This is a genomic window from Moraxella sp. ZY200743, assembly GCF_050885545.1.
Lineage (GTDB): Bacteria > Pseudomonadota > Gammaproteobacteria > Pseudomonadales > Moraxellaceae > Moraxella > Moraxella haemolytica.
Window position 1 is genome coordinate 1,845,490 of record NZ_CP091313.1, and the last position, 115,343, is coordinate 1,960,832.

Below are 115,343 nucleotides of genomic sequence, written 5' to 3' on the forward strand. Positions count from 1 at the left end.
ATCCCTACTGCGTTTTACTCGTCAAAAAGACAACGCACCCAAAGAGCCTGTCTATGCTGTACTTGCCTTTATTGACCAAGGCGAAGGCATTCCAAAGGACAAGCGAGAGGATATTTTTAGCCCCTTTGTTCGCCTAAAACAAGAGAAAAAAGGCTCAGGACTGGGGTTGTCTTTGGTGTCGCAAATCGTTGAAGCTCATGCAGGTAAAATCACCACCGATACTTGGCAGGGTAAAACTCGTTTTTTGGTAACATTACCCTTAAAAGGTAAAAGCACCCTTAAAGATAGCTCTAATCGAGACTAACCTAAACCAAAAACAGACAATCTTACTTGGTTATCCCAACCAAACAATAAAGCTGTCTTACTGACAGCTTTATTGTTTGGTGTTTTAAAAGATGATGGTAAAACTTCAAGATTTTACTTAGTTTTTAGCATCAAACATCAGGCGAGCCGCCTCGATAACATATGCCTCATCTTCAGGGAGTTTTGGTCGTTCATTTTCTTTCATTGCCCCACGCTCTTCAGCCAGTGCATCCACGCTTGCCTGATAGGTTGCCCAATCAGTATAAGGAGCTTCTCCCATTGCTTGCTTTCGAACATTTGCAGCATTTAAAGTGCGGTTTTCTATCTCTTTGTCTTTGGCACGGCGTTTGTCAATATTGACATCAACTGGCTTTTTGCGATCGTCAAGAGCGCGAATGGCGTTAAGCTCGCTTAGATAAACAAACTGAGGGTCTTTGGCTTGACGCACTTTAGACGCTGCCGCTAATTGCTCAATGAGTGCTTTGCTATATTTACCTTCAGCGGTGTAGTTGGTGGTAGGAATTGTGTCCCATTCCAGTGGATTTTTATATTCTCGCTCACCAAATTCGATGCCTTCGTAGATATTAACCAACTCAATATCTGGCTCAACGCCTTTATTTTGGGTACTGCCACCATTGATGCGGTAAAATTTACGCTGTGTGATAGAAGCAGAACCCAAAGCCAAATCATCATGCCGTGTCTGTGCCGAACCCTTGCCTGTCGTGGTACTACCAATGACAAGCCCACGCCCATAATCTTGAATCGCTGCCGAGAAAATCTCGGATGCTGACGCTGAACCCAAATTAATCAGCACCGACATATCGCCAGCATAAAGCTGTTTACCGCCATCTTTATCAGCATAGACTTGCACATTGCCTTGATTATCACGAATTTGCACCACTGGACCTTCTTTGATGAATAGCCCAATCATTTTCGCCACCTCATCAAGCGAACCACCTGGGTTGTTGCGCAAATCAACCACCATGCCATCGATGTTTTGTGCATTTAACGCCTTAATCGCTTTTTCGGTGTCAAGGCTGACAGAGCGGTATTCATCTTCCCCCGCTCCACTACGGCGTGCAGTGAAATTTAGGTAAAAGCTAGGAATCTCTAGCACACCCACACGCTTAATACCACCCTGATAAGGCACTTCCACCACCCGATGACGCACGCCTGATTCTTCTTGTTTGATGACATCACGCACGATGGTAACATTGCGTACCGAGCTATCTGGGGCATTAGGCTGTTTGACACGAATGGTAACAGATGTACCCTTCGCCCCACGGATTAACGCCACGATTTCACGAGTGCTAAAACCAATGGTATCAATCATCTCTTCGCCATCTTGAGCCACGCCTAAAATCAGATCATTAGGACGCACCTGACCTGTCTTTTGGGCTGGTCCACCATCAACCAAAGTAACAATACGTATATAATCAGGGTTTTTGCGGTCAGGGCGGATGGACACACCAATACCTTCTAGTTGCAGATTTGATTGAATCTGTATTTCATTCGCCTGAACAGGGGCATAATAGTTGCTATGCGGATCATATGCCATCATGGCGGAATTTAAGATACCCTCCATAATCTCATCATTTTTTAGACGAGCCAGTTGCTTTTTTTGACGGTCAATACGGTTTAGCAAAATCTCATTAGGTGTGCGATTTTCACCCTTAACCAAATCCTGCCCACGAGATAACTCAGGGTTTTTAATAAAGGCATCATCTTTTGCTTTATCATCTTCTTGATTTAAAATAATGCTAATTAAGGCGTACGCTGTCTGATTTTGCCAATATTGTAATTGCTCATCTTTACTTTTAAATCTAGGTGCTTCTTCACGGTCAAGCACGATGCTCTGGTCGGTATAAAGGTCAATCTCTTTATTTAAAGCAGTTTTAGCAAAATCATAATATTCATTGGCACGAGTGCGATAACGCTCAAAAATCTCAATCCCTGCCGTCAAATCCCCTCGTTTTAGACGCTCAGCAAAAGTATCGCCATACTTTGCCATAAATTCATCTACATCCGACTGCAATAGTAGCGTGCGTGATGCATCTAGACTATCAAAATAGGTTTCAAGGATGTGTTTGCTCATCTCTTTATTAAGAGGCTGTTTTAGATAGTGAAAACGGTCAAGCAAAAACGAGACTTGTCGTGCGGTAACTTTTTGTTCAATGCTTGGCTCAAAGCCTTCTTTATCAGCATCAGCTGCCACCGCACTGACCGACTGAGCCAGCATGACACCCACCACAGCTGCAGCCATACCTGACCATAAAAATTGTTGCTTCATAACTATCCTTAATATCAGTATAAGAGAAATTAACTTAAGAAAAATTCGCATTATCTTATCATACTCAATCTTTCTTGTGTGATGGTTTTTGTGAGCAAATCTCTATAAATTGATACATTTATCCAAAATCATGGCATAATAAGCGGTAATTTTTACACTGTTATTTGGAATATATCATGGCAACTGGCATCATCATGGCAGACATTGATGGCTTAACCTTAACCGATGAAGATAAAGCATTTTTGGCACATGACGCATTAGGTGGTGTGATTTTATTTAAGCGTAATGTAGCAGACCCTGCCCAAGTGCGAGCATTGACTGACGGTATGCGAGCGGTCAATCCCAATCTTATTATTGCAGCCGACCAAGAAGGTGGGCGAGTAGCACGCTTTAAAGATGGCTTTACGCCCTTGCCTGCGATGGGGCGATTGGGAGATGTTTATGATAAAAATCAAGAGCTTGCTCTATCGCTTGCGTATGACGCAGGGTATCTTATGGCGTGTGAGGTATTGGCGGTGGGCGTAGATATTAGCTTTGCTCCTGTGCTTGATATCAATGGGTGCAGTCTTGTGATTGGCGACCGTGCCTTTCATGCCAACCCCCAAGTCGTTACCGTTCTATCCTCACGCTTTATAGATGGCATGAATGATGCTGGCATGAAAGCCACTGGTAAGCACTTTCCAGGTCATGGCTCCATCGCCCCTGACTCGCATATCTCAGATGCCGTAGATACTCGCTGTTTTGATGAGATTTGGGCGTGCGACTTAGTGAGTTTTCGCAATAATTTAGCACAACTTTGTGCTCTCATGCCTGCCCATGTGATTTTTAGTCAAATTGATGATAAGCCAGCAAGCTTTTCAAAAGTATGGCTACAACATATTTTAAGAGAAAAACTTGGTTACGATGGCGTCTTGTTTTCAGATGATTTGTCCATGAAAGCTGCTCATGTTGCAGGAGATGTTACCATGCGTGTCAAATCTGCAATAGAAGCAGGGTGCGACATGGCACTTGTGTGTAACAGTCGTGATGATGCCTTGCGTGCAGTGGAATTCGCCAAAAGTATGCCCGATGTACCCAACCGCTTTACTCGCATGAAAAGTGCGATTCCTGTTTGGCAAACAGATTTGGTCAGTACCTGCCGTCTTGCCTTTGATGGTTATGAGCGTGCCAAAGCCAATATTCATCAAGCCTTCTTTGCTGATGAAACGATTCACGCCAACAAAGACAATAACGACCCCACCAACTACACCACATCAACCAGCACCAACCACTCAGACAAGGCTTCATTCACATAAGACACAATCATGCATCATATCTTTGGACACACAAGCCCCGATACAGATGCCTTTGCATCCGCCTTTGCTTTGGCATACTATCTAAATGCACAGCACATCAATGCCACCGCATACCGATTGGGTCAACCCAACCTTGAGACACGCTTTGTGCTTGACTACCTATTTACCAATTTTCAAGCAGAGATGGACGGTCTGCCCAATGAACTACTTCCCTACCTTGACCCCAGTCAGCCCTTAGATACACTGAATAAAAGTGATAAGATTGGTCTAACCGACCACAACGAGCAAGCCCAATCCATCGCCAATTTGTCCGATTTTGACATTCGTTATGTGATTGATCACCATAAGTTAAATCTCAGCACGCCCACACCTGCTGAGATTCACATTCGCCCTGTAGGCTGTACTTGCACAATCCTATATGAAATGTTCGTCATGAGAGGTATTGATATCACACCCATGCTCTGTATGCTGATGCTCTCTGCCATCATCTCAGATACACTCAATCTTAGCAGTCCTACCACCACTGATGACGACAGGCACGCTCTGCACCACTTGATGAACATTGCCAATCTTAGCATAAAAGACAAAGATGATTATGCCCAAAAAATGTTCACCGCAAAAAGCAACCTATCTTGGTTAAGTGCTCATGAGATTTTACTGATGGACTATAAAGAGTATGATATCGGTGGTCAGACATGGGGGATTGCCGGCATTGAGACGCTAGACCCCAAGCAGATATTTCATCGCTTAAACGAGCTAAGCGATAGTGCCAAACAATTAACCAAAGAAAAACGACTTGACTATCTTATGATTGCCATCGTGGACATCAAAAATAAAATCAGCCATCTTTATGCTCATGACCCAGTCCAAAACACCATCATTAGCCAAGCCTTTCACACCACACCACATGACGGACTATTCACCTTGACAGGCATCATCAGCCGTAAAAAACAGCTAGTACCGACACTAAAGCATCATCTTGAAAAGTCAATCAGTTAAAAAAGGATTAACCCATGTTCGGCATTGACAACCTAATTACCTATCTTGTTGGCGTGATTGTCATCATCACCTTACCTGGTCCTAATAGCCTATATTGTCTGTCAGTATCAGCAAGTCAAGGCAGGCAAGCAGGGGTTATGGTGATGGCAGGGATTTTGCTTGGAGACGCCATGCTCATCCTAGCAACCGTATTTGGGGCAGGCACCTTATTAAAACTTTATCCAAGTGTTTTTGATGGCATCAAGCTGATTGGTGGTAGCTATCTGGCGTATCTGGGCATACGGCTAATCATTGAAGCACACCAGACTTTTAAAAATCGTCATCTTATCGCCAATAAGCGTTTTACCCCACCCAAAACAGACAAACAAAATTATTTTTACCGCTCTTTGTCCTTGAGTCTGACCAATCCAAAAGCGATTTTGTTTTTTTTATCGTTTTTTGTGCAATTTGTCCGCCCTGATTATGATAAGCCGTTTTTGAGCTTTTTTATTTTGGCGTTGATTTTGCAATTCATCAGCTTCTTATATTTAACCCTATTGATTTTTAGTGGTAAAAAATTAGCAGAGAGCTTTGGTTCTCGTCCGATAATCATGACTATAGCAATGCTTGTGGTGGGCTTGTTGTTCATTGGGTTTGGGGTAAACTTATGGCTTGCCAAGTTATAATAACCAACAAGATGGCAGGATTGTTATCATCATGCACCAAGTTATTTTGTTTACATGGGCAGTTTTTTAGATATTATTTACCAAGTATAAAACCCCAAAGCCAGTACTTTGAGGTTTTATCAACAATCCGATCAGTTGCAAGGCAATCAATCACCTTGATAACCTTTTAATTTCAATCTTGCCTGATGCAATAACGGCTCGGTATAACCGCTTGGCTCGGTCGCCCCCTTGAAGATGAGATCGGCCGCCGCATTAAAGGCGATGTTGTTCTCAAAATCTGACGACATAGGGCGATACGCAGGGTCGGACGCATTTTGTTCGTCCACGACTTTTGCCATGCGTTTCAGGGTATCCCATACTTGGTTTTTAGTGACAATACCGTGCGTCAGCCAGTTGGCAATGTGCTGGCTTGAAATGCGTAAGGTCGCACGGTCTTCCATAAGCCCCACATTATTAATATCAGGCACTTTAGAGCAACCAACGCCCAAATCCACCCAACGCACAACATAGCCCAAAATACCTTGACAGTTATTATCTAGCTCTTTTTGCTTTTCATCATCTGTCCAACTGGTATCGACAGCAAGCGGAATGGTTAGCAAGTCATCAATACTTGGCATCTCTTCATTTTTAATTTCACTTTGGCGTTTGGCGACATTGCACTTGTGGTAATGAATGGCATGAATTGTCGCTCCATTTGGCGATGGCACCCAAGCACAGCTCGCTCCTGCCTCAGGATGCTCAATCTTGGTGCGGTACATTTCGGCAAGCTCATCGGGCTTTGGCCACATACCTTTACCAATTTGAGCCTTGCCAAGAAGCCCAGTCAACAGCCCAATGCCAACATTTCTTTTTTCATAAGCATTGAACCAAGTCTGCCCCTTAATATCCCCCTTGCGTACAAATGCTCCTGCCTGCATGGCGGTATGAATCTCATCACCTGTTCTATCCATAAAGCCTGTATTAATAAAGATTGTCCGCTCTTTTGCTTTAAAGATACAGTTTTTTAGATTAACACTGGTGCGTTTTTCTTCGTCCATAATGCCCATTTTTATGGACTTAGGTGGCAAGCCAATGGCCTGTTCTGCTCGTTCAAACAATTCTACAGCAAAAGCAACCTCGTCAGAACCGTGCATTTTTGGCTTGACAATGTACATTGAGCCTGTGCGTGAGTTACGCAAGTTGTTATTACCACAGATATCAATGGCAGATAGCAATGGCGTAATCAATGCGTCCATGATGCCCTCAAAAATCTCCTCGTCATTGACCAAAATCGCAGGGTTGGTCATCAAATGCCCAACATTGCGTAGTAACATCACCGAACGCCCGTGCAGAGTTTTGGTGTTGCCATTTAGGTCGGTGTAGGTGCGGTCGGCGTTTAGTTTGCGAGTGATGATTTTGCCATTTTTTTCTAAATTTTCACTCAAATCGCCCTTCATGAGTCCAAGCCAGTTGCGATATCCTTCTACTTTTTCTTCAGCATCTACCGCTGCCACAGAATCCTCTAAGTCTTGAATGGTAGTAACCGCAGATTCCAAAATGATATCTTTGACGCCTGCTTTATCGTCCTTGCCAATTAGGTGTGTACGGTCAATCTCCACTATGGCGTGCAAGCCGTTATTTTTTAGGATAATCTGCTTGGGATTATCAGCCGTTCCATTAAATCCTGCCAGTTTTTCGCTGTCTTTTAGGGTACTGATTTTATCACCAATGGTAGCAGATAATTGACCATCATCAATACTATAAGCAGTAACATCAGCGTGCGAGCCATCTGTCAAAGCAAAGGTCTCATCAAGAAAATTTTTGGCAAATTCAATGACCTTAGCACCACGCACAGGGTTGTACTCTTTGCCTTTTTCAGCTCCGTCTGCCTCGCTGATGACATCAAAACCATAGAGTGCGTCATATAAACTACCCCACCGTGCATTACCTGCATTTAGGGCGTAGCGAGCATTTCGCACAGGCACAACCAATTGAGCACCTGCAATGGTCGCAATCTCATCGTCCACATTCTTAGTCTCAATCGTAAAATCAGCAACCTCTGGCTCTATGTAGCCAATTTGCTTCAAAAAGTCCTTATACGCACCCAGCTCATAAACATTGTTCTTGTGCCAATCATCAATTTTGGTCTGTAGGTCATCACGATGGGCAAGCAGTGCTTTGTTTTTTGGTGTTAAATCTACCACCACCTGTTCAAAATTTGCCCAATAACGGTCGCTATCAATATCTAGCACCGTCTTTGCTACAGGCAAAGCCTCATTTTCAATAAAATCGTATAAAATCTTGTCAATGGCAAGCGTGCCTTTTTGGATACGAGTAGTTGACATTTTTCATCCTTAAATTTTAGATTTTTAACAAAAACGGTGCTTTACCTTGACAGTAAAACACCGTTTACACACTTAGGATTTAGCGAGAATTAACCGCCAAATTGGTTCATGGTGTTCTTGCTGGCATCACCTGCTTTTAGGGCATTTTCGCCAGAGAAAATCTCTTTGTGGTCATCACCAATATCAGAACCTGCCATGGCTTGGTGTTTCACGCAAGCGATACCGCCACGGATTTCTTTGCGTTGTACGCCTGCAACATAAGCCAACATACCTTCATCGCCAAAGTAGCCTTTAGCAAGTTCATGTGTAGACAACGCTGCGGTGTGATAAGTTGGCAAGGTAATCAAGTGATGGAACACACCTGCTTCACGAGCTGCGTCTGCTTGGAAGGTGCGGATTTTGTCATCAGCATCACGAGCAAGCTCAGAATCATCATATTTGGCATCCATCAGTTTATCACGCTCATAGCCTGACACATCACGCCCTTCGGCAACCCAACGGTCATAGGCTTGTTGGCGGAAGTTGATTGTCCAGTTAAATGATGGCGAATTGTTATACACCAATTTGGCATCTGGCACTTGCTTTTTGATGTCATTAACAAAACTTGCAATACCTGCCACATCAGGGGTTGGTGTTTCAATCCAAATCATGTCCGCACCATTTTGAAGACTGGTTACACAGTCTAGTACCACACGGTCATGCTGTGTGCCTTCACGGAACTGATACAGACCTGATGGCAAACGAGTTGGGCGGTGCAATTTGCCATCACGCTTGATAAGAATCTCATCTTCTTTAGCTTCGCTAATGTCAATTTCAGTGGTTTCTAGGTAGCTGATGTATTTTGATGCCAAATCGCCTGGTTCACGACTAACAGGGATTTTTTGGGTCAAGTCCGCCCCTTCTGAGTCAGTACGAGCCACAATCACGCCATCATCAACACCAAGCTCTAAAAACGCATAACGCACGGCGTTGATTTTTGCCAAAAAGTCTTCATGTGGTACGGTTACCTTACCTGCTTGGTGTCCGCATTGCTTGGCATCAGATACTTGGTTTTCAATTTGAATGGCACACGCACCCGCTTCAATCATTTGCTTGGTCAAAAGATAAGTTGCTTCTTCGTTACCAAAACCTGCATCAATGTCAGCAATGATTGGCACAACATGGGTTTCAAAGTTATCAATCTGACTTTCAATCTCTTTAACCTTAGCGGTATCGCCTGCTTGTTCTGCTTTTTGTAAGGCACGGAACAAATCGTTTAACTCTTTGGCATCTGCTTGGCGTAAGAAAGTGTAAATCTCTTCAATCAGCTTTGGCACAGCGGTTTTTTCGTGCATGGATTGGTCGGGTAATGGACCAAATTCAGAACGCAAAGCAGCCACCATCCAGCCTGATAGATAAATGTAGCGTTTGTTTGTTGTGCCAAAGTATTTTTTGTTGGCAATCATTTTTTGCTGAGCGATAAAGCCATGCCAACAGCCCAATGATTGAGTATATTTGGTGTGGTCGGCATCATATTCTGCCATATCTTTTCGCATAATCGCTGCGGTGTATTTGGCGATGTCAAGACCAGTCTTAAAACGGTTTTGGACAATCATACGAGCAGCATCTTCTGGGCGGATAGCCCCCCAAGTACCACCTAGTTTTTCTTTAACAGCACGAATATGCTCTAATGCGGATTGATAAGTCATGATAGCCTCCTAAATTCCTTGTAATGTGTTATCTGAGTAGCGATTGCCACACCAGACCAAATCACTGCCTATGCCGATGGGTAATTATTACCGATGGATAATTATTTGCCTGTGATTCTTGTGATACAGCATACTCAAAACTTCATCGTTAATCCAATAGCAAGTCATAATGTTCACTATTTTTTAAATAAATGATAGATAAAAAATCATTATAATATTTGATAATTTAAATACAAAAAAACTTTGTTAAACCAATGAAGCCAAACTCTATTTCTTAAAATGTATCAATGCCATTTTTCTTAAAAATACCTAAAAAACACAACGAAAATACCCTAAAAATTTCAAAAAATTGTAACAAATTACCCAATCATTCATCTATTTTGACAACTTTTGATGACAAATCCAACCAATCCATCTTCATTTTTATGCTAAAATCAACAAACAATTTTTATTCCACACTTCAACATCAGCTTAATCACCAGCCATTTAACATGACACCGCCCAACGCCCTCTTGCCCTATTTGCACGCACAAGGCTCGCTGACCGCCTTGTTAGAAGCCAAAGCCAAACAACCTTTAAAAATCAAGATTATCCATGAAGGTTATGACCTGCTAAACACCTCCCAAAAATCACATCTAAACCTACCGCTACACCGACCTGCCTTAGCATGGGTACGAGAAGTATTGCTATTTGGACAAGATGGCGATGATGATACCGCTTGGGTTCATGCCAAAAGCATCTTTCCCATCAGCAGTTTAAAAGGTGATGCCAAGCGATTATGCCACCTAAAATACACACCGATTGGCTATGTCATGTTCAATAAAAATCAAACCCTGCCCTATAAACGGCGTTTAATCAACGACTTTGGGCAATTTGGTCGGATCACCATCTATGACTGGCACACACGCCCCATCTTAATTCAAGAAGTATTTTTAAATACCTTTGTGCAAAGTTTGTTGTAATAAATCAATAGATATGGATAGGCTGTTACTACTTGGTGAGCATGACCCTGCATTTTTTATATGAAAATACGCAAAGCACTCTGTTATTTTTGATGAATTATGGTACACTACAAAGCACTACTTATTTTACAACTTCGTCAAGGAGCAAACCATGTTTAAAGACATCTCACTTTACACCTACGACCCAGATATCGCTGCTGCGATTGACGCTGAAGGGCAACGCCAAGAAGACCATATCGAGCTTATCGCTTCTGAAAACTATTGCTCGCCTGCCGTCATGCACGCCCAAGGCTCCAACCTAACCAATAAATATGCCGAAGGCTATCCTGCCAAGCGTTACTATGGTGGCTGTGAGCATGTGGATGTAATCGAACAGATTGCCATTGATCGTGCCAAAGAGCTATTTGGGGCGGATTATGCCAATGTTCAGCCACACTCTGGTTCTAACGCCAACGCCGCCGTTTATCTTGCCCTACTAGAAGCAGGCGATACCGTACTTGGCATGAGCCTAGCTCATGGTGGACACTTGACGCATGGTGCTAGCGTGTCATTCTCTGGCAGAACCTATAATGCCGTGCATTATGGCATCGATGATAACGGACTGATTGACTATGATGAAGTTGAACGCCTAGCCAATGAACATAAGCCTAAGATGATCATCGCAGGTTTCTCAGCTTATAGCCAAGTCATGGATTGGCAGCGTTTTCGCAAGATTGCCGACAGCGTAGGTGCTTACCTAATGGTGGACATGGCTCATGTGGCAGGTCTTGTGGCAGCAGGCGTTTATCCAAACCCTGTGCAAATCGCTGATGTAACAACCACAACCACCCACAAAACTTTGCGTGGTCCACGCTCTGGTCTGATTTTGGCAAAGAAAAATGAAGAAATTGAGAAAAAACTAAATTCAGCCGTCTTTCCTGGCATGCAAGGCGGTCCACTCATGCACGCCATCGCCGCCAAAGCGGTGTGCTTCAAAGAAGCGATGAGTCCTGAATTCAAAGAGTATCAACAACAAGTGGTCAAAAACGCACAAGCGATGGCAAAAACCATCATTGAGCGTGGTTATGATGTCGTCTCTGGTGGTACAGAAAATCACCTAATGCTTATCAGCCTAATCAAACAAGGCATTACAGGTAAAGAAGCGGACAAATGGCTTGGCGATGCTCACATCACCGTGAACAAAAACTCTGTGCCAAACGATCCTAAATCACCGTTTGTTACCTCAGGCATTCGTATCGGCACCCCTGCTGTTACCACTCGTGGCTTTAAAGAAGCAGAATGTGTAGAACTGGCAGGTTGGATTTGTGATATCTTAGATGCTCGTGGCGATGAAAAAGTATTAGGCAAAGTGCGTACCAAAGTAACCGAGCTTTGTGCTCACCTACCTGTCTATCAAAAATCAAAAACCAAAGAGTTGTTTAGCAAAATCAGTGATATGATTGATGAACAAGCCGATAGCGAGCTGATTCATACTGCCAAAGACAAGTTCTATGAACTCTATGAAAAAGCAATGGCAAAAATCAATAAAGCTTAATCATTTGAGCATCTAAAAAAGACCGATTCTCCAATCGGTCTTTTGTTTTTAGATACCTTAGCGTTTTTAATAAACCAAAACTAAGCATCAAGACAAGACAAGCCACTAAACTTGCAAGCCAATCTCAAAGCCCTCTTTGATGGCACGCTTAGCATCAAGTCGTTCGGCCTTTTTAGCACCACCGATGATGTGATACTGTGCCTTAGGAGCATCACCCACATTGGGCATTAGTGTATTGACCGATTCTTGACCCACACAAAGCACCACCGTATCTACACGCAAAAGCTGTGATTGACCTGCCACCTTAATCCACAAACCTTCATCGGTGATACACTCATAACTGACGCCACCGATTTGTTTGACGCCTGCTTGCTTGATGATGGCTTTATGCACCCAGCCTGTGGTTTTATTTAAGGTTTTACCAAATCCATCTTCACTGCGTTGCAATAGATAAATCTGGCGACATGATTTGGCATACTGTGGAGCAATCAATCCCCCCTGTGTGGTATAATTTGCCTCGCCATCAACGCCCCACTGCCTAAAAAAAGCTTCGGTCGTTTGAGTTACTGGTTCATAATCGGTATCATTAACCTGCTTAGACACTTGACCGCCATGTGCTAAAAATTCCGCCACATCAAAACCAATACCACCAGCACCCAAGATGGCCACCCTTTCGCCCGCTATCTTTTCACCTGAAAGCAACTGGGCATAACTGATAACATGGGGCAAATTCACCCCAGCCATCTGTAGCGAGCGTGGCACAACTCCTGTCGCCACAATGACATCATCAAATACCATCTTTTCTAACATCTGGCGAGTAACCTTAGTCTCCAACTGGATATCCACCTGATGATAAGCAAGCTGCTCACGAAAATAGCGAATCGTCTCAAAAAACTCCTCTTTACCAGGGATAACTTTGGCATAATTAAACTGCCCGCCTAGCACCTCTTTGGCTTCAAATAAAGAAACCTTGTGCCCTCTTTGGCTTGCTGTCAGTGCCGCCATCATGCCTGCCACACCACCACCAATCACAGCGATTTTTTTGGCTTTTTTGGCAGGTTTAATGACATATTCTGTCTCATGGCACGCCAATGGATTGACCAAACAAGACGCTCTTTGACCGCTAAAGGTATGGTCCAGACAGGCTTGATTACAACCAATGCAAGTATTAATCAACCGGTCTTTATTCTCTTTTGCCTTATTCGCCCATTCGCTATCTGCCAAAAATGGGCGTGCCATCTGCACCATATCCGCTTGACCATTCGCTAATATCGCCTCGGCAGTGGCAGGCATATTGATGCGATTGGCTGCGATGACAGGAATGGATACCACCTCTTTGACCGCTTGAGTATAGCGAACAAAACTGGCTCGTGGCACAGCCGTTACGATGGTTGGTATGCGTGCCTCATGCCAGCCGATACCCGTATTAATGAGCGTAGCACCTGCCTGCTCGAGCCATTTTGCCAACACGATAACATCACTCATGGTCGCTCCATGCTCAACAAACTCCGCCATAGACAACCGAAAACTAATGATGAACTCACGCCCTACCGCCTCACGCACCGCATGAACAATCTCAAGAGCAAATCTGGCACGATTATCCAAACTGCCACCATATTCATCGTTACGATGATTGGTGCGTGCCGATAAAAATTGGTTAATCAAATAACCCTCTGAACCCATGATTTCCACACCATCATAGCCTGATTTTTTGGCAAGTTGGGCGGTATGGGCAAAATCCTGAATGGTAGCACGGATGTTCTTGATTGACATTTGGCGTGGCTTAAAAGGCGAGATGAGCGACTTAATCGGACTGGGTGCGACCACAAAAGGATGATAGCCATAGCGTCCAGAGTGCAAAATCTGAAGCAAAATCTTGGTGCCGTGCTTGTGTACTGCACGAGTAACTCGTCGGTGATGCACCGTATCGGCAGTTGTGTTTAGTGTGCCACCAAGCGGTGTTAGCCAGCCTTCTTTATTAGGCGAGATACCACCTGTAATGATCAGTCCCACTCCGCCCTTGGCTCGTGCTTCAAAATAGCGTGCCAATTTACCATAATGATAAAATCTATCTTCAAGACCTGTGTGCATAGACCCCATAACAATGCGGTTTTTTAACGCCACAAATCCCAAATCAAGTGGGCGAAACAAATGTGGGTATGTCAGCCCATCATGATGAACGGATTGATCCATCTGAGCAATTTGGGTACGGCTTGGTTGTTTGGCAGATAATCTTTCGCCAAGCTGCACGGCATTTTTTAGCGTTGATTTAAACAATGTTTTCATAAAAATCCTTGATGATTGGCGACTGCTAGCACTGGCTGACTTATCGGCTAATTTTATCATAAGGTCGGTTTGATATTGTGATTTTTTGCAGATTTGACCACATGGTCATGATGACAGGCACGCACCAATTACCCAAAAGCATTTGCTAAAACACTAAAAAAAAGGTAAGCTAGTCTTATCTACCTTTTTACCCAACCGAATTATTTAGGAATTATCATGACTGAAGTCGCTCCCGAATTTCGCATCACCATTTCAGGTCAAATCACACCTGATGATGTCGCAGAACTTGCCAAGCAAGGCGTAAAAACCATCGTGAACAACCGCCCAGATGGTGAGGAAGTTGGTCAGCCCACCTCCGATGAGATTGGTACTGCCTGTGCCGAACACGGCATCATCTATAAACAAATCGCTTTTGCAGGTGGTATGCTAGATATGAATCATGTGCAAGAGTTTGCTGATTTTTTTAATGCCACCGAACGCCCATTGCACATCTTTTGTCGCTCAGGCAACCGTTCTAGCATCATTTTACAGGCAGCTCGTGAGCGTGATTTGTTAGATGAAGAGTAAGCCTTATTGAAAAATCAAGCAAAAATATCAAAAATTTAGTAAAATGGGCGTTAATTTTCGCCCATTTTTATTGATAAGTTTTTAAAAATTAACAAACTAGGTTCATCATGAGTAAAAATATCCCCATCTTAACGACTGACGAAATTGAAAAAATGAAAGTCGCTGGTCGCTTGGCAGCAGAAGTATTAGAAATGCTAGACCCTTATGTCAAAGCAGGTGTTAGCACAGGCTTTTTGGATGATTTGGCATACAAGCACATCACCGAAGTACAAAACGCCATTCCCGCCTGCCTTAATTATCAAGGCTATCCGTTCACACTCTGTACCTCCATCAACCATGTCGTCTGCCATGGTATGCCCGACCATGAACGCATCTTAAAAGATGGTGACATCATCAACATCGACGTTACTGTCATCAAAGATGGTTACTATGGCGATACTTCCGCCATGTGGATTATTGGTGAAGGCTCTGTCATGGCAAAACGCATCTGCGACACCGCCCAAAAAGCACTATATGCCGGCATGAAAGTCGTCAAAGACGGTGCCTATCTTGGCGATATCGGTGCTGCCATTCAAGAAGTGGTTGAGCCAGAACGCTTCTCTATCGTGCGTGAATTCTGCGGACACGGTATCGGCAAAACCTTTCATGCCGAACCACAAGTGCTGCACTATGGCAAAAAAGGCACAGGCGTGCAACTAAAAACAGGGATGGCAATTACCATCGAACCCATGATTAACCAAGGTACTTGGCAAACCAAAATCATGAAAGATGGCTGGACCGCCATCACAAAGGACCGAAAACTATCTGCCCAATGGGAACACACGCTGATTGTTACTGATGACGGATGCCTTGTTACCACCCAACGACTGGGTGAGGATTTGAGCTTTTTGCATTGACAACCATAATAAGGCTTAGGAGATGCCATGACCACCGTTAGCCATCATGCTTTCTACCAGCATGCCAAAACACTTGGCATGCACCCTAAGCCCCTGCCAGACCTTTGTAGCCAAGAATGCAACATTGATGTCACACTGATTAAATCATGGCTAGAACACATCAATGCCACCATTGACGATAAAGTCGTCATTTTAGGCGAGCAGGCATTTTCTCAGATGGGTTTATTCATCAAGCTACGCACCCATGCTGTAGATGTTGTTTTACATGGATTGTTTTGTCAATATCTAAGTGAGACGCTGTCATTGTTCGCCATTGGTGGCTATGGTCGAGAGGAGCTGCTGCCCTGCTCAGACATTGATATATTAATTCTTGGCGAGACGCTAGATGACCACACCCAATCCATAGAGCAGTTCGTGGCAATGCTGTGGGATATTGGCATCACGCCTGCCATCAGCGTACGCACTCAAGAAGACACCAACATCGCCGTTACCGATCATACGGTCGCCACCGCCTTACTTGAAGCACGATTCATCGCTGGCAACCAAAATCTTTGCCATGTGCCAAAGCAGGCAGTCAAAAACGCATGGAGTGCCAAGTCTTTTTTTGCTGCCAAAACAGGCGAATCTAAAGCACGCTATCTAAGTCATCACGCCACCGAATACAGCCTAGAACCCAACATAAAAACCGCACCAGGTTCACTGCGAGATTTGCACATCTTGCTTTGGCTTGGTAAGTTTTATTTTGATGGCGTACAGGATTTGGCAGATTTGACCAAATTGGGTTTTTTAAGCATTGATGAACTTGACGGCTTAACAAATGCTAGGAATTTTTTATGGGGCGTTCGCCATCATCTACACGCCATCACAGGACGCTGTGAAGACCGCCTGCTATTTGACCATCAAAAACACATCGCCAAACGCCTGCACTTAACCGATGAGACCACTTGCACCGCACGACTCACACAAGCCCTAGAAGGCATGATGCGTACTTACTATCGCCATGCCATGCAGGTCGCCGCCTTGTCTGAGATGCTGTGTGCCTACTACAATGAAAGCTATCTTAAGCCCAGTTATACCACACTCCCTATTGACCAAGATTTTTATCAAATCGTCCAAACAAACACCCCGATTGACACCACCTTAAAACAAGATGGTATAGCAACGCAAGCCTTAATCAGACACGATAAATTAGCCAACCAAGACTTACAAATTTTCGCCAAAGATACGCAGATTTTCATCAAAAAACCCGAAACTCTGCTTAAAATCTTTCTCATCATGGGCATACATGGCATCAAAAAAATCGCTGCTAGTACCCTGCATGCTTTATATCTTGCCAGCCAACAGATTGATGAGCATTATCGCAACCTACCTAAGCACCGTGCTTTGTTTTTACAAAACCTGCAAGAATCCAACTTTTTGTTTCATCGGCTACGACTGATGAAACGATACGGCATCTTGGATAATTATTTACCCGCCTTTGGGCAAATCATGGGGCTGATGCAGTATGATCTCTTTCATCGTTACACGGTGGATGCACACACCCTGTTACTCATTCGCATTTTACACCGCTTTGGCGACACCAGTAACGCCGAATATCAGCAGAAATTTGACCTAGTCAGCGAGGTTTATCAAAAGATTAACCGCAAAGACCTATTAGTGATCGCTGCACTATTTCATGATATCGCCAAAGGGCGTGGCGGCGACCACAGTGAACTTGGGGCGGTAGATGTCCATGAATTTGCCAAGACGCACGGACTGAGCGATGAAGACACGAAATTTGTTGCATGGCTTGTTCGTGAACATCTCACCATGTCTTTAACCGCCCAAAAACAAGACATCTTTGACCCAGAGGTCATCAGAAAATTCGCCAAATTTACAGGTACGATTGCCCATCTTAATCATCTGTATGTGCTGACAGTTGCTGACATGAACGCCACCAACTCACAGCTATGGAACAGTTGGCGAGCATCTTTGCTAAAACAACTATACATCAGTGCGCACCGAGTGCTGAGCATAGGCATTGATGCCGCCGATAAAGACGCCATTATCGCCAACCGAAAAATCAAAGCCAAGAAGCTAATGGCAGACATTGCCACCCATCAGATTGATGCACTGTGGGCAGATTTTGGCGATGAATTTTTCTTAAAACAAAAACACCATGACATCGCATGGCAGACCAGCGAGATCCTAAAAGGCAAAGATAGCCTATCGCAAGACCTGCCCATCATCGCCCTGCGTACGCACTCAGACCTAGCACTCAACGCTTTACAGCTATTTATCTGCACCAAAGACCAAGATGATTTATTCGCTGCCACCGTCAGCGTGCTAGATCATCTAGGACTATCCGTATTAGATGCTACTATCTTGACTGCCGATATCAATGGACAGCCTGTCGCCCTTGATTCTTATGTACTCATCGACCGTCATGCCATCACAGGTAGTACACAAGATGACATTCTAAGTAATAATATCCGCAGACAGCTACTCATCGATAAGCTAATCCATGCCTTCACGCATGGACTAACCCAAACAATGCCACGCAACTTTACGCTAGATGCCCAATTAAAACACTTTACCGTACCCACCCAAGTACAGTTTAGCAAAGCGACTTCGGTTGCACACACAGGTCATCATATGATGACCTTAGTTACCAAAGACCGCCCTGCTCTACTGGCAAAATTAGGCTTGGTCTTTAGCCGATTAGGGGTTGAGGTGCATGGGGCACGCATTACTACTTTAGGCGAGCGTGCCGAAGATATGTTTTATTTGAGCGATAAAAATAATCAGACATTAGATACTGACAAATTAACTACATTAAAAGTCGCTGTGATTGAAGCTTTGGCATGATACAATAGCAAACGATTTTATTTTATAGTTACCCCAACTGATTCATGCTACACATAAACTTATGAATACATCCGTTTTTTATCCCAAGTTCGCTCTTGTTAGCCTAAGTTTGGCTACTGCCTGTTATATCGGTACAGCACACGCCAACACCGACAATGAAATCTCTTGCCAAAGTCGCATTAGTCTGCCCCAAGGTTATCAATTCGCCCAAGAAAGCCCTGATTGCCAATACAATGAAAATTTATTTGTCGTCAGCAAAAACGGCAAATACGGCTACGCCAACATTCAAGGCAACATCATCATTCCAGCGACTTTTGAGTCAGCGGAGGGTTTTGATGATGGGCTAGCACTCATCAAACAAGATGGCAAATTTGGCTACATCAATCCAAAAGGCAAAATTGTCATCACGCCACAGTTTACCAACGCATGGGGCTTTTGGGAGGGGCGTGCCAAGATTAAAAAGCATGGCAAATTTGGCTTTATTGATAAAAAAGGCAAAATCGTCATCGCTCCAAGCTACACCGATACAGGTGATTGGTTTGAAGATGGTTTGGTGCGTGTCAAGGTGGGCGATAAGTGGGGGTTTATCAATAAAGATGGGAATACCATCATCACTGCCATGTACGACACCGCTGAGGATTTTTCTGAAGGTTTGGCATCGGTTGGCATTAAGACAGCGAACGGTTATCGCTATGGCTACTTAAATACCAAAGGCGATGTAGCCATCGATTTGGTCTATGACACGCCTGCCAACTTCATTGATGGCGTCGCCTTTGTCATCAAGGATAATCACGCCCATTATATCAACAAAGCGGGCAAAGAAGTGCCTTTTCAACCACGATAAATAGGCAAATTAACACCATCTATGGTTGTCAGTATCCATTTTATCTGTTAGAATGATAGGATTATTGGGGATGTTCTGGCTTCGACGCTGGTAATGAAACCTGATAGTGCATGCCAAGAGTGGTAATCTCTTGTAAATACAGTACCAATTAAAATAGTCGCAAACGACGAAACTTACGCACTAGCAGCCTAAGGGCTACTTGGGTCGGCACAGATTGCCTTTGGTCTGGTTGCTCACCCCGATGCGAACGCACAAAGGATAGTCTGATTTAGTGTTGTGATGAATTAGGCGAAATTTTTAGCAAATCGTCCAATCCTACCTGACTGTCGGTTCGGTGCGGATTAAAGCCATAGACAGATTCTAAGCATGTAGAACTATGGGCGTAGTGCTGGCGGACGCGGGTTCAACTCCCGCCATCTCCACCACCTATTAAAATCACTAAAAATCATCAATTATTTTTAAGTGTCATAAACCATCAAAAAAGCCTTGTAAATCAAGGCTTTTTTATTGTCTTGTTGTATCTCATAAAGTCATCGTGTATCATAGTAAATCAACGAACATCAAACGATTTTACACACACGGCGACACACAGCCACACACGAGATACACACACCAATGCTCACAGATAACAAAATCAAAGGGCTAAAACCCACCGAAAAACGCTACTCGCTATCAGCAGGCGAAGGCTTATCCATTGATGTCATGCCAACAGGTCGTAAGTCTTGGGTATTAGAATACACCGCCCTTGGCAAGCGAAAACGCAAAAAACTTGGCGAATACCCCGCCACCAGCTTAAAGAAAGCCCGAGAGCTTGCCAACAAAATCAAAGACAACGCAGGGCTTACCCCGATTACGGTGCATGAGCTTATCCATGAGTGGGTAGAGCTGTACAGCAAGCAATGGACAAGTGAGAAGTACAAATACACCGTCATCTATCGTCTGACCTACATCACCAACGATTTTGAGGACATGGCAGTGGCAGATGTCAGCCGTGCGATGGTCTCAAAAGCGGTCAGTCAAATGGTCGCACAAGGCACATACGAGACCGCCAAACGCTCATTACGCCTCTTATCGCAAGTATTCAACTATGCCATCGCCCACGAATACGCCCAGAACAACCCCTGCACGCTGGTTGATAACATCATACCCACCCATACCGTGCAAAATATGGCAACATTATCCGCTGATGAAATGGTGGATTTTTGGCAAACTATCAGAAAAACGCCCACCATCGGACCTGCCCCTGTTGCTTTGTCGCTGGCAAATTATCTGGCGGTGCGACCCAGCGAGCTGTGCAAGGCGACATGGGACGAATTTGATTTGGATAAGGGTGTGTGGATTATCCCAGCTTACCGTATGAAAACACGGCTTGAACACGCCGTTCCACTTGCCAGCCAGCCGTTAAAGATTTTAAAGGATTTGCACGCTTCACGCCTTGATGATGGCTTTGTGTTTAAACATCACAGCAATCCTGCCAAGCCCATGCCGATTGAAAGCGTGCTGGCAGTCATCAAACGGGCGGGCTTTGGCGGTCGTATGACCACGCACGGCTTTCGTTCGCTGTTTTCTACGGTGGCAAATGACAGTGGGCTTTGGCGTGCTGATGTGATTGAAAGACAGCTGGCTCACACCAAAAAAGATGTTCGCCATGTCTATAACCGTGCCGAATACTGGGACGAGCGTGTGGCACTTATGAGCTGGTGGGCGGATATTGTGGCAGATTGGCAGGCATAAAAAAAGGGGCGTTACACCCCTTGTATTAGATTTTTTATGATACGGTCGTGCCATTGATTTCTTGTTCGATGCGAATGGCATTTTCCAGCGTCCAATATACCTTATTGCCACGCTGAGCGTTGGGCGGGTATTTTGGTCGGTAGTAGGTCTTAAAAGTATTGACGCACACGCCCAGTCGTTTCGCCATGTCTTTTTGGGTGAGCCATGTGATTGAGTTCATCATCATTTATACTCCATTATCTCACATCCACATCTGGCACAATCACAGATGGCTTAAAAGTTACACGATAAAAATGACTGCTTGCTTTATTCGGCTCAATTTGTTCAACAAACGCAGTAACATTGTCAGATAAAACAAGCGTGTGGCGCTTAAATTCCTGTTCGCCAGTTTTACAAATCACATTAAAAGCTGTTTGCGTGTCATTCAAATTAAAAGAACACCGACCCTCGATTTCTAGGATGTAGTTATCAGTAATGCCATTGTAAAATACGATTCGCCTGTTAATCTCAAAATTATCAGCAGCTTTCTTGGCATTGTGTGTTGCGACCTGAGCATCGTCAATGCAGCCAGTCGCTAATACTGCAGCCAAACCTAATGCTACAAATTTAAACAATTTCATAATTTCCCTCCTGATAATTCAATCAATGCTTTGGCGTGTGCGATAGCATTTTCTCTGCTTTTGTGCAAAAGCCCTCTACTTAAAGCCAATTTATCCAATTTATTACCTACCCAAAGACCTAGTATTGCGTAGTTGTTGGCTACTGGGTCAGCCATCCAATATTTATCGCCATCTTTCAATGGTTTTAACTCAGGCTTAGGAAAACTCACACCGCCAATAGCAACCATCTCTGATGTCATGCGAAACTCAATATCATCAGACAAAAAGACATTCACATCGCTCATGCCACTCAACTTAAACCACTCATCATGACCTAGACAACGGTACTCGACCGTTCTATGCTCTTTTAGAGCCCTAATAATCTCGTCATAGCTTATTTTATTGCTCATTTTCACACTCCTTTTCTCTTTTCCACGCCCATATCATACAAAATTCATAATAATTAAGTGGTCTGTATCGCACCGTCATCAGTGTTGGCAGTTCGTACAGTCCTGTGTGTACATATTGCATTAGACCTCCAATCAATAATCCTCACTTTTATTATCCGCCAACGCACGATATTCAGCGATTTTGGCTCGCTCGCCCTCGTACGCCCTATCCCGAGCTTCCAAAGACATGGATACGCAGCCCTGTAATGCAACAAGTGCGGCGGCAATAATAACGACGGATAATAATACTTGCTTAGTTGCTGGTTTCATAAAAACTTCCCATTTTGAAATATGTGAATTACGCTCAAAATCTTACCACTAACAAAAATCTCATCCGTAGCGGTCTCAACACAAGCGTTGTGATGTTCATTGGCACCAAACGCACGAGCTGGCAGGGATGAATAATAGTTGCAGGGCAGACGATAAGCATTGGCTGGCATGAATTTGGCGTGTAGCCACTCTGAATATTCAATCAAGAATGACAAATCTGGCAAAATCGCATTATTTGACCACAACGAGCCGTTTGCTTTCTTAGCCACCGCCATATCGACATACACCGAATTTTGCACAAAAATAAAATCAATGCCACGAAAGCCGTTGTTTTTATACCGTCTAATAAACTCTCTCGACTTTTGTATTGTGTCGCATTCGACAGTCGCACACACCGCACCACTTCGAGCAAGTGCATAAGACACACGAGCTGTAATGCTGTCCAAGCGGGCAGTTGTCGCCGTCGTCATCAAAATAATTAAAGGCTTACTCAAGGTTCATCTCCTTCACATAGACATAAAGAGTACAAAAAGGTTTCTATTGGCTTGGGTCAATCAGACATCGCCCATGTGCGATTTGGTTAAGCACAAGGCTTAGATATCTATCGGCAAGCTCATAGTCTTCATTATCAATGGCGACTTTGGCATCTTTAAGAGCTGTCGCCGCCACATAATTACTCAGATTGGCTTTTTTGATTAAGCGACGAATGCTTTTTTTGCATTGAATGACATAAAGACCAATACCCTCAACTACTGACACTTCACATCATAGCCATCAGCTTGCCATGATAGGCATTTTTGATAATCGGCGTAGGCTTGACGCTCTAGCCCTTCCATGCACGCATATGGCAACAAGGCAAGTGCGAAAACGGCAAAAAATTTTAGGACAAAATCAGCTTTGGTATGTTGGTGGGGTTGGGGCATAAGGGTTTCCTGTTTGGGTTTATACATATTGCATAAAATTATACCATAAGTTTAATTTTATGCAATAATAATTTAAACTTTTAGTTTAAAAATAAATAGCCCCATGATATAATACCCCACAACCAACAAAAAACCGCCCTTGCGGACGGTCAGTAAAATTGTAATAAATATGTATTTTTGGAAAAAAGCCAATGTCAGACCAAAAGTCAGTCCCTTATCTGTCCCTACAACACAGCGATAGACCAAATAGCCGTTTTGGTGAAGTAGAATTATTTTTAACCTGTCAGCGTTTCTCTGATGACGAAAAAGCCTTGAAAGGTTCACATGAGTATGCGACAGATGGCTATGCCATCGTTACCAGTGCAGGCTATTTGTTGTTTGAGCGGGTATCCGCCAGCACCTTCCGTTTTATTGGCTTTACGACCGTAACGCCAATAAAGACCGATAAACGCTATGCCATCTTTAACCAAGAAGGCTTTTATGGTAGATTTATCCGCTGATGACGGACGCAATGCTTTTTTTCGTATCAACCAAACAAGACCGCCCATTACAGGCGGTTATGGAGTTTAATGTGCTTAACCAGATTGTGGCAGTCATGAATGAGCCAATACCATTTTGGCTATCTCTGCTGTTTTATTATCTTGGTGGCTGGATATTTTATCAGCTAGGCAAGTCCAAGCAGAAGCGAATATCGTCAAAACAGCAGCTTATCCATCGCCCAAATAAGCAAAGGTACAAGCAATGAACCAAGCACCCATTTGCTGTTTTCGCTGTCTTTGAGCCATTTGATGGATTTGTCCCAAATGGTGGATTGCAATGTTTGCAGATGTTCCCTGCCAGCTGGTGTAATCTCACAATATTCTAACAGCTCGCTACCGTCTGCCATGTCAGTGATGATACTATCCACTAAGCCTTGTGCTGTCATGTCCTTAATGTGCAGAATAAGTGTGTCATAAGGCATGGTGCGTAGAACATGGTCAACACCTTGTCGCTCATGCTCTGTTAGTGCCTGCAAAATAATTTTTGTCTCACTACTCATCGCTTGCATTCGCTACTCCACAAACCCCATCCTATCCACATTCGGCAACTCAAAAGGTGGATGTGTACCAATATCTATCAGTACAATCATATCTTGGTAATATGAGTAATGCAGCACATATTCGCTGGTCAGCTCGCCATTTGCTTGCTGTATATAGCACGGCACGCCCAGATGATAATGCCATAGACAATGCTTTTGGGCAAAGGCGTGTCGTCTTTGTTCTTTTTTGGTATGGGGACTCGGCAGGACTGATGATTTGTTTCGCCCCTTCAAACCCTTTAATCCATGGCTTTGTACATGGACGACAAAGTCCGCCACCGCAAGCTGTATCGGCTCATCAAAATCTTCAAAATGCTCATCAAGCCAACTCCCAAAAACCACTTTCACGCTTGTTTGCCCCTACTGGCTCGCCACGCCAAAAAGTCTTGTGCGGTGTCGCAACATGGTACTTCCACCCCATTTGCCAGGGCAAGTTCTCTGGTCTCACACCCTTTTATCCGCTCGGCAAATCTTGATAGCTCCATATCTTGCTCATCATTAAGCCTATCCGCCAATACTAAGCGTTCTATATAGACCGCAGGAGCGACACCCATCATCTTGGCGTTACGGGCAATCATCTGTTCTACGGTGTGGGATAGTTCCAATAACATTTTTTTCTCCTATACCAACCTTCTCTTATATTCCACCGCCACCTTTGGCAATCGCAGGCGTGGCGGTCATTAGGGTTAGGCTTGCCACGACAGCGACAAGGATTTGGGTTAGTTTCATGGGTTTGCTCCATTATTGATATTGATTGTGTTCATTGTTAACTTCTAAGGAAAGTCCCTTGTTTTGATGTATGTCATTCATTACCACTCCATAAAACTAGACCACCAAACCACACCCCCCATGATTTGATACTTATTATCAAAATCGGCTCGTTTAAGCACTTCACCATTTTTATCGGTAGAACTGTACACTTTCACTTCATCAGCAGATATTTGGCTAAGGTAAAAACAACGCACCAAGTTCCCCATTTTTAGAGCGTAAATTTTTCCGTCATAAATAGGTATGCGTGCTTTTTTTATATCTACCACCACGAGTGAACCACCAGTAATGATTGGGGTCATGTCTTGACTGGTCATAGGAAATGCAAATAATTCATCAGGACTTCTTAGAATGTCTGGCACTCTATTGATAACACCCTGAGCAATGGCAATGGTTGATTGTTGTGTCAAATCTGCGTGTTCATAATACACAATGTCTGTGCATTGCTGACCAGACCTTATCATCTGCTCTTCAAGCTGTCTTTGAGCATCAATATTTTGATGAAGTGATGAACCATTGGTAACAGTGTTACCGTTCATCTGTACTGATAATTTCTGATGTGTGGGAATTGGGGCTTTATCACCCCTTAAAAGCCAATTTGCATCTGTTCCAGTCAATTCAATAATTTTGATTAGAGTATCTAAACTAATCTGCCCTTTTTTCCATTTTTGTGGGGCTTGGGCTGACAAGTCGATCTCAGTTGCAACCTTTGAAGGCGTTAATCCTGCTTGCTTGATAGCGATTTGTAATCTTTCTGCAAAGTCAGACATTGTGGTTACCTTTAATTTTATACTTTTGGTATAAATTTTAAGGTATTTTTGTTCAAATTGAAAGAAACCGAAAGTTTAACATATACTTGACTACTAATTAAACCTATGGTTTAATAATAAATTATTTTTAAGGAGCTAATGATGAGCTTAAACCCAGTACTAAAAGCGATTAAGCATTTTGGCGGTCGTACGCAGGTTGCCAAAATCACAGGCGTATCTTATATGGCAGTTAAAAAGTGGGAGCGAAACGGCTGTTTTCCACGCACCGAGTACACGGGCGAAACCCATTATGCCAAAACATTGAGCCAAGAAAGTGATGGGGTTTTATCTGTTACTGAATTGCTTTTACGCAACCAAAAAACCCTCATCTCGTGAGAATTTTATTCAAATAACAAAAAACCCAGCCGTAGCGGACTGGGTTAGGCGTTTTTAATCAAAAATTCGAAACCAAAAAATCAATAATCAAAAACGGCTTTATTATACCACCAAAGCCAAAGTAAATCAAGGCATTATCATGACCACCAAAGAGCCACCCAAAATCCACTACATCACGCACAATTTTAGTGATTTTGACAGCGAGACCAAGCACATGACACGCAATCAGCGTGCCATTTATCTTGACTTACGCACGCTGTATTTTACCACCGCCCACAAAAATAATGGGGCGATTGGCGATGATTTGGCACTGCTTTATTTTCGCCTTGACTGCCATAGCGACAGCGATAAGGCGGATGTAGATTGGCTATTAAAAGACAAATTCAAAAAGCTGGGCAAGACCTACCGTCATGCCGACTGGGATAAGCAAATCAAAGACATTCGCTTTGCTATGAGACACGCCAGTAACGCTGACACGAAAGGTAACGCTAAAAGTAACGACAGTAACGGTAGTGATGTAACGCCAAGTAACATCAAAAGTAACGATGAGCGTAACGCCAACATCTATGACAATACGGGTGGTTTTGTCATGACAGGGGCAGAACGCACCGAAAAATCACGAAAGCTAAAAGCCCTTAAAAATAAAGGCATACAGGCGGATAAGTCCATGACACTTGATGACATTCGTGGGCTTTATGATACGCATTTTAATCCGTGTAACGCAGGCAGTAACGCCACCGATGTCATACCGTGTAACGCTGACAGTAACGAAGTATGTAACGGAAGTAACGCCCAAAATGCTGAGAATAACCCATTAAACCATAATCCATTACCCATAACCCATGAATTAAAAGAAAAAAATGAGTGTGTAAACAGCGAAACGTTACACGCACCCACACACACCAATTTTTCTAAAAATTTAAAAACTATTGGAGAATGGCAAGCTCCAAGCGTGGACATCATCAATGGATTACTAAGCGGGGCAGGTTTTGGCAGAACATTGAGCCAAGACGAATATGGTCAGATATTTACCAAGTTTAAAAATTACAATGTCAGCCGAGAATTACAGGGTAATTTTTTGGCAACCGAACAAGTCCGCATAGATAAGCTCGTGGACTGGATAAAACGAGAAAAGCCCATTTTTAACGCTCCCACGCCTGCCGATGATGATTTTGGTGGCGTGTGGACGGACGACAGCAACAAATTATCCAAGCCAAAACCCAATACTTTTAATATTAGCGGAAAATGGGTTGAATGTTTTGACGGCTATAACAGCATGGAATGTATCGCAATCGTCAAAGAGTACCGTTTGGCAGGCGAAACAAGTCTAGAAGCCTATAAGCGGATTAAGCGTGCAGGCGTGGCAAACTGCCAAAAACCACAGACGGCAAGCCCCGAATTTGTTAGCCACATTCTCTCAAAACACAACAGACCGCAACAAGCCAAACAGGTAGCAAGATGAAAAAACACGAAGACAGCATACAAAGAGCTGTAATGACATGGGCAAGATGGCAGACACTTGCCCCCATTGGCATTAACGGCAAGTTATCCCATTTTATCCACCACAGCCCCAATGGGGGCTATCGGAGCAAAAGCGAAGGCAGAAATTTTAAGCTCATGGGGACAAAAGCGGGGTTTCCAGACCTGTTTTTGTTTATTCCCAAAGGTGGTTATCACGGCTTATTTATTGAGCTTAAAACCCCAAAGGGCAAGACACGCCAAGCGGGCAAAGTATCGGATAACCAAGAAATGATGATTGACCGCTTAAATGCGGTTGGTTATAAGGCGGTGGTAGTATATGGAGCAAATGAAGCGATTGATGAGATTAAGGCGTATTTGGGGATTAACAAATGAAGAACTTGATTAACTATTTTCTTATTGTTTTTGGGTTGTTGGTGGGGGTCATACTTGGGTTTTATGCCACGCTAAGCAATGCGGTCATTGCTAATCTATTTATTGGGGCGTTTGTGATTGCAACGGGGTTTAGTATTGGCGTTTTATTTATTGTGTTGTCGTTAGAGTTTTTGACCGCCAAAACAAAAGAAAAAAGGATTAAGTAATGACATTAGCGATTTTGATTTATTGTTTGGCGTACATCTTAGAGCAAAAAGCAAATGATGAGTTTAATAAAAAGCTGTTGTCATTGCGGTGTCAATGGCGTTATGAAGTGAGTATGCCAAATCGTGTTTTTTTAACCAAAAACGGAGAATAAAAATGACAAATACAATCAATCTAAATCAGCAGGCGAGCAAATTTGGCACACACCCCATGTTTGATATTGACGGCTTAGACTGGCTTTGTCAGCATTTATCCGCCACGCCTACCAAAGTATTTGATGATTTTAACACCCCTGTCAAGTCGGATAATGATTATTCGGGGTGGCAGGAGCGGTGTGCGTGCATTGGCATGATGGACACACCTGCCCGTGCGTTGTGTAGTCTTTTGGTGTGGGGTATGGATAAAGCCAATTATGAAACAGTACAGGATTATTTGGCAGGCATGGTGCTGACCGAACTTAAAAAAGCCCCCCTGCCCAAAAACTGCCCCCACGACAGAGTCGAATTGTCGCACAAGATGGCTCACATGGTGCTATCATTGCACTTACAAAATATGTGGGATTTATGTACGGTCAAGGGGCGATTATACTTTTTTAGTATCAGCATCAACGAAAAGACCTACACTAACCAATTTACCAAATGCCAACGCCTACTGATTGACACTTTGCAAGAATTGGTGTGGGAAATTGCTGGGGAGATTGGTAAATATAGGAATGAGTTGAAAGACAGGGAATAATGACAAAAAAGCGGTTCAATATTGACCGCTTTTTTGTTTTGGTAATTGGGGTAAATTAAGCCAAATCCGCCATCGCCAGTTGTGCCAAATAGTTGGAACGGCTTTTATAAAGCGATTTATGGGCATTTACTTTTTCGTCAATTTTGCTAATCAGCAGGCTTGGCAAAGTAACATTGATTTTCTCGGCTTTGCCCATAAAGGCAGACATATCCATATCCACCACCGCCCACATCATGCCTTGATAATCGGCATTGTCTTGATGATAAAAAATGGGCTTGGCAGTAGGCAAGGTGTCGCCATCTTCCGCCATACTCTCCAAATGTAGGCTAATGGCTTCATAGGCGTTTTTTATCGCCTCTTCGGGGGTATCGCCTGCACTAAAACACCCTGCAATGTCAGGGACAATCACGCCATAGCATTCGTGTTCATTGGCAGGTTTTTCAATGGCAATGGGAAATAACATAATTTTTGCTCCATAATTTGAGTAAATGCCGTCAAGGGTGGGGCTAGATTATTCTAGCCCTGCTTGTTTGATGATGTTTTTTAGCGTTCCCTTAGGTAGGCTTTCACGACCGCTTGGGATTGTTACTTTGCCTTCTTTGGTTGGGTGCTTAAAGTGCTTGTGAGAGCCTTTTTGCTTAACAAAGTACCAACCGTCTTCGGTAATTCGCTTTATCATCTCATCGCTACTTGGGGGCATTTTAAACTCCGATTTGCTTAATATGGGGTTATTATAACCCCAAAAATAAATTAAGTCAAGGGTTATTGGAGTTATTTTTTTAAATAGTTTTGCTTGACAAAGGGTAATAAATGCTTGCATTATTTCAATTATGCTTGCATAATATGCAAGCATTGATTTTAATGGAGCAAGCATAATGAATAAACAAGCAGGTGGTATCGCCCGTGCCAAATCCCTAACACCAGAGCAAAGAAGCGAAATTGCCAAGCGAGGTGCTATGGCTCGTTGGGGAAAGCTCAAAGCTACCCATACAGGCGAGCTAAACATTGGCGATATTACATTACTTTGCCATGTTTTAGAGACGGGCGAGCGGGTCATCTCTGGTAACGCTATTCAAAAATCATTAGGATTTCCCAAAAGTGCATCAGGTACCACCCTAAAAAAATTCATTGACAGTCGTCTATTGCCGTATTTGTCAGACGAAACCAAAGAGAAGCTCAGCAATCCGATAAGTTTTTCTCGTGTCGGTGTCGGTGGTGCAGTACCAGAGACACACGGCTATGATGCGTCTGTTTTGATTGATATTTGTAATGCCATTATTTTGGCAGAGCGAAATGGTGGACTTACACCAGGACAAAAACGCCAGGCACAATTCGCTGATATTATCATTCGTTCGGTTGCTAAAGTGGGTTTGGTTGCCTTGATTGATGAAGCTACAGGCTATCAAGAAATCAGGGACAAAAAAGCCCTACAAGCCATATTGGACAAGTATTTGGCAAAAGAATTGGCAGCGTGGGCAAAGCGGTTTCCTGATGAATTTTATCAGGAAATTTTTAGGCTAAAAGGGTGGGATTTTAACCCAGAGAAAGTCGCTCGTCCTGGTGTGGTCGGTCGCTATACCATTGACCTTGTTTATGAACGGCTTGCTCCTGGACTTTTGGAGGAGTTAGAACAATTAAACCCCAAAAATGATAAAGGCTATCGTAAGCACAAACATCACCAATGGCTATCATCTGATGTTGGACACCCTGCACTATCACAGCATATTCATGCCATCATTGGGTTGATGCGTATCAGTGATAACTGGGAGCAGCTAATCGGCTTTGTGGATAGAGCTTATCCTAAAAAGGGCACGCAAATTGAACTGATTTTTGAGGATTAGGATTGACAAGACAGGGGAAAATGGGCTATGATATACCCACATCGGCAAAATCCGATGTCAGACTTGGCGGTCTGAATATTTGTAAGGCGATAATACACGCCATCAAGCGTGTTTTTTATTGCAAAAACTCCCATCAAATTATGGGGTGTAGCTTTAACCGACACCCTTTAAAAATCAAATTATGGTGGGGCTAATGGAGACATCGCAAGATGTGCTGTTTACTTACGAGACAGTCCGCCAACTCTGTTAGTCCTACCACCCTAAACTTGGCGGTTTTCGTGGTAGGTTGATTCAAACTTATCGTAAGGAAAACCGACAAATGTCAAATCTTATCAATCTCACTTTTGAAACTTCAAACCCAATCCGTATCATTGACCAAAATGGCGAATTTTGGTTTGTAGCAAATGATGTTTGCAATATTCTGGAAATCGCAAACGCTCGTGATGCACTTTCTCGCTTAGATGATGATGAAAAAGCTGATGTAGCTTTAACCGACACCAGCTCAAACGGCGTTAAACAAAGCCGAAAATTCAACATCATTAACGAAAGTGGACTTTATGCCCTTATCCTGCGTTCTCGTAAAGCAATGGAAAAAGGCACGGTTCAACACAAATTCCGCAAATGGGTAACTTCCGAAGTTTTACCAAGTATCAGAAAAACAGGCACCTACACCACCCCCACCGTCCAATCCAACACGCTATCCGACAAGGACTGGACAAACCTAAAACGCCTTGTATGGCTGTGTGAGCGAAATTTTAAAATGCAAGGTTCGGCAGGATACGCCATTTGGTCTCGTCTGCGTGCGGTAACAGGGGTCAAAAGCCCAGCCAAATTTAGCCGTGAACATTTGCCCATTATTGCCACCGAGCTTGAACGCATTATCAAAATATGTGAGCAGTACAATGATGTCAGACGCACCACCGAAAAGCTGATTATCAAGAATGTGCTAAAATATGGCGATGATGAGCCGATGGATTTTTTCTTGGCTGAAATGGTAGAAAAAGCCACCGATTATAACCAAGCCAAAGCCGAATGCTTGTCTGCGTTTTTTGGGAAAGAACTGTTGGCATTGCTCACTTAACCATAACCTAAAAAATACCCTGCCAAAGTTTTTTGGCAGGCGTGTTGGTATGTCTAAATACCCCTTGACACCACGATACCCTGTGGGATATCATAATGCTATTATGGCATTAAGTGTCAATAAGGCGATTATCCGTTTTGGGTAGTTGCCTTTTTTGTTGCCTCAAACACTGCCAACACACAAAGCAAAACCCCAACTGACGGCAATCGGTTGGGGTTTTTAATTCAACCCTTTTAATGCAGAAAAGGATTAAATCTTGTGAGTAATTATAGCAAGTTTTTGATAAAAATACTAGGATTTACAATGCAATCCATCAATTTCAAACCTGAAAATTTCATCAGATTTTTTTGGCATATTTGTTTTATGATTGCGTTTTTAATGGTGGTGTCGTTGGCTATTACGATTGTTAAGTTTTATCTTGGTATTCAATAGGGAATTGTAACAATGCCAAAGACACCTTGCCGAGCCATTGGTTGCCCCAATCTTGTCAGTCGTGCGGACAAAGGTTTTTGTAGCGACCACGCCCACCACAGGCACGGTTGGCACAAGAGCCAGCAAGGTCGCACCAATAAAGAGCGTGGCTACGGGCAGGCGTGGCGGAAACTAAGAACACAAGTGTTGGTGCGAGACCGCTACTTGTGCCAAGTCTGCTTGGCTGACGGCAGGTACACGCCTGCCACCGAAGTGGATCATATCATCAATAAGGCAAAGGGTGGCACAGATGAGCTGACGAACTTACAAGCAATCTGCCACGCCTGCCACAAGACCAAGACACAAGCCGAGAGCCGAAGGGGTGGGGGTGGGTAAAAAGTTCGGAGCGTCTTGCCGTATGACCGACCCCCTAATAAAATTTTTACGACCGCAAAATTAAAAGTTTAGTTTCTAAGTCATCTAAGCGATGTGGATTATTATAACGGTAGAAAAATCCACCCATGTGGCTAGGGTTAATTTTAACATAAAAATACGGAAACCAAAAATGGGCGGAATTGCGACAGTTGCAGGGCGTGGGCGAAAACCCAAGCCGACAAAATTAAAAGAGTTAAATGGCAATGCTGGTAAGCGTGCGTTGAATAAAAATGAGCCGAAATTTGACCAGATAACGAATGTTGAACCGCCTGACTGGTTAGAGCCGTTGGCGGTGGAAATGTGGCAAAGGGTCGTCCCCCAACTGTGTGCCAACGACCTTTTGACCGTGGGGGATTTGCATAATGTGGAGGCGTTTTGTACTGCTTATGCACGGTGGCGACAAGCACAAGATGAGATTAACAATCATGGCGTGGTTGTGTCACACCCTGAAACAGGCGTGTTGCAGAAAAATCCTGCGGTTACGGTGATGAATGAAACGGCTCGGCAGTTGGTAACATTTGGGTCGCTGCTTGGGCTTGACCCAAGCAGTCGAGCAAGGCTGACAGGAGCGACAAAACAGGAGGCGGTGGGCAATCCATTTGCACAATTTTAGATATGGCGACAAAAAAGCAAGATTGCCCCAATGTCGCACGAGCGGAAAAATATGCCAAAGACGTTATCGCAGGCAAAATCATTGCCAACAAATGGATAAAACTGGCGTGTGAACGTCATTTTGACGACAAAAAGAGAAGTAAAAATAAGGATTACCCTTATAAATTTGACCCTGCCAAAGCCGAACGAGTGGCAAAGTTTATCCAGCTTTTGCCGCATACCAAAGGCGAATGGGCAAGGCGTGGCGAGAAGATATTTTTGGAGCCGTGGCAAGTGTTTGCGTGTTGCGTACCGTTTGGTTGGGTCAAAAAGTCGGATAATCTGCGAAGATACCGCACGATTTTTATTTTTGTCTGCCGTAAAAATGGCAAATCGGCAATCGCAGCAGGTGTGGCAAATTATATGTTTTGTGCTGATGGAGAGTTTGGGGCGGAAATATATAGCGGTGCAACGACTGAAAAGCAAGCGTGGGAAGTGTTTCGTCCTGCCAAAATCATGGTAGAAAAAACACCCCAACTTAAAGAGTATTTTGGCGTGGAAGTGAACGCCTCTAATATGAACCGAGTGTCGGACGGTTCACGCTTTGAACCTGTCATCGGTAAACCAGGGGACGGTGCAAGCCCCAGCTGTGCCATCATCGATGAATACCACGAACACAAAGACGATACCTTGTACGATACGATGGAAACAGGCATGGGGGCGAGAGGTCAGCCGATTATGCTTGTGATTACCACCGCAGGGGCAACCATTGGCGGTGCGTGCCACATGATGTACCAAGACGCTCAAAAAATGCTGGATAAGGTCATCAGCATAGACGATATGTGGGCGATTTTGTATGGTAAAGACATAGAAGACCCTTGGGATAGTGATGTGGCGATGATGAAAGCCAATCCCAATTATAACATCTCGGTATCGGGTGAGTTTTTGCAGGCACGCCAACGAGATGCCAAAACGTCTGCACGCAAACAGTCGGTATTTCGCACCAAACACCTAAATGAATGGGTTGGGGCAAAAAATGCGTGGCTGAATATGGCAAAATGGCAACAAGCTCCCAAGCGTAAAGAGCTACACGAGCTTGAAAATCGTCCCTGCTTTATTGGGCTTGACCTTGCGACAAAAATTGACTTAAACGCCCTAATATTGCTTTTCCCAGCAACAGCCGATGACCCTTATTATCATGTACATGGTCGCTATTATCTGCCAGATGTCCGAGTGCTAGAAAGTATGGATGGCAACACTGACCGCTACCGTGCGTGGGATAATATGGGGCTTTTGACACTCACCATGGGCGAAGTGGTGGACTTTGAGACTATAAAGGACGACATACGAGAATTTATGGGGCGGTTTGACGTGCAACAAATCGCTTACGACCCTTGGCAAGCAACACAGCTCGCCCAAGAGCTTGAAAAAGAAGGGGCGGTTATGGTGGAGCTACGCCATACCGTGCAGAACATGAGCGAACCAATGAAAGAGCTTGAGGCTCTAATCTTGCAAGGTAAAATCGCTCACGGAGATTGTCCTTTGCTGACTTGGCAAGCGTCCAACGTGGTTGCTCAAATTGATAAAAAAGACAATATTTATCCAAACAAAGAGCGAGCCGAGAATAAAATTGATGGCATGGTGGCACTCATCATGGCGTTGGGGCGAGCCACGCTATACGCCCAAAATGGGGGTAGTATGGATGAATATTTGGATAATATGGTGATTGCCTAAGCGGTGGCAAGTTCGCTAATTAACTCTGGGCGTTTGGCAAGCAGGTCAAGTAGCACACGAGCCGAACCGCTTGGCTTGCGTTGTCCCTGTTCCCATGATTTTAGGGTGTTTACCGATATGCCAATCGCACGAGCAAACTGGCTTTGAGATAGGTTATTTTGCTGTCTAATGGTGGCAGGGTTAATGAGATATTGTCCTTTATTAAACTGTTCAATAGAACGAGTTAGGCTCTCACGCACAACTTCGGCATCTGGGTCATCGTCAATAATGGCCTCAACAATGGCATCAATGTTGTCAAATTTTGGTAGGGTCATTGTTTCTTTCCTTTTAGAGTGTTTGGGGCGATGTTTTCTTGTTTGTTTTTGGCATAGACCGAAAAGCAAACAATCAGCCCATTTTCTAACAGATTGTAATAAATCACACGCACACCACCACGTTTGCCTTTGTTTTTGGCAGACCAACGCAATTTGCGAAATCCGCCTGTTTTGGGAATGACATCGCCAGCCAATGGGTTGGTAGATAAAAAGGTAATGAACTCATCTTTTTCGTCATCGCTCCAAACGGCTTTGGACTGTGCGATAAAATCATCGGTTTCGGCAATCGTGTACATGGTGATTATCTCTTAAATAATACATGGTATTATAACACAATGTATTATAAAAGCAAGTAATTTTGACAAAAAAAGGAAAAAAGATGAAATTTTTTGGTTGGCTCGGCTCTATTTTTGGGCGTTCACGCCTTGATAAAGGGCAACAGTCCGACCCCTTTATCGGCACAACATCGGCAAGTGGCAACGCCATCAATGCCGAAACTGCCCTTAAACTGTCTGCGGTGTGGGCGTGTGTACGCCTAAGAAGTCAAGTGATTGGCTCTTTACCCCTGCATTTATACGGTAAAGACAAAAAGACAGCCAATGATCACCCCTTATATCGCCTATTACACGACAGCCCCAATGCCGATATGACCGCCAGTGAGTTTTGGGAGTCAATGGCGGCAAGCCTTGATTTGTGGGGTAATGCTTACGCCCTAATCGTCCGCCACAAAAAGACAGGTCGTATCATCGCCCTAGATGTCTTAAACCCTGAGCGAATGAGCGTATCACGGGGTAAAGACGGACTAATTACCTACATTTATCAAGAAAATGGTAAATATACCCGTTATACAGCGGATGAGATTTTGCACATCAAAGGCTTTTCGCTTGATGGGCTTGTGGGCTTATCGCCCATTAGCTACCAATCATCGGTGATTGGACTGCAAACGGACGCAAATAACGCCACCGCCCACGAATTTAGAAACTCGCTCAAAGCAGGTGGATTTTTGAAAGTTGGTGAAAACACACTTACTGATGAACAGCGAGAACGCCTAAGAAAGCATTTGACCGAATTTGGCAAGCCCGAAAACGCAGGTAAATACATGGTTTTAGAGGCGGGTATGGATGTGGCGGGCGGGCATAGCCTAAGAATGAACCCACAGGACGCACAGCTTTTGGAAAGTCGTTATTTTGGCATTGAAGAAATATGCCGTATCTTTGGCGTGCCACCACAGCTTATCTATCACACCGACAAGGCAAGCTCGTGGGCAAGTAGCCTTGAAAACATGAATATTGGCTTTTTGATGTACAGCTTACGCCCTGTACTGGTCAAAATTGAACAGGCGATTGTCAAAAAACTGCTCACCCCTGCCGAGCGTGGACAATATAAACCCAGATGGAGCGTGGAAGGACTGCTACGGGCGGATAGTAATGGGCGGTCGGCATTTTATACTTCGGCATTGCAAAACGGCTGGCTGACAAGAAACGAAGTGCGAGAATTGGAAGACCTACCGCCTTTGGACGGGGGCGACACGCTAACCGTACAGACGAATTTAACGCATTTACAAGATTTGGGGAGAAATGAATGACTTTACAAACAAAATCACTCTCATTTAAAGCCGAAAACCTACAAGATGACGGCACATTTAGCGGATATTGTAGCGTCTTTGATGTCAAAGACAGTTATGGCGATATTGTCAAGAAGGGTGCTTTTGTCAATTCTTTGAACGAATGGCAAGCCAAAGGCAAGATGCCCCCTGTGTTGTGGCAACACAACCGTTCTGATGTCATTGGCGTATGGACAAAACTGTATGAAGATGAGTACGGTCTATATGGCGAAGGCAAATTACTGATTGATGATGTGGCTAAGGCTCGTGAAACCTACGCCCTAATCAAAAACGGGGCGATTGACGGCTTGTCTATCGGCTATCGCACCAGCAAGTGGACTTGGAATGAGGACGAGAACGCCTTGGAGTTATTGGAATTAGACTTAAAAGAAGTGTCTATTGTCACCTTTCCAGCCAATGAAGACAGTACTGTCTCAAGTGTCAAGGCTGAAGCCATAAAAGCCAAAGATGCACAAACAGCGTTAAATATTTTAAATACCCTTAAACTTTAATAGGAGCTTATATGAGCAATCCAAACGAATACACCGAACTGGCGAAAAAATTCGCTGAAAGTACAGACAAGGTCAAAGAAATTGCCGAAGAGTTAAAAGGCAAGATGGAAAATGGCGAAAAGCTATCACAATCCGCCATCGACAAATCTGATGAAGCATTGGTGTCAATGAATGAAATCAAGTTGCGACTTGATGAAGTGGAGCAGAAAAACGCCCGCCGTGGCTCTGATGATGCTGATTTTCGCACACTTGGCGAGAAGTTTGCCGATTCTGAAGCCTTAAAACAGCTACAGGCTGACCCACGCGGTGTCAAGCAAGCCAAACTTGAAGTCAAAGCCAACATCACATCAGCCACGGCTGACGCCAATGGTTCAGCAGGCGTGCTAATCAGTGACCACCGAGTACCAGGTCTTGTTGTGCCACCTAATCGCCGAATGACGGTACGCGACTTGTTGATGGCGGGTTCAACTTCAAGCAACGCCATCACTTATATGCGTGAGACTGGGTTCACTAATGGTGCAGCCATTCAGCAAAACGAAGGTGACAAAAAAGCACAATCTGACATTAAGTTTGATGAGCAGACAGTCAATGTGGCAACCTTGGCACACTTTTTTAAAGCATCTCGCCAAATCTTGGATGACGCACCACAACTGGCAAGCCACATCAATGGTCGCTTAATCTATGGCCTAAAACTGGTGGAAGAACAGCAGCTGCTCAATGGCGATGGACTATCAGGCAATCTAAAAGGTATCATCACTCAAGCAACAGCGTTCAACGATAAGGCAACACTGGCGAAATATACCATCATCGACCAGCTACGCCTTGCTATGTTGCAAGCGGTGTTGGCTGAATACCCTGCAAGTGGTCATGTACTAAACCCGATTGATTGGGCGAAGATTGAGCTTGCCAAAGATGACAATGGTCGCTACATCATCGGCAATCCACAAGGCACAGCAACGCCAACGCTGTGGGGCTTGCCTGTGGTAGCAACCCAAGCAATGCAAGCGGGCAAATTCTTGACAGGTGCGTTTGACCTTGGCGCACAAATCTTTGACCGTCAAGATTCGACCGTGATGGTTGGTTTTGAAAATGATGATTTTACGCGTAACTTGGTGACTATCCTAGCTGAAGAGCGTTTGGCGTTGGCGGTGTATCGCCCCGAAGCCTTTATTCATGGCACTTTGGCTGATAAAGTTTAACTCAACCAAAAACCCTAGAAGTGGTTATTTCTAGGGTTTTTTACTAGGGGTTTTTGATGAAATATAAAGTTATCCGCCAACATTATGGCGATAAACAATACTTTGCAGGCGAGAGCCGAGAAGTTACCAACGAACACGATGCCAAGATTCTGATTAGCATGGGATTAATTGAACCAATCGCAGGCGAGAAAGCCAAGGCAGCACCAAAGAACAAGGCTGAGCCGAAGGTACAAAATAAAGCTGAGAGCGACTTGGATAATAAAGATGAACAAAATCACCCTTGAACAAGTCAAACATCAATGCCGAATTGAACACGATGACGAAGATGGTTTGTTAAATCTGTACATTAACTCGGCATATCGAGCGGTGGAAAAATTTACCGACAAGACACTGTTTTTTGATGACATACCGCCTGATACAGACGAAAAACGCAGTATTTTATTGAGCGATGACATCAATGTCGCTTGTCTTATGCTTATCGCCCACTGGTATGCCAACCGTGAGACGGTAGGGGCAAATATGGTTAATATCGCTAAAATGCCGTATGCGGTGGATTTTTTATTGCAACCGCATCGCTATATGGGGGTGTAAAATGGCAATCGGTGCAGGACAACTACGCCATCGTATCAAATTTTACCGAGCGACAACCACACGCTCGGTAACAGGGTCGGTGTCGCATGAATGGGAGTATATACTCACGCTATGGGGGCAGTTTGCTCCGTTATCGGTCAAAGATGTGGTAACTGGGCAATCGGCAGGCGTGGACGTAACGGCACGGCTCACAATCCGCTACCGCACCGACATAGACCACACCATGCGTGTCCAATACGCAGGGCGGATGTATGAGATTGTTGGCGAACCGCTCGCTGATAATGGCAGTGGGCGTGAGTATATGACGCTGATGTTAAAATGGGTGTCTCATGCAGATTAACGGTTTAGACGAACTAAATAACAAATTAAAGGCACTTCGTGATGAGCTCGGCAACAAAGATGCCGGCAAGGTGCTGTACAGCTCATTGATGTTTGCCAGTACGCCAATGTATAAAGCAGTTAGAGCCAAAGCCCCTGTTAGTCCCAGTATGTATCGGCGGTATATGTCAGGCGGTCAAGGCGATGGCTATTATTTTGATAAAAATGGCAAAAAACGCAGACGACGTGCCAAACGTGGTACAGGCAAATACCAAATGCAAGCCCCTGGTTTGTATAAAAAATCAATCAAACGCAGACGACTGACTCGTGGCGTATCTGCCAATATTGACGGTGCTGCCATTGCCATTTATGTCTCAGAAGGTACGGGTAAGACGTATGGCTCGGCTTATTATTGGTACTTTAATGAGTTTGGGACATCTAGCCAAGCCCCACGTCCTATTTTTCGTCCGACATTTGATGGTGGCTATGCCAATGCCGAAGTCCGCTTTGCCCAAAAGCTCGGGGAACGGATTGATAAAATCATGGGCTAGTTAAAAATATCAACAAAGAAATGGTGGCATTGGGTACGGCTTGGGCTTATCGTGAATACATCAAGGATAATGAATATATAGACTTAGAAACCAAGGCAAGACGAGATAGCCTTGGTTTATGGTCGCAACCTGATGCCATATATCCTAGTGATTTTAGGCGTGGCAAGCGTGGTGAGCAGACCACCCCCGTCCAAACGCAACAAATAGCACAATCACAAGAAAAAAGAGACTTGGCAGATAGTGGCGGTAAATGCGGTTCAAAACGAACTTGTAAGCAAATGTCATCATGTGCCGAAGCTAAGCATTATCTTAATGTTTGTGGTTTATCTCGTCTTGATAGAGATGGTGATGGCATTCCTTGTGAGACTTTGTGTAAATAGTCGCAATCTCAAAACTGTATCAACCGCTTATCCACCAGATAGGCGGTTTTTTATTGGAAAAAATATGACCGCAAGTGAACGAATTTATGCCCTGCTCTCGGAGCTGGTCGGTGGGCGGTGCTATCCGCTTTTTGTGCCAGAGAGCCAAACCAACCCGCCACCCTATATCGTCTATAACATTATATCCAATCAGCCCGATAATACCCTAGATGGTATAACAGGTCATGAATGGGTGCGAGTGCAGATAGATGTTTATACCAATGACTATGACAGCACCCTTGAGCTTTCAGCCAAAGCCGTGCGAAAACTGGATACCATACAGCCGTCCGTCTATGGCGGTACGACCTATTTGCACGATGATGGGCTATGGCGTGGGCTGATTGAATACGAATTTTGGCAAACTTTGCCAGATTGATTTTTTTACCACCAACCAACTGACAGGAGAATAATATGTCAGCAATCTACAGTAGTAGAAATTTAAAGACAGTCGTTAGACTTATCCACCATTTTACCACAATCAAGCAATAGGGGGAAAAAATGTCAGCAGAAAATACCAAAGACAGCTTTTATCAGCTGTGGGTGTCTGAGACGGGCGCGTCAGGCACCTTTAAAAAAATCAACCGCCTAACCAAGGCGGCACCGCCCAACGAAGCCAAAGTGCTGGACGAAATCACCGCCACCGATGATCGTCGTACAGTCAAGGCAGCGGTGGATTTTAAAGAAGAGTCTGAGGTTGAGTTTGAATATGTACTACTGCCTGATGACGAGACACATCAGCTGCTACAGACGGGCTTTGATACGGGTAAAGAGCTGTATTTTCAGTATAAATTCGTAGAAGCGCCAGCAGAAAGCCGTGAATTTAAAGGTATGATTGCTGAGCTGACCACCGATGGCGAAGACACCAAAAAGAAACTTCGCAAAAAAGGCAAAATCACCATCACGGGTGAAGTTAAAAAAGAACTCACCGTCTAAATCAACTTACCACCAAGCCCATCCTATTGATGGGCTTTTGTTCTAAAAAAAGGAAAAAAATATGACCGCATTAACTAAAGCTGCTATTTTAGCTGCCATCGCAACAACACCCATCCTAAAAGAGATTAATGGCTTTGGCGAAGTTTACTTGAAAAAATTGACAGTCGCTGAACAAGGCGAGCTTGCCAAGCAGGGTGAGAAAACTGACAATGTTACCGCCAGTCTGTACAAGGTGGCATATTCGCTGTGCGATGAAAATGGCAAACGCCTATTTAATGATAACGATGTCAAAGAACTAGGCAATCTAACCGCTGAACAGATGACCGCCATTGTCGGTGCAATTAGTGAAATCAATGGCTTTGACGCCAAACTTGATGACATTAAAAAAAACTAATCAGCGATAAAGACCGCCGTTTTTTGTTCAAGCTTGCCGCCCATCTTGGTAAGACGGTGGGCGAGCTTGAACGCACACTCACGGTGGACGAGCTTGTCGAATGGCAAGCGTATGATGACATTGATCCCATTGGAGGTTATCGCACCGATTTAGGTTTTGCCCTGCTTGCCTATCTGCAAGCTGGCGACAAGAACAAATCCGTGCATGATTTTTTGATCATTGATCCAAATCCAATGACCGATGAGATGCGTGAAGTCTTTGAGAAAGAGCAAGAAAAAATCAAGGCGCGACAAGAAGTGGCGGCAATGATTGCCATGTTTAACAAAACCTCTTGAAAATTAAATCTGCTTGGGGTATGATTTAAGCATGATACATTTTTTTGCATGGGAGTGTAACATGCTCACACTGCTTGCTTTATTGATTGGCTTTGCGATTGCCCTGTGTTTTTTGGTTCCGATCGTAGGCATTCCTTTGCTGATTATCGGTGTCATACTTTATCATTTTACCATCGGGCATGTGATTGAATTATATAAGATTTATAAAGAACACCAAAAAGCCTAACTCATCGTTGCCATTATCATTGACCGCTCTTATGGAGCGGTTTTTTTATTGGAAAAAACAATGTCCGTCATTTCAAAATTACAAATCGTCCTAGAAGCCAATACCACCGCTTTTGACCGCAATCTTAGCAAGGTTAATGACCAGCTTGGCAAGTTTTCAAAATCCGTGCAAGACATGCACGCCAAAATGGACAAAGTTGAGCGAAAAAACCGTGAAGCCTTGCAAGGCTTGCAGACCGCAGGAAAAGTAGCGGCGGTAGGCTTAGGCGTGATGGCGGTTGGTATTAAGGGTGCTGTAACAGCGGCTGTAGATTTTGAAAAATCTATGGCAGGCGTCAGAAAAGTCATTGATTTTGAGACGCCTGAGCAGTTTAGGCAGATGGAGCAAGACATCATCGCTTTATCGCAGCGCCTACCGATGGCAGCGACCGACATTGCCGCCATCATGGAGGCAGCAGGTCAATCTGGCATCGCACGAGATGAGCTGACACGCTTTGCCGAGTCTGCGGTTAAGATGGGCGTGGCGTTTGACATCACGGCTGAAGAAGCAGGCAAAGCAATGGCAGAAATGCGTGCGTCTTTTGGCATGACACAGACAGAAGTGGAGACGCTTGCCGACCAGATTAACTACCTTGGCAACAATTCCACCAACTCAGCACCGCACATCATGGAAGTGGTGCAACGCATCGGCTCATTGGCTGAGATGGCGAACATTTCTTCATCTACCATTGCCGCCTTAACTGCGTCTATGGTCGGTATCGCCCCTGAAGTGGCGGCGACCAGCCTAAAAAACTTCTCGCTACAGCTCGTCAAAGGCGAGAGCTTATCAAAGTCTGCTAAGGCAGCATTCGTTCAGATGGGGCTTGATTACAACCAAGTCGCCAAAGACATGCAGACTGACAGCGAAGGCACCATCAGAAAAGTACTAGAAGCTGTCCAAAAAGTCCCAGAGCATATGCGTGCGGCGGTGCTAAACGACGCCTTCGGCTCAGAATCCATTGCTGCCATCTCACAGCTGGTTACTAACATCGATACGGTGGATAAGAACTTAAAAGCGATGGGCGACTCTGCTACTTATGCAGGCTCCATGCTTGAGGAATTTGAATCCATGGCAGGCACATCAGCAGCACAAATGCAGCTGTTTGACAACAACATGCAAGCCATGAAAATCGCCTTTGGTACGGCGTTTTTACCCGTGCTTAATCAAGCGATGGAGGCAATCACACCAGTGATAAAAAGCATCACCGACTGGGCACAAAAAAATCCAGAGCTGGTTACGACCATCACCGCCATTGTAGGCGGTGTGCTGGGTGCGATTGCGGCACTGGGTGGTCTTGCGTTGGCGTTCACGGCGGTAACAGGCGGTATCGGTGCGATGGTGTCAATCGGCAAAATGATTGCCGTGATTATCAGCCCCATCTTTAATGTGTTCAGTGCTGTCAAAATGTTTGGGGCGACATTGGCGGCACTTGGATTCCCTGTGACCGCTGTGGTTGTGGGGATTGCCGCCCTAGTCGCCGCAGGTGTCGCCCTGTACATGAATTGGGACACTGTCAAAGCCACAGCCATTGAAGTATGGAACGCCATACCGCAGTATGCAGACCAAGCATGGCAATGGATTCAAGGCGTATGGGGTGGTATTGGTGCGTGGTTTAGTGGTATTTGGGATAGCGTTGTTAGCAGTGTCAATACCGCATGGGTCGCCATCAAACAAGCCTTTGCAAATTGGCTTGCCGGTATGCCAGCACCAGTACAAGAGATGGTCGCTAATATTGGCAGCATCTTTAGCGGTATTGCCAGCATTGCAAGTGCGGCATGGTCTGGCATCACCGCTGTTGCTCAGACGGTATTTAGCGCCGTTGTGGCGGCATGGCAAGGCTTGTCATCTGCTGTATCATCAGCGTGGCAAGGCATTGTCAGTGTCGCAACGAGTGTTTGGGATAGCGTTAAGTCTGCCGTGCAATCAGCCATCAATGCGATTAAGCCAATTATCACAAGCGTTGCAAGCTTTTTTTCAAGTGCTTGGAATGGCTTGGTAAGCGTGGCTCAAAGCGTGTGGAATGGCGTAAAAGCGGCCGTATCAGCGGCGATGACAGCAATTAAAGCCATTTTTACCGCAGGCTTAACCGTATTTGCCAGCGTGTTTAATGCAGGATTTGCCCTCGTTACAAATATCTTTACCACTACCTTTAATGTGATTAAATCGCTTGTGCGTGGGGATATGACGGCGGTGCGTCAGGCGTTCAAAGATGGCTTTGATAGAGCGGTGCAAATCGCTAAAAAGACCAAAGATGACATCATCAGTGCATTAAAAGACCTAGGCACACGGCTACTACAAATGGGTCGTGATGCCATTCAAGGCTTAATTAACGGCATGAGCGAGAAAATCACTGCTGCTGTTAATAAAGCCCAAGAAATCGCTGGCAAGGTTATTGGGGCGGTCAAAAGTGCGTTTGACATTCACTCGCCATCTCGGGTGATGAAATCGTTGGGCGAATGGGTATCAGAAGGCTTGGCACTGGGTATTGATCATAAAGCCCCAATGGTGGAAAAATCCGCCAAAAAGCTTGCTAAGACAACCAAAGACGCACTGACAAGCGAGCTTCAAAGATTAAGCCGTGAGCTGTTTATTGGCAAGCTAAAACTGCAACAAAACCCCTTTGCCGAGTTGACCGCTGACATTGCCTTTGGCAAATACGGCAAGCATGACACCGCCCAGCTGTTACTTTTGGCTGAGCGAAATGACAGAATGCAAAAGGCGGTGGAATTTAGCGAACGCCTGCAAAAAGTGCGTCAAGAGATTGCTGAGATTGGGCTTGATGAGATTGGCTTGCTTGAATTACAGCGTAGCAACTACGCCATGATCAACGATGAAAATTTTAATCGGTTAAAAACACTGATTGAGCAAAGAAATGCCAAGCAAAACACCCATAATCTGACACAAAAAATCGCAGAGCTTGATGAAAAAATTCTACTGGTTGGCAAAAGTGAACTTGAAGTATTGCAACATCAGTTAAACACCGCCAAAGAGTATGAAGGTGTATCTGATGATATTAAGCAAAGCTATCTTGACCGCACCAAAGCCCTGCAAGATGAGTTAAAAGCCGCTGAACGCTTAGCAAAAGTCAAATCTGCCACCGACGACATCGCCAAGCATAAACATATTTTGGCGAATTGGCAAGACAAACACGCCACCTTAGTATATGACTTGGCAAAAGACGGCTACGATGCCAGTCAGATTGACAAGATTGTCGGTGCTGAAAAAGTCAAAGAGCAGGTGTCTGAGCTGACCAAGTTGTTTGATGATTTAAAGCACAAAAAAGTGTTTGGCGATGCCATCAATACCGCCAACCTCACAAGCTTTGGTGGTGGTATTGATTTTGTCAGTCAAATGTATCAAAAAAAGGCTGTATTAGATAAGGTGCTTGAAGAACAGCAGGCAAAGCTTGAAGAAGCCCGTGAGCAAGGTTTGATTGACCTTGCCACTTACCAAAGCCAAGAGAGGGCACTGATTGAACAGCACAAAGCCAAGAAGCGACAACTTGCTGAATCCAGCAACCAAGCCTTATTGGCTGGCACAACAAACCTTATGAAAATGATGTACGGTGAGAAAAGCAAACAATACAAATGGGCGTTTGGTCTTGAAAAAGCCTATGCCATCAGCCGCATCTTGATGCAAAACAAAGTGGCACTGGCGAATGCTTGGGCATCAGCCCCTTTTCCTGCCAATCTGGGAGCTGTTGCTAAGACGCTGGCTGAGACAGGCTCTTTGGTGCCTATGGTCAATGCCATCAAGCCCATCGGACAAGCTCACGACGGCATTATGTCCGTCCCCAAATCAGGCACTTGGAATCTGGAAAAAGGCGAGCGAGTGTTACCCAAACACACCGCCAAAGCCTTAGATGACAAATTAAATAACTTACAAAACGGTGGTGGTGTTGTTATCAACCAACACATCACAATCAATGCGGATGGCTCGCATGATGTTAAAGATGATACTCAAAACCAAATGGGGCAAGCCTTTAAAGCAGGTATGCTCGCACTTATTCAAGGCGAGATGCGACAAGGTCGCTCCATTTATAACTTCGTCAAACATGGACGATAAGGGGATGAAATGAGCCTGAAAGCTTTCACTTGGAAAATGAACATGGGAGCGTCTGCCAGCGTCAAGCACTCTGTGGCAAAAGCCCAGTTTGGTGATGGCTATGCCCAGCGTGTGAGTTTTGGTATTAACAATAAACGCACCGATTGGAGCGGTAGCAAAACTGGCGACTGGGCGACCGTCATCAAGCCAATCAAAGATTTTCTTGATGAGCATGGTGGCGTTACGCCCTTTTATTGGGCTGATCCGCATGGCACGACCGCCAAATACATTTGCCAAGATTATGAAATTTCTCAAAGAAAAGGTAACTTTTGGGAAATTAGCTTGAAGTTTGAACAAGTTTTTTAGGCAATATCGCCTTAACAACCGCCCCACGCAATACCGCTTGGGGCTTTTTATTTGGAGCAAAACCATGACCCAAACCCTAACCACCCTAAACCGCACCGAAGCCAAGACCTTGCAAGACTTTATCTACCAAGTGGACGCTTGGCAAGCTCAGCACGGCGAGAAAGCCAATCATATTGAAATTATCTACTACCCCGAAGATGACGGCTTTGAAGTCGTCAATGGAGAAAAAGACAATGGCGTATTAAAGCGTAACCGCACCACCGCATTTCGTGCCGAGATTCTAGCATGGGCAACGGCTCAGCTCAATCAACTTAAAGGGTGGAATAACGACAAAACCATCACCGCCTTTGCCTGTGTGTATCAAAATGGCGAATTTGGCGTGGCGGTGGAAGTTACCGACAAGACTGCCCAAACTGCCGAAAATGTCAGCGATGAAGCGGCAGACAGCGAGTAACGCTTATGAGCTTTAATGCAGACATACAACAAAGCACCGTACAAGGTTTGATCACCTTGTACGAGCTGGACGCCAGACGACTTGGCGGCGATGTGTACCGCTTTCATGGTCATAATGACGGCGTCATCACTTGGCAAGGACAACAATTTCACCCTATTGCCATCAAAGCAGACGGACTAGAAATGCGGTCAGATGGTAGAGCATCAACACCCAAATTAACCATCGGCGATAATGTGAATGGCGTACAAGGGGCGGTGTCTGCCCTGTGTCGTCTGTATGATGACTTTGCAGGGGCGAAACTGACCGTAACGCACACTTTGGCAGAGTATCTTAATTCTACCGACAGCCAAAATTACCGTCAGCAAGAATGGTACATTGAGCAAAAGGTCAGCGAAAATCCCACATCGGGCATCGTGGAATTTGAACTGTCTAACCCTGTGGACCTAGACGGTCAAAAAATCCCAGTCAGAAACATCACCACCTTTTGTCATTGGGCGGTGTGTGGTCGTTATCGTGGCGAAGAGTGTGGTTATACAGGCACCAAACGCTTTACGATGGACGGCAAGATAACCGATGACCCAAGCCTTGATGTGTGCGGTGGCACGATGCCAGATTGTAAGCTAAGAGACAATGAAGACAGCTTTGGCGGCTTTCCTGCCAGTAGTTTGGTGAGTTAAGCCAAATCTGCCATCGCAAGCTGTGCCAAATAATTAGAACGGCTTTTGTATAATGACTTATGGGCGGACACTTTTTCATCAATTTTGGTGATTAATAGACTGGGTAGGGTAACATTGATTTTTTCGACTTTACCCATAAACGCAGACATATCTACTTCCACGACCGCCCATAGCATACCTTGATAATCTGGGTTGTCTTGATGGTAAAAGATAGGGTGTGCGGTGGGTAGAAAATCACCGTCTTCTGCCATGCTCTCTAAATGCAAGCTAATGGCTTCATAGGCGTTTTTAATCGCTTCATCTGGGGTGTCGCCTGTACTAAAACACCCTGCAATATCAGGCACAATCACGCCATAGCATTCGTGTTCATTGGCAGGTTTTTCAATGGCAATGGGAAATAACATACTTACTCCTTTTTAAGGGTTTAAAATTGTTTTTAAGTAGCTTTTGAGTGGGGCTAGATTATTCTAGCCCTGCTTGTTTGATAATGCTTTTTAGTGTTCCGATTGGTAGGCTTTTACGACCGCTTGGGATAGTAACCTTGCCCTCTTTGGTTGGGTGCTTGTAGTGCTTATGAGAGCCTTTTTGTGCTACAAGATACCAACCATCATCGGTAATTCGCTTTATCATTTCATCGCTACTTGGCGGCATTTTAAACTCCAATTTGCTTAATATGGGGTTATTATAACCCTAGATATTAGTTAAGTCAAGAGTTATTAGGGTTATTTTCATAAAATTATTTCACACTGCCTAATATGGGCGGTTTTTTATTGGAAAAAATATGCGACTCACCAAAACCCTAAAAGACCAAATCATATCCCACGCTTGGGACGATTACCCCAATGAATGCTGTGGGCTGATTGTACAGAGTGTGGCAGATGGCACGGTGGATTATGTACGCCTGCCTAATGTTGCCAAAGACCCACTCAATCATTTTGAGATTGACCCACAGGACTATGCCGACTTTGAGTACAGCTTTGGTATTTTAGCCATTGTACATAGCCACCCAAACGGCACAGCAGAACCATCTGAGATTGACCGCATACAGATGACCATGCACGGCAAAGATTGGGTGATTTGTGGCTGCGGGTTTGATTTGGTAACGGGCGAATGGTACAGCGAAATCAAACGCCATAAGCCTACCAAAGAGATAACGCCGCTACTTGGGCGTGATTATGTGCATGGCTATCAGGATTGTTATAGCTTGGTGCGTGATTATTACAAGCGAGAACTATCCATTGAACTGCCTGATTTTGCAAGGGCTGATGAGTGGTGGGAAAACCCAAACCACGAACCGCTTTATGAAAATAATTTTACCAAAGCAGGATTTGATGTCATTGATGACCCAGCACAATTACAAAAACACGATGTTATCCTATGCCGTGTCGGTCGCACCCACCACATTAACCACGCCCTTATCTTTGTGGGTGATGGCAAATTAACCAGCGAAAATACGCCTGACTGTGTGGGTGATTGCCTAGTATTGCATCACCCACATTCGGCATTATCCAAGCGTGAGATTTATGGTGAGAGCTGGCAAAAACGCACGGCAATGGTGGTTAGGCATAGACAGTTTCTGGCGTAAATAACGGCTTGATGGTGGAATAGTCCATTTTGGGGTTGTTTTGGGCTTGCCATAGGTCGTACTGGTTTTGCATACGAAACCATAAATCATCACTCGTCCCCAAAGCCCGAGCAATGCGAAGCGACATATCAGCGGTAATGCTTTGCTTGCCGTTTAAAATACGGCTTAAAGTAACACGGCTGACGCCCAAATGCTTAGCAAACTCGGTAACACTGATGTCGCCCAAGCCGTCTTTTAGTACCAAGCCAGGGTGAGCAGGATTGTGCATTTTCATGATTTACTCCTTAATGGTAATCTTGATAATCGACAATTTCGGCATTGCCATCGTCGTTAAATTTAAAGGTTAATCGCCAGTTGCCATTAACCGATATCGCCCAATGACCATCTAAGTCGCCCTTTAAGGCGTGCAGTTGCCAGCCGGGCATATTCATGTCTTGGGGTGATACCGCCATGTTTAGCTGGGTCAATTGTACATTTAATCGGTTTTTATGCTTATGCTGAATGCCAGCTGTTGAACCCGTGGTAAAAAACTTTTCCAGCCCTTTATGATTAAAAGAAACAATCATCAAACCGTCCTGTAAACTGTATCGTTATACTTTACACCCATAAGGAAATTTTGTCAAATGAAAACCATCGAACTACACGGCATCCTTGCCAAAAAATTCGGCAGATTTTTTAAATTAGATGTTAAATCGGCAAAAGAAGCCTGCCATGCGATTGCTTGTCAAATCCCTGCTTTTAAAGCATTTATGATGCGTGCTGAGCAAGACGGCATCCGCTTTGCTGTGTTTAACGGTAAAAAACGCAACGAGCGTACCAACATCGGTGAAAATCAGCTTAACGATACCACCACTGCTAACCACATTCACATCGTTCCCAAAGTCATGGGTAGTGGCGGCAAAGCAATGGGCTGGCTACAAGTGGTGGCTGGGGCGGCGTTGGTGGCGGTCGGTGTGCTTGTGCCAGGAGCACAAGCATTGATTGGTGCTGGTGTGGGTCTGATGATTGGCGGTGTTGCCAGTCTACTGATGCCCACCCCCAAACTAGACCCTGCTAATGAAGACGGCAACAAGCCAAATAACGGCTTTGGCGGTGCGGTAACGACTGTAGCACAAGGCAATCCTGTACCCATTTTGTACGGTGAGCGAGAAGTGGGTGGGTTTATTGCATCAGCCGCCATCTACGCTGAAGATAAGATGATACAAGGGGCAAAGATTTAACGCTTAAAATACGCCCCAAATAGTCAAAATCACACCCTATTGGGGTGTTTTTTTATGGAGCAAATCATGCAAATCCACGGTGCAAAAAAACAAAAAGGCGGCAGCCAAAAACCCAATATTGCCAAAGACACCACCGCTAGCAGTAACATCGCCCAGATACTCTACGGCTTATCCGAAGGCGAAGTGGCAGGCTTGGTAGATGGCGGTAAATCCATCAAATTAGACGGCACGCCCATCATCAATGAGAATGGACAACCCAACTTTGACGGCATTTCTTGGCAGTTTCGCACAGGCACGATTGATCAAGAACACATCAAGGGCTTTTCATCGGTAGAAAATGAACAAAACATCGGTGTGGAGCTTCGTTCTGACCGCCCTTATACCAAGTCTTTGACCAATACCCAGCTGTCAGCGGTGGTGATTCGTCTTAGCTGGAATGGATTGCGTGAACAAAAAGCTGATGGCAATATTGTCGGTTATAAGATTGATTATGCCATCGATGTACAGACCGATGGCGGTGCGTGGCAAACTGTACTTAATACCACCATCAATGACAAAGCCAGTCAAGGCTATCAGCGTAGCCACCGCATCGATCTGCCCAAGGCACGCCGCAGCTGGACGGTGCGTGTTCGCCGTATCACGCCCAACCGTGATAGTGAGCTGATTGGCGATGTGATGAATGTCGTTGCCATCACCGAAGTCATCGATGCTAAATTGCGTTATCCTTGCACCGCCCTACTTGCCCTAAAATACGATGCCGAAACCTTTGGCAATATCGCCAAAGTGGCGGTGCGTATGCGTGGCTTGATTATCCAAGTGCCGAACAATTATGACCCTATTACACGCACTTATACAGGGCTTTGGGACGGACGCTTTAAGATGGCATACACCAATAACCCTGCATGGGTGTTTTACGATATTTGCACCGCTCGCCGCTATGGCTTGGGCGAACGCTTGGCAGGAAAAGTGGATAAATGGGCATTGTATCAGCTTGCTCAGTACTGTGATGAGCTGGTCGATGACGGCAAAGGCGGCAAAGAACCACGCTTTACGGTGAATGTCTATATTCAAAAAGCCGATGACGCTTATCGTGTGCTGCAAAACTTAGCATCTGTATTTCGTGCGATGAGCTATTGGGACGGCACGCAGATTGTCGTGGATGCTGATACGCCCAAAGAGAGCGTTTATACCTTTGCTAATGCCAATGTCGTAGGCGGTGCGTTTAGCTATACAGGCACACGGGCAAAAGCTCGCCACAGCATCGCCAAAGTCGCCTATGACGACCCAAACAACGGCTTTAACACCGATTATGTGTGGGTGCGTGATGAATACGCCATCGCCAAATACGGCATCAATATCTTAGAGTTAAACATGATGGGCTGTACATCTGCCGCCCAAGCCCACCGTGCAGGAGTATGGGCGTTAAGCAGTGAGCAGTTAGAGACCGAAACGGTAACATTTGCCACAGGGCTGGACGGCTTTATCCCCAAAGTGGGCGAGATTATCCAAGTGGCGGACAACCACCGTGCAGGTCGCTATCAATCAGGGCGTATTGTGTCTGTGGGTGGCAAAACCATCACGCTAGACAGAACGGCAGGCAAAGTAGGCGATATGCTGACGGTGGGCGATAAGATGGCTAAAATCACCGCCATCAAAGGCACACAAATCACGCTGGATAAGGCAATCGGACAAGCAGGACAAATCTGGGCAATCACAAGTAGCGACCTTGCCCCACGAACCTATCGTGTGATGAGCATCACACAAAATGATGATGCGACCTTTGCCTTTACCGCCTTGCAATACGAAACTGCCAAATTTAGTGCATCGGATAAAGTGGTTCGTACGCCGTCAAAGCCAGTCTCTATCATCAAGGCACACACGCTAGATGCCCCACAAAACATCACGCTGACCGCACACACTCGCACCCATCAAGGACAAGCCATTACCACGCTGTCTATCAACTGGGAGCAGGTGGCAGGTGGCAGGTGCGGTGGCGTACATTGTGGAGTGGCGAAAAGACGACAACGCATGGCAATCTCAAAAAATCGCCAGCCAAAGCCTTGATATTGATGGCGTATATGCTGGCAACTATCAAGCACGAGTGCGTGCGGTGGATGCCTTTGATAATGAAAGTCAGCTTGGCGTGAGTGTGGTTACACAAATTCAAGGCAAACAAGGCAAACCGCCAAAACTGTATTTATTTAAAGTAAAAGGCGGTCTGTTTAGTATGTACCTTGACTGGATATTTAATCACGGCTCAGAAGACACCAATTATACAGAGATTCAAATAAGCCCTGACGGACAAGCAAACATTGCTACGCTGGCGGTATTTAGTTATCCGACCAACAGCCACACGATTACAGGCTTACAGGGCAACTTGACCCAGTTTTACCGTGCCAGAATTGTAGATAAATTGGGCAATACATCAGATTGGACAGACTGGATAAGTGGCACGACATCATCAGATGCCGCCAAAGTGCTGGACTTAATCAGTGGTCAGATCAGTGAGAGTCATCTAGACCGTGCACTCAGGGAGCCGATTGCTAAGATTGATGCGTTTGATGGCAAGATCAATCTGTTCAACGCCAAAATCCCTAGCATTGAGCAAGCGGTGCAACAAGCCAACGCACGATTGCCCCAGTTAAACCGCAGCATTGATGAGCTCATGCGTGATAAAAATGCCAAAAGTCAAGAAATCGCTAATCTTACCCAAACCGTGGGGTCTCATACCTCATCAATCCGTGAATTGGGGGTAACAACTGGGGATTTAACGCAAAAATATAGACAGCTTAAAACGCAGTCAGATAATGCAACAAGTGAGATTACAACGATTAAGCAGACCCAAGACAATCAAGCGACAAGTGTTGAGCGTCTAACATCACGATTCAACGATGCGATGAATGGCGAAAATCTGCTTAGTGATACTAGCCCAAAAACAACAACCCGTTTTCTGCTAGGCTCTTATCCGATTTCTCGTTCGCTCAAAAACAATCAAAAAGTTGTTGTCAAAGCAACGACAACACCGACCCAAAGAGTGCTTGTGTACAACTCATCAGCAAGCGGTGCAAATCGCATAGGCGAGATTGTAGCAGACGGCACACCGCACGAGTTAGATTGGGTTGTTGGTAATGGCGGTAATAACAGCTTGCACATCTATCGCACGAGCAATCGTGACAGTTCTAGCGTAACATTAGACAATGTCAGCTTGTCTGTTCGTGATGGTGCTTTGCTTGATGTCTCAGCTAAGATCGAAACGCAAAGTCAAACAATAACTGACACAGAACGCTCACTATCAGAGCGTATCTCTCAGTTAGACACAGCTTATAAGCAGGCTGATAGAACAGCAGCTGCAAATCTTAGTACGCTTGAACGCACACTCACACAAGCTGACAGTGCATTGTCAGAGCGTATCGGACGGCTTGATACTGACTATCGAAGCAACAAGTCAAGCACCAGCTCACGACTTGCCACAGCTGAGCAGTCATTGTCTGACGCCCATCAAGCACTAAGCAAAATCCAAACCGAGCTTGCAAGCAACCAATCCGACTGGGGCGATGACATTGTGATTAGCGGCAAAGTCGCTGTGAATAACACAACAGCGTACAATATCGCTAATTACAGCTTATCGCAAACTGTGCAAAACGAGACAATCAAGATTACAGTACGAGCAAGTACTAATCTGACGACGATTTATGTGCTTGATGCTGATAGTAATGTTCAGCTGACTACGCTCAATAATCCTGCTGACGGTGTGTTTACTGGTGAACTACAAGTTAACGCAGCACTTAATCGCCTTAAACTAAACCGTCTGCCATATTATCAAAGGGCAAGTATCTTTGAAGTGAGCGTACAAAAGCAAAATAAAAGCGTACAAGCACAGTTGCAAGAGCTTAAACAGACTGTAACAAGTGCTGACAGTGCGTTGAGTGAGCGTATCTCTCAGTTAGATACCACCCTAAACGGTCAGACCACAAGCATCAGAGATGTACAGCGGTCAGTCAATGGCGTGCGTGCGATTAAAGCAGTTACAGTGGATAACAACGGCTTTATCAGCGGTTATGGTCTTATGAGTGAGCTGGCAAACGGTCGTGTTACTAGCCGTTTTGGCATCAATGCCGACCAGATTTATTTTGGGGCGACAACGAGTGCCAAAAAGCCGTTTGTGTTTACGACCCGCACTACCACCATCGATGGTGTAAGCTACCCTGCGGGGGCGTGGCTTAATAGTGCCAGTATTGCCCGAGCGTCCATCAATATGCTGCACATCGCCGACAGTATTCAATCTGACAACTATGTTGCAGGTCGTCAAGGCTGGCGATTATTCAAAGACGGCAGGTTTGAGCTCAACAACACATTTGGTGATGGTTCAAGTTTGGAGCTTAACTCAAAAGGCTTGATTGTTTGGTACAACAAAGCACGAGGCAAAAAAGCAGTAGAATTGGGGATATTCAGATGATAAGTGGTTTGAGAGTATGGGATAGAGACGGTCGTGAGATTAGCAACATCACAGGTCGTTATCCCAAATTTATCGGCAATAAAGTAATTAGTGCATCTGAAAGACGGAGTATTAATTACACCATCCCACAAGGCACGACACGCATTGTCGTGCCTGTATATATGTCTCGTAATGATAATTTATCAGTACCTCCTGATGCTAAAGATGTAGAAGAAGAGTATGTTTATACGAATACTTACAATCTTTGGGGTATCGATATTAACTACACTAATTCAGGGTTTGAATACAGTACAGAACAAGCAGGCAATGCCGATAAACAAAAACCACCAATTAAACTTTACTGGGGGTATGTATGAGTTTTAGAACTTTTAATCAACAAGGTCAAAAATTATTAGATAGTGATGAAGCTGTATTTAGCTTTGTTAAGTCTGGTAGGTTAACAAGATTACTTGATACACCTTTTGAAAAACATAAGAGAGAATACTGGTATAGAGCTAAACGCTTAGTTATTAATTCTAAATTGAGGAGAGGTTATACAGATATTTACACACCTGAATACTGTATGTACTATATTGACCTGCCCAATGCCATCAGTCCCATTGCAGGGGTGTATTATGATGGTTTAAGTAGTCAATGTAATCCTGTGGTGTATCTAAATACAGGCTATTTCAATGGCATAGCACGGCTGATGTTTTATTCAAATGGCAGGTTATCAGATGCTGAGCTTGCCAAATTTCACATTTACATTTTGATGTTAATGTCATCAAAGAGGATAAAGTGGGTATCAATCTGTATGACAGACAGGGCAATGTAACATTTAGCTCTCGTAGCGTGCCATTGTCTTTACAGACCAAAACCACACGGCAACACATCCCCAGTGATATTAAATTACTATCGAGTGATGAAGCTAGACTGCTGACTCGCCATGTTGAACATTATTATGATTATGGTGTGGACTATTATAACAATCAAACAGGCAGCGACCGAGCGATGATTGACAAACGAAAAAATCATGGCGTGCCATTGTCTAGGTTGTTGCCAGCACGTATTACCAAACGCTGTGCTGGTATATTAAGCCCAAAGCTATCAGTCGGATACTATCCTTATGATACCACCGAGCTGACAAATGCGATTGGTGATTATGACGGGTACTATCAATTGGAATTTTCGGCAGGCGAAACCTACCCTCATTTTATGACACCCGTGGTGCTTGCGTGTGTAGGCTGTGTTGATGGCAATCATATTAAGATTGTACCTACATTTGAGCGTATTAATCAAAATGGTACTGTGAAAGATATAAAACAAGAATTCACAACAAGAAACCTAATATTTAATCATGATGTAATAAATATTTATTTTTCTGAAATTGATAATCTACCATTCCCATTCACAGGAGGCCATCATGACATAACACCACCCCCATAACCACCACCGCCCCATCTCAACCATGGGGCTTTTTTATTAACCAAGGAGAAAAAATGAAACACAACATCAAGCTCAACATCACAGTGGACAGAACATAGGAATAATTATGATCGAAAAAGACCCAACCACCTACACCATCATCACCTATCTATGGGTGGGACTGCTGGCGATGGCAGGTGGACTGGTTGCGTTCATTAGGCGACTTAACAAGCAAAGAAAGCCTGAGAAGCTTACAGTAGTGTTCATTAAGCTCGTTGGGGAATTGATGGTGTCAGCATTCGCTGGCTTCGTCACATTCTACCTCTGCGAATACCTAGAGACCGAGCCGCTATTGACAGCGGTGGCGGTCGCCATCAGCGGTCACTTGGGCGGTAACGCCATCGATGCCATCGGCAAAAAAATCAATCATATATTTAGCCCCTGATTGGGGCTTTTTATTGGAGCACAAAAATGAAAAATGAATTAAAATGGGTGCAAATCGCCCGCCAGTACATCGGACAACAAGAAATCAAGGGGGTCAAGCACAACCCATTGGTGGTGGAGATGTGGACAACAGGCTTTACTGCCACAAATCAAGCCCACCGCCTAAAAGAAAAAGTATGGCAAAATGACGAAACACCATGGTGCGGTGCATTTGTCGCATTTGTCATGGCAAAGGCAGGATTGTCGCATCACATTCCAAAATCTTTCCCATTGGCTCGTTCATGGGTGACGGCAGGCAGTAAGCTCAATAACCCCGCTTATGGCTGCGTGGTGGTGTTTAGTCGCAATGGTGGTGGTCATGTAGGGTTTTGTGTTGGTAGAGATAAGCATGGTAATATTATGGTGCTTGGTGGAAACCAAAGTAATCAAGTAAATATCAAACCTTTCTCACCATCTCGTGTCCTGGCTTATCGCTGGTGTGGTACACAGTCTATGCCTGCGACACATCGGTTTGCGTTGCCTGTACTCGCCAGCGATGGCAAGGTAAGTAAGAATGAGGCTTGAAATATTTGTCAATCTCCGTTTTACTTGCTATAATAGCAGGCATATAGTTTAGTGATTGGTGGCAACCACACACAGAACCCACACAAAATCAGATGATTTTTAAAAATATCTATAAAAATCAATGATTTATGTAAAATAATCGGTGGTCGCCATCTCCACCAAATTTCTATATTTTTATATATTTTTAATAAAATCAATCACTCAAGTGGTTGATTTTTATTATTATCGGTGATAAATAATGCAGTTCATCAGTGATTGGGTACTTGAGATAATGGACAAATTAGGTCTATTTGGTGTTACTCTCATGATGTTTTTAGAAAATGTTTTCCCGCCCATTCCCAGTGAGCTTATCATGCCTGCCGCAGGATTTGCTGCCGCCATGGGGCAGATGAATATTATTGCTGTCATCATGGCTGGCACGCTAGGCTCGGTACTTGGTGCATTGCCTTTATACTACTTTGGTACAATGCTTGATGAGCATAGATTACACCGACTCACCAAAAAATACGGCAAATACTTTCTTCTTAAGCCCAGTGACATCGTTGACGCACAGGCTTGGTTTGATAAGTATGGCAAATCTGTTATCTTTTTTGGACGAATGATTCCTGCCATTCGCTCACTGATTTCCATTCCCGCAGGCATGGCTCGTATGCCATTACTACCATTTTTGATACTGACTACATTTGGCTCTGCCATTTGGAGTGCTATCTTGGCTTATGCAGGCTATGCACTTGGGGCAAATTACGAATTGGTTGAAGAGTTCATCGCTCCCATCAGCACAGCTGTCGTCTCTGTTCTGCTCATCGCCTTTGTTATTATCGTCATCAGACGAGTCAGAAGTGTATTTTTTGATCATAAATGATGAATTTTTTACGACAAATGAGAAAAAATTTGTTATAATAGATGAATTGGAGACGTGGCTGAGTGGTCGAAAGCGCACGCCTGGAAAGTGTGTATACGTTAATAGCGTATCGAGGGTTCGAATCCCTCCGTCTCCGCCAAACTACATTTTACGGTAAAACCAATCAATAGCAAGCCGTATCAAAAAACCCCTGTAGAATAAGAGCTACAGGGGTTTTATGTTTGATGAATCAAAAAGGGTAATTCGCAAGTATAGGCACAGCTTGTATTGACTAAGCAGGCTTAGATTAAGTAGTGAATGACTGGTTAATCAAACACCTTATCTGCTGCTGCCTTAAATCGTGCCACAGTTCCTTCGATGTCCGTCAGCTTATCAAGCCCAAACAGCCCAATGCGAAAACTCTGATAACCCTCGGGTTCACCAACCTGTAGCGGTGTGCCTGCTGCAATCTGCAAACCCTGTTCGGCAAATGCCACGCCTTTATGCACCGCTTCACTTGGTGCATGGCAGACGACCACACCTCGTGCTTGATACTCAGGATGAGCAACACTGCAAATACCTTTATCATTGAGTACTTTTAAGATATCTTTACCCAATTTGACTTGAGCGGATTTTAGGACATCATAACCAACCGCTTTCGCCTCAAAAAGTGCCTCTCTTAACTGTTTAAGTCCATCAGTTGGCATGGTGGCATGATAGGCATGACCCCCATTTTCATAAGCTGTTATGATATTAATCCACGCCTTTAAATCAAGAGAGAAACTGCTTGGTGTGCTATTTAGTGCCATCTCTTTTGCTTGCTTATTCATCATCACAAGTCCGGCACAGGGCGTGCTAGATAAGCCTTTTTGTGGTGCACTGATTAGCACATCAATACCAAGTGCTTTCATGTCAAGCCAAATACAGCCAGAAGCAATGCAGTCAATCACCAAGATACCACCCACCTCATGCACCGCTTCACCTAATGCCTTAATGTACGCATCGGTCAGCATCATGCCAGAGGCCGTCTCAACATGCGGTGCAAACACAACCTGAGGTCTGTTCTCACGAACAAAGGCGGTTACCTCATCAATATTGGCAGGGAAAAATACTGCCTGTGTTGCTTCTGCATGATTGGCACAAAACACCTTGCTTGACCTTGCTACATCCGTCGCCTCCAAAATCTGCGTCCAACGATAGCTAAACCAGCCATTACGGATAATCATGACCTCTTTGTCCTTAGCAAAGGCACGCACCACCGCCTCCATGCCAGAAGTCCCAGAACCTGGCACGATGGCGACCGCATCAGCTTGGTATAGCGATTTTAATTCTGCGGACAAATCTCGCATAACCCCCTGAAATTCCTTAGACATATGATTTAAGGCTCGGTCAGTATAGACTACCGAATACTCCAGCAATCCATCAGGGTCAATATCATTTCTTAAAGCGGGCATCTTGTTCTCCTTGTCAAGAATTTGGACAATCCAATCTTCATCAATGTATCAAGCTTAATCAAAAAAATCAACCACTTGTTTTTACAAATGGTTGAGATTGACCAGTCCAAATTTTCCAATAAGATAGAGTCTCACTCACGATAGGCATGATTTAAGGTATCTGTTATCATCTCTAGCACATCAGGGTCACTGTTTTGAGCAGTATCACGGATTAGTCTTGATGGGGCGTGTGTCAGTGTCTGCGTAAGTGCGTGGGCAAATTGCGTCATCACCTGATGAGCATCATCTCCATCATCTAGGCGAGCTAAGGCGATTTTTAGCAATCTGTCTTTATGTGATTGGGCAATCTGCCGATAATGGGTGATTTGCGTGCGTGCCACCTGCACTTGCATCTGATGTTCAATATCCAGCACCAGCTGACTGACCATCAGCTCAGCCTCTACCGCCGCTTGTTTTCGCTCTTCCAAATTCCCTGCGATGACATGTTGCAAATCATCTACAGAATACAGATAGACATCATCAAGACTGCCCACTTTTGGCTCAATATCACGAGGTACTGCCAAATCCACCATCAACATTGGACGATGACGGCGAGTTTTTAAGGCAACCTTCACCATCTCATGACTGATGAGCGTATCCATACTACCACTACAGCTACTCATCACATCAGCGTGATGTAGATACTCACCGATCTCATTGATGGATACAAGCTGAATCTCTACCGTGCGGCCTGCCGTCCGTGCCATTTCATGTAGCTCATCTGCTAGATTCTTGGCTCGCTCATGGCTACGATTGGCAATAATAATTTTTGCCATGCCTAAAGATGCCACATTGTGTGCCACCAAACGATTCATCTCGCCTGCCGCCACCAGCATAAAGGTTAATTGGTTTGGCTGATCAAAAACCTGCGTTACTAACTTAGCGGTAGCAAAACCAAGCGTAACCGCCTGTGCACCCACTTTTGTATCACGACGCACCGCTCGTGCCGCAGCAAAGACCTGTTGGGTTAGCCAATCAAAACCCTGCCCCATGCCACCATACTCACGAGATAAGGCGACCGCCTGTCTAATTTGCCCCAAAATCTGCGGTTCGCCCAAGATCATCGAGTCTAGCCCTGCTGCCACCCTCAGCCAATGATTTAATGCTCTATTATTTTCATAAACATATAAAAACGGACTGATGTGTTCAAGTGGCAAACCCTTAAAATCTGCCAACCAAGCCTTGATTTTTTGGGTCGCCTCACTGATGGGTGCATCTTCATCATCTATCACCTCTGCACACAGGGCATCACTGGGTAATTTGACATAGATTTCACTGCGGTTGCAGGTAGAAACAATCACCGAACCATCGGTCAATGCTCGTAATTCGGCAATGGCGTGCGACAAATCACGCCCAAACGACAACTTCTCACGAAGTGCCACAGGGGCGGTTTTATGATTGACTCCGATGACGGCTAATTTCATTTTGCTAACTTAAGTTATTGATGGCAATCAAAATGAGGCTAAATTATTTATTATAACAGCTTTTTAAGAATTTGTAACAAGATTGCCTATAATTAAGCACAAAAGCATAAAATTGATCAATTTAAACTTAAATATCGTTCACGCTTGACATATCTCTTGCACTTATTCAAAATCCTTTTATAATAAGTGCAAGAGATAGATAGGCAGTCAGCCTATGATGAAGTGGTTATGAAGCAAAAATTTTGGCAAATTACTTACCCCACCCAACACGGCGGCATTAGGTTGCCTATACCTCGTTTTGGCAAAAAAATTACTCGCCAAAAAACGGTAGCAATAGTCATTTGTCTAAGTCTTGTTGTTTGTGTTGCCAGACCTGCTCAAGCAGGGGTATTTGACCCCCTACTAAAAGTACTACTGCCTTTTTATAAAAAGAACAAAGAACAACAACCACTGCCAAATGACGACGCCCTAGATGAGATGAATGTTGATGTCGGCGATGAGCAGTTCATTGACGATGGCGATGACAGTCATTATCCGCTTATCAATGATGGTTTTTCAGAAATTTTACTAAGCGATGGCTTAACCAACGATTTAAATGTACCTGATTTGCAGGCATTATTAACAGCAGAGTTTGCCGCTGATCGTGGTGATGTGGCAACAGCCCTTGCCATCTACAAGGTAGAGTCTTTTAAACAAAATGCCACCGCCATTTTTGAGCGTGCCTTAAGTCTATCCATTGAATATGAACAGCCTAAAGAGTCGCTCGCCTTTGCCGCCGCTTGGCAATCCCAAAATCCTGACCACATTCCTGCTTGGTTCTATGTAACGCACCTTGCCCTAAAAGCCAAAGCCTACAACCAAGCGGTACAGATGCTTGCAGCAGTACTACAATACGACCCCAGAACAGACTTATCTCAAATCTTTATCAGCATTTTTCCTAACAACCCTACCGACCAAAGAGAGTTGTTTGATGCATTACAATACATTCAAAGCAACAACAGCTCTGTTGCGGCTTTGCGTGCAGGTCTGTTAATGCGTCTTAATGAACACGATGCTGCATTGCTACATATCAACGAATCCCTAAAAAGCGAACCAAACAATCTGGCTTTTATCAATCTAAAACTTGATATTCTAAATACCGCAGGTCGCCTAGACGAACTATGGTCATTCCTACACACCAAGCGACGCACCCTACCCCAAGAAACCTCGCTATATCTATATGAGATCCGCCATCTCATCAATCAAGGCGACCTAAGCAATGCTTGGCGGTTACTGCTTGAAGCCAACAAACACACCCAAAACCCTGATGTCATACTGTTGGCAGGTTTGGTTGGTCTTGATATTGGCGAGTATCGTCATGCCATTGAGATTTTGATACCACTGGTCAAAAATCCTATCTTTTCTAGTCAAGCTCACTATTATCTAGGCATCGGTCATGAGCGACTGGGTGATTTTGTACAAGCCAGACATCATTACGAACGAGTCAAAAATGATGATAATGTACTAGATGCTCGCACCAAAGTGGTTGGCTTTTATCTGCTTGAAAACAATGTCAATGCAGCCATATCAACCTTGATACGCTTAAGAGATGAGTATCAGATGTACGCAGCCGACAGCTACATCCTACAAGCAGAAATTTACCTAAGGCAAGGCAATATCGACACCGCCAAAGACCTACTAAGCACCGCCAATCGTCAATATCCTGATGACGACCGCCTACTTTTTGCCAGTTATCAGCTACTTGAAAATGAGCTTAGCGATGAAGAAAAACGCTTGGCGATGGATAAGTTGGTGCAACTCGATGGCTTTAATCCAAATTATCAACTAGAACAAGCCAAACTCATCTTAAAACAAAATCCTGACGACCAGCAAGCACTCACGACCGTCAAGGCGATTATAGACATTCGTGCCAATGACCCACTATACGATAAAGAATTGCAGTTACAAGCCTTGATTTTATTAAGTGAAAACGCCTTAATTAAGGGTAACTACCATGCCGTCATTGACCATCTGCAAGCACCGTATGAGGTCTCACTTGACCTAAATGCAGGCATATTGCTACTCAGAGCCTATCAGGGGCTTGGCGATGACAACATGGTACAAAAGCTACTCGCCGAACTACAGAATACATACGGCTTCAACCAAGAGTCTGGTACGCCAACCAGTGAACCTGCCATACAAAGCTACTAACCCTAAAACTCATTCATCAAAACACGCCCATCAGCTTTTATCTATTATTTGCCGACTGATTATAGGAATATTCATGCTCTTAACAAAAACAACACTAAAGACAGCCCAAATGGTTATGGCATCATGCCTTCTGACTGTGATGGCAGGCTGTCAAACATTACCAAAAAACACACCAACAACCACAGCCACCATCAACGCCCCCATACAGTTTAATATTACTGGCAAAATTGGTATGATTACCATCTCGGCTGACAACAGCCAGTCGGGCACTGCCTTTTATGCATGGGTACAAGAAGGCGAGCGTTTCGCCATTGATTTGACAGGGGCACTTGGCATTGGTGCAACCACCATCAGCTTTGATGGCAAAACCGCCACATTGCACAACCAACGCATAAGAAGCATTCATGCAGATTCGCCAGAAGAACTGCTAACTCAAGTTACAGGCTGGCAAGCCCCCATCAGTCAGCTCCCCTATTGGATAATTGGCAAAACTGCCCCAAGCGATAGCGATCATCAGTACGATGATAAGGGACGGCTTGCTCAAGCAGTCAATAACGACTGGATAGCAACATTTGAATACAAAGGCAATCTGCCAAATCGTCTGCGTATCACGCACACAGACGGTCATCGCATCATCATGAGTATCATTCATGGCAACTGACATGACCACATTAACTCTATTCTCCCCTGCCAAGATTAACCTTTTTTTACACATCACAGGTCAAAGAGCAGACGGCTATCACAATCTACAAAGCGTGTTTCGCACGCTAGATTTTGGCGATGAGCTGACCTTTCGGCTACACGATGATGACAAACTTGTTCAGCTCATTGGTGGCGAGCATCTGACAGAACGCCTTGATGACAATCTCATAGTCAAGGCAGTACACACATTGGCACAATCCTACCCAAGCCACGCCAAAGCCGTACACATCACACTCAGCAAGCATATCCCCACAGGGGCAGGTCTTGGCGGTGGGTCATCAAACTGTGCAACCACGCTCATCGCCATCAACCAACTTTGGCAACTCAATCTTGACTGCCAAACCCTCATTGATATCGCTGCTACGCTTGGTGCTGATGTGCCATTTTTTATTTTTGCTCATTTTCATCGGACAGATGCCATCGCCACAGGCATTGGCGAACTACTTTCGCCGATTAGCTTACCGACTCGTCAATACCTATTGCTCATGCCTAACATACACCTAGCAACGGCACATTTTTTTAGACACCCTCACCTCATCAAAGATACGCCAATCATGGACGACCTACAACGCCGATACGAACAATTTGATGGACGACTGTCTGACGGTTTTTATAACTGCTTTGAATCCATCGCCATCAATCACAGCCAAACCATCAAACAGGCGATGGACTATCTGCACGCCATCAAAGATACAGATGATGACAAATTTTGTGCCCGCATGACAGGCACGGGCAGTGCGGTATTTTTACCCTTATCCAAGCAGTTGCAATCACAAGCACAACACTTAGTCAGCAACGCCCCTTGTCGTGCCATCATCTGCCAAAGTTTGTACGGCTACTAAACCAAAACACATAAAAAAAGCCAACAAGACCACAAACCTAAAAAAATTTTAAAAAAATTTAAATTTTTTTAAAAAAACACTTGCATAATATAAATTATTCGGTATAATTATCCGCCTATATAGGGGCGTCGCCAAGTTGGTAAGGCATCAGGTTTTGATCCTGACATTCGTTGGTTCGAGTCCAGCCGCCTCTGCCATTTTTTAAAAGTTTTTAAAAAACTTTTTCTAGGGGTATCGCCAAGTTGGTAAGGCATCAGGTTTTGATCCTGACATTCGTTGGTTCGAGTCCAGCTACCTCTGCCATATTCAAGCCTAGCTTGAGCAATAAAGCCAATTCTTCGGAGTTGGCTTTTTTGTTTATCATCTCAATAATCACACCAAAAAAACCTTTCATTGTTACAAGAAAAATTTAGCAAAACTCTGCAAAATTACCGTAAAAAATGCTAAAATAGACAGCAATCATTCTTTTAGCCTTTTACAGGATTATCATATGTCATATATGGCCATCTTTACAGGTAATGCCAACCCACAGCTTGCCCAGACTGTCGCTGACCACCTACATATCCCTTTGAACAAAGCGGACATTACTCGCTTTTCTGATGGAGAAATCGCCATAGAAATCAAGGAAAATGTTCGTGGCAAAGATGTTTTTATTCTACAGCCGACCTGCGTCCCAACCAATGACAACCTGATGGAAGTGGTTTTGCTTGCCGATGCCCTTCGCCGTTCTAGTGCAGGTCGTATCACTGCCGTGATTCCTTATTTTGGTTATGCACGCCAAGACCGCCGACCTCGTTCAGCTCGTGTGCCAATTTCTGCTAAGGTTGTGGCGGATATGCTATCCATCTCTGGCATTGACCGTGTGATGGTTGTTGATTTGCACGCCGACCAAATCCAAGGCTTCTTTGACATTCCTGTTGATAATCTGTACGGCACTCCTGTTCTATTAAGCGACCTAAAACAACAAAACTACGGCAACCTAATGGTTGTCTCACCTGATGTAGGTGGTGTGGTGCGTGCTCGTGCTATGGCAAAACTGCTAGGCGATGCCGACCTTGCTATTATTGACAAACGCCGTGCTCGTGCCAACGAATCCCAAGTCATGCACATCATCGGCGATGTCAGTGGTCGTGATTGTGTCATTATTGATGACATCGTTGATACCGCAGGCACACTGTGCAAAGCAGCCCAAGCCCTAAAAGACAATGGTGCTCGCCGTGTGGTTGGCTACATCACCCACCCTGTACTATCAGGCAAAGCGATTGATAATATTAGCAACTCTGCTCTTGATGAGATTGTTGTTACCGACACCATTCCTCTGTCAGAGTCAGCCAAAGCCTGTTCAAAAATTCGTCAAGTCAGTATCGCCTCGTTACTGGCTGAAAGTCTACGCCGTATCAATAACGAAGAGTCTATCAGTGCATTGTTTGATTACAACGCTTAATCCATCAGACTTTCTATCAAAAACCCATCTGATGATGGGTTTTTTAGTCTCTTGTTTTGATGATTGTTTCGCATGCATCAGCTTCTAACTGACCTAGCATGAATCTAGCGACCATAAAAAATACCGCAATGACAACTGCGGTATTTTTTAACGGCTTGCTTAGATTATTTTAGCATTCTTTGCATTTGCTCAAAACGAGAAGTGATTTCAGCTTTTGGTGGAGCAGTCATCAGACTAACTACTACAGTCGCAATCGCACTAAACACAAAGCCTGGCATGATAGAGTAGATGGCATCATTGGCAGGCTTACCACCAATCTCAAAGCCACCATACACCCATACAATCACGGTCAAAGCACCGACTATCATGCCTGCCAATGCACCATGACGGTTCATGCGTTTCCACATCAAGCTAAACAACACCAACGGACCAAATGCCGCACCAAAGCCCGCCCAAGCGTGTGATACCAACTCAAGCACCGAGCTGTTCTTATCACCTGCAATGAAAATAGCCACCAATGCCACGATGACGACTGACAGACGACCAATCATCACTTGGTTGGCTTCTGATGCTTCTTTATTTAAGAATAGCTTATACACATCACGAGTCAAAGAGCTAGATACCACAAGCAACTGACTTGAGATAGTACTCATAATAGCGGCCAAAATCGCTGCCATCAGAAAGCCTGAAATAAGGGGGTGAAATAAGATTTGTGAGAACACAAGGAAAATAGTCTCTGCGTCGTCCAACTGCATGCCTTTATTGTGAACATATACCATGCCAGACAAACCAACCATCAACGCCCCCATCAGGCTTAGAATCATCCAACCCATGCCAATGGTGCATGCCACAGGCACATCTTTATGTGAGCGAAGTGCCATAAAACGCACAATGATGTGTGGCTGACCAAAATAGCCCAAACCCCAAGCCGCTAACGAAATCGCACCCATGACCGTAACACCACTCATGATATTAAAAAGCTCAGGGTTTATTGATTGTGCCACGCTGACGCTGTTTGAGATACCACCCACTTCATTAAATGCCACAAAAGGCACAAGCAACATGGCAATTAGCATGATGACACCTTGCACAAAGTCTGTCAAAGAGACTGCCAAGAAACCACCAAATAGTGTATAAGCCACAACCACGCCTGCCGTTACCCACAGACCCAATTCATACGACAGACCCAGTGAGTTCTCAAACAGCTTGCCACCACCAACCAAGCTCGCCGCTGTATAGACAGTAAAGAACAAAATTACCACCAATGCCGACATTAGACGCAGTGCGTGCGATGAATCCTCAAAACGATTGGCAAAAAAATCAGGTAGAGTAATCGCATTGTCCGCAAGCTCAGTATAAACACGCAAGCGTGGAGCAACAAGCAGATAATTGACAAATGCACCGATGGTCAAACCACCTGCAATCCAAAAACTAACAATACCTGACGCATACATATATCCTGGTAAACCAAGCAACAGCCAACCTGACATATCAGAAGCACCTGCTGATAGTGCCGCCACAGCAGGACTTAGGTTACGACCGCCAAGCATATAGCCTTCAACATCGTTTCTTTGTTTAAAATAGGCATAAACTCCAATGGCTATCATCAAAATGAAATAAGCCGCCAATGAAATCCACATACCAGTAGCCACATGAGCCATGGCACACTCCTTTTATATATAAAGCAAGAATTAAATAAATTAATGAATAATAAAACAGTTTTTACACATCATTGTCAGCCATTATGAGATTAACAATCAAACAGATGAACAATTTGACAACAATGCCATTGTAACAAACCAGCATATTATATAACAAAAAACCATCAAAGTTATTACTTTAAATGAGATATTTTCTCAATAATCCTAAGTAATCATTAAAATATTGCACTTTTTATCATCAAAATATCAATCAAGCACAATTTTCTTTGCCAATGAAGTAATTTTTTAGTATAATATTTTGCTAATTTTCAAGACCTGCCAAATGATTGGCTCTTTTGAGAATGGCTGGACTGGTCGCAAGTCCAATTTTATTCATCTATTTCCCATTAAGGAATCATCATGAGCTATACTCTAAACGCCATCGTGCGTTCTGACGAACAGCAGGGTAAAGGTGCGAGCCGCCGCCTGCGTAAAACAAACCTTATTCCTGCTATCATCTATGGCGGTGAAGGCGAGCCAGTTTCTATCTGTGTAAAAAACAACGAATTGGTAAAAGCACTATCAGAAGAAGCATTCTTCTCAAGCATCATCAGCATCAATCTAGATGGTGCTAAACAAGAAGTAATCATCAAAGCACTACAACGCCATCCATCAAAAGGCTTCCCACTACACGCTGACTTCCAACGCATCGTTCGTGGTCAAGAAATGAACTTTAGCGTTCCTATGCGTGTTATCAACGAAGAGACTTCAGTGGGCAAAAAAGCAGGTGGCGTACTAACCCAAATCGCAACCGACATTCAAATCTCTTGCCTACCACGCAACCTACCAGAATTCATCGAAGTTGATGTGGCAGCACTAGAAGTTGGTGACAACATTCGCCTAGGTGATGTAAAACTTCCAGAAGGTGCAACCCTAGTCGTTAACGATGACAGCGAACTAGAAAACACCATCATCAGTATGCAAGCACCAACTGTAGAAACAACTGAAGCTACAGAAGCACCTGTTGCTGACGAGGCAATCTCTGAAGAATAATCATTATTTTTCTAAAAAACCAGCAACAATTGCTGGTTTTTTTATATGGAAGATAGATTTATATTCTAAGAAAAATTGACTATAATAACCGCTTATTTTTTATTTACAGCCAACTTATGACCATCAAACTTATCGTAGGGCTAGGAAATCCTGGCAACGAATATAAAGACACCCGCCACAACACAGGCTTTTGGCTTGTGGATAGAATATCAGATGCTTTTAATATCAGTCTAAGCCATGACAAAAAATTCCACGGAGATGTCGGTCGTGGCATGATTTTTGGGCAAGAGATACGCCTACTAAAGCCAAGTACTTTCATGAACCGTTCAGGTCTTGCGGTCGCAACTTTGGCAAAATTTTATAACATTCATGCTAGCGAGATTCTCATCGCTCATGACGAGCTTGATATTCAAGCAGGTGCGATTCGCCTAAAGACTGGCGGTGGTCATGGTGGGCACAACGGTCTAAAAGATATCGTGCCACACATCGGCACTGATTGCCACCGCCTACGCATTGGTATCGGACACCCAGGTCATGCCAGTAAAGTCAATGGCTGGGTACTATCCAAGCCAAGTGCTGATGATTTTATCGCCATTGATAAAGCACTTGACTGCGTCATGTCAAACTTAGCTTTGATTATGTCAGGTGAGCTAGATAAAGCCAGAAACACCATCAACGGATTTAAACTTGGCTAGTTTTTTGCCTGCTGTATCATTGGTTGATATTTTTATTAATTATCGGAATCTTTATGTTGCTCTTTTTATCAGCGGTTGCTGTTGGTTTGGTATTACTCGTATTTAGTGCTGATGCGTTTATTGACGGTGCTGTTGGTATTGCCACCAAATACCATGTACCCAAAATACTCATTGGTACTCTTATCATCGGTGTGGGTACATCAGCCCCTGAGATGGTCGTATCGGCATTATCGGCACTGGCAGGCAGTCCTGGTATTGCTTTGGGCAATGCCTACGGTTCAAATATCGTCAACATCACCCTTGTACTTGGCATAACCGCACTCATCGCCCCCATCGTCATTCAAAAAGACGCCTTAAAAGCTGACTTTCCTTGGCTCATCGGCGTAACCGCACTGACCGTCATACTAATGATAGATGGACATCTTGGCAGGCTAGACGCCATCATCTTACTGATGGTACTGCTCGCCAATATCGCCACCCAAATCCATCTCACCAAAACGCATACCAAAGCCATCACAGAAAACTCATTACCAACCACCCATAAAGAGATAGAACCAAAAGAAGATAACGAGCTACCAAGTCCAGACGAGATACACATCGGCAAATCACTTATTGGACTCATCATTGGTTTGGTTGTGATGATTGCAAGCTCACGCTTGGTTGTCTGGGGGTCGGTAGAGTTGGCAAGACTTTGGGGCTTATCAGATCTCATCATTGGACTGACCATTGTCGCTATTGGCACTAGCCTGCCTGAGCTTGTCTCATCTGTCATCGCTGCTCGCCGTGACGAATTTGATTTGGCATTCGGTAATGTACTTGGCTCAAACATCTTTAATACCCTTGCGGTCGTGGGCATTGCTGCCGCCATTGAACCGATGGCAGTGAATGCCGAGATTCTAAACCGTGATATTTTGGTCATGTCCGCATTGACAATCGCTTTATTTTTACTAAGCGTCCTTGCTCTAAAAGGCAATGGCAAAATCGGTCGTGGTGTTGGAATCGGCTTTATTACCTGTTTTATTGGTTATAGCGTATGGCTTGTCATTAGTGCAACCGCTTAGTCTAATCTGCACATCAATCCAATCAAAAACTATAAGCAAAGTCGCCCCAATTCTTTAGCAAGAATGGCGCACCCATTAGTCCCAAGCATCTCATAATAAAGCCAGTTTTTCACGCCAGAAATCTGGCTTATTTTGTGTCAGCTCATCAAAAAACACCACCATCAACAAAAATGGGTAAAACTTCGCCATTACCTACAGTAAAGTTACTCAATGTTATTTAGTATTAAAAAAACAGATTTTTATTATCAATTATTTAAATTTATTGCTTGATTTTTGAATTTTGTCATGCTAACCTAGCCAAACCAAACATTCTTGTATCAATTGATTGCAAAATTGATACCATTGGTAATATTGTCTTAAAGTCTTTCTTCTGCCATGCCTATTGAGTATCAAATAGACACCGCCAAGATTGATTTATTTGTTAAGGAGAACTGCATTCTTATGCTTAAGATGACCCCCCCCTCTAGGTTTAAATCTACCATCAAATTCTTACCTCTTTCCATGTTGGCAGCATTAGCAATGCCCGCTCATAGTTTATGGGTTAGTACACCCAATGTTAGAGATGGCTTAAAGTTATATGTCGGTGGTAATGTCAGTCCTACAATCGGCACCACTTCTAATAAATTCCGCTACACCATGGCAGACCCTGCTATTTATGGTCCTGAAGGCACACTAGAACAAGTGCTGGCAGACCAAGACCGTCAAGACGCTGACCGACGCCTAAGAGCAGAAGGCACAGACGATGCAGCTATCGAACTATATGTCAACCAAGTGCTTACCAAAGGACTGTCTCTAAATGGTTCTACATACCTAAGCTACAACAAAAATTCCAGCACTAACTATGGTGCTCTATGGGGTTTATCACTTGACTTTGGTTCTTCTGGTGATCTTGGTCGTGTTACCGTTGGTGATGGTTGGACACGCCTACCCGTTAAACAAACAGATGTGGACAACATTATCCAAAATAGAGGTAAAAATATCTTTGTACGCTATACCGGTATTCCTGACTTGACGCTAGCTGGTTATCATATGTTTTCTGCATCAAACGATGTGAATGACCCTGCTGCATACGGTCTGCACAAAAGCAATGGTGTTTCGGCAGATTACCAATTTGATTTTGGTGCCAGAAAAAACCTAACTCTTGCAGCAGGCTATACCAGAAGCGAAGGGAACAAGAACCCTCGCTATGTTGATGATGTCGCCAAAGGCAAGTCTTATCTTGTGGGCGCCAATCTACAACATAACAACCTAAAACTTGGTTTAGACTACGGTCAAAGAGAAAACACCTATAACGGTGCATGGTGGGATACACTAAAGACTGAAGTTTATGGTATAAAAGCAACTTATGAGATCACTCCACGCCTAACAGGTACACTAAGTTATGCTCATAAGACAGACAGCAACAGTAAGCCTGTTAGTCTTCAGACATTAGTTGCCCAAAGAAGTGTTGAATCTTCTTTCTTTGAGAAAGTAAAACAAGATCGCTATCTTGCCAAACTTAATTACCAACTTTACAAAAATATCAGTCTAAATGGTGAGATTTCAAACACTCGAACCAAAAATTATGTAACAGAGGGCGAATTTAGCAGACGCGACAGATTATCCGCCTCTCTTGGTGCTTCTTTTTCATTTTAATTTTTAAAGGATTTTTTATATGAATACTCAAGCCACTTTTCGTTTAACCAAACTTGCTCTTATGGTGAGTGTTGTTGGTATCAGTATGAGCAGCCAAGCAGTCTACAACCTATACACTAAAGACGGTCTTAGCCTAGACATCAATGGTCAGGTTGACATGCAAGCCACCAAAAAAGACGCCAAACACAAAATTTTAAAAGATGATGGCACCGATTGGATTACTAATGGCACCCGTCCTGATGCAAACCCAATTTCAGTACCTAGCGAAAAAGATGCAACAGATAGAAAAACTCGCTTAGGACAAAATCACGGTGTGTCTTATGTTGAGTTCCGTGCTTCTCAACAGCTACCAAATGACTGGCGTGCAACTGCCAACATCGGCTTAGGTTATAGCGATGCTCGCAACATGTACTTATCTAACTCAAGCCTGTCAATAGACAAAAAAAGCATCGGTGCCATCAGTCTGGGTCGTCAGTATCTACACACCAACTATGTCAACCGCACTGGTACTGACACTCCACTGGATATTTTTAGCAGTTCAGCACTTCGCCTAGACTACTATGGTCAAAAAGGATTGCACACCAGTGCTTATTATAGCTTCACCGGCATCAATGATGTGCGTAAAGATGACAACTCTGGCATCAAATCAGGCTATGGTGCCTCTTTAAGCTATCGTTTACCTGTTGATGCTGGTCAAAGCGTTCGCTTCGGTCTGGGCTATAGCCAAAATACAGCCAACCCAGCAATCGTTAATACCACTCTCGATAACATCGATTATCGTTGGGTGCACAATTCTCTTAATCAGTATGCCGCCAAAACTCAAGGTATTGCTGGTTCTATTGAGTATCAAGCAGGCAAATTCTTGGTTGCTGCCGATGTTGGTCGCAAAGAAGAAAAATATTCAAAAGATACAAGAGCAACTCTTGACACCAAAACCACTGATTATTTGGGTGCAAAAATTGCTTATGACATCAACCCTGTCTTCCAAGTCAGCGGTGGCTATGGCATCAAAAAAGCCAGTACTAATCTGAAAAAAGGTGCTGAGCCTCTTTCAACCACTGAGCTTGGATATTCTTATGTAGATGGCGATGAAATACACCTATTTGATACAGCAAGAGCCAAAGAAGGCTATGTTCAATTAGACTACCGTATTCGTCCAAATGTGCGTCTATACACTCGCTATGATGTAGAAGAAACTACTTATAAAGTAGCAAAAGAAGACATCAGCAAGCTTTCTGATAAGAATGTTCGTGCAGGTTTTGTTTTCACATTCTAACCAAGGCAAAGGACATGATCATCTGGCATATCCAATATGTCTGATGATCATTTTAAGGAACTTATTTATAGGAATATCTTGAATGAAACCAACCCAATTAAGCGCTCTTTCCCTTGCTCTCACTGCCTGCCTATCTTCAGGCATGGCTTATGCAGATGACGATCAGAATCAATCAAAAAAACTAAATTATCCGCATACACCTATTCATCAAGACAATCTAGACCCATTTTTGCATGGCGAATTTGGTATGTCATCAAATACAGCCGGTATAAAAAATGCGGTGCATAGCTCCAACCCTCATGCTCCTGATGATGGTATCGATCACTATGCGTCAGGCACTCAAGTTGATAAATATCGTTGGCTTGAAGATTATGATAATATCGATCCTCGCATCAGCAAAGAAACCAGCGAAGATAGAGAAAGAAATTTTATCGGTACTCGCCAAGAAGACGATAAACCCTTAGCACAAGAAACCATCAAACACCTGCAAACTGTACCACCAAAAACCTCAAGTAAGGTGAATGATTGGGTCAATGCACAAAATGCTGTTACTGAAGATTACATCTATCAACTGCCCATCTACGAACAGCTCAAAAAAAATACCGATGCGATAAAGAATGTTGAAAGTACAATCAGCAGAGTCTATCGCAAAGATTTAGGTGAAATTCGTACTTATCGCCACGCCGATGGTTTTCGTCGCATTGAGCTGATCGGTCTAGATGGCAGACGCACCGAGATTGTCAATGAAGCAAATCTGTCTGCTGATGGCAAAGCAGCGATGCGTGGGACTAAAGTAAGTAAAGATGGTACTTATGTCTCTTTCTTTGTTCGTCAAGGTAGTGCCGACTCTGACCCTTGGTTCTTGCATATTGTTAATACCAAAACAGGGAAACTTGCCACACCGATTATTGGTCGTATCAGTCGTACTAACCCAGCCATGAAATGGTTTGACGACAACACCATCTACTATACAGCGGCCGAGCAGTATCGTTCACTTGTATTCTATCGTGAGATTGGTAAAGAAAAATTCAATGATCCGATCGCCGTTCCTTTGTCTTATGTTGATGGTGCTAGCATTAACAGCATTGACTTTGATGGTGAAGATAAACGCTACATTATCATGGACACTTGGGACAGTGCTGACTCTGTCTACATCATCGACAGAAAGACAAATACCTCCTATCGTCTGCACGACAAGAAATTCTTTGATGAAGTTTTTAAATACGACTCATCTTTTAACAACAACATCTTGGCAAAACTTGTACATTTTGACCCAGAAACTCGTGATGTTTGGATCATCAGTGGTGAGAACAACCGCAAAGGCGAAATCATCAAAACCAATCTGGATAATCTAAAAAGACGAGAAGTGGTACTAACCACACCAGATGAATTTGACATCATGCGTGAGGCTTATTATCACGAAGAAGGTGATGGTTATTTCTTGGTGAGCTACCTACAACATGGTGTTAGCCGTCTTTTATTGGTTAACATGAAGACAGCCGAAACCAAAGAATTAACCCCAGTACAAGGTGCAGGTTACATCTCAAAATTATCAGGTAATGTCGTCGGTCAAGACGAAGATGATGAGGAAGATAAAGAAGCTAAAAAGCACGACCCTGAGGCTTCTGAGAACTATGTCAAGTTCCGTTTTAGCAACCCTACTTTCCCATCGACTGATTATAAATACAGCATCAGTAAAGATAAGTTTTTAGATATCCGTCGTTATGACCTTACACCATTTGATGATTCTCAGTTTGAGACTAAGCTAGTATTTTATACCGCCAATGACGGCACAAAAATACCGATGAACATCAGCTACAAAAAAGGCATTAAACTTGATGGCAACAACCCAACATTGCTATATGGCTATGGTGGTTATGGTGTCATTTATGACCAACAGTTTGGTTTCCCAGCCAACCCAATGTGGCTAGAAAATGGTGGTGTATGGGCTCACGCTTTCATTCGTGGTGGTGGTGAGTACGGCGAAGCATGGCAAAAAGCTGCTGAACACGATAAACGCTTGGTGGGTTATGATGACTTCGCCTCAGCTGCTGATTATCTAAACAGTGCAGGTTACGCCAACCCTGATCATCTTGGTATCATTGGTGGTTCTAATGGTGGTCTATTGGTTGGTGCAGCAATGGTTCGCCACCCTGAGAAGTATCGTGTGGCATTCCCACAAGTTGCTGTATTTGACCAATTCCGCCATGAAAAAGCAGGTATTACTCAATACTGGATGAAAGAATACGGTACGCCTGAAGAAGGTCGTCATGTATATAATGTTTTGATGAGCTACTCACCTTATCAAAAACTGACTGCCGGCACATGCTATCCTTCAACATTGATTCAAACCTCAAAACGAGATGACCGTGTTGTACCATCTCACTCATATCGTTTTACTGCCAAATTGCAAGAGGTTCAAAGCTGTGATAGACCTACCCTACTGCACGCTGCAGAAGATCAAGGTCATAGCCCTAACACCTATGCTGAACGCATAGAAGATGAATTGATGACCATCACTTTTGCGTTCAACGAAATGGGCGTTACAACTGTGCCAAATCTTGAGGTCAGACCAAGTGCTGATGACTTGAAGACCGAAAAATGGCGTGCTGAAGATGCTCAAAAAGAACAAGAGTATCTCAAGTACAAAGAACAGATGAAATAACCCCAAACAAAAACCGCTCAAACAGTTGAGCGGTTTTTTAATACCTCCATCAAGAGGTGATGATTGATAAATCAAGTCTAGAAAAGGTATAATAATCCCAAAATCAGCCGATAGCCAATGCCAAAGGGGTAAGCCATGAATCCTTATGCCAATCAAGAACCTTTACATTTTTCTGAGGTTCGCTTCGATGAAACACTCATTGAGAAATACAACCGCCAAGGTCCACGCTACACCTCCTACCCCACCGCCCTTGAATTTACCCCCATCGCTGATGGCATGGAGCAATCCATCCTAACAAACAAGAATGAACAAACAGCCATATCACTGTATTTTCACATTCCATTTTGTCGCCATCTGTGCTACTACTGTGGTTGTAACAAAATCATCACCAAGAAAAACAGCGATGCAGGCGACTACCTAGAGTATCTTATCAAAGAAGTCAAACATAAAAAATCCCTACTCACCCACAAACCAATCGTCAAACAGCTTCATCTAGGTGGCGGTACACCGACTTTTTTTAGTGATGATGAACTGGTGCAGTTGTGGCATTTTTTGCAGGCGGAGTTTAGTTTCGCTGATGATGGTGATTACTCCATTGAGATAGACCCAAGAGAGCTTGGCGAGCATACATTACGCACGCTACGCAACTTGGGTTTTAATCGCCTAAGCTTTGGCGTACAAGATCTAGAAGAGCAGGTACAAATCGCCGTCAACCGCATACAGCCAGAAGCAATGGTACGGCAGGTCATGAATGAAGCAAGAGAGCTTGGTTTTGGGTCAATCAATATTGATTTGATTTATGGGCTACCACATCAGACAATCGAGAGTATGGCAAGCACAGTGGCACGCATCATTGATATTGCCCCAGATAGACTATCGGTATTCAACTACGCCCACCTGCCCAATCGCTTTGCACCACAGCGCCGCATCAAAGAAGAGCATCTGCCAAGCCCTGCTGATAAACTCACCATGTTTGGCAACACCATCAACGCCCTAACCGATGCAGGCTATCAATACATCGGCATTGACCATTTCGCCAAACCCACTGACACCATGGCAATCGCCCAAAGACAAGGCGAGCTACACCGCAATTTTCAAGGTTATGCCATACTGGGCGAATGCGACCTACTGGGCTTTGGTGTGTCGTCCATCAGTCAGATTGGTCGCCATATCCTACAAAACCACACCGATTTAAACGAATACAAACGCATGATTGATGCCAATCTACTGCCTGCCATTAAGCACATAGAATCCAACCCAAAAGACGAACTGCGTCGTCATGTCATCATGAATCTGCTTTGTCATGATCGTTTAGACTTTGCTGAAGTGAGCGACCGCTTTCATATTGATGCCAAGAGTTATTTTGATAACGAACTTGCTCAGCTAAGCGATATGCAAGCCGATGGCTTGGTGAATATCACATCAAAAGGCGTGGATATTTTACCAAAAGGTCGTATCCTAGGGCGTAGCATCGCCATGGTGTTTGATGAATATCTAGCAACAAAGCACGCCAACCGCTTCTCCAAAGTGATTTAAATCTATATAAATCAAGCTCAACACCAAAAATAACCCAATCACCCCAAAAAAACACCCCAAAAAAACCGATCACGACATAAATGTGGAGCGGTTTTTTAGATGGGTTTATTCATACAAATAGTATTAAGCAAGTTATTTATCTGTTTTGGGTTTTTTCTTTCGCAAAGACGCAAAAATCCCTTCATGTTCAAACTTTGGCACTCTTAGCGTCATGGTGTTAGATAAGATATCATGCACCGCCAACCCACGGCGATTAAACCAACAAAAGATATAGTTAAACAGCAAGCCAAAAAACGCACTCAATAAAATCGCTAATCGAGAACCGTGCATCAACGCACCAGTAATATCCACCTTTTGAAGCGATGTATTACCGGTTGCTGTTAGGTTAGCAACTTGTGTATCACCTGCTGTTAACTTCTGAACGGTTGTATCACCGGTTACTGTCAAGCCACCGTTCAAGTTGGTTGGGCCAGCCTGAACAGTCAAACCATTGCCGGCAGTAGTACGACCGGTGGTTGTAAGTGTGTTTGTCGCTACTGACTCTAGGTTTTGAAGATTCTTGGCAAGTTTGACAACCAGGCCGTCAGTACCGTGCTTCAATACACCAATATTGCCATCTGTTAGGTTATTCTTATCAGCTTCACCAACAATCTTCAGCGTATCACCTAATTTACGATGGACTTCATCTTCATCATCACCAACAAACGTCAGACCTTTTTCGATTAGCTTCGTTTCTTGAGCATCCAGCTGTTGCTTATTTACCGCATCGCTAGGGTTTGTGCCATCAGCCACATTGGTAATACGTGCTGCATCACCATTGTTTTTCTGAACCTTGATGACATCAGCACCATCATTAACAATCTTCGGTCCGCCAGCATTACCTAAGGTCACACCATCTTTAAAGGTCGCCTGTTTATTAACAACCAGTGTGTTATTAAGTTGCGTTTCACCATCTACTTTCAAGATATCTTTAAAGTGGACCTCTCCACTTGCTTCTAAACCGGTTACTGTCAAGCCACCGTTCAAGTTGGTTGGGCCAGTCACATTCAGCGTACCGCCAATCGTCGCACCGTTATTCACACTCAACGCCTCTGTCGTCACCGAATCCAGTCCAGTCAATGACTTGGCAAGTTTTACTTTCAGACCTTCGCCGTCTTTCACCACACCGATGTTATTATCAGTCAGCTGAGCTTGATCAGTTTGACCACCAATAATTTTCAACTCTTCACCCAAGTCACGATGAACTTCAAGACCGTCATCGCCCTTAAATTTGAGTCCTTTGTCGGTAATCTCTTGAATTTTGGCATCAACTTGCTGTTTATTTACCGCATCGCTAGGGTTTGTGCCATCAGCCACATTGGTAATACGTGCTGCATCACCATTGTTTTTCTGAACCTTGATGACATCAGCACCATCATTAACAATCTTCGGTCCGCCAGCATTACCTAAGGTCACACCATCTTTAAAGGTCGCTTGCCCGTCAACAACTAATGTATTTTTAAGCTGTGCTTTACCCTCAACAGTCAATGTATCTTTAAGCGTCACTTTACCGGTTGCTTCTAGGCTGGTAACTTTTGTGGTACCTTTTACCTCCAGATCTTGGTTAACTGTTGTTTTTTGAAGCGAGGTATCACCAGTCACTTCCAAATTGCCCGTTAAAGTGGTATTACCAGTTACATTGAGCGGACCGGTTAAATTGGTTGGACCACCGTTTACAGTCAACGCATTTGTCGTCACCGAATCCAGTCCAGTCAACGACTTGGCAAGTTTTACGATTAATCCCTGATTATTAGGATTTTTCACCACCCCGATATTATTTTCAGACAGCTGGTCTTTGTTAGCTCCACCGGTAATGGTCAGCTTAGTGCTTAGGTTACGATGCACTGTATCTTGGTCATCACCTTCAAACTTCAGACCTCCAGCGGTAATTTGCTGAATCTTTTCATTCACTTGTTTAAGGTTAACTGCATCGCCGTTTTCTGTGCCATCAGCAATATTAGTAATCTTCGCAGGATCACCATTATTTTGCTGAACTTTGATATTGTCACCGTTACGTACAATTTGCGGACCTGTAACGGCATCACCTAAAGTCACACCTTTCTTAAAGGTTGCCTGCTCATCAACAACTAATGTATTTTTAAGCTGTGCTTTACCCTCAACAGTCAATGTATCTTTAAGCGTCACTTTACCGGTTGCTTCTAATTCTGTAACCGTTGTTTTACCAGCCACATTCAACTCACCAGTAACATCCACCTTGTTAAGCGATGTATCACCAGTTGCTGTTAGGTTAGCAACCTGTGTATTACCGGTTACTGTCAAGCCACCGTTCAAATTGGTTGGGCCAGTCACATTCAGCGTACCAACCACCACAAACACAATAGGTAGCACGCAAGCACTAATGATTCGCTTAAAGCTATCACCCCAAGTCAGTAGCTTTCCTTCGCTCGTTACCGTCTTTAATCGCCAAGTCTGCATACCTAAAGTTTGTCCAGATTTTCGCCAAAACACCCCATAAAACCCCACCAAAGTCAGCACAAACGCTGGTGTCATCACACCATTTTGATACCACTCTGGCAACGCCTTGGCGTCCTCAATCGTTGTGCCGACATCTACAAAAATCAATGTGCCAATCACCGACAGCACCGTTCCTGTCAAAAACAGCATCGCCAAAATCAACATACCATCATACAGCATGGTAAATAGACGAGTGATGGGCGTAGCGATGACAATCGGCTCATCACGAGCAGTGGCGATTGTTGGGGTTGTATGAGCTTGGGTGGTCTTGGTCATATTTTTTTGATACATCATCTGTTGATTCGTATTGCGTATTTTAACACGAAATCAGCAAATTTACCCATTGGACAAATAAAATACAAAATAAAAAAACCACCAAAACTATTTAGCTTTGGTGATTCTCTATAATATGGCACACCCGGAGAGATTCGAACTCCCGACCCCTTAGTTCGTAGCCAAGTGCTCTATCCAACTGAGCTACGGGTGCGTGATTTATCAAGATATTCAACTCAGTGTTGTCGTCTTGATGGTGGGCTATTATACTATAATTTTTTAGTATGTCAAGCCTTTTTTTAATTTATTTTTAAAATCTTTATGGACTAGAAAAATAAATGGCGGTGACGGAGGGATTCGAACCCTCGATACAGTTTCCCGTATGCATCCTTAGCAGGGATGTGGTTTCAGCCACTCACCCACGTCACCGTTTTACAAAATCCTGTGATAAATCACAGTATGTTGTGGGCGATAATTATAGCAAAATTTTCATGATTTGCAAGTAGTTTTTTCAAAAATTTCTGACAAATTTCTATATTTATTGTCATTTTATTGCTTGGCGATTTAATTTTTATCACCCACCGCCCACTCATCGCTTTTTTTGGTGAAAAATATTCACTTAGGTAGATTTTTTGTTATGATATGATTTAGTTTAATAGAACTCTTAAGGACATCTCATGAATACTACCAATATCGTCAATACCCCTACCATGCGACCTGTGGTACTGTGTTTTTCAGGGCTTGACCCATCTGGCGGTGCAGGTCTGCAGGCAGACATTGAATCCATCGGAGTGGCAGGTGCACACGCAACAGTCGCTTGCACCGCCATCACAATACAAAGCTCACAAGCGGTTTTTGGCTTTGATGCGGTATCCAGTGAACTGCTAAAGGCTCAAGCGGCGGCAGTACTTGATGACCTGCCCATCAAAGCCATCAAATCAGGTATGCTAGGCACGACAGACAACATTCAAACATTGGCGGATTTATTTAAAAGTGGTCGTATTCCCAAAGACATACCTTTTGTGTTAGACCCTGTACTCGTCGCCAATTCAGGAGGCAGCCTAGGTGATCAAGACACGCTTGTCAAGGCGTTTACCGCACTATTGCCTTATGCCACACTCATCACACCAAACACACATGAACTGCGTGCTTTGGCAGGTCTTGATGATTTACACGATTGTGCCAAAAAACTAAACCAACAAGGCGTGCGTGCGGTACTTGTCAAGACCTCGCACGATTTTCATGATGGTGATATTAAGCAGTTTTTATATGTTGATGAGCAGATTGTGCACACCAGCATCATTCCTAGATTAACTGGTGAATTTCATGGCTCTGGCTGCTCTTTGGCCAGTCATATCGCAGGACGACTGGCAATGGGCGATGATCTGATCGACGCCATCAAGCATGCCGATGCTTGGATCATCAGTACACTAAGGCACGCTGACACTCCTCACCCCAATACGCCATCAGCCCAGCTGATTCCCAATCGGTTTATTAACAACCCAGTTTAGTATGGCTGTTTGCGTTGATAAATAATTATATGCAAAAAAATTATCGGTAAAATTTTTAATCAATCAAAATACCTTGATTTTTATTCAAAAATACATTATATTAAATTTGAACGCAAGGGCGTCGGAGTTCTAAGTTAACCGAGATTGCGTTTTATAGTACCAAAATCCGCTTGTATGATAGCATATAGGCGGATTTTATTTTGGTGGCTTGTTGTCATCACCTTTAGGAATGACTGAAAATAGCTCTATTTTCGGTTGTTTTGCCGTCATCTCAAAAATCGCCCAATCCCAAACCATATTTCCATAGCCATCATCTCTTAAAATAGTACTTTTTAGCACCTTGTTGTTTTCAACAATACTGCTCTTTGCCATCACTTTCAATCTGTTTTATTAGATCGGATATTTTATAGCCATCTTGGATAACTCAGCTATTATAGTGATGCCTCCCCATGTATAAAATCTCATTGCATTGAACAATGGGCAAATCTTTTTCGGTTTGTTTTTGATTGATTGTGGTTAATTGTTCATCAGTTAATTTACCTATTGCGACAAATTTAGGGCGTTCACCATTTTGCAGTTATTCCAAATTGGTACGGATAATATCTAAGGCATTTTTATACAGTGGCATCGATCACCATTCCTACATTTAAATAATAACATAATAAATCAAAAAAAATAAGAATTACAAATTTAGTTTGCATCAATAAGTCCATACGCCACTAGGGATATCAGCTCTACTTATATATTTGGGAGTTGAAAGTTAAGCCATCAAGAAAAAAGAAATCAACCCATGAGTCAAAAATGTGTTGAGATAACACAAGATGAACTTAATACTTTGATTATTAAAAATTTAGCTAACTTTGAGTATGATAATAAATATAAAACTTAAGCACAAAAAACACAACTGCTTCGTTGTGTTTTTTTGTGCTTAATACCACTACGCCGTCTGTGGCAAATAAGCCATCTCAAGCAAGCGGATAAATCGCCCTTCAACATCAATAACGGTAATATGCCAATCATTAATCTGCACCTGCTCACCCTCTAGATGACCAACTGAGCCTAATGCCTGCATGACAATCCCACCCATCGTATCAACATCTTCATCATTAAAACAAGAACCCAAAATTTCATTACAATCGCTAATCGGGGTAGATGCCTGTACTAGCCATACACCCTCTTTGGTGGGGTGGGCTATGATGTTGTTAATGGTACTGTCTTCATCAATATCATCATGCTCATCAACGATGTCACCAACAATTTCTTCAAGCAAATCTTCCATCGTTGCAATACCTGAAACCGAACCAAAATCATCTAAGACAACCGCCATATGCACTTGTGCTTTTTGTAGCAATCTTAAAAGCGTATCCGAACGAGCGTTTTCGTTGATATACAAAGGCTTTCTGACAATATCTTTTAGGATAAAAGGAGAATCATCGCCCTTGGCACGCTTTGCAAAAATCGGAATCAAATCTTTAGCCAACAAAATACCAATGACTGCATTGTCATCATGGCTATCAAAGACAGGATAGCGAGAATGTTCTGTCTCAAGTAGCACCGACAGCACATCAGCAATATCATCATCGCTACTGATGGTAGATAACTGTGGGCGTGGCGTCATGATTTCACGCACTTGAGTGGCAGGCAGGTCAAGTACACCCTCAAGCATATCAACCGTATCAGGCTCCAAAAATTGGCGAGAATCCTGCACTAATTTTAATAAATCATCACGAGTTTCAGGGGCAGTGGATAGCCAGCGTTTAAGCCCACGAGTCCAACTGCCCGAATGACTGTCATCAGACATAAAAAGCCTCTTAATCCTTAAAAATCTGCCAAGAAATCAGCAGAAAAATCATGTTTAATGTAGCGGATTTATCAAGATTATTCAAGCGTTATTTTGTAGCAGTTATCTGTATGGTCAAACGCCCACCAACCATCAGACTTTAACCCAGCGAATAATCCGCTCTTCTATCTCATCTTCATCAAAAGCCGTCTCAGGCACGCAGCGACCACGCACCCCCACTTTATTCATGGCAAGCTCGTGCCTTTGCTGACCTGCTAACAAATAATGCCAATGTGGTAAATTTTGCCCTAGATGCAATCGCTTATACGCACAATGTCTAGGTAACCACATCATATCTGCCACCATGTCGGCAGTCAGACGAATGCAGTCAGGAACTTGTGCTTTGCGATTGGCATAATCTGAACAATGCCCTGTCTGGCAGTTTAAAAGCTGGCACGCAACATCTGTGTATTCAGTAAAGCGAGGATCATCATCGTCCAAGAACTTCACCAGACAACACACCCCACAGCCATCACAAAGTGCTTCCCACTCTGCATCGCTCATCTCATGTAGCGTATAACGCTCCCAAAAACGCTCTCTAAGCCCATCTGTTGCATCAATATCTCGCCCATAAATCAAGTCAGACATCAAAGCCATCTCATCATCTTTTTGGGGCATTTGCCAAAATTGTTGTCAGTAACTGCCAATAAACATTCACACTGTCTATATGCACCATCTCTTGAGGTGAGTGGGCATTTTTAATGGTAGGTCCAATAGAGACAATATCCATCTTAGGATAGCTTTGCTTAATCAGACCACATTCAAGCCCTGCGTGAATCACTTTAACAGCAGGCTCATACCCTAAAATCTGGGCGTACAATTCATTAGTCAACGGCGTAATTTTAGAATGTTGGTCAGGATTCCAACCCACATAACTGCCTGTAAACTCAGCTGAAGCCCCCACCAAAGCAGCCAAACTTGCCAAAACCGAACAGATTGCTTCTTTGCCAGATTCTACCAGTGAACGAACGAGTAAATCAGCACAAAGTCCATCATCTTTTAGATTTACTACACCAAAAGACAAAGAAGTCTCAACCGTATCTTCTGCCACATCAGAATAACGCACCACACCATTTGGCAAAGTATTTAGTAGATGAATGGCTTTGGTGGTATCTGCCACACTCAAAGACCGCTTGGTACTCACAGATTCAAGCACACAAGTACACTTAGGCTCTGCCTTAGCAATCTCACCATAGATGACATCAAAAGCTCGTTGTAACGCTTCTGCCAACTCACTACCCACGCTTTTATCACAGAGCAGATGCACCGTCGCTTCTCTAGGAATGGCGTTTCTTAGCGTACCACCTGCCAGATGAGCAATGGCAAAATGATGCTCAAACTTGGGCAATACATCAGCCAAGATGCGTGCAATAATCTTAATTGCATTACCACGATTTTTATGAATGTCCAGTCCAGAATGCCCACCTTTTAGCCCTTTGATGGTCAAGGCAACTCCGCCATCAAAACCATGCTCATCAACCATAACAGGCAGATGAATATTGGCATCAATACCGCCTGCACAGCCAACATACACCTCACCTATCTCTTCAGTGTCGGTATTAATCATCATCTTGGCAGACAGTTCGCCTGCTTGTAGTCCAAAGACGCCAACCATGCCAGTCTCTTCGGTCATGGTAAGCAGAACTTCAATCTCAGGGTGTACCAAATCATCTGCTTCTAGCACCGCAAGACAACTTGCCATACCAATACCATTATCCGCCCCCAAAGTTGTGCCTGTTGCCATCAGCCACGCATTGTCATCAGGGCGAAGTCTGAGCATGATAGGGTCAGTGGTAAAGTCATGCTTGGTATCGGCATTTGCCTGAGGTACCATGTCAAGATGGGCTTGCAAGGCAATCGGCTCATGCCCCTCCATGCCTTTGGTAGCATTTTTTTTGATAATTACATTACCTACCGCATCACGCCAAGCTACCAACCCTCGCCCCTTTGCCCAATCAATGATGTGCTTTGCTAACGCTTCTTCATGATAGCTTGGATGGGGAATGGCACAGATTTTGGCGAACCATTGCCAAAGTAGTGGCGAACCAAAGTCTTTAACCACTGCCAAATTATTGTGATAAGCATCAATATTCATTACTATTTCCTATGTATTTACCCAAGCTTATTCTAGCACATTTTATCACCAGTCTGGCAAGTCTTATCCATCAGCCCAATCACATGGTACAATCATCATAAACACAAAAAACCATCTAGCACCGCACATCTAATACAAAGACCGCTAGCCTCATTGCCAATTTGATCTCCAATGATGATGGGCGTTGACCAACAACAAAGTTAAAACGACTCATCGCACCCGATAATACCACTCATGCTTTATCTCAAAACCAATCTCAACAAGGCTTGTCAAAATACGCCCTGTCAGCCCCCAGAAAATCTCTGGCGTGCCATCATTATCCACATCATAGACCCAAGCTGGAGTGTGTAGCTTGGCGGACTTGTTGGTCAGTTGTCTATCAAAGCTGTGGTCTTTGGGGGCAGTCTTTAACACCTCAAAAGGCAACCAAAAAATCTTGGCAATTTCATCATCATTGGGCACCAGTGTATCCACCACCTTAGCAGACACCGAGACCACCACAGGTCGAACCAGTAGTCCTGTTTTGGAGATTTGCATCGGCAAATAGCCCAAAATATCAGCACTCGCTGTATTTAGCCCAACTTCTTCGCACGCCTCTCTTAAGGCGACATCAGCAGAGCTTCCGTCCATCTCATCACGCTTACCACCAACAAAGGACACCTCCCCTGCATGACTATTTAGCCTGTTTGACCGCCTTGTTAAAAGCAGGCGAGGCGTTGATTCATCTGCGATGACTACCAAAACACACGCTTGTGGCAAAGGCTTGTTCTTAAGCAGTTGTTCATAATGCCTGATGGCTTGCTCACGAATAAGCCCTGTCAACAGCTCATTATTATCCGTATAAGGCAAGACATCTACTCCCTGATATCCATTTAGTCTGGTAGATAACTCATAAAATCGGTGTTCTGGTGGCACACAGACGGTCTGCTTATCAATAAAATCATTTGTCATTTTAGGTGTTTTCATTTAAACTTAATCAACTTCATTATAACACCAAAACTCAAGCCATGCCCTACTGCTTACACTGTGGCAATCCTGCCTCACACATCATACCTGATGGCGATACCAAAGAACGCCTTGTCTGCCCTGCTTGTGGCTATATCCATTATGATAACCCCAAGATCATCTGTGGCGTACTGGCTGTGCATGAAGGTCGAATTCTGTTATGCCGTCGTGCCATTGAACCACGCTATGGACTGTGGACGCTTCCTGCTGGCTTCATGGAGCTTGGCGAGACGATGGTAGATGGAGCAAAGCGTGAGACACTAGAAGAAGCAGACGGAATGGCAGAAAATACCAAGCTGTATACCCTGCTTGATTTGCCACAATGGGGGCAAGTTCACGCCATGTATCTGGCAAATCTAAAAGAAGGGAAATTCGGCATTGGTCCTGAAAGTCTAGAATGCCGACTGTTCTATCCACACGAGATAGACATGGACAATCTTGCCTTTGAGACGGTGCGACAGACCATTGAGCGGTATTTGGCGGATAAGGCAACATTGGAGAAACAAGGCAAAGATAGCGATGATTTTGATAATTATCCGCTACATGAAGTCCACCTCGCACAAAAACCATAGAACAATAAAAAAGCCATAGACATCGCATCTATGGCTTTTTTATTACTTGGATAGTACCTTGATTAGATAATACCTCGAGATTTTAGCAAGGCAGTAACATCAGGTTTTCTACCCATGAACTTCTCAAACAATGCCATCGGCTCATCAGATCCACCTTGCGACAGTACTGCATCAATAAAGTCTTGACCTGTCTTGCGATTAAACACCCCTTCTTTTTGAAAGCGTGTAAAACCATCACTAGCAAGCACATCTGCCCACATATAACCATAATAGCCTGCCGAGTAACCACCTGAAAAAATGTGGTTAAAGCTATGTGCCATACGCACCCAATCGGGTTCATTAACCACAGAAATACGCTGACGAATATCCTCACGAATACGAGCAATCGCACCTGTATCGCCTGATTGATATTCGCTATGCAAACGAAAATCAAACAAACCAAACTCAAGCTGTCTAACGATGGCTGTTGCCGATTGATAGTTTTTGGCGGCAGACATTCTATCAATCATGTCTTTAGGTAAAGGTTCGCCTGTCTGATAATGACCAGAAATCAAACCTAGCGTATCCATATCCCATGTCCAATTCTCTAGAATCTGACTTGGGAACTCCACCGCATCCCATGCCACACCATTGATACCAGAAACTGCTCGTACATCTACTTGAGTTAGCATATGATGTAAACCATGTCCAAACTCATGGAATAAAGTTTCAACATCTCTATGCAATAGCAAAGCAGGCTCATTGCCACTGGCGGCGGCAAAGTTACATACAATCATTGACACAGGCAACTGAATTGAGCCATCAGCCGTTTGATAGCGATTCATCACATCACTATGCCAAGCACCGCTTCGCTTATTCTCTCTAGCAAACAAATCCAGATAAAAAGAAGCAATGTGCTTACCTTCTTTGAATAACTCAAAGAATCTCACCTCTGGATGCAAGACGGGCACATCTTTTCTTTCACGCACAGTTAAGCCAAACAGACGATTGGTCAACTCAAACATACCCGACAGTACTTTATCTACAGGGAAGTACGCCCTTAACATCTCTTTATCAATGTCATAACGCTCTTGCTTGAATTTTTCGGTCAAATAAGACAAATCCCATGGCATCAGCTTATCTGTTTTAGACAACAGTCCTTTGTCTTTAGCATACTCCTCAAGCTCTTGAATTTCCGCTTTAGACTTAGAGTGAGTCTGTGATAACAAATCACCTAAAAAATCAAGCACTTGAGCTGGACTTTCTGCCATTTTATTTGCCAAAGAATACTCAGCATGAGACTCAAAACCAAGCAGTTTAGCACGCTCTAATCTGAGTTGTACCAGCTCGTTCATGATGGCGGTATTATCCCATTTACCAGCATTTGGACCTTGATCGGACGCACGAGTTCGGTACGCCTCAAACATTTGTTGTCTTAGTTTTCGATCATCAGCATAAGTAACGATGGCGGCATAGCTTGGATAATCCAAGCCGAAGCGATAGCCTAATAAGCCTTTTGACTCGGCTGATTTTTTTGCACTGGCTAAAGCAATATCACTAAGACCTTGTAGCTTTTGTTTGTCTTCAATAACAATCTCAAACCCCATCTCAGAATCAAGCACATTATTACTAAAATCTGTAGATAGCTCAGACAATCTGGTAGAAATTTCAGTATAGCGTTTAGCGTCCTCTCCTTCTAATGCCATACCAGACAGTCTAAAATCAAGCAAGGCGTTATCAATTGCCTTTTTTTGAGCTTTCGAATAACTGGCGTATTCTTTACCCTGTTTTAACTGATTAAAGGCATCGTACAGCGGTCGGTGCATACCAAACCATGTATAAAATTCTGTTAACGATTTCTGTGCATCACCATATACCTCTCGCAACGCTTCAGAGTTTTTTAAAGAATGCAACTGACTAATAGTAGACCACACACGCTCAAGTTTGTTTTGAGCATCTTCTAATGGGACATAGAAGTTTTGCCAAGTAATGCTCTCTTGTGTGGTTAACGCCTTGACCACATTGGTATTATACTCAATCACATAATCAACAGCAGGCTTGATGTGTTCAAGCTGAATGGCGGTAAAGTTAGGCAATCCTACAAAATCAAGCAAAGGGTTGTTTTCAAGCTCCTTGCTTAGCACGAGTGCTGTCGGATTTGCCACACCAAATTTTGGTAAGCTGATGGCAACCAAACTACCTAGACCCATTTGTAAAAAACGACGACGTTCCATAATAATCCTCCTGGTTAAGATTAAACAACTTGTCTTATTTTATCCAATATCAATAAGAGTGGTAGCTAGCTTATGCAAAACTCATCAAAAAGTCAAGGTATTTACCACCCAACCAAAAACCCCTATCATCTCTGGCAGGGGTTTTGGGTTAAAGCTGATGCTTTGTTTTGGTTTGTGTTGGTTTGTTAAAGATTAGCCTTTAACATTAGCAACAACACCAGCACCTACAGTACGACCACCTTCACGGATAGCGAAGCGTAGACCTTTGTCCATAGCGATTGGGTGGATAAGCTCGACACTCATCTCAACGTTGTCGCCAGGCATAACCATTTCAGTACCTTCTTGTAGAGTGATGGCACCAGTTACGTCAGTAGTACGGAAGTAGAATTGTGGGCGATAGCCATTTAGGAATGGCGTGTGACGACCACCTTCTTCTTTTGATAGTACGTATACTTCTGCGTCAAATTGAGTGTGCGGAGTGATTGAACCTGGCTTAGCAAGTACTTGACCACGCTGAACTTCTTCACGCTTAGTACCACGAAGTAGTACACCACAGTTCTCGCCAGCACGACCTTCGTCTAGTAGCTTACGGAACATTTCAACACCAGTACAGGTAGTCTTAGCAGTGTCTTTGATACCAACGATTTCAACTTCATCACCAACTTTGATGATACCAGACTCAACACGACCAGTTACAACAGTACCACGACCAGAGATTGAGAATACATCTTCGATTGGCATTAGGAATGGACGATCGATGTCACGCTCTGGCTCTGGGATATAGCTGTCTAGAGTGTCTAGTAGCTCAAGGATAGCTGGTTCGCCATATTGACCTTGATCACCGTTTAGACCTAGTAGTGCAGAACCTTTGATGATTGGTGTGTCATCACCTGGGAAGTCGTAGTCAGATAGAAGTTCACGCACTTCCATTTCTACTAGCTCTAGTAGCTCTTCGTCATCAACAAGGTCACACTTGTTCATGAATACCATGATGTATGGTACGCCAACCTGACGAGATAGTAGGATGTGCTCACGAGTTTGTGGCATTGGGCCGTCAGTTGCAGCAACAACCAAGATGGCACCGTCCATTTGAGCTGCACCAGTGATCATGTTTTTAACATAGTCAGCGTGACCTGGGCAGTCTACGTGTGCGTAGTGACGAGCTTGAGTGTCGTATTCAATGTGAGAAGTGTTAATGGTAATGCCACGTGCTTTTTCTTCAGGAGCTGAGTCAATAGCAGCGTAGTCTTTAGCTTCACCACCGTGGTGCTTAGCAGCAACAGTAGCGATAGCAGCAGTTAGTGTGGTTTTACCGTGGTCAACGTGACCGATGGTGCCTACATTTACGTGTGGTTTGTTACGTTCGAACTTGGCTTTGGCCATGATATTATTCCTTTTTTAGAATGCTTAAGATAAATGATTATCCAGCAAATGATTAACTGATTTATGATACGCTCAATTATCAAATACAACTAAGCGTATCATAGCTTTAGATCAAGCAAGCAACGAATTACTCGTCGTCGTCATCTTTAGCGGTGAACTTCTTGATGATTTCGTCAGCAACATTCTTCGGAGTTTCTTGATATTTTGCAAACTCCATAGAGTAAGTTGCACGACCTTGAGACATAGAACGCATTTGAGTGGCATAACCAAACATCTCTGCCAATGGTACTTCAGCACGAATGGCTTTGGTGCCACCAGGCAAATCATCCATACCTTGAACCATACCACGGCGACGGTTTAAATCACCCATGATATCGCCCATGTAGTCTTCTGGCGTTTCTACTTCAACTTTCATGATAGGCTCAAGCAGTGCTGGAGACGCTTGCATAAAGCCTTTTTTGAATGCCATAGAACCTGCCATCTTAAATGACAATTCATCAGAGTCAACATCGTGGTAAGAACCATCATATAGCGTCGCTTTAATATTCACTACAGGATAGCCTGCTAGAACGCCATTTTTCATACGCTCTTGAATACCTTTATCGACCGCAGCATGGTATTCTTTAGGTACAACACCGCCAACGATTTCTTCAGCAAATTCGTACTCAACTTCACCCATTGGGTCAAGTGGTTCAAGGCGTAACCAAACATGACCGAACTTACCACGACCACCAGTTTGGCGAACGAATTTACCTTCAACTTCAACGGTTTGACGAATGGTTTCACGGTAAGCAACTTGTGGTGCACCGATATTGGCTTCAACACCAAATTCACGCTTCATACGGTCAACAATGATGTCAAGGTGCAACTCACCCATACCAGAGATGATGGTTTGACCTGATTCTTCATCGGTACGCACACGGAATGAAGGGTCTTCTTTTGCCAAACGACCTAGAGCGATAGACATCTTCTCTTGGTCAGCTTTAGTCTTAGGCTCAACAGCCAAGCTAATAACTGGGTCTGGGAATTCCATACGCTCAAGAGTAATGACATTATCGTTGTCGCACAGGGTATCACCAGTGGTTACATCTTTTAGACCGACAAATGCTACGATATCGCCTGTACGAACTTCATCAACTTCGTTTTGACTGTTGGCGTGCATCTCAACGATACGACCAATACGCTCACGCTTCATCTTAACAGGGTTGTACACGCTATCGCCTTGTTTGGCAACACCTGAGTACACACGAACGAAGGTTAGGTTACCTACATATTTGTCGTTCATGATTTTGAACGCAAGTGCAGCAAATGGCTCGTCATCAGAAGATTCACGGCTGCCTTCGGTCTCGTCTTTGTCATCTAAAATACCTTTGATGGCTTCAACATCAGTTGGAGCAGGTAGGAACTCGATGACTGCGTCAAGCATACGCTGAACGCCTTTGTTTTTAAAGGCAGTACCACATAGCATAGGCTGGATTTCACATGCCAAAGTACGAGTACGCAAACCAGCAACGATGTCCTCACGAGACAAATCGCCTTCTTCTAGGTATTTGTCCATCAGCTCTTCTGAGCTTTCTGCAGCTGCCTCAACCATGTTGTTACGCCATTCTTCAGCGATATCAACCAAATCAGCAGGAATGTTGCCATACTCAAACTTCATGCCTTGAGATTCCACATCCCAAATGATGGCTTTCATTTCTAGTAGGTCAATGACACCTTCAAAACTGTCTTCTGCACCGATTGGCACAACCACTGGCACAGGATTACCGCCTAGACGAGTTTTTACTTGCTCAACCACACGGAAGAAGTTTGCACCAGTACGGTCCATTTTGTTAACAAATGCCAAACGAGGCACTCTATATTTGTTTGCTTGACGCCATACAGTTTCAGACTGAGGTTGTACACCACCAACCGCACAATAAACCATACATGCACCATCAAGAACACGCATAGAACGCTCAACTTCGATGGTGAAGTCAACGTGACCCGGGGTGTCAATTAGGTTAATGCGGTGTTCTGGGAATTGGTCTGACATACCTGACCAAAAGCAGGTGGTTGCAGCAGAAGTAATGGTAATACCACGCTCTTGCTCTTGCTCCATCCAGTCCATCGTTGCAGCACCTTCATGCACTTCACCGATTTTGTGGCTTTTACCTGTGTAGAACAAAATACGCTCTGACGTGGTGGTTTTACCTGCGTCAATGTGAGCTGAGATACCGATATTACGATATCTATTTAAGGGAGTCTTACGAGCCATAATTTTTCCTAGAAAAATTCTGATTAAATTTGGTGTCTGATGGTCTGTTAATAAACCATGACCACCAGATTTATCATTGGGTCAGATAGCAAGCACCCAACCCATGCCTTTTTGAAAAAGGCTAAATACACTTTTAATAAAATTAAAAGCGGAAATGCGAGAACGCTTTGTTAGCGTCTGCCATGCGGTGAACATCATCACGCTTCTTAATGGTAGCACCTTTACCTTCTGCAGCATCATTTAGCTCTCCTGCTAGGCGTAGAGCCATTGATTTTTCAGAACGCTTAGTGGCAGCATCAGCCAGCCAACGCATTGCTAGGGCTGTACGACGGGAGGGGCGTACTTCCATAGGTACTTGGTAGGTTGCACCACCCACACGGCGAGCTTTAACCTCTACTGTTGGGCGAACGTTCTCTAGTACTTCTTCAAAGAAAGCCACAGGATCTTCAACATTGCGTTTAGCGGCAACAGTTTCTAGTGCACCGTAAACGATTTTTTCTGCGACTGATTTTTTACCATCTACCATAACATGGTTAATAAATTTTGCGATGGTTTGGCTGCCGAATTTTGGATCTGGTAGGATTTCACGGGCAGCGACGACACGACGTCTTGGCATAATAGTTTCCTTATATCTTCAGGATAATCTGGTATAAAAGCTAGCTTAACCAGCCTTACTGCGTAAATGGGCTGGGCACACCACACCCTAAATACGCAAAAAATGTCTTTAGGCTTATGCCTTAGGACGCTTAGCACCGTATTTAGAACGGCCTTGCTTACGGTCTTTAACACCCGCACAGTCAAGTGCACCACGCACGGTGTGATAACGAACACCTGGTAGGTCTTTTACACGACCACCACGGATCAGTACAACACTGTGCTCTTGAAGGTTGTGGCCTTCACCGCCGATATAGCTAGATACTTCATAGCCAGAAGTTAGGCGTACACGGCACACTTTACGCATGGCTGAGTTAGGTTTTCTTGGAGTCGTAGTATATACACGAGTACATACGCCACGACGCTGTGGGCATGCTTGTAGTGCAGGTACTTTCGACTTTTCGGTAATGGTCTTACGACCCTTACGGATAAGTTGGTTTGTGGTTGCCATTGGCAATTTCTCCCGTTATTAACAATATGGCTAATCTAATGAAATAGCCGACTCTCCCCATTTAGGGGCAATATATTATAGATGAAAAGATAAAAAGATACAAGGGCGAATGAAAAATCATCCACCCTTGTGCCACTTTCTTATCAGTCATGAAGAAGTTTAGCTATCTTGTTCGTTGTCTTTTTGAGTGCTGTCCGTCAAAAGATGTGGGCGTCTTGGGCAAAAAGTTGCCATTGCCGTACCTAGCACTTCTTCAATGAGCTCACGATTATAATACACGCCTGCACCCACTGACGCCATCGGCAAGATTCGTGTAAACCAACTAACATTGAGCTTATCAATATCAATGTATCGTGAAAAATCATCAAGCTGCTTGGCAAAATTATCAGTCGTACGGTATTTTAGCCCAATATTTTTAAGCTCTTGCTTTAGACTTGAATCTTGAGCATTGATAAAAAACACATTCCCAAAGGCAAGTGCAGTTAAGATGACCTGTTTTTCTTGTAGCTTACTTAGGTTTGCCCCAGACAACACGCCATAGGCAATTTTTACACCCTCTACACCCACCAAAGGCTTATCATAAATCAGTGCAATCTGATAAACAGACTTTAACGATACCATCAGTAGCCATGCGGTATCTGCAATGACGCCTTTTACTCCAAACAGCCCAGACAATCCGCCCATCACCGCTAACGCTCGATTCTGATTGGCGATATCTCGTGCAAAATCATCACGCTCAGCATCGGTTAAACTTGACAGCTTATCAAAGCGACTGTCCTTTTGTAGGTCTTTTTTTGCCCAGTTGTTCGCCCAATACGCCGCCTTATCAAAGAGTTTTTTTGATAAACTACCCACCTCCATGCTTGGAGCTACCTTACCCACCAAAGACTGTGCTTTAGCAAGCCTACCACCAAATAATTGCGAACCAATGGTTGATGCTTGCATTCTAAAGGCATCTTCACCAAAATCACTACTACCCAAATCCACTGGGGTAAAATCCTTAGTAAAAGAAGCGTTCGTACCACGCAGATAAACACCAATCTTGCCAAGCAAAGACTGGCTCTCTTGTGAAGATTGCTCGCCTTGAGCTTGAATTTTTTCAACTTGAGTTTCAATCTGGTAAGCCATGTGATCTACTCGGTCTTGAGTGCTTTGCTTGACCTCCTCAAAAACCTCTTGAAGCTGGTCTTTTACTTCGTCCGCCTTCTCCCTGCCCTGCTCTAACACCTCTTGAGCTTTTTGTTTAAAATCCCCAATGACCGTTTGAGCTTTTTGTTGGGCATCGTTAATGACATCCCCTGCTTTTTCTTTTAACTCATCTGCTTTTTCTTGAAGCTCGCCTTTAACTGTATCTACTTTATCTTTGGCAGTCTCTAAAGTTTGCTCGGCTTTTACTTTGGTGTCGGCTGCCACATCCTCGATTTGTTCTTTTAAGTTGGTGATTTTTTCTGTGGTATCTACCTTTAACTCCTCAGTCTGACCCTGTACCACTTCTTTGACTGCTTGAGTTTGATGAACAACCTTATCTTTGACATCATCAATATCAGTCTTTATGTCAGCTGTTTGTTGTTTAATTTCTTTGGTTTTTTCTTTAGCAATGTCTGCTTTTGATTCAATCAGTTCTTTAGCCTGTTTTTCCACCGCTTTGGCTTCTTCGGCTTTATCTGCCTTTTGATCCGCTTCTTCTTTGACAGATCCTTTTACCACCAGTACATCTTGCACTGATTTGTTGGCAATATCTACATGACCCACAACCTCCACACCATCGGTATTTTCTAGGGCTTCGGCAAATTGGTCTAAATTGTCGGTTTTTGGTGTGTTTGACATGATTTTCTCCTTAAAAATTAACCATTAAAGAGTAACATAAACACACCAATTTCGCTAAATAAAAAGTTAGGCAAATTGTTACTATATCAATCAAATATTACAGAGCGTTTAGATAAGTAAGAATCCGTAGAAAAAATACACGGAATACTTTAGAAAACTTTTCCCATGCGTTAAATAATTTGTTACAATAGCACCAATACAAGTGTAAACTTTGAGACACTTGGCAATTTATTTAATTGATAAGGAAAAACCATGAAAAGAGTCGTGATTACAGGCATGGGCATTGTCTCAAATATCGGCAATGATTTAGCCACTGTTACCGACAGCCTAAAAACTGGAAAGTCTGGTTTGATTTACAATCAAAGCTATGCTGATAATGGCTTTAAGTCTTGCGTATCAGGCTCGATTGATCAAAGCCTACTTGATACCTCTGCCATTGACCGCAAACTAAAACGCTTTATGTCAGATGCCAGTCTTTATGCCTATGTGTCAGCACTTGCTGCCATAAAAAATGCAGGGCTAAGTGTAGATGATATCGCCAATAACCCACGCATTGCGGTCGTGGCTGGCTCTGGCGGAGCAAGCACCGCCGATGTGGTCAATTCGGTGGACAACATGAAAGCAAAGGGACTTCGTGGTGTTGGGGCGGTCTCTGTCCCAAAAATCATGAGTAGCACAGTATCAGCAACGCTAACCACTGGTTTAAAGATTAAGGGCATCAGTTATTCACTTTCATCTGCCTGTGCCACATCTAGCCATTGCGTGGGTCATGCGATGGAGCTGATTCAGCTTGGCAAAGCAGACATGGTGTTGGCAGGCGGTGGAGAGAGCGAGCATTGGACGCAATCGTGTATGTTTGACGCCATGGGAGCAATGAGTACTCAGTACAACGACACACCTACCACCGCAAGCCGTCCTTATGATGCCACTCGTGATGGCTTTGTCATCGCAGGTGGTGGTGGCATGGTAGTCGTGGAGACTCTAGAGCATGCACAGGCTCGTGGAGCGACAATTCTTGCCGAAATCGTGGGCTATGGAGCGACCTCAGACGGAGCGGAAATGGTCGCACCCAGTGGCGAAGGGGCAACTCGCTGTATGCAAATCGCACTGGCTCAAGCAGGGCTTGACACGGTGGACTATATAAACTCGCATGGCACCAGTACGCCACTAGGCGACATCACTGAGTTGCACGCCATCTCAGACGTGTTTGGCGGTGCGGACAAAACCCCGCCAATCAGCTCAACCAAATCCATGACGGGGCATAGCCTAGGAGCGGTGGGCGTACAAGAGCTGATTTATTGCGTGCTGATGATGAATCATGATTTTATCGCCCCAAGCATTAACATCACCAACATGGACGAACAAGCCAAGCCTTTTGACATCGTTCAGACCACACGCCAAACCGAGATTGACACCGCCATGAGCAATAGCTTTGGTTTTGGTGGAACAAATTCGGCCTTGGTGTTAAAAAAGTTTAAAGGCTAACAATCAAAAGGGCTGTGAAAAAAAAATCATAGCCCTTTTAGGTTATTCATTGAGTAAAAGTTCTTACAACCGTTCTTGGTGTCTTTTAATTTAAATGAATAAATGAGCTAAGTAAATCCATCAACCACCCCTTTTTCTTTTTCCTATTTTGTTTTACAATTTGCCTGTCATCAGTCTATTCACTTCCACCATGCTCACATACCCCATTCATACTACGCACACCCCAAGCCAACTGGTCGCACTCATTGCCACACATCACCCTGATTGGCAGGTGTGTTTTTTAAACAATAATCACCGCCCTGTCATCGGCATTCGCCCTGTCATATCATGGATAGCGACTTTTACAGATACGCTATTGATAGATAGACAAGCACGCCATACCAAATCTCAACGCTATACATCTACTTATACTGATTGGCAAAACGAGCTTATCGCCTATTGCCAGAACCAAACCATCACACCCACACATCAAGGCGACTACACACATGGCTTGATGGGTTTTATTGGTTACGACCTGTCCGCTCATGAATTAAATGCTGATATTGCCATCAAGCCAAATCAGCCTTGTGCTTATTTTGGGCATTATGATATTTATTTAAAGCCATGCGAATATGGATTTAGCTTGATTGGCATGAATGATGATGTGTACATTTTTGATGAAGTAAAAGCTACATTAAACGATTTACTCAATCAAAAATTACCACAACCAACATCCGCCCAATTTGTCCCATCATGGAAAAAGGTGGATTATGCCCATGCTTTTAATCAAGTTCAAGAATACATCAAAGCAGGCGACACCTATCAAATTAACCTAACCCAAAGTTGGCAAGCAGATTTGACCGACTTGGCAAGTTTTTTGCCCATTTTGGGGCGAACGATGAATGCCCCTTTTGCAGGTTATTTGTCATTAAATGGTTTTGAACTTTTGTCAGTATCGCCAGAGTTGTTTTTTGAGTTTTATCAAAAAAACAATCACATTCATCTTACCACCAAGCCCATCAAAGGCACACGCCCACGACACAGCGACCCTATGCTTGATGATGAACTAAAAAATGAACTGGCAAATAGCGAAAAAGACATCAGCGAAAACTTGATGATTGTGGATTTACTGCGTAATGATTTGGGTAAATACGCCCATATCGGCACGGTAAAAACCCCAAAACGCTTTGCCATTGAGAGTTTTCAAAATGTTCATCATATGGTTAGCACCATCACAGCACAATTAAATCATACGCATTCTCTGGAAGTGTTATTTGGTTCTTTGCCCGCAGGCTCTATCACAGGCACACCCAAAAAAAGGGCGTGTGAGATTATTCATGAATTAGAAGTCTCACCTCGTGGGGCGTATTGTGGGACAATGGGTTATCTAAATTTTGATGGGTCAGGCGTGTGGAATGTATTGATTCGCACCTTACAACAATCCAACAAATGCGAGCTTTGGGCAGGTGGCGGCATTACTATCAAATCTGATATGGCTGATGAATACCAAGAATGCACCGACAAGGTGGGGGCGATTATCCGACTGATGGCACAGTCCTAAGTCTTAAGCCCTAGCTTAAGACAAGCCCTAAAAATCCGCCCTTTTTGGACGGATTTTGGGTTGGGTCAAGATAAGCACCGCTTAAATCGCCTGCGTGCGTTCAATGAGCCACGCCTTAGCATCACCATCAACCAAATCAAGTAGCTCATCATGCACTTTTTGATGATAGTTGTTCAACCAGTCTTTTTCTTGAGCAGTCAATAGCTCGGGCAAAATCAAGCGAGTGTCAAACGGACATAAGGTCAAGTCTTCAAATTTAGCAAACTCACCATATTCGGTGCTATGAGCAGGTATGGTTGCTACTAGGTTTTCTAGGCGAACACCCCACTTACCCTCACGGTATAACCCTGGCTCATTACTGGTAACCATGCCAAGTTGCAGGGTGCGTTCTGGCAACACAGGTGCAGTACGAGAGATGACTTGTGGACCTTCATGAACATTTAGAAAATAACCCACGCCATGACCTGTGCCATGCCCATAATCAAGACCCTGTTGCCATAGCTGATTGCGTGCCAGTACATCAATCTCAGCCGATAAAATACCCACAGGATAAACCGCCATGGCTAGGGCAATATGTGCCTTTAAAACAAAAGTAACATCACGCTTTTCATCATCGCTGATATCGCCCACGCCTGCCATACGAGTAATGTCGGTTGTGCCATTATAATACTGAGCCCCTGAGTCAATCAGTAGCAATCCAGAACCTTTGATATTGGCATGATACGCTTGGGTCGCCTTATAGTGGACGATTGCCCCATTGCCCTGAAAGCCAGCAATGGTATCAAAACTTGCCGAAACATAGTGTGGCTGTTTACTACGAGCCTCGGTCAGCATATCGGCAATATCAAGCTCACTGGTGGCAACACTTTCTTTGATGCGTTTTTCAAATTCACTAAAAAATTCACACAACGCCGCTCCATCTTGTCGCATCGCTTGGCGAATATGGGTCAATGCTGATGTGGTCTTGACCGCCTTAAATACGGTGCTTGGGTTGGTGGCATGTACAACGCTTAGCCCACCTATCTCTTTTAGCGTACCGACACTCACTTTGGCAGGATCAATCAGTAGCACGCCTGATAACATTGATAACGCCTTAGACACATTGTCATAATCATCAATCTGAACACCTGCTGCCAGTAGTACTGCTTTTGCTGCGTCATTTAGTTTATTTTGATGAACAAATAAAGTTGCACAATCTTGGCTGATGAGTAAGTGCGACAAGAAAACAGGGTTGAACGACACATCACTACCACGCAGATTGGTCAGCCATGCGATGTCATCAAGACTAGAAATCAGATGATGATCAGCTCCCAACTCACTCATCTTGGCACGCACTTTGGCGAACTTAGCAGTAGCAGATTCATCAATGAACAACTCACCGTGCGGATAAATTGGACTATCTGGCAAGGCAGGACGCTCATGCCATACTGACTGTAATAGATCAGATTCGGTGGCAAGTTTAATGTTTTTGTCCTTAAAAATCTCAGATAAAGTAGTACTCTCCGATACAGACAGCACCGCCCCATCAATCGCAACCGTCGCACCACTTGGTAGATTTTCTGCCAAAAACTTACCAAAAGTTGGGTGCCCTTGTGTCATTTTTTTAAGTTCGATGCCTGTACCTTCAAGCTGTATGGGTGCTTGTACCCAATAGCGTGCATCCGTCCACAGCCCTGCAAAGTCTTGGGTGATGACCAAAGTGCCCACAGAACCTGTAAACCCAGAAACCCATTCACGACCTTGCCAATAGATAGGCAAATATTCTGATATGTGCGGATCAGCCGATGGGATAATCAATGCGTCAATTTGATGCGACTGCATCACAGCTCGAAGACTCTGCACACGCTCACGATGGATGTTGGTTGTCATATCCGCTCCTTTTTTGGGAATTGTTAAGATTGATAATCAATGACAATTGATAGTAAATGCTTGGTTATTCTATCACAACTTGTTTGGATTTGCTTGATGATAAATACAAATAAAAAACCTTGCTCATCGAGCAAGGTTTTATCTGCAAAAATAACTTAAAAATCAAGAATGCTTCTTTAAGTTATCCTAATAACAATCAGGCTTATTTTTGCTTGTCCGTTTCAGTAGTCTTCTTGAGTAGCTTGCTTGTCTTCTGCCACCTTAGGCGTTGGAGCGGTATTGGTGGTATCTGCTGGTGCAGTCTGAGCAGCAGGCTTATCTTCAGTTGCTGTTGCTTGAGTTGGTGCTTGGGCATCTTCTGCCGTTTGCTCAAGTTTATCTTGAGCTTCAGCCACTGCCGTGTCGCTCGCTTGAGTAGGCTGTGCTTCTGCCGTGCTTGACTCTACAGTCTGTTCTTGTTCAGTTGGTGTTGCTGGCTGATGCTCGCCTGCTGGACGGAGAAAAGCAGAAATACCAATAGCAACAATCATCACAAGTAAAAGAACGATACCAACAAGAGCTGTAACCGACTCTTTGATTGGGTTATTATTTGATGCATCATGTGCCATAAATCACCTGTCGTAACGATGGGTTAATTAAATTAAGTATTTTGGATAACGGTTTGGGTAAACTTTACCCTATTATATACCAATTTTTGTATTTTTGTACAATTCCTTTCGCATATCAAGGAATTATTGTACAAAAAGCTTACTAAATAGCCCAAAAATCAATCACGCACGCCTTTGGCGGTATAATATCTTTGGGTGCGGCTGCTTGATATACTGCTTTTTCTTGCCACAAAGCTAAATACAATCAACAATAAAGCCAGTGCCAATATCGGATAACTACCAAAGCGTACAAATGGCGTCACACCTATTAGACTTGGCACTTCGCCACGCAATACCGTACGCTCAAACTGCGGCACAATGGCGTCAATACCACCTTTGTGATTGATGATGGCAGTTACACCTGTGTTGGTAGCACGCATAAAATATCGTCCTGTCTCAAGGCTACGCATCTGCACTATTTGTAGGTGCTGCCAAGGTCCTGCTGTCGTGCCAAACCACGCATCATTTGAAACCGTTACTAGCACATCGGCATTTTTTGCATTATGGCGTGTGGTATCAGGATAGGCGACCTCATAACAAATCGCCGCACCAATGGTGTGGTCTTTCACTGCCAATGGCGATTGATTGGCATGACCACGACTAATGCTCATCAAGCCTTGCATATTATCCAGATTTGGTAGGATATTTAGCATTCCTTCAAATGGAATATACTCGCCAAATGGTACAAGCTGTTGTTTCCTGTAAAGACTATCGCCAGTAGCATCAATCGCCGCCACACTGTTGTAAATCGGTGGATAGGCGTGTTTATTCTCATCATAACCCTTTAGGTCTCGGTAAAGCAGTCCTGTTATCCAACTTGACTGGCTGTCATGAGCTTGTTTTGCCATGTCTTGCAAAAATGGCATGGCTTCATCATGAAACATCGGAATTGCTACCTCAGGCCATACCACCACATCACGCCCCCACTCGCTCTTTGTGAGATTGTCATAAATCTCAAGCGTCTGTGTTTGATAGTCAGTGAGCCATTTCATATCTTGAGAGATATTGCCTTGCACCAAAGACACGGACAGCGTTCTGCCATCAGGCTCAACCCAATCCACCGACTGAAGCACAAAACCTACCAATATGGCAAGTATTGACAGCACCAAAAATCCAACTTTTTGGTAAAATAACTCAACCACCGATGCGGCAAACAGCACCACCACAAAGCTGATACCAAAGACACCAAGCACAGGGGCAATACCAGAAATCCACGACTGCTCAGTAAAGGCATATCCCACAAACAGCCAAGGAAAGCCTGAAAGCACCCATGTTTTTAGCCATTCTTGCACCACCCACAATGACGCAAATGCAAGTGGCTGACGACCCAAAAAACGCACAAATATGCAAGCAGATACCGCATGAAACAGCCCCATAATCAGTGCCATCAGCCCAATCATCATCGCCGCCGCCCACGCTGGTACATGACCATACTCATGAATAGAGTTGTACAACCATGACGCACCAACCACCCACACACCAAAACCATACGCCTGCCCAATCCAAAACGCTCGGCGAGTGCTCATCTCATTGATGAGCAAGGCATATACCCCCATGACAGAAAAAATGGCAAGTGGCCACAGATAATACGGAGCAAGCGAAAAACTAAATACCAACCCCGCCACAAGCGATAATAGCATGGCAAGAGCGATGGGAAGTCTTGGTGTGGAGATTTTTGCCTTGCCCTGCTTACTGGCAATGACTGATTGATGAATGGATTGGACTGTCATGATACAAGCTACTTAAAATACTAAAAAATAAGTTAAAAATAAAAATGGTAAAAATAGGTCAATCGCCACAGCAAAAAACACCGTCAGACCTGCCCAAATATCACATTCTAGATAAAATGTTGTGCCCAATAATACCAATAAAATCTTCTGCCAAGATGAATGCAAATAACGCAGCGATGGACGATAAATCAATCATACCCAGATTCGGCATGATACGGCGAAAGGGAGCGATGATGGGTTCGGATAATTGCATGGCAATGTGTATGACCGGATGGTTGGCATTAAACAGCATAATCGCCCAACTCGCCACCACAGAACCGATGATGATATAACGCATCATTGATAAAAACTTAATAATCGCCTGTAGCGTCCCTGCAAAAAACAGCGTAATCTCATTGATGGGTCGTTCAAGAATGAACGCATTCGCCGCCAAATTGAGCCAATACAGCATCAGCATGAGCAAAATAGCAGCAAGACTGATGCGACCTGCTCCCACATTCGGCACAGCCCTTGATAGCGTATCTACGATACCTGTCATGCGCTTGATGGCTTGGGCGTAGGGGTTGCTCGCTTCAATCTCGGCAAACCCAAACATAAAGCGAATGAATAATACCAGCAACGCAAAGTTGATGAGCATATTAACAATAATATAAAGTGGCGTGTTCATAACTGTCTGTCTGTATAGATGAAATGGTCAAAGGCTAAGCTGACGGCTTGCCAAGTTCTATGCTGCGGTCAACACACGCTTGCATTCCTGCCCGAATGACTTCGCCGACATCACGCTCGCCAAAGACAGCCAAAGCTGCTGCGGTCGTACCGCCTTTTGAGGTTACCTGCTCACGCAAGGTCTTAGGGTCATTATGTCTAGCAAGCTCGCCTGCACCGATAAGGCTTTGAATGACTAGTGCCTTTGCGTCATCAGTACCAAGACCAAGCTCGACCGCCTTATCAATCATGTGTTCTAGGATATAAAAAAAGTAGGCAGGGGCAGAGCCTGCCGCCGCTGTTACTGCGTGCATCAGTGCTTCATCATCAAGCCAAGCCACAAGACCAGATGCACTCATGATGGCGTCTGCTACCGCCTTGTCCGACTCGCTAACATCTGCTTTTGCATACATTCCTGTCGCCCCAAGACCGATGGCTGATGGCAAGTTTGGCATACTACGCACCACTCTTTGATGACCGCCCAGCCACGCACACAGCGTATCCACCGTCAGACCTGCCGCTACCGACAGCACCAACTGACCTGACAGATGGGGGATAAGCTCTTGACAAACCCCTTGCATCCCTTGTGGCTTGACCGACAAAACCACCACATCAGCATCAGACACAACTTCATTGACATCGTCAGGGCTGACCGCCTGCACACCTTTGGCAACAAAAGAGACTCTTTTTGGCTCATTGCGGTCGGATACGGCAATCTGAAAATCTAACCCTTTGTCCTGTTTTAGTTTTAGCAGTCCATCAATGATGGCATTTGCCATATTGCCACCACCGATGAAGGTGATTTTTTTTGCTGATAAGATGCTCATGTTATTTCCAATGTATCTAAATGACATCATTGTACACCATCTGCGTCCATCACGCAAAGTAAGCACCCACGCCTGCCATCTCGCTTGCTGTATCAAGTCTCCACGCCCTATTGACACTCACAAGCAATACAGGGCGACCTGTCGCATAAACCACCCATACACTTTGTCTTAGCCATGCAGCCAGTCCAAGCGTCTGCATGAATTTTTTGCCAGACAGTTGTCTACCCCCAAAAGGTATGCTCATCTGCCTATCCCAAGCCACCACTTGTAATGGCACGCCGTGCAACCCATCAGGAACTTGCCATACAAGTGATACATCAGCCAATGTTTTTAGTACCACTTTACCTGATGAAATCAGACCATTGCAAGACTGGGCAGGCAACATCAAACAATCCCAAACCGGCTGACGATAGCGATACAAATACCCTTGATAATAACAGATGACATAAGCAGACACACCCTGCCAAAACAGTCGAGTCTGATGATTGGTGTCTTGTCTATGAATCAGTTGCAGTATATCATGAATCAGCCGATGAGCAGGTGGCACAGGCTCACCCACTGCTAGCCAACGATGAATGAGTGCTGACTGCACAGACTTAGGCAACCGAACAACTTTATCAACCGACAATACTTGAACATTAGAGCGACAGCCAAGCTGTTTGACATTGCTCTCAGACAGTTTGTCATCAATGAGCATCTGCACCATGTCATCTGCATCTGCTAGCAACTGACTACTGCGGGCAATGTTTTGTATCATCTTTGGGTTGATCTGTTCAAATATGGGTAGCACATGGTTACGCAGTTTGCCACGCACATGGGCATCGTCAGTATTTGTTGGGTCATCAACATATGGCAACTGGCATTCTTTGGCAAAACGACTGATACTCTTTCGGTCAGTATGTAATAACGGTCGCCATAACCACACCGCCTTATGCCCATCATGTTTTTTTTGCCAAGTACGCATCGCAGACAGTCCACGCACGCCTGCCCCATCAATCAGACGCATGAGTAAAGTCTCTGCTTGATCGACTGCATGATGTCCCAACATCAGCACATCGCCATCATTCATCACATAAAGCATCGCTTGATAACGGCACTCTCTGGCATTGGTCTCGTTGGCGTGCGTTAAGCTAATGCGTTGTACATGGCAATCAAAACCATTATCCACCGCCCAATCCGCCACCAACTTCGCCCAGTCATCATTGGCACACTGCCAACCATGATGGATATGTAAAATGGTGGGCAAAGAATCAATCTTGCCTTGCTCATACAGCAGTTTGCAAGCGAATGCCAACGCCAACGAATCTCGCCCACCACTGCAAGCAAGATAGCACCGCCGATGTGCCAAAAAATCACGGCACTCCCCAAAAGCATCCGAAAGTTTATCCAACATACTGCACAAAAAAAGACCAGAATGCGATATTCTAGCCTTTTTGGGGTAAATTTGATAGATAAATTTATTCATCACTACAAAGATACAGAAGAATCAAATGCCATCAACCTTTGGTAGCGTTTTTCTAACAGCTCATCGGTCGGCAAAGCTGACAACTGTGTTAATTGACACGCCAACAGTTCTTTTAAGGCACTCATGACCACCTCAGGGGATTCGTGTGCACCCGCCCCTTCTGCGATGACCTCATCAACAAGACCCAACTGGTGTAGATTATTGGCGTTTAGTTTGAGTGCTTCTGATGCGTCAGGGGCTTTTTCGGCAGTCTTCCATAAAATAGACGCACAGCCCTCTGGCGAGATGACCGAATAGATGCTATTTTCTAGCATATTCACCTTATCTGCCACACCGATTGCCAACGCCCCACCTGAACCACCTTCACCAATGACCGTAGCGATGATGGGTGTTTTTAGGCTACTAAATACAGCAATAGACTTGGCAATCGCTTCTGCTTGCCCACGCTCTTCTGCACCCACACCAGGATACGCCCCTTGTGTGTCAATGAAAGTAAATACAGGCAAGCCAAAGCGTTCGGCAAGCTGTACCAAACGGATAATCTTGCGATAGCCTTCTGGGTTTGCCATGCCAAAATTATGGGCGATACGCTCACGAGTTGAGCGACCACGATGCTGACCCACTACCAATACAGGTTCACCGTTAAAACGAGCCAACCCACCCAAAATCGCCCTATCATCAGCAAATGCCCTATCGCCATGCAACTCATCAAATTCTGTAAACAATGCCGATACATAATCCAAAAACAGCGGACGCTTGGCATGGCGAGCAAGCTGAACACTTTCCCAAACTGTACTCATCTTTTTTTATTCCCAATGAACAAATGTAAACTTAGTTAGTTTAGCATATTTTTTATTTTGTGGCATCTTTTTTTATCAGTGCCTAATTATCTAGGGCAAGCCATCACATCCAGACACACCCCCCATTTGGCAAACTGTGCCACATCTAGGGTAAGCTGTGAGTAGATGAGTGTCTCGTGTAGACCTTCTCCTACCGTTACTTGCCAATGATTTTTGGTAAGTATTTTTAAGGAGATGGGGGCGGCTTTGGTCGTTCGGCTTTGGTTTGCTTGTACGGCTAGGCGTAAAATCAAGCACAGATGAGCCAGTTTTCTTCCGCCCAAATTCTCGGCAGCCTCTAGGTTTTCTGATTTTAGTTTGCGTCTGTGATTAAGAGCGATATGTGCCATCATCGCTTGACCGACTTGTGAAAACCCTGCAATGTCCGAAAACTCAAGCAAATAAGCACTGTGTTCTTGATAATGACTATGACCGATGGCAAGACCGATTTCATGCAGATTGGCGGTTCGTCTTAATAGGTCTTTGTCTTCATCACTAAAGTCTAAAGCGTCTTTGGCGACATCAAACAATCTGGCACAGGTCGCCATCACACGCCCTGCTTGCTTAATATTGACCGAATATCGCTGTGCCATCGCTGCCACAGAGCGATCTCGAACATCTTCGTTGCTTAGGCGACCGAGCATATCGTACATCACGCCTTCACGCAATGCCCCATCAGAATAGCCAAGCTGTTCTACGCCTAAAGTTAGCATGATGGCATACAACTCTGCCACACCTGCAGGAAATACCGCTTGGCGGTGGGCTTTTACCCCCTCAAAGTCAATCTTATCAATGCGTCCTAACTTAATCAGACGGCGTTTTAGCTTTTGCATACCCTGTAGGGTAATAAACTCATCAGCAAGACCCAACTCTTGTAAGACCAATAACGCTGCCTTTGCTGTGCCTGATGAAGCAATGGCGTTATCCCAGCCCACTTTTTTGTAGCGTTTTTCTATGGGTAACAGCTCGGTTTGGGTGGCTTTCATCGCTTTTTCAAAGGCGGATTCGGTGATTTTACCACCAGCAAAAAACTTCTTGGTAAAAGACACACAGCCCATCTGCAAAGATTCCATCTCAATAGGCTCAAAGCCTTGACCGATGATAAACTCGGTTGAGCCACCGCCGATGTCAATGACTAAGCGTTTATCCGTACTGGCATTAGAATGCGATACACCCAAATAAATAAGGCGAGCCTCTTCACGACCTGAGATAATCTCAATCGGCTTGGGAAGTAGCTGATTGGCACGCCTGATGAACTCTTGGGCATTGACTGCTTTACGCAGGGCGTTGGTGGCGACCACACGCAGTAGATTGGGATTGATTTCGGTCAAATGTTGGGCGAAGCGATGCAAACAATCAAACCCTCTTTGCATTGCCTCTTCTGACAGCACATTGTTCTCATCAAGACCTGCGGCAAGTTGTACTTTTTCTGAGATGGATGCAACCTTGCGAATCTCGCCATGATCAAGTCTTGCAATCGCCAGATGAAAGCTGTTTGACCCCAAGTCAATTGAACCGATTAGCTCTTCACGACCAACGAGTGCCTCTGCTTCACTGATGGATTGGGCGATTTGTTGATGGCGGGCGGTGGTATCTATCATGACAGGTTTCATAACAACTCTCAATTTTTTATAACCGTTTGGTCTTATCATTGATATACTATCATTCAAACGCTAAATTGCCAATAACCAAGATGACAAAACCCTATTCTGCAACCAATTTTTACCAAAGAGATGGCAAATAATACCGCCCATAAACCCAATATTATTAAGGCAAGTTATGGGTGTTTAAGAGACCATCGAAGTGATAGAGTACAATTTACTAAAAAATTATTGAAAAGATGCTAATCGCTCATTACAATAAAATTTCTCAATCAATCAGAAAATCAACAAGGGAGTAACCATGCTAGGTCGTTCTACAAATAAATTATCAAAAATCATTAAATTCTTTGCTAAAGATTATGCTAGTATGCTAAGTATTAATAACATTATCGGAATACATAACAAAACTTTTTTGTTAGAAAAAATAAAAATAGAAAAATCCCCTAACTGTATTTATTGTGGTGTTGATCGCCATGTATAAATACAAAAGGTTAATTTTAAGCGAAGTATCCGTATCTTCGACCAGAATGCTCATTGGTGCATCTTCAACTATCTATATGATCATTAGTGGTTTAAGCTTGTATCAAGTTGGTATAATAAAGAGTTTTCAAGCCATAGTTATATTGCTCTTAGGGTTTTTTATAGGGATAATATCCGACAGAATTGATAGAAAGCACCTCTATGTATTGGCTGTATTTTTTTCTTTCATTTGGCTACTATTAAGCTACATGGCTGGCAACAGTCATGGTAATAGTTTTGAGTTATTTTTTTTGGCAGAATTATTTAATGCTGTGTCCTTGTGTATCTTTCAAAATAATAATCATGGGTACCTTGTAGATACCTATAATAGCCAATTTAATGATAATGATACCAAGAAGATTTTTGGCAAAAAGTCCTATCTTGAATTCTTATTCATGTCGATTGCATCTTTGATTGGTGGGGTATTGTATCAGCTCTTAAAAGGTAATCTATTCTTACTAACTTCAATTATGATGTTTATGGTTTTTATAATAGGTATTTTTTATTTGCCTAATTGCAAGACAGCAGTTGAAAACAACCATTCATTCAAGGTTTTTGATAAAAAATATTTTGCCTTAATTTTTGAGAAATTTGAATTTTATAAAAAAAGCATATTTCTTTTTTTAATATTCAGTCTATACTTTCAGATAATAATTCAGTATTGGCAGATTATCATTGATGTCTTTGATATGGTAAAAAATAATGAATTTATATTAGGTCTTACTCTATTTTTAATGATGTTAGTACAGTCTTTTTCTGGAAAAATTTTAGAAAAATATAAAGTATTTTCTGATTTTTATATTTTATCAATATTTTTCTTGGGGCTGCTTTTTTGTATGATTTCTCTGCAAATACAAGGGTATTTAGGGTTAGCTCTATTTATATTGGGTGTATGTGCAAATCTTTTCTCCATAAGATATTTAATTACAGCTACCAATTCAAAAATACACGCCAACATCCCATCTTATATTAGAGCTAAATATGATATGGTTTTAAATACTATTTTAAGATTATTGACAGCAGTCCTATTGCTTTTTATAGGGTTTATTTCTGATAAGTTTGGGGTAAGTGTCATTGTTTATTTTGGGCTAATCCTAAGTGCGATTAGTGCAGTTATAGCTCTCAAAGTAAGAGATAATTTTAGATTGCCAAAAATCCGTTTCTATGTTGCAATATAAGCGGATTTTTCACTAGACACCCTAACTGCAAGACAAAACCCATCTGCCAACCTAAAACCTTTTTATTTTGTTGGTTAGGATTTTGTATGCTTTTGCCTTAACTGCTTTGCACCAAACAATTGGTACAGACAAATAACCACCTAAAACCCATCGCCTACCCAGTGCTTTATGTCATCAGGCAATGGTGCCTCAAACACCTGCACGCCCTCTGTCATAGGCACGGCTATCCGCCAAGCGTGCAGGCATAGGCGTTTGATGCCTACTTGTTCCGCCAGTTGTTGCTCATTTTTGGACTGATATTTATCATCGCCAAGCAAGGTATGACCGATACTTGCCATGTGGACACGAATCTGATGGGTGCGACCTGTCAAAGGGCTTGCCTTCACCAAACTCACTGGCATACCATCAATAAGAAAACAATCCAGCACTTCTATTCTCGTCTGCGATGGCTTGCCTGCTTCATCTACTCTGACACGCCGTTCGCCACTATTTAGGGTGTATTTTAGTAGGGGTTTATCAATCAGCTGACTACCCATCAGCGTACCATGAACCAGGCACAAGTAGTCTTTTTTGATGGTTTTTTGGCGAAAATGCTCTTGTAAATCCTTTAGGACACTGCGTTTTTTGGCAATCAATAACAACCCTGATGTCTCTTTATCAATGCGATGAATCAGCTCTAGGTATTTTTTCGCTGTTGCCACTCGCATCGCCTCAATCACCCCAAAACTCTCGCCAGACCCACCATGCACCGCCAAGCCGTGCGGTTTGTTCAACACAATCAAACCTTCATTTTCAAAAATCACCCTACCTAGCAGACCATTAGCAAAACTCTCAGACACCACAGGTTCATTACGCACCGAAAGCCTGATGGGAGCGATACGCACCACATCGCCCACATTGAGACGGCCGTGTGGCTTACAGCGTTTTTTGTTGATGCGGATTTCATCATCTCTGATGAGTTTATATAAGTGCGAGCGTGGCAAACCCTTTAAGCGAGCAAGCAAAAAATTATCAATACGCTGACCGTCTTGGTTGGCAGTTACGGTAATAAAATTAACACGACCAAAATCACTGATGGTCTCATCGGCACTTTGGTTGGTTGGGTGACTTGGGCGGTGATTGGTGGGTTTTTTGGTGAAATTTTGAGTTTTTTTCATGTTTTTGCCAAAAATGGTTATTTTTTTGTAGGAAAATTGGTAAATTTTTGGTATAGTTTAGCATGTTGCGTAAAAAAAGGCGAAGCTCTAAACAAAAAGAGACCGCTTGCCTATGATGATTTGTCAAATCGCTTATAAAATATCGGTTCACAACGCCTGATTTTATAACCGCCAAGCGAACGCAAGGCAGCAAGAACGGACTGACACACCGACCTGACCATCACCGCAACCGACAATACATATTTTTTGGCAACCATGCCGCAACATTCGTTTGAGAGACGACCCATCATTTTGATGTGAATCGCCCTTTGGCTGTTTTTGCCAAATGGCAAATTTAGTAAGTTTTTTTATTGTTGTTAAAACATCGCCATGTGTTGGCTCAGATACACAAGACAAACTCTGTATCCGACCAAGAAAACCCCAACGCATGACGAACCGTTGATGACATCATTGGTGCAAGCAATGATAACCAGATGGCAATTAGCACGCCATCATCACATACTTTTTTTGATGACACTTGGGCTTTTTGATACATTGATTGGCGTTATTGATACGCCATGATGAATACAAACTCAAAACAACGGTGGCTTCATCAGACAACACAACACTTTTAGACAACAGCTTTTAGGTGATTTTTTTGATACACCATCAAATCAATCGCACAACTCACTCAATGTATTTTTGACCGCCATCAGGCAGTCAACGACCCACTCAAACGATGTTGCTTAACCTAGCTTGGCAGCCCCAAGCATATCATTAAGGAACATCATGAAACGCATTTTAATCAACGCCACACACAACGAAGAAATTCGTGTCGCACTCTGCAAAGACAATCATCTGTATGATTTTGACCTAGAAAACCGCACTCGTGAACAAAAAAAGGCGAACATCTACAAAGGTCATATCACTCGTGTTGAACCATCACTAGAAGCAGCATTTGTTGAATACGGTTCGGTCCGTCAAGGCTTTCTACCCCTAAGAGAAATCGCCCCAGAATACCTACACGGCAATGTGCGTGAAGACAACATCAAACAACTCTTAAAAGAAGGCGATGAGGTCATCGTACAGGTTGAAAAAGAAGAGCGAGGCAATAAAGGTGCTGCCCTATCCACTTATATCTCGCTGGCCGGTCGCTATCTGGTACTGATGCCAAACAACAGCAAGGCAGGCGGTATCAGTCGCCAAATCTCGGGCAAAGTCCGTGAAGAGATGAAGCAAATCATCGCCAGCTTATCCATTCCTAAAGGCATGAGTGTCATCGTGCGTACCGCTGGGCTTGGTAAGGGTTTTGACGACCTACAAAACGACCTAAACCACCTGCTAGACATTTGGAGCTCTATTTTAGACCAAAACAAAAAACGCCTAAGCCCTTGCTTGGTTCACCAAGAAGCAGGTGTGGTTACTCGTGCCGTGCGTGATTATCTACGAGATGACATCAGCGAGGTGTGGATTGATAGCGAACACGCCTACAATGAAGCCGCCAACTTCATCGCTGCTGTCATGCCAGCACAACTGGACAAACTGCGTAAATACACAGAATATGAACCAATGTTTGCTCGCTTTGGTATCGAACGCCAAATAGAAACCGCCTATCAGCGTGAAGTGCGTCTGCCATCAGGTGGCTCAATCGTCATTGACCAGACCGAAGCGATGGTCTCTATTGACATCAACTCATCAAAATCCACCAAAGGCTCAGATGTCTCTGAGACCGCTTATCACACCAACCTAGAAGCAGCTGATGAGATTGCTCGTCAGCTACGCCTAAGAGATATGGGCGGTTTGATTGTTATTGATTTTATTGACATGAACGATCCACGCCACCAAAAAGATGTTGAAAAGCGTCTGATTGATGCAACTCGCCATGACCGTGCCAGAGTACAGTTCGCCGAAATCTCCAAATTCGGTCTGATGGAGATGAGCCGTCAGCGTCTGCGTCCATCGCTAGAAGAATCCACAGGCTACATCTGCCCACGCTGTCATGGCAATGGCATGATTCGTGATTTGCGTTCACTTGCCCTATCCATCATGCGTCAGATTGAACAAATCTCCTTAAAAGAACGCACAGGCGAAATCCAAGCAGAAGTGCCGACCGAGATTGCAGCGTTCTTATTGAACGAAAAGCGTGAAAGTCTGGTCTATCTGGAGCAAGACTCTGGCACACGCATCACCATCTTGCCACACGCACATCTTGAAAGTCCAAACTTTAGCCTACACTTCAACCCAGATGGCTTTGCTCCGTCTAGCTACGAACGCATCGTTAATGCCGAAGAAGAAGAGATGGAAGATCGTGGCTATGAAGTTAATTGGCAGGCACACAATGAAACTGGCGATGCTAATGTGCCAAATCGTTGGCAAAAAGCCCAAACCAACACAGACCATCGCAAAAAGACCGCCGACAGACCAGATAAACAAGATAAGCAACCTAAGACGCAAGCAGAACCACAATCACAGCCACAAGTAGCGGCTTGGCTATCCAACCTGTTCGCCCCAAAACCACAAGCAAAACTGGCAGGGTCATTGAATAACTCAAGTGCCGCCGCCGCCATTGAGTCCATCGTCAATGGCGGTGGTATCAGTCTGGGTGCTAGCGGTGTGGCAACCATCATCAATCAAGACAGCTCACCAAAAAAAGAAACACATCAGCGACCTACAAAAGACAAGGCTGAGCGTGAAGAGACCCAAGAGCGTA

General features: G+C 43.9%; 117 protein-coding genes, 5 tRNA genes, 1 other RNA gene and 1 pseudogene (2 of these 124 only partly in view). 72 read left to right on the forward strand and 52 right to left on the reverse strand.

Going from position 1 to position 115,343, the window contains the following annotated elements:
• On the forward strand, nt 1-304 hold the 3' end of the coding sequence (locus tag L3D27_RS09040; protein WP_432480974.1) for a HAMP domain-containing sensor histidine kinase. It extends 1,238 nt beyond the left edge of the window; only the last 304 of its 1,542 coding nucleotides appear in the window; its start codon lies beyond the left edge, outside the window; its stop codon occupies nt 302-304.
• Between the two features lie 117 nt (nt 305-421).
• On the opposite strand, the gene L3D27_RS09045 is transcribed toward L3D27_RS09040, so the two are convergent.
• Nucleotides 422-2,593, reverse strand: coding sequence for a carboxy terminal-processing peptidase (locus tag L3D27_RS09045; RefSeq protein WP_432480975.1), 2,172 nt, complete (start codon nt 2,591-2,593; stop codon nt 422-424).
• A 176-nt stretch (nt 2,594-2,769) separates the two neighbouring features.
• On the opposite strand from L3D27_RS09045, the gene nagZ reads away from it, so the two are divergent.
• From nagZ to leuE, 3 genes are read left to right on the forward strand one after another with little or no spacing between them, the layout of a single operon-like run.
• Nucleotides 2,770-3,888 (forward strand): beta-N-acetylhexosaminidase, encoded by a 1,119-nt coding sequence (nagZ, locus tag L3D27_RS09050; protein WP_432480977.1) that lies wholly within the window; start codon nt 2,770-2,772, stop codon nt 3,886-3,888.
• A gap of 9 nt (nt 3,889-3,897) precedes the next feature.
• The gene (locus L3D27_RS09055) at nt 3,898-4,887 is read left to right on the forward strand and encodes a manganese-dependent inorganic pyrophosphatase (protein WP_432480978.1); all 990 of its coding nucleotides are present in this window, start codon (nt 3,898-3,900) and stop codon (nt 4,885-4,887) included.
• 14 nt (nt 4,888-4,901) lie between these two features.
• Nucleotides 4,902-5,552, forward strand: a complete 651-nt coding sequence (gene leuE, locus L3D27_RS09060; protein WP_373628261.1) for a leucine efflux protein LeuE — start codon at nt 4,902-4,904, stop codon at nt 5,550-5,552.
• 146 nt (nt 5,553-5,698) lie between these two features.
• Here the strand turns inward: leuE and L3D27_RS09065 are convergent, their stop codons facing one another.
• Both L3D27_RS09065 and L3D27_RS09070 read right to left on the reverse strand, forming a co-directional pair.
• Nucleotides 5,699-7,876, reverse strand: a complete 2,178-nt coding sequence (locus tag L3D27_RS09065; protein ID WP_432480979.1) for a malate synthase G — start codon at nt 7,874-7,876, stop codon at nt 5,699-5,701.
• An 89-nt stretch (nt 7,877-7,965) separates the two neighbouring features.
• Complete coding sequence (locus L3D27_RS09070; RefSeq protein ID WP_432481911.1) at nt 7,966-9,567, reverse strand: isocitrate lyase; 1,602 nt, start codon at nt 9,565-9,567, stop codon at nt 7,966-7,968.
• 422 nt (nt 9,568-9,989) lie between these two features.
• Here L3D27_RS09070 and L3D27_RS09075 point away from each other — a divergent pair, with 422 nt between their 5' ends.
• Together L3D27_RS09075 and glyA are read left to right on the forward strand one after the other, a co-directional pair.
• Nucleotides 9,990-10,526: a chorismate--pyruvate lyase family protein gene (locus tag L3D27_RS09075; protein WP_432480980.1), complete on the forward strand. Its 537-nt coding sequence runs from the start codon at nt 9,990-9,992 to the stop codon at nt 10,524-10,526.
• Nucleotides 10,527-10,677: 151 nt separating this feature from the next.
• Nucleotides 10,678-12,060 (forward strand): serine hydroxymethyltransferase, encoded by a 1,383-nt coding sequence (gene glyA, locus L3D27_RS09080; RefSeq protein WP_432480981.1) that lies wholly within the window; start codon nt 10,678-10,680, stop codon nt 12,058-12,060.
• A gap of 105 nt (nt 12,061-12,165) precedes the next feature.
• On the opposite strand, the gene L3D27_RS09085 is transcribed toward glyA, so the two are convergent.
• Entirely contained in the window at nt 12,166-14,253 is a 2,088-nt protein-coding gene (locus tag L3D27_RS09085) for an FAD-dependent oxidoreductase (RefSeq protein ID WP_432481912.1), read from the reverse strand.
• Between the two features lie 309 nt (nt 14,254-14,562).
• On the opposite strand from L3D27_RS09085, the gene L3D27_RS09090 reads away from it, so the two are divergent.
• The 6 genes from L3D27_RS09090 to L3D27_RS09115 all read left to right on the forward strand — a co-directional run bounded on the left by L3D27_RS09090 (nt 14,563) and on the right by L3D27_RS09115 (nt 21,234).
• The gene (locus tag L3D27_RS09090; RefSeq protein WP_284673355.1) at nt 14,563-14,913 is read left to right on the forward strand and encodes a beta-lactamase hydrolase domain-containing protein; all 351 of its coding nucleotides are present in this window, start codon (nt 14,563-14,565) and stop codon (nt 14,911-14,913) included.
• Nucleotides 14,914-15,020: 107 nt separating this feature from the next.
• Nucleotides 15,021-15,809: a type I methionyl aminopeptidase gene (gene map / locus L3D27_RS09095; RefSeq protein ID WP_284673356.1), complete on the forward strand. Its 789-nt coding sequence runs from the start codon at nt 15,021-15,023 to the stop codon at nt 15,807-15,809.
• Nucleotides 15,810-15,836: 27 nt separating this feature from the next.
• A complete protein-coding gene (glnD, locus tag L3D27_RS09100; protein WP_432480982.1) occupies nt 15,837-18,656 on the forward strand; it encodes a [protein-PII] uridylyltransferase in 2,820 nt (939 codons plus the stop codon).
• 61 nt (nt 18,657-18,717) lie between these two features.
• A complete protein-coding gene (locus L3D27_RS09105) occupies nt 18,718-19,500 on the forward strand; it encodes a WG repeat-containing protein (protein WP_432480983.1) in 783 nt (260 codons plus the stop codon).
• Nucleotides 19,501-19,566: 66 nt separating this feature from the next.
• Nucleotides 19,567-19,925: a transfer-messenger RNA gene (gene ssrA / locus L3D27_RS09110) on the forward strand.
• A gap of 190 nt (nt 19,926-20,115) precedes the next feature.
• A complete protein-coding gene (locus tag L3D27_RS09115; protein WP_432480984.1) occupies nt 20,116-21,234 on the forward strand; it encodes a tyrosine-type recombinase/integrase in 1,119 nt (372 codons plus the stop codon).
• A 34-nt stretch (nt 21,235-21,268) separates the two neighbouring features.
• On the opposite strand, the gene L3D27_RS09120 is transcribed toward L3D27_RS09115, so the two are convergent.
• Genes L3D27_RS09120 through L3D27_RS09155 form a run of 8 tightly spaced genes read right to left on the reverse strand, consistent with a single transcriptional unit; the run spans nt 21,269 to nt 23,475 of the window.
• The gene (locus tag L3D27_RS09120; protein WP_046695978.1) at nt 21,269-21,460 is read right to left on the reverse strand and encodes a hypothetical protein; all 192 of its coding nucleotides are present in this window, start codon (nt 21,458-21,460) and stop codon (nt 21,269-21,271) included.
• A 10-nt stretch (nt 21,461-21,470) separates the two neighbouring features.
• Nucleotides 21,471-21,854, reverse strand: a complete 384-nt coding sequence (locus L3D27_RS09125; protein ID WP_063513419.1) for a hypothetical protein — start codon at nt 21,852-21,854, stop codon at nt 21,471-21,473.
• Complete coding sequence (locus tag L3D27_RS09130; RefSeq protein ID WP_432480985.1) at nt 21,851-22,243, reverse strand: hypothetical protein; 393 nt, start codon at nt 22,241-22,243, stop codon at nt 21,851-21,853. The genes L3D27_RS09125 and L3D27_RS09130 overlap by 4 nt, the downstream gene beginning before the upstream one ends.
• On the reverse strand, nt 22,233-22,364 hold the full coding sequence (locus tag L3D27_RS09135) for a hypothetical protein (protein WP_432480986.1): 132 nt from the start codon (nt 22,362-22,364) through the stop codon (nt 22,233-22,235). Before L3D27_RS09135 ends, L3D27_RS09130 begins: the two co-directional genes overlap by 11 nt.
• Before the next feature lie 11 nt (nt 22,365-22,375).
• Nucleotides 22,376-22,552: a hypothetical protein gene (locus tag L3D27_RS09140; RefSeq protein WP_432480987.1), complete on the reverse strand. Its 177-nt coding sequence runs from the start codon at nt 22,550-22,552 to the stop codon at nt 22,376-22,378.
• Nucleotides 22,549-23,046 carry a hypothetical protein gene (locus tag L3D27_RS09145; RefSeq protein WP_432480988.1) on the reverse strand — a complete coding sequence of 166 codons (498 nt, stop codon included), beginning with the start codon at nt 23,044-23,046 and terminating at the stop codon, nt 22,549-22,551. The genes L3D27_RS09140 and L3D27_RS09145 overlap by 4 nt, the downstream gene beginning before the upstream one ends.
• A gap of 43 nt (nt 23,047-23,089) precedes the next feature.
• Nucleotides 23,090-23,311: a hypothetical protein gene (locus L3D27_RS09150; RefSeq protein ID WP_432480989.1), complete on the reverse strand. Its 222-nt coding sequence runs from the start codon at nt 23,309-23,311 to the stop codon at nt 23,090-23,092.
• The gene (locus tag L3D27_RS09155; protein WP_432480990.1) at nt 23,302-23,475 is read right to left on the reverse strand and encodes a hypothetical protein; all 174 of its coding nucleotides are present in this window, start codon (nt 23,473-23,475) and stop codon (nt 23,302-23,304) included. Before L3D27_RS09155 ends, L3D27_RS09150 begins: the two co-directional genes overlap by 10 nt.
• 191 nt (nt 23,476-23,666) lie before the next feature.
• Here L3D27_RS09155 and L3D27_RS09160 point away from each other — a divergent pair, with 191 nt between their 5' ends.
• Complete coding sequence (locus L3D27_RS09160; protein ID WP_432480991.1) at nt 23,667-23,975, forward strand: hypothetical protein; 309 nt, start codon at nt 23,667-23,669, stop codon at nt 23,973-23,975.
• 194 nt (nt 23,976-24,169) lie between these two features.
• On the opposite strand, the gene L3D27_RS09165 is transcribed toward L3D27_RS09160, so the two are convergent.
• The 4 genes from L3D27_RS09165 to L3D27_RS09180 form a co-directional block, all read right to left on the reverse strand.
• Nucleotides 24,170-24,514: a hypothetical protein gene (locus tag L3D27_RS09165; RefSeq protein WP_432480992.1), complete on the reverse strand. Its 345-nt coding sequence runs from the start codon at nt 24,512-24,514 to the stop codon at nt 24,170-24,172.
• A gap of 12 nt (nt 24,515-24,526) precedes the next feature.
• A complete protein-coding gene (locus tag L3D27_RS09170) occupies nt 24,527-24,901 on the reverse strand; it encodes a hypothetical protein (RefSeq protein ID WP_284673368.1) in 375 nt (124 codons plus the stop codon).
• A complete protein-coding gene (locus tag L3D27_RS09175; protein WP_432480993.1) occupies nt 24,898-25,164 on the reverse strand; it encodes a hypothetical protein in 267 nt (88 codons plus the stop codon). Before L3D27_RS09175 ends, L3D27_RS09170 begins: the two co-directional genes overlap by 4 nt.
• Before the next feature lie 198 nt (nt 25,165-25,362).
• Complete coding sequence (locus L3D27_RS09180) at nt 25,363-26,091, reverse strand: S24 family peptidase (protein WP_432480994.1); 729 nt, start codon at nt 26,089-26,091, stop codon at nt 25,363-25,365.
• A 138-nt stretch (nt 26,092-26,229) separates the two neighbouring features.
• Here L3D27_RS09180 and L3D27_RS09185 point away from each other — a divergent pair, with 138 nt between their 5' ends.
• From L3D27_RS09185 to L3D27_RS09210, 6 genes are all read left to right on the forward strand, one after another.
• Nucleotides 26,230-26,466: a Cro/CI family transcriptional regulator gene (locus L3D27_RS09185; protein WP_432480995.1), complete on the forward strand. Its 237-nt coding sequence runs from the start codon at nt 26,230-26,232 to the stop codon at nt 26,464-26,466.
• Between the two features lie 139 nt (nt 26,467-26,605).
• The gene (locus L3D27_RS09190) at nt 26,606-27,928 is read left to right on the forward strand and encodes a DUF1376 domain-containing protein (RefSeq protein ID WP_432480996.1); all 1,323 of its coding nucleotides are present in this window, start codon (nt 26,606-26,608) and stop codon (nt 27,926-27,928) included.
• Nucleotides 27,925-28,320, forward strand: a complete 396-nt coding sequence (locus tag L3D27_RS09195; protein WP_432480997.1) for a VRR-NUC domain-containing protein — start codon at nt 27,925-27,927, stop codon at nt 28,318-28,320. The genes L3D27_RS09190 and L3D27_RS09195 overlap by 4 nt, the downstream gene beginning before the upstream one ends.
• Nucleotides 28,317-28,526 carry a hypothetical protein gene (locus tag L3D27_RS09200; RefSeq protein ID WP_373628868.1) on the forward strand — a complete coding sequence of 70 codons (210 nt, stop codon included), beginning with the start codon at nt 28,317-28,319 and terminating at the stop codon, nt 28,524-28,526. The genes L3D27_RS09195 and L3D27_RS09200 overlap by 4 nt, the downstream gene beginning before the upstream one ends.
• Complete coding sequence (locus L3D27_RS09205; protein ID WP_432480998.1) at nt 28,526-28,678, forward strand: hypothetical protein; 153 nt, start codon at nt 28,526-28,528, stop codon at nt 28,676-28,678. The genes L3D27_RS09200 and L3D27_RS09205 overlap by 1 nt, the downstream gene beginning before the upstream one ends.
• Nucleotides 28,679-28,680: 2 nt before the next feature.
• Nucleotides 28,681-29,259 (forward strand): hypothetical protein, encoded by a 579-nt coding sequence (locus L3D27_RS09210; RefSeq protein ID WP_432480999.1) that lies wholly within the window; start codon nt 28,681-28,683, stop codon nt 29,257-29,259.
• 55 nt (nt 29,260-29,314) lie between these two features.
• On the opposite strand, the gene L3D27_RS09215 is transcribed toward L3D27_RS09210, so the two are convergent.
• Together L3D27_RS09215 and L3D27_RS09220 are read right to left on the reverse strand one after the other, a co-directional pair.
• On the reverse strand, nt 29,315-29,722 hold the full coding sequence (locus tag L3D27_RS09215; RefSeq protein ID WP_432481000.1) for a type II toxin-antitoxin system HicB family antitoxin: 408 nt from the start codon (nt 29,720-29,722) through the stop codon (nt 29,315-29,317).
• A gap of 48 nt (nt 29,723-29,770) precedes the next feature.
• Nucleotides 29,771-29,959 carry a type II toxin-antitoxin system HicA family toxin gene (locus tag L3D27_RS09220; protein WP_432481001.1) on the reverse strand — a complete coding sequence of 63 codons (189 nt, stop codon included), beginning with the start codon at nt 29,957-29,959 and terminating at the stop codon, nt 29,771-29,773.
• A gap of 175 nt (nt 29,960-30,134) precedes the next feature.
• Between L3D27_RS09220 and L3D27_RS09225 the strand changes: the two genes are divergently transcribed.
• The 5 genes from L3D27_RS09225 to L3D27_RS09245 all read left to right on the forward strand — a co-directional run bounded on the left by L3D27_RS09225 (nt 30,135) and on the right by L3D27_RS09245 (nt 35,352).
• A complete protein-coding gene (locus L3D27_RS09225) occupies nt 30,135-31,100 on the forward strand; it encodes a P63C domain-containing protein (RefSeq protein WP_432481002.1) in 966 nt (321 codons plus the stop codon).
• Nucleotides 31,101-31,419: 319 nt separating this feature from the next.
• A complete protein-coding gene (locus tag L3D27_RS09230; RefSeq protein WP_432481003.1) occupies nt 31,420-32,181 on the forward strand; it encodes a BRO-N domain-containing protein in 762 nt (253 codons plus the stop codon).
• A 444-nt stretch (nt 32,182-32,625) separates the two neighbouring features.
• Nucleotides 32,626-32,988, forward strand: a complete 363-nt coding sequence (locus tag L3D27_RS09235; RefSeq protein WP_432481004.1) for an HNH endonuclease — start codon at nt 32,626-32,628, stop codon at nt 32,986-32,988.
• A gap of 169 nt (nt 32,989-33,157) precedes the next feature.
• On the forward strand, nt 33,158-33,640 hold the full coding sequence (locus L3D27_RS09240; protein WP_432481005.1) for a phage terminase small subunit P27 family: 483 nt from the start codon (nt 33,158-33,160) through the stop codon (nt 33,638-33,640).
• Between the two features lie 2 nt (nt 33,641-33,642).
• Nucleotides 33,643-35,352: a terminase large subunit gene (locus tag L3D27_RS09245; RefSeq protein ID WP_432481006.1), complete on the forward strand. Its 1,710-nt coding sequence runs from the start codon at nt 33,643-33,645 to the stop codon at nt 35,350-35,352.
• Here the strand turns inward: L3D27_RS09245 and L3D27_RS09250 are convergent.
• A complete protein-coding gene (locus tag L3D27_RS09250; RefSeq protein WP_432481007.1) occupies nt 35,349-35,666 on the reverse strand; it encodes a helix-turn-helix domain-containing protein in 318 nt (105 codons plus the stop codon). The two genes, L3D27_RS09245 and L3D27_RS09250, sit on opposite strands and share 4 nt — an antisense overlap.
• On the reverse strand, nt 35,663-35,962 hold the full coding sequence (locus L3D27_RS09255) for a transcriptional regulator (RefSeq protein WP_432481009.1): 300 nt from the start codon (nt 35,960-35,962) through the stop codon (nt 35,663-35,665). The genes L3D27_RS09250 and L3D27_RS09255 overlap by 4 nt, the downstream gene beginning before the upstream one ends.
• A gap of 83 nt (nt 35,963-36,045) precedes the next feature.
• On the opposite strand from L3D27_RS09255, the gene L3D27_RS09260 reads away from it, so the two are divergent.
• The 17 genes from L3D27_RS09260 to L3D27_RS09340 all read left to right on the forward strand — a co-directional run bounded on the left by L3D27_RS09260 (nt 36,046) and on the right by L3D27_RS09340 (nt 48,327).
• Nucleotides 36,046-37,251, forward strand: a complete 1,206-nt coding sequence (locus L3D27_RS09260; RefSeq protein WP_432481010.1) for a phage portal protein — start codon at nt 36,046-36,048, stop codon at nt 37,249-37,251.
• Entirely contained in the window at nt 37,248-37,781 is a 534-nt protein-coding gene (locus tag L3D27_RS09265; RefSeq protein WP_432481011.1) for an HK97 family phage prohead protease, read from the forward strand. The genes L3D27_RS09260 and L3D27_RS09265 overlap by 4 nt, the downstream gene beginning before the upstream one ends.
• A gap of 11 nt (nt 37,782-37,792) precedes the next feature.
• The gene (locus tag L3D27_RS09270) at nt 37,793-38,980 is read left to right on the forward strand and encodes a phage major capsid protein (RefSeq protein WP_432481012.1); all 1,188 of its coding nucleotides are present in this window, start codon (nt 37,793-37,795) and stop codon (nt 38,978-38,980) included.
• A gap of 56 nt (nt 38,981-39,036) precedes the next feature.
• Nucleotides 39,037-39,264 carry a hypothetical protein gene (locus tag L3D27_RS09275; protein WP_284673393.1) on the forward strand — a complete coding sequence of 76 codons (228 nt, stop codon included), beginning with the start codon at nt 39,037-39,039 and terminating at the stop codon, nt 39,262-39,264.
• Nucleotides 39,245-39,571 carry a head-tail connector protein gene (locus L3D27_RS09280; protein WP_432481013.1) on the forward strand — a complete coding sequence of 109 codons (327 nt, stop codon included), beginning with the start codon at nt 39,245-39,247 and terminating at the stop codon, nt 39,569-39,571. The genes L3D27_RS09275 and L3D27_RS09280 overlap by 20 nt, the downstream gene beginning before the upstream one ends.
• Nucleotide 39,572: 1 nt before the next feature.
• Entirely contained in the window at nt 39,573-39,911 is a 339-nt protein-coding gene (locus L3D27_RS09285; protein ID WP_432481014.1) for a phage head closure protein, read from the forward strand.
• Entirely contained in the window at nt 39,901-40,440 is a 540-nt protein-coding gene (locus tag L3D27_RS09290) for an HK97-gp10 family putative phage morphogenesis protein (RefSeq protein ID WP_432481015.1), read from the forward strand. The genes L3D27_RS09285 and L3D27_RS09290 overlap by 11 nt, the downstream gene beginning before the upstream one ends.
• 8 nt (nt 40,441-40,448) lie before the next feature.
• Nucleotides 40,449-40,820, forward strand: a complete 372-nt coding sequence (locus L3D27_RS09295) for a thermonuclease family protein (protein ID WP_432481913.1) — start codon at nt 40,449-40,451, stop codon at nt 40,818-40,820.
• A 64-nt stretch (nt 40,821-40,884) separates the two neighbouring features.
• Nucleotides 40,885-41,235, forward strand: coding sequence for a tail completion protein gp17 (gene gp17, locus L3D27_RS09300; protein WP_432481016.1), 351 nt, complete (start codon nt 40,885-40,887; stop codon nt 41,233-41,235).
• Nucleotides 41,236-41,357: 122 nt separating this feature from the next.
• Nucleotides 41,358-41,792, forward strand: coding sequence for a hypothetical protein (locus L3D27_RS09305; protein ID WP_284673399.1), 435 nt, complete (start codon nt 41,358-41,360; stop codon nt 41,790-41,792).
• Nucleotides 41,793-41,853: 61 nt separating this feature from the next.
• Entirely contained in the window at nt 41,854-42,186 is a 333-nt protein-coding gene (locus L3D27_RS09310; protein ID WP_432481018.1) for a phage tail assembly chaperone family protein, TAC, read from the forward strand.
• Nucleotides 42,187-42,209: 23 nt separating this feature from the next.
• Entirely contained in the window at nt 42,210-42,521 is a 312-nt protein-coding gene (locus L3D27_RS09315; RefSeq protein ID WP_432481019.1) for a phage tail assembly protein T, read from the forward strand.
• A 61-nt stretch (nt 42,522-42,582) separates the two neighbouring features.
• Complete coding sequence (locus tag L3D27_RS09320) at nt 42,583-42,747, forward strand: hypothetical protein (RefSeq protein ID WP_432481020.1); 165 nt, start codon at nt 42,583-42,585, stop codon at nt 42,745-42,747.
• Between the two features lie 60 nt (nt 42,748-42,807).
• Nucleotides 42,808-46,851 carry a phage tail tape measure protein gene (locus L3D27_RS09325; protein WP_432481021.1) on the forward strand — a complete coding sequence of 1,348 codons (4,044 nt, stop codon included), beginning with the start codon at nt 42,808-42,810 and terminating at the stop codon, nt 46,849-46,851.
• 9 nt (nt 46,852-46,860) lie between these two features.
• On the forward strand, nt 46,861-47,196 hold the full coding sequence (locus L3D27_RS09330; protein ID WP_432481022.1) for a phage tail protein: 336 nt from the start codon (nt 46,861-46,863) through the stop codon (nt 47,194-47,196).
• A gap of 64 nt (nt 47,197-47,260) precedes the next feature.
• On the forward strand, nt 47,261-47,650 hold the full coding sequence (locus L3D27_RS09335) for a hypothetical protein (protein ID WP_432481023.1): 390 nt from the start codon (nt 47,261-47,263) through the stop codon (nt 47,648-47,650).
• A 5-nt stretch (nt 47,651-47,655) separates the two neighbouring features.
• Nucleotides 47,656-48,327, forward strand: coding sequence for a phage minor tail protein L (locus L3D27_RS09340; protein ID WP_432481024.1), 672 nt, complete (start codon nt 47,656-47,658; stop codon nt 48,325-48,327).
• Here L3D27_RS09340 and L3D27_RS09345 read toward each other — a convergent pair.
• The gene (locus L3D27_RS09345) at nt 48,324-48,731 is read right to left on the reverse strand and encodes a type II toxin-antitoxin system HicB family antitoxin (RefSeq protein WP_432481025.1); all 408 of its coding nucleotides are present in this window, start codon (nt 48,729-48,731) and stop codon (nt 48,324-48,326) included. The two genes, L3D27_RS09340 and L3D27_RS09345, sit on opposite strands and share 4 nt — an antisense overlap.
• A gap of 58 nt (nt 48,732-48,789) precedes the next feature.
• A complete protein-coding gene (locus L3D27_RS09350) occupies nt 48,790-48,978 on the reverse strand; it encodes a type II toxin-antitoxin system HicA family toxin (RefSeq protein WP_432481026.1) in 189 nt (62 codons plus the stop codon).
• Between the two features lie 130 nt (nt 48,979-49,108).
• Here L3D27_RS09350 and L3D27_RS09355 point away from each other — a divergent pair, with 130 nt between their 5' ends.
• Nucleotides 49,109-49,912, forward strand: coding sequence for a C40 family peptidase (locus L3D27_RS09355; protein WP_432481027.1), 804 nt, complete (start codon nt 49,109-49,111; stop codon nt 49,910-49,912).
• Here L3D27_RS09355 and L3D27_RS09360 read toward each other — a convergent pair.
• Both L3D27_RS09360 and L3D27_RS09365 read right to left on the reverse strand, forming a co-directional pair.
• Entirely contained in the window at nt 49,887-50,186 is a 300-nt protein-coding gene (locus tag L3D27_RS09360) for a HigA family addiction module antitoxin (protein WP_373628893.1), read from the reverse strand. The genes L3D27_RS09355 and L3D27_RS09360 overlap by 26 nt on opposite strands.
• A 10-nt stretch (nt 50,187-50,196) precedes the next feature.
• Nucleotides 50,197-50,478: a type II toxin-antitoxin system RelE/ParE family toxin gene (locus L3D27_RS09365; protein WP_373628894.1), complete on the reverse strand. Its 282-nt coding sequence runs from the start codon at nt 50,476-50,478 to the stop codon at nt 50,197-50,199.
• A gap of 57 nt (nt 50,479-50,535) precedes the next feature.
• On the opposite strand from L3D27_RS09365, the gene L3D27_RS09370 reads away from it, so the two are divergent.
• The 10 genes from L3D27_RS09370 to L3D27_RS09415 all read left to right on the forward strand — a co-directional run bounded on the left by L3D27_RS09370 (nt 50,536) and on the right by L3D27_RS09415 (nt 59,001).
• Entirely contained in the window at nt 50,536-51,132 is a 597-nt protein-coding gene (locus L3D27_RS09370) for a tail assembly protein (protein ID WP_432481028.1), read from the forward strand.
• Nucleotides 51,133-51,198: 66 nt separating this feature from the next.
• Nucleotides 51,199-53,196: a host specificity protein J gene (locus tag L3D27_RS09375; RefSeq protein WP_432481029.1), complete on the forward strand. Its 1,998-nt coding sequence runs from the start codon at nt 51,199-51,201 to the stop codon at nt 53,194-53,196.
• Nucleotides 53,111-55,588 carry a phage tail tip fiber protein gene (locus L3D27_RS09380; RefSeq protein ID WP_432481030.1) on the forward strand — a complete coding sequence of 826 codons (2,478 nt, stop codon included), beginning with the start codon at nt 53,111-53,113 and terminating at the stop codon, nt 55,586-55,588. The genes L3D27_RS09375 and L3D27_RS09380 overlap by 86 nt, the downstream gene beginning before the upstream one ends.
• On the forward strand, nt 55,585-55,944 hold the full coding sequence (locus L3D27_RS09385; RefSeq protein ID WP_373628933.1) for a hypothetical protein: 360 nt from the start codon (nt 55,585-55,587) through the stop codon (nt 55,942-55,944). The genes L3D27_RS09380 and L3D27_RS09385 overlap by 4 nt, the downstream gene beginning before the upstream one ends.
• On the forward strand, nt 55,941-56,402 hold the full coding sequence (locus L3D27_RS09390) for a hypothetical protein (RefSeq protein WP_432480820.1): 462 nt from the start codon (nt 55,941-55,943) through the stop codon (nt 56,400-56,402). Before L3D27_RS09385 ends, L3D27_RS09390 begins: the two co-directional genes overlap by 4 nt.
• Nucleotides 56,366-57,013, forward strand: a complete 648-nt coding sequence (locus L3D27_RS09395) for a hypothetical protein (protein ID WP_432480821.1) — start codon at nt 56,366-56,368, stop codon at nt 57,011-57,013. The genes L3D27_RS09390 and L3D27_RS09395 overlap by 37 nt, the downstream gene beginning before the upstream one ends.
• A 106-nt stretch (nt 57,014-57,119) precedes the next feature.
• Nucleotides 57,120-57,437, forward strand: coding sequence for a phage holin family protein (locus tag L3D27_RS09400; RefSeq protein WP_373628935.1), 318 nt, complete (start codon nt 57,120-57,122; stop codon nt 57,435-57,437).
• A gap of 26 nt (nt 57,438-57,463) precedes the next feature.
• Entirely contained in the window at nt 57,464-58,000 is a 537-nt protein-coding gene (locus L3D27_RS09405; RefSeq protein WP_432480822.1) for a TIGR02594 family protein, read from the forward strand.
• Between the two features lie 238 nt (nt 58,001-58,238).
• Nucleotides 58,239-58,862 (forward strand): DedA family protein, encoded by a 624-nt coding sequence (locus L3D27_RS09410; protein ID WP_432481031.1) that lies wholly within the window; start codon nt 58,239-58,241, stop codon nt 58,860-58,862.
• 48 nt (nt 58,863-58,910) lie between these two features.
• Nucleotides 58,911-59,001, forward strand: a tRNA-Ser gene (locus L3D27_RS09415).
• A gap of 166 nt (nt 59,002-59,167) precedes the next feature.
• On the opposite strand, the gene L3D27_RS09420 is transcribed toward L3D27_RS09415, so the two are convergent.
• Together L3D27_RS09420 and hemA are read right to left on the reverse strand one after the other, a co-directional pair.
• Nucleotides 59,168-60,295 carry an aminotransferase class V-fold PLP-dependent enzyme gene (locus L3D27_RS09420; RefSeq protein WP_432481032.1) on the reverse strand — a complete coding sequence of 376 codons (1,128 nt, stop codon included), beginning with the start codon at nt 60,293-60,295 and terminating at the stop codon, nt 59,168-59,170.
• Between the two features lie 131 nt (nt 60,296-60,426).
• A complete protein-coding gene (gene hemA / locus L3D27_RS09425) occupies nt 60,427-61,758 on the reverse strand; it encodes a glutamyl-tRNA reductase (protein WP_284673418.1) in 1,332 nt (443 codons plus the stop codon).
• 228 nt (nt 61,759-61,986) lie between these two features.
• Here hemA and L3D27_RS09430 point away from each other — a divergent pair, with 228 nt between their 5' ends.
• The 6 genes from L3D27_RS09430 to L3D27_RS09455 all read left to right on the forward strand — a co-directional run bounded on the left by L3D27_RS09430 (nt 61,987) and on the right by L3D27_RS09455 (nt 66,936).
• Nucleotides 61,987-63,948, forward strand: coding sequence for a tetratricopeptide repeat protein (locus L3D27_RS09430; protein ID WP_432481033.1), 1,962 nt, complete (start codon nt 61,987-61,989; stop codon nt 63,946-63,948).
• Between the two features lie 73 nt (nt 63,949-64,021).
• A complete protein-coding gene (locus L3D27_RS09435; RefSeq protein ID WP_432481034.1) occupies nt 64,022-64,609 on the forward strand; it encodes a lipoprotein insertase outer membrane protein LolB in 588 nt (195 codons plus the stop codon).
• Between the two features lies 1 nt (nt 64,610).
• Nucleotides 64,611-65,492 (forward strand): 4-(cytidine 5'-diphospho)-2-C-methyl-D-erythritol kinase, encoded by an 882-nt coding sequence (ispE, locus tag L3D27_RS09440; protein WP_373628815.1) that lies wholly within the window; start codon nt 64,611-64,613, stop codon nt 65,490-65,492.
• 121 nt (nt 65,493-65,613) lie between these two features.
• Nucleotides 65,614-65,689: transfer RNA gene (locus L3D27_RS09445), tRNA-Gln, on the forward strand.
• Nucleotides 65,690-65,719: 30 nt separating this feature from the next.
• Nucleotides 65,720-65,795: transfer RNA gene (locus L3D27_RS09450), tRNA-Gln, on the forward strand.
• 187 nt (nt 65,796-65,982) lie between these two features.
• Nucleotides 65,983-66,936, forward strand: coding sequence for a ribose-phosphate pyrophosphokinase (locus L3D27_RS09455; RefSeq protein WP_432481035.1), 954 nt, complete (start codon nt 65,983-65,985; stop codon nt 66,934-66,936).
• Between the two features lie 164 nt (nt 66,937-67,100).
• On the opposite strand, the gene putP is transcribed toward L3D27_RS09455, so the two are convergent.
• Nucleotides 67,101-68,597: a sodium/proline symporter PutP gene (gene putP, locus L3D27_RS09460; protein WP_284673423.1), complete on the reverse strand. Its 1,497-nt coding sequence runs from the start codon at nt 68,595-68,597 to the stop codon at nt 67,101-67,103.
• 396 nt (nt 68,598-68,993) lie between these two features.
• Between putP and L3D27_RS09465 the strand changes: the two genes are divergently transcribed.
• From L3D27_RS09465 to hemN, 7 genes are all read left to right on the forward strand, one after another.
• Nucleotides 68,994-69,629 carry a 50S ribosomal protein L25/general stress protein Ctc gene (locus L3D27_RS09465; protein ID WP_432481914.1) on the forward strand — a complete coding sequence of 212 codons (636 nt, stop codon included), beginning with the start codon at nt 68,994-68,996 and terminating at the stop codon, nt 69,627-69,629.
• A gap of 116 nt (nt 69,630-69,745) precedes the next feature.
• The gene (gene pth / locus L3D27_RS09470) at nt 69,746-70,324 is read left to right on the forward strand and encodes an aminoacyl-tRNA hydrolase (RefSeq protein WP_432481036.1); all 579 of its coding nucleotides are present in this window, start codon (nt 69,746-69,748) and stop codon (nt 70,322-70,324) included.
• 53 nt (nt 70,325-70,377) lie between these two features.
• Nucleotides 70,378-71,385, forward strand: coding sequence for a calcium/sodium antiporter (locus tag L3D27_RS09475; RefSeq protein WP_432481037.1), 1,008 nt, complete (start codon nt 70,378-70,380; stop codon nt 71,383-71,385).
• Nucleotides 71,386-71,904: 519 nt separating this feature from the next.
• Entirely contained in the window at nt 71,905-73,020 is a 1,116-nt protein-coding gene (locus L3D27_RS09480) for a hypothetical protein (RefSeq protein WP_373628818.1), read from the forward strand.
• 19 nt (nt 73,021-73,039) lie between these two features.
• Nucleotides 73,040-74,296: a porin gene (locus tag L3D27_RS09485; protein WP_432481038.1), complete on the forward strand. Its 1,257-nt coding sequence runs from the start codon at nt 73,040-73,042 to the stop codon at nt 74,294-74,296.
• Between the two features lie 82 nt (nt 74,297-74,378).
• A complete protein-coding gene (locus L3D27_RS09490) occupies nt 74,379-76,961 on the forward strand; it encodes a prolyl oligopeptidase family serine peptidase (RefSeq protein ID WP_432481039.1) in 2,583 nt (860 codons plus the stop codon).
• A 135-nt stretch (nt 76,962-77,096) separates the two neighbouring features.
• The gene (gene hemN, locus L3D27_RS09495; RefSeq protein ID WP_432481040.1) at nt 77,097-78,497 is read left to right on the forward strand and encodes an oxygen-independent coproporphyrinogen III oxidase; all 1,401 of its coding nucleotides are present in this window, start codon (nt 77,097-77,099) and stop codon (nt 78,495-78,497) included.
• A gap of 132 nt (nt 78,498-78,629) precedes the next feature.
• On the opposite strand, the gene L3D27_RS09500 is transcribed toward hemN, so the two are convergent.
• The 3 genes from L3D27_RS09500 to L3D27_RS09510 form a co-directional block, all read right to left on the reverse strand.
• Complete coding sequence (locus L3D27_RS09500) at nt 78,630-81,287, reverse strand: RDD family protein (RefSeq protein WP_432481041.1); 2,658 nt, start codon at nt 81,285-81,287, stop codon at nt 78,630-78,632.
• A 134-nt stretch (nt 81,288-81,421) separates the two neighbouring features.
• Nucleotides 81,422-81,498: transfer RNA gene (locus L3D27_RS09505), tRNA-Arg, on the reverse strand.
• Between the two features lie 125 nt (nt 81,499-81,623).
• Nucleotides 81,624-81,713 (reverse strand) — tRNA-Ser (locus L3D27_RS09510).
• Nucleotides 81,714-81,994: 281 nt separating this feature from the next.
• On the opposite strand from L3D27_RS09510, the gene L3D27_RS09515 reads away from it, so the two are divergent.
• Nucleotides 81,995-82,795 carry a hydroxymethylpyrimidine/phosphomethylpyrimidine kinase gene (locus L3D27_RS09515; RefSeq protein ID WP_284674629.1) on the forward strand — a complete coding sequence of 267 codons (801 nt, stop codon included), beginning with the start codon at nt 81,995-81,997 and terminating at the stop codon, nt 82,793-82,795.
• Between the two features lie 195 nt (nt 82,796-82,990).
• On the opposite strand, the gene L3D27_RS09520 is transcribed toward L3D27_RS09515, so the two are convergent.
• The 5 genes from L3D27_RS09520 to L3D27_RS09540 all read right to left on the reverse strand — a co-directional run bounded on the left by L3D27_RS09520 (nt 82,991) and on the right by L3D27_RS09540 (nt 87,681).
• The gene (locus L3D27_RS09520; protein ID WP_284673431.1) at nt 82,991-83,167 is read right to left on the reverse strand and encodes a hypothetical protein; all 177 of its coding nucleotides are present in this window, start codon (nt 83,165-83,167) and stop codon (nt 82,991-82,993) included.
• A gap of 565 nt (nt 83,168-83,732) precedes the next feature.
• Entirely contained in the window at nt 83,733-84,596 is an 864-nt protein-coding gene (locus L3D27_RS09525; RefSeq protein WP_373628822.1) for a CBS domain-containing protein, read from the reverse strand.
• A 132-nt stretch (nt 84,597-84,728) separates the two neighbouring features.
• Nucleotides 84,729-85,223 (reverse strand): YcgN family cysteine cluster protein, encoded by a 495-nt coding sequence (locus L3D27_RS09530; protein WP_432481042.1) that lies wholly within the window; start codon nt 85,221-85,223, stop codon nt 84,729-84,731.
• 13 nt (nt 85,224-85,236) lie between these two features.
• On the reverse strand, nt 85,237-86,730 hold the full coding sequence (locus L3D27_RS09535; RefSeq protein WP_432481043.1) for an aminoacyl-histidine dipeptidase: 1,494 nt from the start codon (nt 86,728-86,730) through the stop codon (nt 85,237-85,239).
• 210 nt (nt 86,731-86,940) lie between these two features.
• Nucleotides 86,941-87,681, reverse strand: a complete 741-nt coding sequence (locus L3D27_RS09540) for an NUDIX hydrolase (protein ID WP_432481044.1) — start codon at nt 87,679-87,681, stop codon at nt 86,941-86,943.
• A 56-nt stretch (nt 87,682-87,737) separates the two neighbouring features.
• Here L3D27_RS09540 and L3D27_RS09545 point away from each other — a divergent pair, with 56 nt between their 5' ends.
• Entirely contained in the window at nt 87,738-88,307 is a 570-nt protein-coding gene (locus L3D27_RS09545; protein WP_432481045.1) for an NUDIX hydrolase, read from the forward strand.
• Between the two features lie 62 nt (nt 88,308-88,369).
• On the opposite strand, the gene L3D27_RS09550 is transcribed toward L3D27_RS09545, so the two are convergent.
• The 6 genes from L3D27_RS09550 to L3D27_RS09575 all read right to left on the reverse strand — a co-directional run bounded on the left by L3D27_RS09550 (nt 88,370) and on the right by L3D27_RS09575 (nt 97,092).
• Entirely contained in the window at nt 88,370-90,520 is a 2,151-nt protein-coding gene (locus L3D27_RS09550) for a M3 family metallopeptidase (protein WP_432481046.1), read from the reverse strand.
• A 192-nt stretch (nt 90,521-90,712) separates the two neighbouring features.
• Nucleotides 90,713-91,903, reverse strand: a complete 1,191-nt coding sequence (tuf, locus tag L3D27_RS09555; protein WP_284673437.1) for an elongation factor Tu — start codon at nt 91,901-91,903, stop codon at nt 90,713-90,715.
• Between the two features lie 127 nt (nt 91,904-92,030).
• Nucleotides 92,031-94,160 carry an elongation factor G gene (fusA, locus tag L3D27_RS09560; protein WP_432481047.1) on the reverse strand — a complete coding sequence of 710 codons (2,130 nt, stop codon included), beginning with the start codon at nt 94,158-94,160 and terminating at the stop codon, nt 92,031-92,033.
• A gap of 142 nt (nt 94,161-94,302) precedes the next feature.
• Nucleotides 94,303-94,776, reverse strand: coding sequence for a 30S ribosomal protein S7 (gene rpsG, locus L3D27_RS09565; protein WP_284673439.1), 474 nt, complete (start codon nt 94,774-94,776; stop codon nt 94,303-94,305).
• 114 nt (nt 94,777-94,890) lie between these two features.
• Nucleotides 94,891-95,265, reverse strand: a complete 375-nt coding sequence (gene rpsL, locus L3D27_RS09570; protein ID WP_264684303.1) for a 30S ribosomal protein S12 — start codon at nt 95,263-95,265, stop codon at nt 94,891-94,893.
• 159 nt (nt 95,266-95,424) lie between these two features.
• The gene (locus L3D27_RS09575) at nt 95,425-97,092 is read right to left on the reverse strand and encodes an EcsC family protein (protein ID WP_284673440.1); all 1,668 of its coding nucleotides are present in this window, start codon (nt 97,090-97,092) and stop codon (nt 95,425-95,427) included.
• A gap of 252 nt (nt 97,093-97,344) precedes the next feature.
• Here L3D27_RS09575 and L3D27_RS09580 point away from each other — a divergent pair, with 252 nt between their 5' ends.
• Both L3D27_RS09580 and L3D27_RS09585 read left to right on the forward strand, forming a co-directional pair.
• Nucleotides 97,345-98,577 carry a beta-ketoacyl-ACP synthase II gene (locus tag L3D27_RS09580; RefSeq protein ID WP_284673441.1) on the forward strand — a complete coding sequence of 411 codons (1,233 nt, stop codon included), beginning with the start codon at nt 97,345-97,347 and terminating at the stop codon, nt 98,575-98,577.
• Between the two features lie 190 nt (nt 98,578-98,767).
• On the forward strand, nt 98,768-100,117 hold the full coding sequence (locus L3D27_RS09585) for an anthranilate synthase component I family protein (RefSeq protein ID WP_284673442.1): 1,350 nt from the start codon (nt 98,768-98,770) through the stop codon (nt 100,115-100,117).
• 81 nt (nt 100,118-100,198) lie between these two features.
• On the opposite strand, the gene L3D27_RS09590 is transcribed toward L3D27_RS09585, so the two are convergent.
• From L3D27_RS09590 to ppx, 8 genes are all read right to left on the reverse strand, one after another.
• Nucleotides 100,199-101,986: an aminopeptidase P family protein gene (locus tag L3D27_RS09590; protein ID WP_432481048.1), complete on the reverse strand. Its 1,788-nt coding sequence runs from the start codon at nt 101,984-101,986 to the stop codon at nt 100,199-100,201.
• 221 nt (nt 101,987-102,207) lie between these two features.
• Nucleotides 102,208-102,594, reverse strand: coding sequence for a hypothetical protein (locus L3D27_RS09595; RefSeq protein ID WP_432481049.1), 387 nt, complete (start codon nt 102,592-102,594; stop codon nt 102,208-102,210).
• Nucleotides 102,595-102,752: 158 nt separating this feature from the next.
• Nucleotides 102,753-104,363 carry an apolipoprotein N-acyltransferase gene (gene lnt, locus L3D27_RS09600; protein ID WP_432481050.1) on the reverse strand — a complete coding sequence of 537 codons (1,611 nt, stop codon included), beginning with the start codon at nt 104,361-104,363 and terminating at the stop codon, nt 102,753-102,755.
• Between the two features lie 100 nt (nt 104,364-104,463).
• Nucleotides 104,464-105,030, reverse strand: a complete 567-nt coding sequence (locus tag L3D27_RS09605; protein ID WP_432481051.1) for a YggT family protein — start codon at nt 105,028-105,030, stop codon at nt 104,464-104,466.
• 34 nt (nt 105,031-105,064) lie between these two features.
• A complete protein-coding gene (proC, locus tag L3D27_RS09610) occupies nt 105,065-105,895 on the reverse strand; it encodes a pyrroline-5-carboxylate reductase (protein ID WP_373628835.1) in 831 nt (276 codons plus the stop codon).
• A gap of 49 nt (nt 105,896-105,944) precedes the next feature.
• A complete protein-coding gene (tilS, locus tag L3D27_RS09615) occupies nt 105,945-107,288 on the reverse strand; it encodes a tRNA lysidine(34) synthetase TilS (RefSeq protein WP_432481052.1) in 1,344 nt (447 codons plus the stop codon).
• 74 nt (nt 107,289-107,362) lie between these two features.
• On the reverse strand, nt 107,363-108,160 hold the full coding sequence (locus L3D27_RS09620) for an acetyl-CoA carboxylase carboxyltransferase subunit alpha (protein ID WP_284673449.1): 798 nt from the start codon (nt 108,158-108,160) through the stop codon (nt 107,363-107,365).
• Between the two features lie 86 nt (nt 108,161-108,246).
• Complete coding sequence (gene ppx, locus L3D27_RS09625; RefSeq protein WP_418001265.1) at nt 108,247-109,800, reverse strand: exopolyphosphatase; 1,554 nt, start codon at nt 109,798-109,800, stop codon at nt 108,247-108,249.
• A gap of 301 nt (nt 109,801-110,101) precedes the next feature.
• Here ppx and L3D27_RS09630 point away from each other — a divergent pair, with 301 nt between their 5' ends.
• Together L3D27_RS09630 and L3D27_RS09635 are read left to right on the forward strand one after the other, a co-directional pair.
• The gene (locus L3D27_RS09630; protein WP_432481053.1) at nt 110,102-110,281 is read left to right on the forward strand and encodes a hypothetical protein; all 180 of its coding nucleotides are present in this window, start codon (nt 110,102-110,104) and stop codon (nt 110,279-110,281) included.
• A complete protein-coding gene (locus L3D27_RS09635; protein WP_432481054.1) occupies nt 110,274-111,497 on the forward strand; it encodes an MFS transporter in 1,224 nt (407 codons plus the stop codon). The genes L3D27_RS09630 and L3D27_RS09635 overlap by 8 nt, the downstream gene beginning before the upstream one ends.
• Before the next feature lie 140 nt (nt 111,498-111,637).
• Here the strand turns inward: L3D27_RS09635 and L3D27_RS09640 are convergent.
• From L3D27_RS09640 to L3D27_RS09650, 3 genes and pseudogenes are all read right to left on the reverse strand, one after another.
• Nucleotides 111,638-112,718 (reverse strand): annotated as a pseudogene (locus tag L3D27_RS09640) (RluA family pseudouridine synthase).
• A gap of 46 nt (nt 112,719-112,764) precedes the next feature.
• On the reverse strand, nt 112,765-112,944 hold the full coding sequence (locus tag L3D27_RS09645; protein ID WP_284673452.1) for a hypothetical protein: 180 nt from the start codon (nt 112,942-112,944) through the stop codon (nt 112,765-112,767).
• An 89-nt stretch (nt 112,945-113,033) separates the two neighbouring features.
• Nucleotides 113,034-113,189 carry a hypothetical protein gene (locus tag L3D27_RS09650; protein WP_284673453.1) on the reverse strand — a complete coding sequence of 52 codons (156 nt, stop codon included), beginning with the start codon at nt 113,187-113,189 and terminating at the stop codon, nt 113,034-113,036.
• 233 nt (nt 113,190-113,422) lie between these two features.
• Here L3D27_RS09650 and L3D27_RS09655 point away from each other — a divergent pair, with 233 nt between their 5' ends.
• Nucleotides 113,423-115,343, forward strand: the 5' portion of a protein-coding gene (locus tag L3D27_RS09655) for an Rne/Rng family ribonuclease (protein WP_432481055.1). Its footprint extends 1,634 nt past the window's final position; 1,921 of the gene's 3,555 nt are visible here — the first part of the coding sequence; it begins with the start codon at nt 113,423-113,425; its stop codon lies off the right edge, out of view.

Bases quoted from the DNA above. Each gene is read 5' to 3' on its own strand.
- L3D27_RS09045 (WP_432480975.1), bottom strand. From the start codon at position 2,593: ATGAAGCAACAATTTTTATGGTCAGGTATGGCTGCAGCTGTGGTGGGT.
- nagZ (WP_432480977.1), top strand. From the start codon at position 2,770: ATGGCAACTGGCATCATCATGGCAGACATTGATGGCTTAACCTTAACC.
- L3D27_RS09055 (WP_432480978.1), top strand. From the start codon at position 3,898: ATGCATCATATCTTTGGACACACAAGCCCCGATACAGATGCCTTTGCA.
- leuE (WP_373628261.1), top strand. From the start codon at position 4,902: ATGTTCGGCATTGACAACCTAATTACCTATCTTGTTGGCGTGATTGTC.
- L3D27_RS09065 (WP_432480979.1), bottom strand. From the start codon at position 7,876: ATGTCAACTACTCGTATCCAAAAAGGCACGCTTGCCATTGACAAGATT.
- L3D27_RS09075 (WP_432480980.1), top strand. From the start codon at position 9,990: ATGCTAAAATCAACAAACAATTTTTATTCCACACTTCAACATCAGCTT.
- glyA (WP_432480981.1), top strand. From the start codon at position 10,678: ATGTTTAAAGACATCTCACTTTACACCTACGACCCAGATATCGCTGCT.
- L3D27_RS09085 (WP_432481912.1), bottom strand. From the start codon at position 14,253: ATGGATCAATCCGTTCATCATGATGGGCTGACATACCCACATTTGTTT.
- L3D27_RS09090 (WP_284673355.1), top strand. From the start codon at position 14,563: ATGACTGAAGTCGCTCCCGAATTTCGCATCACCATTTCAGGTCAAATC.
- map (WP_284673356.1), top strand. From the start codon at position 15,021: ATGAGTAAAAATATCCCCATCTTAACGACTGACGAAATTGAAAAAATG.
- glnD (WP_432480982.1), top strand. From the start codon at position 15,837: ATGACCACCGTTAGCCATCATGCTTTCTACCAGCATGCCAAAACACTT.
- L3D27_RS09105 (WP_432480983.1), top strand. From the start codon at position 18,718: ATGAATACATCCGTTTTTTATCCCAAGTTCGCTCTTGTTAGCCTAAGT.
- L3D27_RS09115 (WP_432480984.1), top strand. From the start codon at position 20,116: ATGCTCACAGATAACAAAATCAAAGGGCTAAAACCCACCGAAAAACGC.
- L3D27_RS09120 (WP_046695978.1), bottom strand. From the start codon at position 21,460: ATGATGATGAACTCAATCACATGGCTCACCCAAAAAGACATGGCGAAA.
- L3D27_RS09125 (WP_063513419.1), bottom strand. From the start codon at position 21,854: ATGAAATTGTTTAAATTTGTAGCATTAGGTTTGGCTGCAGTATTAGCG.
- L3D27_RS09130 (WP_432480985.1), bottom strand. From the start codon at position 22,243: ATGAGCAATAAAATAAGCTATGACGAGATTATTAGGGCTCTAAAAGAG.
- L3D27_RS09135 (WP_432480986.1), bottom strand. From the start codon at position 22,364: ATGCAATATGTACACACAGGACTGTACGAACTGCCAACACTGATGACG.
- L3D27_RS09140 (WP_432480987.1), bottom strand. From the start codon at position 22,552: ATGAAACCAGCAACTAAGCAAGTATTATTATCCGTCGTTATTATTGCC.
- L3D27_RS09155 (WP_432480990.1), bottom strand. From the start codon at position 23,475: ATGCCCCAACCCCACCAACATACCAAAGCTGATTTTGTCCTAAAATTT.
- L3D27_RS09160 (WP_432480991.1), top strand. From the start codon at position 23,667: ATGTCAGACCAAAAGTCAGTCCCTTATCTGTCCCTACAACACAGCGAT.
- L3D27_RS09165 (WP_432480992.1), bottom strand. From the start codon at position 24,514: ATGAGTAGTGAGACAAAAATTATTTTGCAGGCACTAACAGAGCATGAG.
- L3D27_RS09175 (WP_432480993.1), bottom strand. From the start codon at position 25,164: ATGTTATTGGAACTATCCCACACCGTAGAACAGATGATTGCCCGTAAC.
- L3D27_RS09180 (WP_432480994.1), bottom strand. From the start codon at position 26,091: ATGTCTGACTTTGCAGAAAGATTACAAATCGCTATCAAGCAAGCAGGA.
- L3D27_RS09185 (WP_432480995.1), top strand. From the start codon at position 26,230: ATGATGAGCTTAAACCCAGTACTAAAAGCGATTAAGCATTTTGGCGGT.
- L3D27_RS09190 (WP_432480996.1), top strand. From the start codon at position 26,606: ATGACCACCAAAGAGCCACCCAAAATCCACTACATCACGCACAATTTT.
- L3D27_RS09195 (WP_432480997.1), top strand. From the start codon at position 27,925: ATGAAAAAACACGAAGACAGCATACAAAGAGCTGTAATGACATGGGCA.
- L3D27_RS09200 (WP_373628868.1), top strand. From the start codon at position 28,317: ATGAAGAACTTGATTAACTATTTTCTTATTGTTTTTGGGTTGTTGGTG.
- L3D27_RS09205 (WP_432480998.1), top strand. From the start codon at position 28,526: ATGACATTAGCGATTTTGATTTATTGTTTGGCGTACATCTTAGAGCAA.
- L3D27_RS09210 (WP_432480999.1), top strand. From the start codon at position 28,681: ATGACAAATACAATCAATCTAAATCAGCAGGCGAGCAAATTTGGCACA.
- L3D27_RS09215 (WP_432481000.1), bottom strand. From the start codon at position 29,722: ATGTTATTTCCCATTGCCATTGAAAAACCTGCCAATGAACACGAATGC.
- L3D27_RS09220 (WP_432481001.1), bottom strand. From the start codon at position 29,959: ATGCCCCCAAGTAGCGATGAGATGATAAAGCGAATTACCGAAGACGGT.
- L3D27_RS09225 (WP_432481002.1), top strand. From the start codon at position 30,135: ATGAATAAACAAGCAGGTGGTATCGCCCGTGCCAAATCCCTAACACCA.
- L3D27_RS09230 (WP_432481003.1), top strand. From the start codon at position 31,420: ATGTCAAATCTTATCAATCTCACTTTTGAAACTTCAAACCCAATCCGT.
- L3D27_RS09235 (WP_432481004.1), top strand. From the start codon at position 32,626: ATGCCAAAGACACCTTGCCGAGCCATTGGTTGCCCCAATCTTGTCAGT.
- L3D27_RS09240 (WP_432481005.1), top strand. From the start codon at position 33,158: ATGGGCGGAATTGCGACAGTTGCAGGGCGTGGGCGAAAACCCAAGCCG.
- L3D27_RS09245 (WP_432481006.1), top strand. From the start codon at position 33,643: ATGGCGACAAAAAAGCAAGATTGCCCCAATGTCGCACGAGCGGAAAAA.
- L3D27_RS09250 (WP_432481007.1), bottom strand. From the start codon at position 35,666: ATGACCCTACCAAAATTTGACAACATTGATGCCATTGTTGAGGCCATT.
- L3D27_RS09255 (WP_432481009.1), bottom strand. From the start codon at position 35,962: ATGTACACGATTGCCGAAACCGATGATTTTATCGCACAGTCCAAAGCC.
- L3D27_RS09260 (WP_432481010.1), top strand. From the start codon at position 36,046: ATGAAATTTTTTGGTTGGCTCGGCTCTATTTTTGGGCGTTCACGCCTT.
- L3D27_RS09265 (WP_432481011.1), top strand. From the start codon at position 37,248: ATGACTTTACAAACAAAATCACTCTCATTTAAAGCCGAAAACCTACAA.
- L3D27_RS09270 (WP_432481012.1), top strand. From the start codon at position 37,793: ATGAGCAATCCAAACGAATACACCGAACTGGCGAAAAAATTCGCTGAA.
- L3D27_RS09275 (WP_284673393.1), top strand. From the start codon at position 39,037: ATGAAATATAAAGTTATCCGCCAACATTATGGCGATAAACAATACTTT.
- L3D27_RS09280 (WP_432481013.1), top strand. From the start codon at position 39,245: ATGAACAAAATCACCCTTGAACAAGTCAAACATCAATGCCGAATTGAA.
- L3D27_RS09285 (WP_432481014.1), top strand. From the start codon at position 39,573: ATGGCAATCGGTGCAGGACAACTACGCCATCGTATCAAATTTTACCGA.
- L3D27_RS09290 (WP_432481015.1), top strand. From the start codon at position 39,901: ATGCAGATTAACGGTTTAGACGAACTAAATAACAAATTAAAGGCACTT.
- gp17 (WP_432481016.1), top strand. From the start codon at position 40,885: ATGACCGCAAGTGAACGAATTTATGCCCTGCTCTCGGAGCTGGTCGGT.
- L3D27_RS09305 (WP_284673399.1), top strand. From the start codon at position 41,358: ATGTCAGCAGAAAATACCAAAGACAGCTTTTATCAGCTGTGGGTGTCT.
- L3D27_RS09310 (WP_432481018.1), top strand. From the start codon at position 41,854: ATGACCGCATTAACTAAAGCTGCTATTTTAGCTGCCATCGCAACAACA.
- L3D27_RS09320 (WP_432481020.1), top strand. From the start codon at position 42,583: ATGCTCACACTGCTTGCTTTATTGATTGGCTTTGCGATTGCCCTGTGT.
- L3D27_RS09325 (WP_432481021.1), top strand. From the start codon at position 42,808: ATGTCCGTCATTTCAAAATTACAAATCGTCCTAGAAGCCAATACCACC.
- L3D27_RS09330 (WP_432481022.1), top strand. From the start codon at position 46,861: ATGAGCCTGAAAGCTTTCACTTGGAAAATGAACATGGGAGCGTCTGCC.
- L3D27_RS09335 (WP_432481023.1), top strand. From the start codon at position 47,261: ATGACCCAAACCCTAACCACCCTAAACCGCACCGAAGCCAAGACCTTG.
- L3D27_RS09340 (WP_432481024.1), top strand. From the start codon at position 47,656: ATGAGCTTTAATGCAGACATACAACAAAGCACCGTACAAGGTTTGATC.
- L3D27_RS09345 (WP_432481025.1), bottom strand. From the start codon at position 48,731: ATGTTATTTCCCATTGCCATTGAAAAACCTGCCAATGAACACGAATGC.
- L3D27_RS09350 (WP_432481026.1), bottom strand. From the start codon at position 48,978: ATGCCGCCAAGTAGCGATGAAATGATAAAGCGAATTACCGATGATGGT.
- L3D27_RS09355 (WP_432481027.1), top strand. From the start codon at position 49,109: ATGCGACTCACCAAAACCCTAAAAGACCAAATCATATCCCACGCTTGG.
- L3D27_RS09360 (WP_373628893.1), bottom strand. From the start codon at position 50,186: ATGAAAATGCACAATCCTGCTCACCCTGGCTTGGTACTAAAAGACGGC.
- L3D27_RS09365 (WP_373628894.1), bottom strand. From the start codon at position 50,478: ATGATTGTTTCTTTTAATCATAAAGGGCTGGAAAAGTTTTTTACCACG.
- L3D27_RS09370 (WP_432481028.1), top strand. From the start codon at position 50,536: ATGAAAACCATCGAACTACACGGCATCCTTGCCAAAAAATTCGGCAGA.
- L3D27_RS09375 (WP_432481029.1), top strand. From the start codon at position 51,199: ATGCAAATCCACGGTGCAAAAAAACAAAAAGGCGGCAGCCAAAAACCC.
- L3D27_RS09385 (WP_373628933.1), top strand. From the start codon at position 55,585: ATGATAAGTGGTTTGAGAGTATGGGATAGAGACGGTCGTGAGATTAGC.
- L3D27_RS09390 (WP_432480820.1), top strand. From the start codon at position 55,941: ATGAGTTTTAGAACTTTTAATCAACAAGGTCAAAAATTATTAGATAGT.
- L3D27_RS09400 (WP_373628935.1), top strand. From the start codon at position 57,120: ATGATCGAAAAAGACCCAACCACCTACACCATCATCACCTATCTATGG.
- L3D27_RS09405 (WP_432480822.1), top strand. From the start codon at position 57,464: ATGAAAAATGAATTAAAATGGGTGCAAATCGCCCGCCAGTACATCGGA.
- L3D27_RS09410 (WP_432481031.1), top strand. From the start codon at position 58,239: ATGCAGTTCATCAGTGATTGGGTACTTGAGATAATGGACAAATTAGGT.
- L3D27_RS09420 (WP_432481032.1), bottom strand. From the start codon at position 60,295: ATGCCCGCTTTAAGAAATGATATTGACCCTGATGGATTGCTGGAGTAT.
- hemA (WP_284673418.1), bottom strand. From the start codon at position 61,758: ATGAAATTAGCCGTCATCGGAGTCAATCATAAAACCGCCCCTGTGGCA.
- L3D27_RS09430 (WP_432481033.1), top strand. From the start codon at position 61,987: ATGAAGCAAAAATTTTGGCAAATTACTTACCCCACCCAACACGGCGGC.
- L3D27_RS09435 (WP_432481034.1), top strand. From the start codon at position 64,022: ATGCTCTTAACAAAAACAACACTAAAGACAGCCCAAATGGTTATGGCA.
- ispE (WP_373628815.1), top strand. From the start codon at position 64,611: ATGACCACATTAACTCTATTCTCCCCTGCCAAGATTAACCTTTTTTTA.
- L3D27_RS09455 (WP_432481035.1), top strand. From the start codon at position 65,983: ATGTCATATATGGCCATCTTTACAGGTAATGCCAACCCACAGCTTGCC.
- putP (WP_284673423.1), bottom strand. From the start codon at position 68,597: ATGGCTCATGTGGCTACTGGTATGTGGATTTCATTGGCGGCTTATTTC.
- pth (WP_432481036.1), top strand. From the start codon at position 69,746: ATGACCATCAAACTTATCGTAGGGCTAGGAAATCCTGGCAACGAATAT.
- L3D27_RS09475 (WP_432481037.1), top strand. From the start codon at position 70,378: ATGTTGCTCTTTTTATCAGCGGTTGCTGTTGGTTTGGTATTACTCGTA.
- L3D27_RS09480 (WP_373628818.1), top strand. From the start codon at position 71,905: ATGCCCGCTCATAGTTTATGGGTTAGTACACCCAATGTTAGAGATGGC.
- L3D27_RS09485 (WP_432481038.1), top strand. From the start codon at position 73,040: ATGAATACTCAAGCCACTTTTCGTTTAACCAAACTTGCTCTTATGGTG.
- L3D27_RS09490 (WP_432481039.1), top strand. From the start codon at position 74,379: ATGAAACCAACCCAATTAAGCGCTCTTTCCCTTGCTCTCACTGCCTGC.
- hemN (WP_432481040.1), top strand. From the start codon at position 77,097: ATGAATCCTTATGCCAATCAAGAACCTTTACATTTTTCTGAGGTTCGC.
- L3D27_RS09500 (WP_432481041.1), bottom strand. From the start codon at position 81,287: ATGACCAAGACCACCCAAGCTCATACAACCCCAACAATCGCCACTGCT.
- L3D27_RS09515 (WP_284674629.1), top strand. From the start codon at position 81,995: ATGCGACCTGTGGTACTGTGTTTTTCAGGGCTTGACCCATCTGGCGGT.
- L3D27_RS09520 (WP_284673431.1), bottom strand. From the start codon at position 83,167: ATGGCAAAGAGCAGTATTGTTGAAAACAACAAGGTGCTAAAAAGTACT.
- L3D27_RS09525 (WP_373628822.1), bottom strand. From the start codon at position 84,596: ATGTCTGATGACAGTCATTCGGGCAGTTGGACTCGTGGGCTTAAACGC.
- L3D27_RS09530 (WP_432481042.1), bottom strand. From the start codon at position 85,223: ATGTCTGACTTGATTTATGGGCGAGATATTGATGCAACAGATGGGCTT.
- L3D27_RS09535 (WP_432481043.1), bottom strand. From the start codon at position 86,730: ATGAATATTGATGCTTATCACAATAATTTGGCAGTGGTTAAAGACTTT.
- L3D27_RS09540 (WP_432481044.1), bottom strand. From the start codon at position 87,681: ATGACAAATGATTTTATTGATAAGCAGACCGTCTGTGTGCCACCAGAA.
- L3D27_RS09545 (WP_432481045.1), top strand. From the start codon at position 87,738: ATGCCCTACTGCTTACACTGTGGCAATCCTGCCTCACACATCATACCT.
- L3D27_RS09550 (WP_432481046.1), bottom strand. From the start codon at position 90,520: ATGGAACGTCGTCGTTTTTTACAAATGGGTCTAGGTAGTTTGGTTGCC.
- tuf (WP_284673437.1), bottom strand. From the start codon at position 91,903: ATGGCCAAAGCCAAGTTCGAACGTAACAAACCACACGTAAATGTAGGC.
- fusA (WP_432481047.1), bottom strand. From the start codon at position 94,160: ATGGCTCGTAAGACTCCCTTAAATAGATATCGTAATATCGGTATCTCA.
- rpsG (WP_284673439.1), bottom strand. From the start codon at position 94,776: ATGCCAAGACGTCGTGTCGTCGCTGCCCGTGAAATCCTACCAGATCCA.
- rpsL (WP_264684303.1), bottom strand. From the start codon at position 95,265: ATGGCAACCACAAACCAACTTATCCGTAAGGGTCGTAAGACCATTACC.
- L3D27_RS09575 (WP_284673440.1), bottom strand. From the start codon at position 97,092: ATGTCAAACACACCAAAAACCGACAATTTAGACCAATTTGCCGAAGCC.
- L3D27_RS09580 (WP_284673441.1), top strand. From the start codon at position 97,345: ATGAAAAGAGTCGTGATTACAGGCATGGGCATTGTCTCAAATATCGGC.
- L3D27_RS09585 (WP_284673442.1), top strand. From the start codon at position 98,768: ATGCTCACATACCCCATTCATACTACGCACACCCCAAGCCAACTGGTC.
- L3D27_RS09590 (WP_432481048.1), bottom strand. From the start codon at position 101,986: ATGACAACCAACATCCATCGTGAGCGTGTGCAGAGTCTTCGAGCTGTG.
- L3D27_RS09595 (WP_432481049.1), bottom strand. From the start codon at position 102,594: ATGGCACATGATGCATCAAATAATAACCCAATCAAAGAGTCGGTTACA.
- lnt (WP_432481050.1), bottom strand. From the start codon at position 104,363: ATGACAGTCCAATCCATTCATCAATCAGTCATTGCCAGTAAGCAGGGC.
- L3D27_RS09605 (WP_432481051.1), bottom strand. From the start codon at position 105,030: ATGAACACGCCACTTTATATTATTGTTAATATGCTCATCAACTTTGCG.
- proC (WP_373628835.1), bottom strand. From the start codon at position 105,895: ATGAGCATCTTATCAGCAAAAAAAATCACCTTCATCGGTGGTGGCAAT.
- tilS (WP_432481052.1), bottom strand. From the start codon at position 107,288: ATGTTGGATAAACTTTCGGATGCTTTTGGGGAGTGCCGTGATTTTTTG.
- L3D27_RS09620 (WP_284673449.1), bottom strand. From the start codon at position 108,160: ATGAGTACAGTTTGGGAAAGTGTTCAGCTTGCTCGCCATGCCAAGCGT.
- ppx (WP_418001265.1), bottom strand. From the start codon at position 109,800: ATGATAGATACCACCGCCCGCCATCAACAAATCGCCCAATCCATCAGT.
- L3D27_RS09630 (WP_432481053.1), top strand. From the start codon at position 110,102: ATGCTAGGTCGTTCTACAAATAAATTATCAAAAATCATTAAATTCTTT.
- L3D27_RS09635 (WP_432481054.1), top strand. From the start codon at position 110,274: ATGTATAAATACAAAAGGTTAATTTTAAGCGAAGTATCCGTATCTTCG.
- L3D27_RS09645 (WP_284673452.1), bottom strand. From the start codon at position 112,944: ATGATGGGTCGTCTCTCAAACGAATGTTGCGGCATGGTTGCCAAAAAA.
- L3D27_RS09650 (WP_284673453.1), bottom strand. From the start codon at position 113,189: ATGTATCAAAAAGCCCAAGTGTCATCAAAAAAAGTATGTGATGATGGC.